The sequence below is a fragment of the Streptomyces sp. NPDC051218 genome (genome assembly GCF_044455475.1).
Lineage (GTDB): Bacteria > Actinomycetota > Actinomycetes > Streptomycetales > Streptomycetaceae > Streptomyces.
Map to the genome: position 1 here is coordinate 56114 of NZ_JBITEU010000011.1, position 112660 is coordinate 168773.

102 protein-coding genes, 4 tRNA genes and 2 pseudogenes (2 of these 108 cut by a window edge) are annotated in these 112660 nt (G+C 70.0%); 48 read left to right on the forward strand and 60 right to left on the reverse strand.

Features of this window, described 5'->3' with window-relative positions; all coding sequences use genetic code 11:
* The 3 genes from ACIBCK_RS30410 to ACIBCK_RS30420 form a co-directional block, all read left to right on the forward strand.
* Nucleotides 1-1313 carry the 3' portion of an FG-GAP repeat protein gene (locus tag ACIBCK_RS30410; protein WP_399395435.1) on the forward strand. 163 nt of this gene lie to the left of the window's left edge, so 1313 of the gene's 1476 nt are visible here — the last part of the coding sequence; the start codon falls outside the window, past its left edge; its stop codon occupies nt 1311-1313.
* A 200-nt stretch (nt 1314-1513) separates the two neighbouring features.
* The gene (locus tag ACIBCK_RS30415; protein ID WP_399395437.1) at nt 1514-2989 is read left to right on the forward strand and encodes a VCBS repeat-containing protein; all 1476 of its coding nucleotides are present in this window, start codon (nt 1514-1516) and stop codon (nt 2987-2989) included.
* A gap of 136 nt (nt 2990-3125) precedes the next feature.
* Entirely contained in the window at nt 3126-4103 is a 978-nt protein-coding gene (locus tag ACIBCK_RS30420) for a Yip1 family protein (protein WP_399395440.1), read from the forward strand.
* Between the two features lie 81 nt (nt 4104-4184).
* On the opposite strand, the gene ACIBCK_RS30425 is transcribed toward ACIBCK_RS30420, so the two are convergent.
* Together ACIBCK_RS30425 and dcd are read right to left on the reverse strand one after the other, a co-directional pair.
* Nucleotides 4185-4682 carry a phosphoribosyltransferase gene (locus tag ACIBCK_RS30425; protein WP_399395442.1) on the reverse strand — a complete coding sequence of 166 codons (498 nt, stop codon included), beginning with the start codon at nt 4680-4682 and terminating at the stop codon, nt 4185-4187.
* Between the two features lie 8 nt (nt 4683-4690).
* On the reverse strand, nt 4691-5266 hold the full coding sequence (gene dcd, locus ACIBCK_RS30430; protein ID WP_399395445.1) for a dCTP deaminase: 576 nt from the start codon (nt 5264-5266) through the stop codon (nt 4691-4693).
* 513 nt (nt 5267-5779) lie between these two features.
* On the opposite strand from dcd, the gene ACIBCK_RS30435 reads away from it, so the two are divergent.
* Nucleotides 5780-5853 (forward strand) — tRNA-Gly (locus ACIBCK_RS30435).
* Nucleotides 5854-5986: 133 nt separating this feature from the next.
* Nucleotides 5987-6286, forward strand: a complete 300-nt coding sequence (locus ACIBCK_RS30440; protein ID WP_399395447.1) for a hypothetical protein — start codon at nt 5987-5989, stop codon at nt 6284-6286.
* Here ACIBCK_RS30440 and ACIBCK_RS30445 read toward each other — a convergent pair.
* Nucleotides 6283-6948, reverse strand: coding sequence for a TetR/AcrR family transcriptional regulator (locus ACIBCK_RS30445; RefSeq protein ID WP_399395449.1), 666 nt, complete (start codon nt 6946-6948; stop codon nt 6283-6285). The two genes, ACIBCK_RS30440 and ACIBCK_RS30445, sit on opposite strands and share 4 nt — an antisense overlap.
* Before the next feature lie 112 nt (nt 6949-7060).
* Nucleotides 7061-7534, reverse strand: coding sequence for a carboxymuconolactone decarboxylase family protein (locus ACIBCK_RS30450; RefSeq protein WP_399395451.1), 474 nt, complete (start codon nt 7532-7534; stop codon nt 7061-7063).
* Between the two features lie 158 nt (nt 7535-7692).
* Between ACIBCK_RS30450 and ACIBCK_RS30455 the strand changes: the two genes are divergently transcribed.
* Entirely contained in the window at nt 7693-8058 is a 366-nt protein-coding gene (locus ACIBCK_RS30455) for a PH domain-containing protein (RefSeq protein ID WP_160506205.1), read from the forward strand.
* Between the two features lie 30 nt (nt 8059-8088).
* Here the strand turns inward: ACIBCK_RS30455 and ACIBCK_RS30460 are convergent.
* Nucleotides 8089-8352, reverse strand: a pseudogene (locus ACIBCK_RS30460) (nuclear transport factor 2 family protein); the annotation flags it as partial.
* A gap of 202 nt (nt 8353-8554) precedes the next feature.
* On the opposite strand from ACIBCK_RS30460, the gene ACIBCK_RS30465 reads away from it, so the two are divergent.
* The 3 genes and pseudogenes from ACIBCK_RS30465 to ACIBCK_RS30475 all read left to right on the forward strand — a co-directional run bounded on the left by ACIBCK_RS30465 (nt 8555) and on the right by ACIBCK_RS30475 (nt 11473).
* Nucleotides 8555-9499, forward strand: coding sequence for an SGNH/GDSL hydrolase family protein (locus tag ACIBCK_RS30465; RefSeq protein WP_399395454.1), 945 nt, complete (start codon nt 8555-8557; stop codon nt 9497-9499).
* Between the two features lie 106 nt (nt 9500-9605).
* A pseudogene (locus ACIBCK_RS30470) lies at nt 9606-10001 on the forward strand (hypothetical protein); the annotation flags it as partial.
* A gap of 209 nt (nt 10002-10210) precedes the next feature.
* The gene (locus tag ACIBCK_RS30475) at nt 10211-11473 is read left to right on the forward strand and encodes an ion channel protein (RefSeq protein ID WP_399395456.1); all 1263 of its coding nucleotides are present in this window, start codon (nt 10211-10213) and stop codon (nt 11471-11473) included.
* Here ACIBCK_RS30475 and ACIBCK_RS30480 read toward each other — a convergent pair.
* Both ACIBCK_RS30480 and ACIBCK_RS30485 read right to left on the reverse strand, forming a co-directional pair.
* Nucleotides 11441-12070 (reverse strand): MarC family protein, encoded by a 630-nt coding sequence (locus ACIBCK_RS30480; protein WP_399395458.1) that lies wholly within the window; start codon nt 12068-12070, stop codon nt 11441-11443. The genes ACIBCK_RS30475 and ACIBCK_RS30480 overlap by 33 nt on opposite strands.
* A 27-nt stretch (nt 12071-12097) precedes the next feature.
* Entirely contained in the window at nt 12098-13009 is a 912-nt protein-coding gene (locus ACIBCK_RS30485; protein WP_399395460.1) for a LysR family transcriptional regulator, read from the reverse strand.
* A 151-nt stretch (nt 13010-13160) separates the two neighbouring features.
* Between ACIBCK_RS30485 and ACIBCK_RS30490 the strand changes: the two genes are divergently transcribed.
* The gene (locus ACIBCK_RS30490; RefSeq protein ID WP_399395463.1) at nt 13161-14498 is read left to right on the forward strand and encodes an SGNH/GDSL hydrolase family protein; all 1338 of its coding nucleotides are present in this window, start codon (nt 13161-13163) and stop codon (nt 14496-14498) included.
* 106 nt (nt 14499-14604) lie between these two features.
* On the opposite strand, the gene ACIBCK_RS30495 is transcribed toward ACIBCK_RS30490, so the two are convergent.
* From ACIBCK_RS30495 to ACIBCK_RS30515, 5 genes are all read right to left on the reverse strand, one after another.
* On the reverse strand, nt 14605-16572 hold the full coding sequence (locus ACIBCK_RS30495; RefSeq protein ID WP_399395465.1) for an FUSC family protein: 1968 nt from the start codon (nt 16570-16572) through the stop codon (nt 14605-14607).
* A gap of 65 nt (nt 16573-16637) precedes the next feature.
* Nucleotides 16638-17669 (reverse strand): endonuclease/exonuclease/phosphatase family protein, encoded by a 1032-nt coding sequence (locus ACIBCK_RS30500; protein WP_399395466.1) that lies wholly within the window; start codon nt 17667-17669, stop codon nt 16638-16640.
* Between the two features lie 136 nt (nt 17670-17805).
* Nucleotides 17806-18666, reverse strand: coding sequence for a hypothetical protein (locus tag ACIBCK_RS30505; RefSeq protein WP_399395945.1), 861 nt, complete (start codon nt 18664-18666; stop codon nt 17806-17808).
* A 94-nt stretch (nt 18667-18760) separates the two neighbouring features.
* Nucleotides 18761-19612: an ABC transporter permease gene (locus ACIBCK_RS30510; RefSeq protein ID WP_399395468.1), complete on the reverse strand. Its 852-nt coding sequence runs from the start codon at nt 19610-19612 to the stop codon at nt 18761-18763.
* Entirely contained in the window at nt 19609-20613 is a 1005-nt protein-coding gene (locus tag ACIBCK_RS30515) for an ATP-binding cassette domain-containing protein (RefSeq protein WP_399395471.1), read from the reverse strand. Before ACIBCK_RS30515 ends, ACIBCK_RS30510 begins: the two co-directional genes overlap by 4 nt.
* A gap of 153 nt (nt 20614-20766) precedes the next feature.
* Here ACIBCK_RS30515 and ACIBCK_RS30520 point away from each other — a divergent pair, with 153 nt between their 5' ends.
* The gene (locus ACIBCK_RS30520; protein ID WP_399395473.1) at nt 20767-21210 is read left to right on the forward strand and encodes an SH3 domain-containing protein; all 444 of its coding nucleotides are present in this window, start codon (nt 20767-20769) and stop codon (nt 21208-21210) included.
* A 121-nt stretch (nt 21211-21331) separates the two neighbouring features.
* Complete coding sequence (locus ACIBCK_RS30525; protein ID WP_399395475.1) at nt 21332-21724, forward strand: hypothetical protein; 393 nt, start codon at nt 21332-21334, stop codon at nt 21722-21724.
* A 108-nt stretch (nt 21725-21832) separates the two neighbouring features.
* Here the strand turns inward: ACIBCK_RS30525 and snpA are convergent, their stop codons facing one another.
* A complete protein-coding gene (gene snpA, locus ACIBCK_RS30530; protein WP_399395477.1) occupies nt 21833-22498 on the reverse strand; it encodes a snapalysin in 666 nt (221 codons plus the stop codon).
* A 220-nt stretch (nt 22499-22718) separates the two neighbouring features.
* On the opposite strand from snpA, the gene ACIBCK_RS30535 reads away from it, so the two are divergent.
* Nucleotides 22719-23657, forward strand: coding sequence for a LysR family transcriptional regulator (locus ACIBCK_RS30535; RefSeq protein WP_399395479.1), 939 nt, complete (start codon nt 22719-22721; stop codon nt 23655-23657).
* 233 nt (nt 23658-23890) lie between these two features.
* Entirely contained in the window at nt 23891-25093 is a 1203-nt protein-coding gene (locus tag ACIBCK_RS30540; RefSeq protein ID WP_399395480.1) for a hypothetical protein, read from the forward strand.
* A gap of 77 nt (nt 25094-25170) precedes the next feature.
* Here ACIBCK_RS30540 and ACIBCK_RS30545 read toward each other — a convergent pair whose 3' ends face one another.
* A complete protein-coding gene (locus ACIBCK_RS30545; RefSeq protein ID WP_399395482.1) occupies nt 25171-27261 on the reverse strand; it encodes a PhoX family protein in 2091 nt (696 codons plus the stop codon).
* A gap of 290 nt (nt 27262-27551) precedes the next feature.
* On the opposite strand from ACIBCK_RS30545, the gene ACIBCK_RS30550 reads away from it, so the two are divergent.
* The 3 genes from ACIBCK_RS30550 to ACIBCK_RS30560 all read left to right on the forward strand — a co-directional run bounded on the left by ACIBCK_RS30550 (nt 27552) and on the right by ACIBCK_RS30560 (nt 31025).
* Complete coding sequence (locus tag ACIBCK_RS30550) at nt 27552-28916, forward strand: VWA domain-containing protein (protein ID WP_399395484.1); 1365 nt, start codon at nt 27552-27554, stop codon at nt 28914-28916.
* 91 nt (nt 28917-29007) lie between these two features.
* A complete protein-coding gene (gene metG / locus ACIBCK_RS30555; RefSeq protein WP_399395486.1) occupies nt 29008-30642 on the forward strand; it encodes a methionine--tRNA ligase in 1635 nt (544 codons plus the stop codon).
* Between the two features lie 197 nt (nt 30643-30839).
* Nucleotides 30840-31025, forward strand: a complete 186-nt coding sequence (locus ACIBCK_RS30560; protein ID WP_399395487.1) for a hypothetical protein — start codon at nt 30840-30842, stop codon at nt 31023-31025.
* A 204-nt stretch (nt 31026-31229) separates the two neighbouring features.
* On the opposite strand, the gene aspS is transcribed toward ACIBCK_RS30560, so the two are convergent.
* The gene (gene aspS / locus ACIBCK_RS30565; RefSeq protein ID WP_399395489.1) at nt 31230-33014 is read right to left on the reverse strand and encodes an aspartate--tRNA ligase; all 1785 of its coding nucleotides are present in this window, start codon (nt 33012-33014) and stop codon (nt 31230-31232) included.
* 163 nt (nt 33015-33177) lie between these two features.
* Between aspS and ACIBCK_RS30570 the strand changes: the two genes are divergently transcribed.
* Nucleotides 33178-35355 carry a SpoIIE family protein phosphatase gene (locus ACIBCK_RS30570; protein ID WP_399395491.1) on the forward strand — a complete coding sequence of 726 codons (2178 nt, stop codon included), beginning with the start codon at nt 33178-33180 and terminating at the stop codon, nt 35353-35355.
* A 56-nt stretch (nt 35356-35411) separates the two neighbouring features.
* On the opposite strand, the gene ACIBCK_RS30575 is transcribed toward ACIBCK_RS30570, so the two are convergent.
* The 3 genes from ACIBCK_RS30575 to ACIBCK_RS30585 form a co-directional block, all read right to left on the reverse strand.
* Nucleotides 35412-36479 (reverse strand): AI-2E family transporter, encoded by a 1068-nt coding sequence (locus ACIBCK_RS30575; protein ID WP_399395493.1) that lies wholly within the window; start codon nt 36477-36479, stop codon nt 35412-35414.
* A 46-nt stretch (nt 36480-36525) separates the two neighbouring features.
* Complete coding sequence (locus tag ACIBCK_RS30580; protein WP_399395495.1) at nt 36526-37482, reverse strand: pirin family protein; 957 nt, start codon at nt 37480-37482, stop codon at nt 36526-36528.
* A 150-nt stretch (nt 37483-37632) separates the two neighbouring features.
* Entirely contained in the window at nt 37633-38121 is a 489-nt protein-coding gene (locus tag ACIBCK_RS30585; RefSeq protein ID WP_363210398.1) for an SseB family protein, read from the reverse strand.
* Nucleotides 38122-38265: 144 nt separating this feature from the next.
* Between ACIBCK_RS30585 and ACIBCK_RS30590 the strand changes: the two genes are divergently transcribed.
* The 5 genes from ACIBCK_RS30590 to ACIBCK_RS30610 all read left to right on the forward strand — a co-directional run bounded on the left by ACIBCK_RS30590 (nt 38266) and on the right by ACIBCK_RS30610 (nt 45503).
* The gene (locus tag ACIBCK_RS30590) at nt 38266-40113 is read left to right on the forward strand and encodes an acyl-CoA dehydrogenase (RefSeq protein WP_399395496.1); all 1848 of its coding nucleotides are present in this window, start codon (nt 38266-38268) and stop codon (nt 40111-40113) included.
* 611 nt (nt 40114-40724) lie between these two features.
* Nucleotides 40725-42029 carry a M18 family aminopeptidase gene (locus tag ACIBCK_RS30595; RefSeq protein WP_399395498.1) on the forward strand — a complete coding sequence of 435 codons (1305 nt, stop codon included), beginning with the start codon at nt 40725-40727 and terminating at the stop codon, nt 42027-42029.
* 115 nt (nt 42030-42144) lie between these two features.
* Nucleotides 42145-42366, forward strand: a complete 222-nt coding sequence (locus ACIBCK_RS30600) for a DUF6458 family protein (RefSeq protein ID WP_367043799.1) — start codon at nt 42145-42147, stop codon at nt 42364-42366.
* Between the two features lie 155 nt (nt 42367-42521).
* The gene (locus tag ACIBCK_RS30605; RefSeq protein ID WP_399395500.1) at nt 42522-44693 is read left to right on the forward strand and encodes a BTAD domain-containing putative transcriptional regulator; all 2172 of its coding nucleotides are present in this window, start codon (nt 42522-42524) and stop codon (nt 44691-44693) included.
* Between the two features lie 312 nt (nt 44694-45005).
* Nucleotides 45006-45503 carry an LURP-one-related/scramblase family protein gene (locus ACIBCK_RS30610; RefSeq protein ID WP_399395501.1) on the forward strand — a complete coding sequence of 166 codons (498 nt, stop codon included), beginning with the start codon at nt 45006-45008 and terminating at the stop codon, nt 45501-45503.
* Between the two features lie 17 nt (nt 45504-45520).
* Here the strand turns inward: ACIBCK_RS30610 and ACIBCK_RS30615 are convergent, their stop codons facing one another.
* Entirely contained in the window at nt 45521-46324 is an 804-nt protein-coding gene (locus ACIBCK_RS30615) for a carbon-nitrogen family hydrolase (protein ID WP_399395503.1), read from the reverse strand.
* A 136-nt stretch (nt 46325-46460) separates the two neighbouring features.
* Between ACIBCK_RS30615 and ACIBCK_RS30620 the strand changes: the two genes are divergently transcribed.
* Nucleotides 46461-47285 carry a maleylpyruvate isomerase family mycothiol-dependent enzyme gene (locus ACIBCK_RS30620; protein WP_399395505.1) on the forward strand — a complete coding sequence of 275 codons (825 nt, stop codon included), beginning with the start codon at nt 46461-46463 and terminating at the stop codon, nt 47283-47285.
* Between the two features lie 15 nt (nt 47286-47300).
* Here the strand turns inward: ACIBCK_RS30620 and ACIBCK_RS30625 are convergent, their stop codons facing one another.
* On the reverse strand, nt 47301-48608 hold the full coding sequence (locus ACIBCK_RS30625; RefSeq protein WP_399395507.1) for a nitrate/nitrite transporter: 1308 nt from the start codon (nt 48606-48608) through the stop codon (nt 47301-47303).
* Nucleotides 48605-49291, reverse strand: a complete 687-nt coding sequence (locus ACIBCK_RS30630) for a GntR family transcriptional regulator (RefSeq protein ID WP_399395509.1) — start codon at nt 49289-49291, stop codon at nt 48605-48607. The genes ACIBCK_RS30625 and ACIBCK_RS30630 overlap by 4 nt, the downstream gene beginning before the upstream one ends.
* Nucleotides 49292-49449: 158 nt before the next feature.
* Between ACIBCK_RS30630 and ACIBCK_RS30635 the strand changes: the two genes are divergently transcribed.
* Nucleotides 49450-50340, forward strand: coding sequence for a D-alanyl-D-alanine carboxypeptidase family protein (locus tag ACIBCK_RS30635; protein WP_399395510.1), 891 nt, complete (start codon nt 49450-49452; stop codon nt 50338-50340).
* 113 nt (nt 50341-50453) lie between these two features.
* Here ACIBCK_RS30635 and ACIBCK_RS30640 read toward each other — a convergent pair whose 3' ends face one another.
* Genes ACIBCK_RS30640 through pdhA (ACIBCK_RS30650) form a run of 3 tightly spaced genes read right to left on the reverse strand, consistent with a single transcriptional unit; the run spans nt 50454 to nt 54114 of the window.
* Nucleotides 50454-51932: a dihydrolipoamide acetyltransferase family protein gene (locus ACIBCK_RS30640; RefSeq protein WP_399395512.1), complete on the reverse strand. Its 1479-nt coding sequence runs from the start codon at nt 51930-51932 to the stop codon at nt 50454-50456.
* Nucleotides 51933-51943: 11 nt separating this feature from the next.
* Nucleotides 51944-52924: an alpha-ketoacid dehydrogenase subunit beta gene (locus ACIBCK_RS30645; protein WP_399395514.1), complete on the reverse strand. Its 981-nt coding sequence runs from the start codon at nt 52922-52924 to the stop codon at nt 51944-51946.
* Between the two features lie 2 nt (nt 52925-52926).
* Nucleotides 52927-54114, reverse strand: a complete 1188-nt coding sequence (gene pdhA, locus ACIBCK_RS30650; RefSeq protein ID WP_399395516.1) for a pyruvate dehydrogenase (acetyl-transferring) E1 component subunit alpha — start codon at nt 54112-54114, stop codon at nt 52927-52929.
* 382 nt (nt 54115-54496) lie between these two features.
* On the opposite strand from pdhA (ACIBCK_RS30650), the gene ACIBCK_RS30655 reads away from it, so the two are divergent.
* Nucleotides 54497-55159, forward strand: coding sequence for a response regulator (locus tag ACIBCK_RS30655; protein ID WP_371528153.1), 663 nt, complete (start codon nt 54497-54499; stop codon nt 55157-55159).
* A 113-nt stretch (nt 55160-55272) separates the two neighbouring features.
* On the forward strand, nt 55273-55710 hold the full coding sequence (locus ACIBCK_RS30660) for a pyridoxamine 5'-phosphate oxidase family protein (RefSeq protein ID WP_399395518.1): 438 nt from the start codon (nt 55273-55275) through the stop codon (nt 55708-55710).
* 119 nt (nt 55711-55829) lie between these two features.
* Here ACIBCK_RS30660 and ACIBCK_RS30665 read toward each other — a convergent pair whose 3' ends face one another.
* Nucleotides 55830-57413: a protein kinase gene (locus ACIBCK_RS30665; protein ID WP_399395520.1), complete on the reverse strand. Its 1584-nt coding sequence runs from the start codon at nt 57411-57413 to the stop codon at nt 55830-55832.
* A gap of 295 nt (nt 57414-57708) precedes the next feature.
* Between ACIBCK_RS30665 and ACIBCK_RS30670 the strand changes: the two genes are divergently transcribed.
* A complete protein-coding gene (locus ACIBCK_RS30670) occupies nt 57709-59340 on the forward strand; it encodes a protein kinase (protein WP_399395521.1) in 1632 nt (543 codons plus the stop codon).
* Between the two features lie 89 nt (nt 59341-59429).
* On the opposite strand, the gene ACIBCK_RS30675 is transcribed toward ACIBCK_RS30670, so the two are convergent.
* From ACIBCK_RS30675 to pdhA (ACIBCK_RS30715), 9 genes are all read right to left on the reverse strand, one after another.
* Nucleotides 59430-59972: a bacterial proteasome activator family protein gene (locus tag ACIBCK_RS30675; RefSeq protein ID WP_249588835.1), complete on the reverse strand. Its 543-nt coding sequence runs from the start codon at nt 59970-59972 to the stop codon at nt 59430-59432.
* A 100-nt stretch (nt 59973-60072) separates the two neighbouring features.
* Nucleotides 60073-60504 (reverse strand): hypothetical protein, encoded by a 432-nt coding sequence (locus ACIBCK_RS30680; protein ID WP_399395524.1) that lies wholly within the window; start codon nt 60502-60504, stop codon nt 60073-60075.
* Nucleotides 60505-60618: 114 nt separating this feature from the next.
* Nucleotides 60619-61596, reverse strand: a complete 978-nt coding sequence (locus tag ACIBCK_RS30685) for an NAD(P)H-quinone oxidoreductase (protein WP_399395526.1) — start codon at nt 61594-61596, stop codon at nt 60619-60621.
* 39 nt (nt 61597-61635) lie between these two features.
* On the reverse strand, nt 61636-62757 hold the full coding sequence (locus ACIBCK_RS30690; protein WP_399395527.1) for a potassium channel family protein: 1122 nt from the start codon (nt 62755-62757) through the stop codon (nt 61636-61638).
* The gene (locus ACIBCK_RS30695; protein WP_399395529.1) at nt 62745-64244 is read right to left on the reverse strand and encodes a molybdopterin molybdotransferase MoeA; all 1500 of its coding nucleotides are present in this window, start codon (nt 64242-64244) and stop codon (nt 62745-62747) included. Before ACIBCK_RS30695 ends, ACIBCK_RS30690 begins: the two co-directional genes overlap by 13 nt.
* On the reverse strand, nt 64241-65407 hold the full coding sequence (locus ACIBCK_RS30700; protein ID WP_399395531.1) for an NTP transferase domain-containing protein: 1167 nt from the start codon (nt 65405-65407) through the stop codon (nt 64241-64243). The genes ACIBCK_RS30695 and ACIBCK_RS30700 overlap by 4 nt, the downstream gene beginning before the upstream one ends.
* Before the next feature lie 114 nt (nt 65408-65521).
* Nucleotides 65522-67129 carry a dihydrolipoamide acetyltransferase family protein gene (locus tag ACIBCK_RS30705; protein WP_399395533.1) on the reverse strand — a complete coding sequence of 536 codons (1608 nt, stop codon included), beginning with the start codon at nt 67127-67129 and terminating at the stop codon, nt 65522-65524.
* A complete protein-coding gene (locus ACIBCK_RS30710; protein WP_399395535.1) occupies nt 67129-68157 on the reverse strand; it encodes an alpha-ketoacid dehydrogenase subunit beta in 1029 nt (342 codons plus the stop codon). The genes ACIBCK_RS30705 and ACIBCK_RS30710 overlap by 1 nt, the downstream gene beginning before the upstream one ends.
* Nucleotides 68154-69305 carry a pyruvate dehydrogenase (acetyl-transferring) E1 component subunit alpha gene (gene pdhA, locus ACIBCK_RS30715; RefSeq protein WP_399395537.1) on the reverse strand — a complete coding sequence of 384 codons (1152 nt, stop codon included), beginning with the start codon at nt 69303-69305 and terminating at the stop codon, nt 68154-68156. The genes ACIBCK_RS30710 and pdhA (ACIBCK_RS30715) overlap by 4 nt, the downstream gene beginning before the upstream one ends.
* A gap of 190 nt (nt 69306-69495) precedes the next feature.
* Here pdhA (ACIBCK_RS30715) and ACIBCK_RS30720 point away from each other — a divergent pair, with 190 nt between their 5' ends.
* A complete protein-coding gene (locus ACIBCK_RS30720) occupies nt 69496-70020 on the forward strand; it encodes an Lrp/AsnC family transcriptional regulator (protein ID WP_399395539.1) in 525 nt (174 codons plus the stop codon).
* Nucleotides 70021-70047: 27 nt separating this feature from the next.
* Here the strand turns inward: ACIBCK_RS30720 and ACIBCK_RS30725 are convergent, their stop codons facing one another.
* Complete coding sequence (locus tag ACIBCK_RS30725) at nt 70048-70641, reverse strand: TetR/AcrR family transcriptional regulator (protein ID WP_399395541.1); 594 nt, start codon at nt 70639-70641, stop codon at nt 70048-70050.
* Entirely contained in the window at nt 70638-72155 is a 1518-nt protein-coding gene (locus tag ACIBCK_RS30730; RefSeq protein ID WP_399395544.1) for a 3-hydroxyacyl-CoA dehydrogenase, read from the reverse strand. Before ACIBCK_RS30730 ends, ACIBCK_RS30725 begins: the two co-directional genes overlap by 4 nt.
* A 195-nt stretch (nt 72156-72350) precedes the next feature.
* Between ACIBCK_RS30730 and paaN the strand changes: the two genes are divergently transcribed.
* Nucleotides 72351-74042, forward strand: a complete 1692-nt coding sequence (gene paaN / locus ACIBCK_RS30735; protein WP_399395546.1) for a phenylacetic acid degradation protein PaaN — start codon at nt 72351-72353, stop codon at nt 74040-74042.
* A 15-nt stretch (nt 74043-74057) separates the two neighbouring features.
* On the opposite strand, the gene ACIBCK_RS30740 is transcribed toward paaN, so the two are convergent.
* Genes ACIBCK_RS30740 through ACIBCK_RS30750 form a run of 3 tightly spaced genes read right to left on the reverse strand, consistent with a single transcriptional unit; the run spans nt 74058 to nt 76897 of the window.
* Nucleotides 74058-74864: a TrmH family RNA methyltransferase gene (locus tag ACIBCK_RS30740; RefSeq protein WP_399395548.1), complete on the reverse strand. Its 807-nt coding sequence runs from the start codon at nt 74862-74864 to the stop codon at nt 74058-74060.
* A gap of 57 nt (nt 74865-74921) precedes the next feature.
* Nucleotides 74922-76130, reverse strand: coding sequence for an HTTM domain-containing protein (locus ACIBCK_RS30745; protein ID WP_399395550.1), 1209 nt, complete (start codon nt 76128-76130; stop codon nt 74922-74924).
* Nucleotides 76127-76897, reverse strand: coding sequence for a DUF5819 family protein (locus tag ACIBCK_RS30750; protein ID WP_399395552.1), 771 nt, complete (start codon nt 76895-76897; stop codon nt 76127-76129). Before ACIBCK_RS30750 ends, ACIBCK_RS30745 begins: the two co-directional genes overlap by 4 nt.
* A gap of 223 nt (nt 76898-77120) precedes the next feature.
* On the opposite strand from ACIBCK_RS30750, the gene paaA reads away from it, so the two are divergent.
* The 6 genes from paaA to ACIBCK_RS30780 all read left to right on the forward strand — a co-directional run bounded on the left by paaA (nt 77121) and on the right by ACIBCK_RS30780 (nt 82002).
* The gene (paaA, locus tag ACIBCK_RS30755) at nt 77121-78119 is read left to right on the forward strand and encodes a 1,2-phenylacetyl-CoA epoxidase subunit PaaA (RefSeq protein WP_399395554.1); all 999 of its coding nucleotides are present in this window, start codon (nt 77121-77123) and stop codon (nt 78117-78119) included.
* On the forward strand, nt 78116-78406 hold the full coding sequence (gene paaB / locus ACIBCK_RS30760; RefSeq protein ID WP_160506146.1) for a 1,2-phenylacetyl-CoA epoxidase subunit PaaB: 291 nt from the start codon (nt 78116-78118) through the stop codon (nt 78404-78406). Before paaA ends, paaB begins: the two co-directional genes overlap by 4 nt.
* Entirely contained in the window at nt 78403-79161 is a 759-nt protein-coding gene (gene paaC / locus ACIBCK_RS30765; protein ID WP_399395557.1) for a 1,2-phenylacetyl-CoA epoxidase subunit PaaC, read from the forward strand. Before paaB ends, paaC begins: the two co-directional genes overlap by 4 nt.
* Nucleotides 79155-79646 (forward strand): 1,2-phenylacetyl-CoA epoxidase subunit PaaD, encoded by a 492-nt coding sequence (gene paaD / locus ACIBCK_RS30770; protein WP_399395559.1) that lies wholly within the window; start codon nt 79155-79157, stop codon nt 79644-79646. The genes paaC and paaD overlap by 7 nt, the downstream gene beginning before the upstream one ends.
* Nucleotides 79646-80722: a 2Fe-2S iron-sulfur cluster-binding protein gene (locus ACIBCK_RS30775; RefSeq protein WP_399395561.1), complete on the forward strand. Its 1077-nt coding sequence runs from the start codon at nt 79646-79648 to the stop codon at nt 80720-80722. The genes paaD and ACIBCK_RS30775 overlap by 1 nt, the downstream gene beginning before the upstream one ends.
* A 146-nt stretch (nt 80723-80868) precedes the next feature.
* Entirely contained in the window at nt 80869-82002 is a 1134-nt protein-coding gene (locus tag ACIBCK_RS30780; RefSeq protein WP_399395562.1) for an acyl-CoA dehydrogenase family protein, read from the forward strand.
* 80 nt (nt 82003-82082) lie between these two features.
* Here ACIBCK_RS30780 and ACIBCK_RS30785 read toward each other — a convergent pair whose 3' ends face one another.
* The 5 genes from ACIBCK_RS30785 to ACIBCK_RS30805 form a co-directional block, all read right to left on the reverse strand.
* The gene (locus ACIBCK_RS30785) at nt 82083-82430 is read right to left on the reverse strand and encodes a rhodanese-like domain-containing protein (protein WP_399395564.1); all 348 of its coding nucleotides are present in this window, start codon (nt 82428-82430) and stop codon (nt 82083-82085) included.
* A 22-nt stretch (nt 82431-82452) separates the two neighbouring features.
* Nucleotides 82453-83340, reverse strand: coding sequence for a J domain-containing protein (locus tag ACIBCK_RS30790; protein WP_399395565.1), 888 nt, complete (start codon nt 83338-83340; stop codon nt 82453-82455).
* Nucleotides 83341-83385: 45 nt separating this feature from the next.
* Nucleotides 83386-84894, reverse strand: a complete 1509-nt coding sequence (locus tag ACIBCK_RS30795) for a DUF2252 domain-containing protein (RefSeq protein ID WP_399395567.1) — start codon at nt 84892-84894, stop codon at nt 83386-83388.
* 174 nt (nt 84895-85068) lie between these two features.
* The gene (locus ACIBCK_RS30800) at nt 85069-85446 is read right to left on the reverse strand and encodes an ArsR/SmtB family transcription factor (protein WP_399395569.1); all 378 of its coding nucleotides are present in this window, start codon (nt 85444-85446) and stop codon (nt 85069-85071) included.
* Nucleotides 85447-85597: 151 nt separating this feature from the next.
* Nucleotides 85598-85765: a hypothetical protein gene (locus tag ACIBCK_RS30805; RefSeq protein ID WP_399395974.1), complete on the reverse strand. Its 168-nt coding sequence runs from the start codon at nt 85763-85765 to the stop codon at nt 85598-85600.
* Between ACIBCK_RS30805 and ACIBCK_RS30810 the strand changes: the two genes are divergently transcribed.
* Nucleotides 85686-86924, forward strand: a complete 1239-nt coding sequence (locus tag ACIBCK_RS30810; RefSeq protein ID WP_399395946.1) for an MFS transporter — start codon at nt 85686-85688, stop codon at nt 86922-86924. The genes ACIBCK_RS30805 and ACIBCK_RS30810 overlap by 80 nt on opposite strands.
* A gap of 181 nt (nt 86925-87105) precedes the next feature.
* Here ACIBCK_RS30810 and ACIBCK_RS30815 read toward each other — a convergent pair.
* Nucleotides 87106-87192: transfer RNA gene (locus tag ACIBCK_RS30815), tRNA-Leu, on the reverse strand.
* A 475-nt stretch (nt 87193-87667) separates the two neighbouring features.
* Between ACIBCK_RS30815 and ACIBCK_RS30820 the strand changes: the two genes are divergently transcribed.
* The 6 genes from ACIBCK_RS30820 (at nt 87668) to pknB (ending at nt 95996) form a co-directional block, all read left to right on the forward strand.
* Nucleotides 87668-88558, forward strand: coding sequence for an FhaA domain-containing protein (locus ACIBCK_RS30820; RefSeq protein WP_399395571.1), 891 nt, complete (start codon nt 87668-87670; stop codon nt 88556-88558).
* 10 nt (nt 88559-88568) lie between these two features.
* Nucleotides 88569-89096 (forward strand): FHA domain-containing protein, encoded by a 528-nt coding sequence (locus tag ACIBCK_RS30825; protein ID WP_399395573.1) that lies wholly within the window; start codon nt 88569-88571, stop codon nt 89094-89096.
* A 131-nt stretch (nt 89097-89227) separates the two neighbouring features.
* Nucleotides 89228-90808 (forward strand): Stp1/IreP family PP2C-type Ser/Thr phosphatase, encoded by a 1581-nt coding sequence (locus tag ACIBCK_RS30830; protein ID WP_399395575.1) that lies wholly within the window; start codon nt 89228-89230, stop codon nt 90806-90808.
* 26 nt (nt 90809-90834) lie between these two features.
* On the forward strand, nt 90835-92262 hold the full coding sequence (locus ACIBCK_RS30835; protein ID WP_399395577.1) for an FtsW/RodA/SpoVE family cell cycle protein: 1428 nt from the start codon (nt 90835-90837) through the stop codon (nt 92260-92262).
* A 104-nt stretch (nt 92263-92366) separates the two neighbouring features.
* Entirely contained in the window at nt 92367-93824 is a 1458-nt protein-coding gene (locus ACIBCK_RS30840; RefSeq protein ID WP_399395578.1) for a peptidoglycan D,D-transpeptidase FtsI family protein, read from the forward strand.
* 168 nt (nt 93825-93992) lie between these two features.
* Nucleotides 93993-95996 carry a Stk1 family PASTA domain-containing Ser/Thr kinase gene (gene pknB, locus ACIBCK_RS30845; RefSeq protein WP_399395580.1) on the forward strand — a complete coding sequence of 668 codons (2004 nt, stop codon included), beginning with the start codon at nt 93993-93995 and terminating at the stop codon, nt 95994-95996.
* Nucleotides 95997-96090: 94 nt separating this feature from the next.
* Here the strand turns inward: pknB and ACIBCK_RS30850 are convergent, their stop codons facing one another.
* From ACIBCK_RS30850 to ACIBCK_RS30875, 6 genes are read right to left on the reverse strand one after another with little or no spacing between them, the layout of a single operon-like run.
* Nucleotides 96091-96846, reverse strand: a complete 756-nt coding sequence (locus ACIBCK_RS30850; RefSeq protein WP_399395582.1) for a class E sortase — start codon at nt 96844-96846, stop codon at nt 96091-96093.
* 24 nt (nt 96847-96870) lie between these two features.
* On the reverse strand, nt 96871-98232 hold the full coding sequence (locus ACIBCK_RS30855; RefSeq protein ID WP_399395584.1) for a class E sortase: 1362 nt from the start codon (nt 98230-98232) through the stop codon (nt 96871-96873).
* Nucleotides 98229-98876, reverse strand: coding sequence for an aminodeoxychorismate/anthranilate synthase component II (locus tag ACIBCK_RS30860; RefSeq protein WP_399395948.1), 648 nt, complete (start codon nt 98874-98876; stop codon nt 98229-98231). The genes ACIBCK_RS30855 and ACIBCK_RS30860 overlap by 4 nt, the downstream gene beginning before the upstream one ends.
* A gap of 2 nt (nt 98877-98878) precedes the next feature.
* Nucleotides 98879-99040, reverse strand: a complete 162-nt coding sequence (locus ACIBCK_RS30865; RefSeq protein WP_399395586.1) for a hypothetical protein — start codon at nt 99038-99040, stop codon at nt 98879-98881.
* 31 nt (nt 99041-99071) lie between these two features.
* The gene (locus tag ACIBCK_RS30870; RefSeq protein WP_399395588.1) at nt 99072-99761 is read right to left on the reverse strand and encodes a class E sortase; all 690 of its coding nucleotides are present in this window, start codon (nt 99759-99761) and stop codon (nt 99072-99074) included.
* Nucleotides 99762-99783: 22 nt separating this feature from the next.
* Nucleotides 99784-100554 (reverse strand): DUF881 domain-containing protein, encoded by a 771-nt coding sequence (locus ACIBCK_RS30875; RefSeq protein WP_367043749.1) that lies wholly within the window; start codon nt 100552-100554, stop codon nt 99784-99786.
* 92 nt (nt 100555-100646) lie between these two features.
* Here ACIBCK_RS30875 and crgA point away from each other — a divergent pair, with 92 nt between their 5' ends.
* Nucleotides 100647-100901, forward strand: a complete 255-nt coding sequence (gene crgA, locus ACIBCK_RS30880; protein ID WP_160506128.1) for a cell division protein CrgA — start codon at nt 100647-100649, stop codon at nt 100899-100901.
* 291 nt (nt 100902-101192) lie between these two features.
* On the opposite strand, the gene ACIBCK_RS30885 is transcribed toward crgA, so the two are convergent.
* Complete coding sequence (locus ACIBCK_RS30885) at nt 101193-102089, reverse strand: rhomboid family intramembrane serine protease (RefSeq protein ID WP_399395590.1); 897 nt, start codon at nt 102087-102089, stop codon at nt 101193-101195.
* Between the two features lie 139 nt (nt 102090-102228).
* Nucleotides 102229-102762: a peptidylprolyl isomerase gene (locus ACIBCK_RS30890; protein ID WP_399395592.1), complete on the reverse strand. Its 534-nt coding sequence runs from the start codon at nt 102760-102762 to the stop codon at nt 102229-102231.
* A 251-nt stretch (nt 102763-103013) separates the two neighbouring features.
* Here ACIBCK_RS30890 and ACIBCK_RS30895 point away from each other — a divergent pair, with 251 nt between their 5' ends.
* On the forward strand, nt 103014-103736 hold the full coding sequence (locus tag ACIBCK_RS30895) for a DUF5324 family protein (RefSeq protein WP_399395594.1): 723 nt from the start codon (nt 103014-103016) through the stop codon (nt 103734-103736).
* Between the two features lie 78 nt (nt 103737-103814).
* Here ACIBCK_RS30895 and ACIBCK_RS30900 read toward each other — a convergent pair.
* Nucleotides 103815-103887, reverse strand: a tRNA-Ala gene (locus tag ACIBCK_RS30900).
* Nucleotides 103888-104069: 182 nt separating this feature from the next.
* Here ACIBCK_RS30900 and ACIBCK_RS30905 point away from each other — a divergent pair.
* Nucleotides 104070-104618, forward strand: coding sequence for a DNA-binding protein (locus ACIBCK_RS30905; RefSeq protein ID WP_160506124.1), 549 nt, complete (start codon nt 104070-104072; stop codon nt 104616-104618).
* A 49-nt stretch (nt 104619-104667) separates the two neighbouring features.
* Nucleotides 104668-106011, forward strand: a complete 1344-nt coding sequence (locus tag ACIBCK_RS30910) for a protein kinase (protein WP_399395596.1) — start codon at nt 104668-104670, stop codon at nt 106009-106011.
* Nucleotides 106012-106062: 51 nt separating this feature from the next.
* Here ACIBCK_RS30910 and ACIBCK_RS30915 read toward each other — a convergent pair whose 3' ends face one another.
* Both ACIBCK_RS30915 and ACIBCK_RS30920 read right to left on the reverse strand, forming a co-directional pair.
* Nucleotides 106063-107361 carry a hypothetical protein gene (locus ACIBCK_RS30915; RefSeq protein ID WP_399395950.1) on the reverse strand — a complete coding sequence of 433 codons (1299 nt, stop codon included), beginning with the start codon at nt 107359-107361 and terminating at the stop codon, nt 106063-106065.
* A 253-nt stretch (nt 107362-107614) separates the two neighbouring features.
* Complete coding sequence (locus ACIBCK_RS30920) at nt 107615-107743, reverse strand: DLW-39 family protein (RefSeq protein WP_351638128.1); 129 nt, start codon at nt 107741-107743, stop codon at nt 107615-107617.
* Nucleotides 107744-108079: 336 nt separating this feature from the next.
* On the opposite strand from ACIBCK_RS30920, the gene ACIBCK_RS30925 reads away from it, so the two are divergent.
* Nucleotides 108080-108409: a DUF6344 domain-containing protein gene (locus tag ACIBCK_RS30925; RefSeq protein ID WP_399395598.1), complete on the forward strand. Its 330-nt coding sequence runs from the start codon at nt 108080-108082 to the stop codon at nt 108407-108409.
* 97 nt (nt 108410-108506) lie between these two features.
* On the opposite strand, the gene ACIBCK_RS30930 is transcribed toward ACIBCK_RS30925, so the two are convergent.
* The 4 genes from ACIBCK_RS30930 to gyrB form a co-directional block, all read right to left on the reverse strand.
* A tRNA-Ile gene (locus ACIBCK_RS30930) sits at nt 108507-108580 on the reverse strand.
* Between the two features lie 258 nt (nt 108581-108838).
* On the reverse strand, nt 108839-109585 hold the full coding sequence (locus ACIBCK_RS30935) for a DUF3566 domain-containing protein (RefSeq protein WP_399395600.1): 747 nt from the start codon (nt 109583-109585) through the stop codon (nt 108839-108841).
* An 18-nt stretch (nt 109586-109603) separates the two neighbouring features.
* Nucleotides 109604-112204: a DNA gyrase subunit A gene (gene gyrA, locus ACIBCK_RS30940; protein WP_399395602.1), complete on the reverse strand. Its 2601-nt coding sequence runs from the start codon at nt 112202-112204 to the stop codon at nt 109604-109606.
* A gap of 42 nt (nt 112205-112246) precedes the next feature.
* Nucleotides 112247-112660, reverse strand: the 3' portion of a protein-coding gene (gene gyrB / locus ACIBCK_RS30945) for a DNA topoisomerase (ATP-hydrolyzing) subunit B (protein ID WP_399395604.1). 1656 nt of this gene lie beyond the right edge of the window; the window shows 414 of its 2070 coding nt (coding positions 1657-2070); its start codon lies beyond the right edge, outside the window — the gene reads right to left on this strand; its stop codon occupies nt 112247-112249.

Below are 112660 nucleotides of genomic sequence, written 5' to 3' on the forward strand. Positions count from 1 at the left end.
ACGGGGCTGCGGACCTCGCCACCTCCGCCCCGCACGCCAACGTGGGCGGCAAGGACAAGGCGGGCCAGGTCGTCGTCACGTACGGCGGTGCCGAGCAGCGCCACGTCACCTACAGCCAGAACAGCGCGGGCGTGCCCGGCACCGCCGAGACCGGCGACTTCTTCGGCGCCGACACCGAGTACGGGGACTTCGACGGCGACGGCTACGACGACCTCGTCGTCGGCGCCATCGGCGAGGACGTCGGCACGGACGTCGACGGCGGCACGGTCCAGGTCCTGTGGGGCTCCCCCGGCGGCCTGTCCGGCGGCGCCACGATCAAGGACCCGCGGCCCACCAAGCACGACCGCTTCGGCGGCCCTCTCCAGGCGGGTGACTTCGACGGCGACGGCAAGGACGACCTCGCCGTGGGCTCCGCATCGGGCGCCGCGACCCTCGACATCTTCGACGGCGGGATCTCCCGCAGCGGCGCCACCGGCGGCCGCTACACCGTGCTCCCGCCCATCCACAGCGGTGAGGACGCGGGCCCCTTCAACCTGCACTCCGGGGACGTCAACGGCGACGGCAAGGACGACCTGCTCGTCAACGGCTTCTCCACCGCCGACGACTACAACGCCAACCTCTGGCTGCCGGGCAGCGCGGGCGGCGTCACCACGAACGGCGTCCAGCGGCTGCCCGCCGGCCACATCACCGACGTGGGTGACACGGACGGCGACGGCTACGGCGACGTCATCATCGGCCTCACCTGGGACGAGGGCATCGCCGGAGCCAACAAGGGCGGCACGGTGTACGTCGTGAAGGGCAACGCGAACGGCCCGTACGGCGGCAGCGAGGCCATCACCCAGGAATCGCCGGGCGTCCCGGGCGGCGGCGAGAACGGCGACTCGTTCGGCGCGGAGCTGGACCTCGGCGACATCAACGGCGACGGCCACCTCGACCTCGTGGCGAGCTCCCCCGGCGAGGACCTGGAGGGCGTCTCCGACGCGGGCTCGGTCACCGTCATCTACGGAGCGGCGGACGGCTCCGGCCTCTCCACGCAGGGTTCCGTGCTCTACAGCCAGAACACCCCCGGCGTCCCCAACGCCAACGAGAAGAACGACTTCTTCGGCTCGGACGTCCACATCGACGACCTGAACGCGGACGGCCGGGGCGACGTGGCCATCGGCGCGCAGGGCGAGAACGGTGACAACGGAGCCGTGTACATCCTGGACGCCCTCCCCGACGGCTCCCTCGCGGGCACGTCCGGCACCTACACGTCGACGGTCGGCATCTCGTCCACGGGCACGCCCCGCCTCGGCACCAACTTCGCCGACTAGCAGCGCAGCGCATCCCCCTCTCAGCCGCCGGTCCCGCACCCCTCCGTGCGGGACCGGCACTCCCCCTCCGGGCGCATCCCGGGGGCAACCCTTGCCCAACTCCGCGTGTCACACAGGTGAACCAGTGCGGCCGTGCAGCCGGGCCGTCACGCCTGGCTCTCCGTCAACTCCCCGTACCCATGAACAAGTTGGAGCCCACCGTGCCCACTGTGCCCCTGCGTGCCCGAACCGTCGCCCTCGCCGCCGCCACCGCCCTCGCCGCCACCGGTCTCGCCCTCCCCCTCGCGGCCACCGCCACCGCCGCGCCCGCCGCCGCCCCGCTCTCCGCCGACTTCAACGGTGACGGATACGAGGACCTCTTCGTCGGGGTGCCCAGTGGAACCGTCGGCGGCAAGGCCAAGGCCGGGTACGTGAGTGTGGTGTTCGGTGGGGAGTACGGGCCGGGGCCGCACGGTGTGCGGCGGATTACGCAGGCCACCGTCGAGGTGCCCGGCACCCCGGAGGGCGGTGACCGGTTCGGGGGGTCCGTCGTGGCCGCTCATGTGGACGACGATCCGTACGCCGACCTCGTCATCGGCGCTCCCGGCGAGGACATCGACGCCGCGGCCGACGCCGGTTCCGTCACCGTCCTGTACGGCACCGGCGACGGCTTCGCCCAGGCCAACACCGCCGCCCGGGGTGCGAAGTCCGGTGACGTGTACGGGAACGCCCTCGCCGCCGCCGACTTCACCGGTGACACGGACGTCGACCTCGCCATCGGCGGCAAGGACCAGGTCGTCGCCAACTTCAACCCGCTCGCCGCCCGGACCGAGCCGCTCATGGGCGACCGCATGGGAGGCCGCGCGCCCCTCCTCGCCACCGGCGACTTCGACACCGACGGCCTCCCCGACCTGGCCCTCGCCTACTACACGAAGAACCAGCCCTACACCCAGTCCCACCTCCGCCTCTACGGCTGGAACAAGGACGAGGGCTCCATGGGCAACTTCTGGAACAACTCCAACGGCGCCGCGAACGCCCTCGTCGCCGGCGACTTCGACGGCGACAACTACGAGGACCTCGCCGTCGGCAACTGCCGCGAGATCGCCGACGAGAACATCGACGACCCGTGCGGCCCCGAGGAGCTCACCAAGGGCGGCGGCATCCACATCCGCTTCGGCGGCCCGAACGGCAGCTTCGGCTGGGAGCAGCAGACGTTCAACCAGGACACCGCGGGCATGCCCGGAGTCGCCGAGACCGGAGACGGCTTCGGCGACGCCCTCGCCGCGGCGGACATCGACGCCGACGGCCACGACGACCTGATCGCGGGCGCCCCGGGCGAAGCCATCGGCAGCGCGGCGAAGGCGGGCAGCGTCACCGTCCTCAAGGGCGGCGAGATGGGCCTGCTCGACCCGGCGGGCGCCGCGAACCCGGGCACGGTCGCCTACCAGCAGAACTCACCCGGCATCCTGGGCGTCGCCCAGGCGGGCGACCTCTTCGGCGGGGCACTCGCCTTCGGTGACCACAACGGCGACGGCGCCCCGGACCTGTCCGTCGCCGCGCCCGGCGAGAACTCCGCCGCGGGCGGTGTCTGGGACCTGCCGGGCGGCAAGGCGGGCGGCTCGGTCGTCACCCCCAACTCCCTCGGCCTGCCCGCCTCTTCCGACCCGCTGGCGTACGGAGCGGTGCTCGGTAAGTAGCCGCTCACGCGCGGCACCGGGGACCCTGGGGAAAACCCCTCAGGGTCCCCCTAGGGGTTGTCACAGGTCAGCGGCAAAGCCGCTCTCCTCCCGGGGAGGGACGACCCGGGCCCTTCAGACCAGGTACGTTCGATTCGTGGCTGGATTCAGGATCGGACGCGGCCGGGACAACCGCACCCCGCAAGCGCGACCCCAACAACGACCGCGGCAGGAGCCGTACGGGCAGCAGGCCCCCCAGGGCCAGCAGCCTCCGTACGGCTACCCTCAGCCGCCCTCCCAGCCGTACGGCGGGCAGCAGCCCCCGTACGGCCAGGGCCAGGGCGGCCAAGGCCGCCAGGGCGGATACGGCGGGCAGCAATGGCCGCAGGCGGGCGGCAACCACGGCAACCACGGGGAGCCGGAGTACTTCGGCGGACCGGGTGATCCCGGTCAGGGCGGCCGGAGAGGCGGTCAGGGCGGCTTCGATCCGTACGCCGCCAACAACCCCGGTCACACCCAGGCCTTCTCCGTGGGCGAGGACCCCTACACCCAGGGGGACACCTACCGCGCGGGCCAGGCCCCGGCGCCGGTGGGCCCGCGTCTGCACTGGAAGGACCTGCTGCGGGGCATCGTGCTGCGCCCGGGGCCGACCTTCCTCCAGATGCGGGACTACGCGATGTGGGCCCCGGCCGTCATCGTGACGTTCCTCTACGGCCTGCTCGCGATCTTCGGCTTCGACGGCGCCCGCGAGGACGCCATCAGCGCCACGCTCTCCACGGCCGTCCCGTACGTCCTGACGACGGCCGTCGCGATCACGATCAGTGCCTTCATCCTGGGCGTGGTCACGCACACCCTCGCCCGCCAGCTCGGCGGCGACGGCGCCTGGCAGCCGACGGTCGGCCTCTCCATGCTGATCATGTCCCTCACGGACGCGCCCCGCGTGGTCGTCGCGATGTTCCTCGGCGGCGGCCAGCCCTTCGTCCAGCTCCTCGGCTGGCTGACCTGGGTCGCCGCGGGCGCGCTGCTCACGGCGATGGTGAACAAGTCCCACGACCTACCGTGGCCGAAGGCGCTGGGCGCGGCATCGATCCAACTGCTCGCGCTGCTCGCGATCATCAAGCTCGGCACGTTCTAGTACTTGGGACGGCTCTCTAGTACTGGAGACGGAGAAGGGCCCCGGCGGATCACTCCGCCGGGGCCCTCTGCGTCTGGCCGCTCAGGCGTCGAGAACCTGACCGGCACGCTTCACGACGGGCGCCTCGACGCTCCACGGGAAGTTGATCCACTCGTCGGTGCGCTTCCAGACGTACTCGCACTTCACGAGCGACTGCGACTTCTCGTAGATGACGGCGGACCGCACCTCCGCCACGTGGTCGAGGCAGAAGTCGTGCACGAGCTTCAGCGTCTTGCCGGTGTCCGCGACGTCGTCAGCGATCAGCACCTTCTTGTCGGTGAAGTCGATCGCGTTCGGCACGGGCGCCAGCATGACCGGCATCTCCAGGGTCGTCCCGACCCCGGTGTAGAACTCCACGTTGACCAGGTGGATGTTCTTGCAGTCGAGCGCGTACGCGAGCCCGCCCGCGACGAAGACGCCACCTCGGGCGATGGAGATGATGACGTCGGGCTGGTAGCCGTCGTCGGCGATCATCTGCGCGAGCTCACGCACCGCGCCGCCGAAATTCTCGTACGTAAGGTTCTCGCGCACGTCACTCATGCTGGATGTCACACCTGTGTCCGATGGAAATTGAGGAAGGAGCGGGAGGCGGTGGGGCCTCGCTGTCCCTGGTATCGCGATCCGTACCGCTCCGAGCCGTAGGGCGCCTCGGAGGGTGAGGTCATCCGGAACAGGCAGAGCTGCCCGATCTTCATGCCCGGCCAGAGCTTGATGGGCAGCGTCGCGAGGTTGGAGAGCTCGAGCGTCACGTGCCCGGAGAAACCGGGGTCGATGAAACCGGCCGTCGAGTGTGTCACCAGGCCGAGCCGCCCCAGGCTGGACTTCCCCTCCAGCCTGCTCGCGAGGTCGTCGGGCAGGCTGATGATCTCGTACGTCGAGGCCAGCACGAACTCGCCGGGGTGCAGGATGAACGGCTCGTCGCCCTCGGGCTCGACGAGCCGCGTCAGGTCGGCCTGCTCCACGGAGGGATCGATGTGGGGGTAACGGTGATTCTCGAACACCCGGAAGTAGCGGTCGAGCCGCACGTCGATGCTTGAGGGCTGCACCATGGATTCGTCGTACGGATCGATCCGCACTCGTCCGGTGTCGATCTCGGCCCGGATGTCCTTGTCTGAGAGAAGCACGCACCGAGGATACGCAGAGCGCGCGGGCCCGCCCCAATCGGACGGCCCCACGCGCTCCTGTTCGCTGCTCTCCCGTGCCCGCGCTACCGCTTCTGCGACGCGACCGGCACGGCATGCCGCAATCGGGCGCATCGTGGACAGCGGATGAGACGGCCGGGTCCGAGCCGGTCGGCCTTCTGCATCGGGAACGAAGCAGTGCTGAACACGTGCCCTTCGGCACATCGGACGACGGTGCGCTCCATCAAGTCCTCGAGTCCCTTCCCCAAAGCCGTAGTTGAGCTCGCAGCGTCCCGCACCTGCTCGTACGCGAGCTGACGACGAAAGGCCACATTACGGGACGAAAGGGGCGCCCCTCCAGGCGGCACTCCGGTCTCTCACCGTACGCCCCAACTCCCGCGTCCCGAAGCGCCATCCATGCCCCGGACAGCACGCCGGCCCCGCGGCAAAAGCGCCCGGGGCCTGGGATGAGGTAGAGTGTGCGACGTTACGACACCGCCACAGACGGTGTCTTTCGCGGGTGTAGTTTAGTGGTAGAACATCAGCTTCCCAAGCTGAGAGTGCGAGTTCGATTCTCGTCACCCGCTCCACAGTTGAGGCCCAGAGGCCCAGGTCGGTGACCTGGGCCTTTTTTGCTGCCCCGGAGCTCGATCCCACTCGATCACACGAGCCCAAGAGCACAAGAGCACAATGGGAAGTAGTGCCTCATGGAAGGAGGAGGCCATGAGCGAGATCCACTCCCCGAGGAAGGGTCATCGCGCCGTCTTCTGGGTTTTTCTGGCGATCCAGGTCGTCTTTCTCGCCTGGGTCGCGGCAGCCGCCGCCACCGGCAGCGGAACGCCGGATTCCTGCTCGCGCCTGACGGGCGACGCCCTGAAGCTGTGCGAGGACTCCGACGCCGCCGGCACCACGATCGGGGTCGGCCTGATCGTCGCGGTCTGGCTGGCGACGGACTTCATCATCGCTGTGACATACGCCATGTACCACCTCACCCGCAGGCCACCACGGCGCACCCACACCTAGGGCTTTCGGCCCAACTCCTGGAGTGCTCCGCCGAGTTGGTCGGCGGTCAGAGCGGCGCCCGGGAGGGGTGGCGCGGCCGGCGCGGCGCGCAGGCCGTCCAGGAACAGGGCCAGGGGGCGGCGCCAGGCGTCGGGGGCGGTCGCGGTGGTCAGCGCCGGGATGGCGCGGCCCAGGGCGGCCAGGGCGAACAGGACGTCCTCGGTGGTCACGTCGGCGCGGACCGTGCCCTGGTCGCGGCCGCGGCCGAGCAGGACGTCCATCGTCTCGCGGTTGTGGGCGTGCACGGCCCGCAGCGCTTCGACACCCTCCAGGCGGGTGGTCATGAGGTCGTTGGTGCCGCGGTCGGCGGCCAGCGTGACGAAGACGGCCCGGAGGTACTCGTGCAGCGCCGCCCAGGCGTCCGGGGCCGTCCTGGCCCGCTCGCCCGCGGCCATCGTGCCGGTCAGGAGGTCGTGGAAGACGGCGTCGACGAGGGCGGCGCGGGTGGGGAAGTTGCGGTAGAGCGTCGCGTTCCCCACACCCGCCCGGCGGGCGATCACGTCCAGCGGCGCCTCGAGCCCCTGCTCCGCGAACACCTCGCGGGCGGCCCCCACCAGGAGGTCCCAGTTGCGCCGCGCGTCGCGTCGCCGCGGGGGCGTCACGCGGTGTGAGCCGCCGGTCATCGTCACTCTCCCTCAGCACATGGGGAGCAGTCCCCGGTGGCGATGCTATCGCCGGGGGAAGAAGCGGGGAGGATGCCCCACTTCACCCGTTTCACCGTCCGGGGGGGACGCGCTAGCCGAACTGGCCCGGCTGGTAGTCGCCCGCCGGCTGCTGGACGATGACGTTCACGCGGTTGTAGGTGTTGATGAGGGCGATGAGCGAGACGAGGGCGGCCAGCTGGTCCGCGTCGAAGTGCTTGGCGGCTTCCGCCCACGCCGCGTCCGTGACCCCGCCCGCCGCGTCGGCGACGCGCGTCCCCTGCTCCGTGAGCTCCAGGGCGGCGCGCTCGGCGTCGGTGAACACCTGGGCCTCGCGCCAGGCGGCGACGAGGTTGAGGCGCGTCGCGGTCTCCCCCGCGTGCGTGGCGTCCTTGGTGTGCATGTCGGTGCAGAACCCGCAGCCGTTGATCTGGCTCGCGCGGATCTTCACCAGTTCCTGCGTCGCGGGGGGCAGGGTCGAGTCCGACACGACCTTGCTCGCCGCGTTGATGTGCTTCAGGACCTTGCCCGCCAGCGGGCTGCCGAAGAGGTTCAGCCGAGCATCCATGGTGATCTCCCTTGCCAGTGCCGATGCTTGCACTCCTGTGACGGAGGCGCGCGCCAAGACGTGACAGGAGGAGCAGGATCACGTTCGGCGGTCCGCCCCCGCAGGGCGCGCGTTACAGTCGGACGTTCCTGCGAATTCAACTAAATGGGGGGTCTCTCATGGCGCTGTTCGGAAACGCGCACACCATCGATCCAATGACCGCGCAGCAGGACTACGCGCGTCTGCTGGGCCACGGGGAGCAGGTGCAGGCCGCGTTCCTGCTGATCCGCGACACCATGCTCTTCACCGACCGCCGCCTCGTCCTCGTCGACAAGCAGGGGATAACCGGCAAGAAGGTCGAGTACCACTCGGTCCCGTACCGCAGCATCACGCACTTCGCCGTGGAGACCGCCGGGCACTTCGACCTCGACGCCGAGCTGAAGATCTGGATCTCCGGGACCCCCGAGCCGATCCAGAAGACCTTCACCAAGGGCGTCGACATCTACGAGGTGCAGGCGATCCTCACGCAGTACGTGGCGCGCTGAGCGAAAGCCCGTCGGGGCGCGTGCCCGCGGTCAGGCCGTGGGCACGCGGTCCAGGAACCCGTGCACCGTACGGATGCGGCCGTCGTCGGCGAGTGTGATGACGTCGAAGCCGGCGACGGGAGCGGAGCCGTCCGCGAGCGACACCAGCTCCCAGCCGAAGCGGGCCACGTGGTGGTGGCCGTCGACCGCTCCCGTCTGCCGGAACTCGAAGCCCGGGAACTGCTCGTGGGACCCCGCGATGACGGCGGCGACTGCCTCGTGACCGGAGACGTCGGCCATCGGGTCGGTGTAGCTGCGGACATGGCGGGTGCCTCCTGGGGCTGGGATGTTCGGAACACGGGGTTGCTTCGTCCAACCGGGTTGTTCCTTCGATGCCTTGAGCTTGCCGCGCCAACCGCCGGGGGGCGATTACGTCCGAGGTAATGCGGTCTTCTCACGCGAGGGTGTCTGTGCTTGCCTGAGGGGCTCTTTCGGTTGCCTGGACGGGAGTTGGCGTATGCGCAAGCCGTGGATCGGTGGGGTGCTGGCCGCTGTGCTGCTGCTCGGGGCGTGCGGCGACCCGGGGTCGGGGGGTACGTCGAACGAGGCCGCTCCCAAGCCCCCGCCGGCCGCGGGTCCCTCCAAGTCCCCGGGGCCCTCCGCGCCTGCGTCCCCCTCCGCCTCCCCCACGGCCCGTCAACGCGTCGCGGACACATCCCACGCGAAGGCCCCGAAGGTGCTCTATCTCGGGGACTCCCTCGCGATGGAGAACCAGACCGTCCTCGGCGATCTCCTGCGCACCGGCCTCGGCGCCCGCTACCGCAGCGCGCCCTACTCCGGCACCACCCTCTGCGACTACCTCGACGGCACCGGCGAGGACTCCCTCGTGCCGGACAAGGACAAGGCCGCCGCGCTGGTCCGCGAGGAGCGTCCGGACGTCGTGGTGCTGCAGTTCTGGGGCAATGCCTGGGGCTATACGCCGTGCATGGACGGCATCACGTACGACAAGGAACGGCAGAAGTACTTCGACCGGTACGCCGCCGACGCGAAGGCGCTGGCCGCGCAGATCGGTGAGGCCGGCGGTGCGGACGGGCCGCGGATCGTCTGGGTCCTCCAGGGCCCCGACCCGATCACGCCCGACCGCGTGCGGCGCGTCAACGGCATCTACGCAGCGCAGGCGCGGGCCTCGGGCGGCATCGTCGCCGACGCGGGCCGCGCGGTCGCGCCGGCGGCGGGCCGTTACACGTGGGTGGAGCAGCTGCCGTGCACGGCGTACGAGAAGAAGAACCCGGCGTACTGCACGGAGCCGGGCAGCGGTCGCACCGCCCTGCACCGCGGTGACGACTACCTGCACTTCTGCCTGGCGCCGACCACGGCCAAGTCCCGCCCCTGCCCGGCCCGTTCCCCCGGCATCCGCCGGATGACCGCGGAGATCACCCGGGCGGTGGGCGAGGCGGGCTGACGCCCCGCCCACCGCCGGAGGCGAAATCATTCGGGCTAATCCCGCTCGCGCGTCCCTCAGGGCTGTCACACGCTGTGAACTCCTGACCGACGAAGAAAGGGAGCCCATGAGCAGCGGAGCGAACAACCCGCGGGGCACCAGCCCCTGGGCGTCGGGCGGCACGATGTTCGCGGGTGTCCTGATGCTGGTCAGCGGCATCCTCGGCATCCTCGAAGGCATCGCGGGCATCGCCAAGGACGACGTCTACGCACGCATCGGGGACTACGTCTACAAGTTCAACCTCACCACGTGGGGCTGGATCCACCTGGTCCTCGGCATCCTCGTCGCGGTCACCGGCTACGGCATCCTCAAGGGCGCGACCTGGGGCAAGGCGTGCGGTGTCGCGCTCGCCTCGATCTCCGTCGTCCTGCACTTCATGTGGCTGCCCTACCAGCCGATCTGGGCGCTGATCGCGATCGCGATCGGCATCTTCGTCATCTGGGCGCTGTGCACGGACCACTCGGGACGTGCCGGACGCGGCGACGGCCATGGCGTACCGCCGGGCGGCGAGACGGCAGCGGGCGGCTGGGGCCCCCGGGCCACCTCCAGCGGGCCCGGCCCGTTCGCCGAGGGCGCACGTGGCGCCGACCCCGGCCCGCCCCGCGGCTCCGACCGCACTCCGCCGCCCACGACCTGACCGGACGCGAGGCAGCGGCCGCCCCCGGAGGGCCCATGACACCGCAGGCCCGCGCCCTGCTTCCGTTCGTCCTGCCCGCCCTGCTCGTGGGCGTCGGGTCCAGCCTGATCCTGCTGCTGCTCAGCCTCGTGGCCGAGCGGTTGCAGGATCTGCTGTGGGACACGCTGCCGGACGCGCTCGGCGTGTCCGGTACGTCGGCGGGGTGGATCATCGGCGTCCTGACCGCGGCCGGGTTCGTCGTCGGCCTGATCGTGTGGAAGATCCCGGGGCACGCCGGGCCCGACCCCGCGACGCTCGGCCTGGTCGATCCGCCGCTGCCCGTCCGGTTGCTGCCCGGCCTCGCGCTCGCCGTCGTCGTGGGGCTCGCGGGCGGCGTCAGCCTCGGCCCGGAGAACCCGATCACGGCCATCAACATCGCCCTCGCGTACACACTCGGCATGAAGGCCATGCCGCGGACGCCGGCCGCCGAGTGGGTCGCCCTCGCCGCGGCGGGCACGATCGGCGCCCTGTTCGGCACGCCGGTCGCGGCGGCGCTCATCCTCTCCGAGACGATGGTCGCCCCCGACCCGCGTCCGCTGTGGGACCGGTTGTTCGCGCCGCTGGTCGCGGCGGGCGCGGGCGCGCTGACCACGGTGCTCATCGCGCACCCGACGTTCCAGATCGACGTCGCCGCGTACACGGGGCCACACTGGGGCGACGTACTCTCCGCGATGGTCATCAGTACGGGGGCGGCGGCCGTCGCACTGTGCGCCGTGTACGCCTTCCCCCACCTCCACCGCGCTTTCCGCCAGCTCGGCAACCCCGTACTGATGCTGACGGTGGGCGGGCTCGTGCTGGGCGTTCTCGGCGCGCTCGGCGGCCATCTCACCCTCTTCAAGGGCCTGGAGGAGATGAAGGAGCTGACCGCGCACGCCGCCGACCACGACGCGGGCAATCTGCTGCTGCTCGCCGTGGTCAAGCTGCTCGCGCTCTGCGTGGCCGCCACCTGCGGCTTCCGGGGCGGGCGGATCTTTCCCGCGGTCTTCGTGGGCGTGGCGCTCGGCATGCTCGCGCACGCCCTCGTCGACTCGGTGCCGCCCGCCCTGGGGATCGCCTGCGCCATCCTCGGCGTGCTGCTCGCCACGACACGGCAGGGCTGGCTGAGCCTGTTCACGGCGTCGGTCGTGGTGATGGACCTCGCCGTGTTGCCGCTCCTGTGCGTCGCGGCCCTGCCCGCCTGGCTGCTGGTGACGGGGCGCCCGGAGATGCTGATCGCGAAGGACGACTCAGGTGCGGTCGAGGCCGGGCACGCCCAGTGACGCGAGCCCGTCGAGGACCAGGTCCACGCCGACCGCCGCGAGCAGCAGGCCGAGCAGCCTGCCGAGGAGCTCGATCGTCGCGTGGTGCGTACCGCGCAGGATGCGCGCGAGCAGGACCACGCAGAGCAGATCCAGGGCGATGACGGTGACGTACGCGCCGACGACCGTGGAGCGCCAGGACCAGGTGTCGCGGGCAGCCGCCTCGATCAGCACGGCCGTCATGGCGAGCGGGCTCACGATGTACGGCATGAGCAACTCGCGTACGCCGCTGACGAGATCGGGCGCGTCCAGGTCCGCGCGGTCCGAGCCGAGGTGGACGCCGAGGACGAGCCCCACGGCGTAGATGAAGAAGATGACGCCGCCCGCGAGCTGGAGCGCGGGCGTGGAGATGTGGAAGAGCTCCAGGAGCCACGGCGCGGTGAAGCCCGCGACCAGCCCCACCACGACGGCGGCACCGGACGAGACGAGCGCGATCGTCCGCAGCTCGCGGACCGGATGGTTCTGCGCGAGGCCGCCGAAGGCGAGCAGCACCTTGGGCGGCCCGACGACGGAGAAGAAGGTGATGAAAGCGGCGGAATAGGTCAGGGCAGCGGTCACGCACGGCATCCTGTACCGCGCCGCGCCCTAGAACGCGGCGGGCCCGCCGTTCGCCGTGACCGTGTCGCGCACCGCGCGGACGAAGGCCTCGACGCGGGGGGTCCCGGCGGCGGCCGTGCGCCAGATCAGCGCGACGTCGGCCGACGGGACGTGGGTCAGGGGTACGAAGGTGATGCCGGGCCGCGCGTAGTACTTCTCCACCGAGGCGACCACCGGCGACACCCCCTGCCCGGCGCCGACCAGCGTCATCAGCTCCTGGAACCCGGCGACGGCCTGGCCGCGGCGGATCGGGAGGCCGCTCGGGGTGCGGGGCGGGATGTGGAAGTCCCACCAGTAGGCGGGCGCGCCGTTCACGACACCGAAGAACGTCTCGCCCGCGCACTCTTCGAGGGACACGCCGGCGCGCCCGGCGAAGCGGTGGCCGAGCGGCACGGCGAGCATGCGGGGTTCGTTGATGACGACGGGCCCGACCGTGAGGTCCGGCTCCTCGACGGGGAGGCACGTGAACAGGACATCGGCCTCACCGCTCCGGAGCGCGCCGAGCGGGTCACCGACCTGGGTCTCCCGCATCCGGACGTCGCAGCGCGGGCAGCGCTCGCGGAACGTCGTCAGGATCGCGGAGGTCAGCGTGCCCGCGCCCGCCCCGAGGAAGGCAACGGTCAACTCGCCGTCGACGCCGCGCGCCACGTCCTTGGCGCGGGCGACGGCCGCCTCCATCCGCAGGTGCAGGGGCGCCAGGTCGTCGTACAACTGCCGCCCCAGCGGGGACATCTCCACTCTGCGGCTCGTGCGCTCGAAGAGCGGGGCGCCGATCTTGCGCTCCAGCCTCTTCACGGTCTGGCTGACGCGGGCCTGGGAGAGGAGGAGGCGCTCTGCGGTGCGGCCGAAGTGGAGCTCTTCGGCGAGAGTCAGGAAGGTTTCGAGCTCCTGCCGTTCCATCCCCGCCACCCCGTCCGTCTGACCTGCATCGATAAGCTGAACGCACCGATCGTTTCATGGATCGCCGTTGATCGGGGGGCGGTGGGGGCGGATCTTGGAGGAGTCCCCCTCCGGGGCATGCACCGCTTCCTCCAACTCCCGGGAGATCCCTGTGTTCTCGCGTACTCGCACCTCCGTTGTCGCCGCCACCGCCGCGCTCGCCCTGACGGCCGGTCTCGGTCTCACCGTCACGGGGGCCCACGCCTCGGGCTCGAAGCCGTCGGGGCCGTCGGGGTCCTCGGAGTCCTCGCACGGCTCCGCCTGGACCGCTGCATGGGCCGCGTCGCCGCAGCGTGCCAGCACCGGCTTCAAGCCCAACTGGTCGGAGGACGGCTTCTCCGGCCAGACCCTGCGCCAGGTCGTCCGCGTCACCGAGGGCGGCGACAGAGCCCGTATCCGGCTCTCCAACGCGTACGGCACGTCGCCGCTGCACATCGCGGGGGCGACCATCGCGCGGACGAAGAAGGGGGGCGGGGCAGCGGTCGAGGGCGGTTCGGTGCGGCGCCTCACCTTCGAGGGGAGGAGGTCGGTGGCGATCCCGGCGCACGGCCAACTCTCTAGCGACCAGGTGGGCTTGGACCTCAAGCCCTTCGAGTCGGTGACGGTCACCCTGCATCTGGCCCGTACGACGGGGCCCGCCACGTTCCACGCGCAGTCGTTCGCGACGAGTTACCGGGCGGACGGGGATCATGTGGCGGACGCCGGGGGCGGGGCGTTCGACGAGTCGACGGAGTCCTGGTACTTCCTGTCGGGGGTGGATGTCGCGGGGGGCGGCGCCGCTGCCGGTGCCGGTGCCGGTGAGAAGCCGCGCCGGAGCGGAGGCGTCGTGCTCTTCGGTGACTCCACCACGGACGGCTTCGCCTCCTCCACCGACCGCAACCGCCGCTGGTCCGACGCCCTCGCCGAGCGGCTCGCCGATGCGGGGACGCGTCGCCCGGTCCTGAACGCCGGTATCGGCGGCAACCTCGTCCTCAACGACTCCGCCTGGTACGGGGAGCGGGGGACGGCCCGCTTCGGGCGGGACGCGCTGGATCTGCCGGGGGTGGGGACGGTCGTCGTCCTGGAGGGCCTGAACGACATCGGTTTCAGCGAGAGCGATACGCCCACCTACAAGCCCGCGCCGAAGGTGAGCGCGGCTGAACTCATCGCGGGCCACCGCAAGTTGATCCGGGCCGCGAAGAAGAAGGGGGTGCGGGTGGTGGGCGCGACGTTGCTGCCGCTGGGGGGCTCTGATCACTACGGGGAGCGGGCGGCGAAGGTGAGCGATGAGTTCAACGCGTGGGTGCGGACGTCTGGGGAGTACGACGCGTACGTGGACTTCGACCGGGCTCTGGCGGATTCCGCCGACGGGGAGCGGATGGCCCCTGAGTACGACAGTGGCGACCATCTGCATCCGAACGATGCGGGGTATCGGGCGATGGCCCACGCGGTGAACCTCGAACAGCTTTAGTCCCCAACCCCGCCCCTTCCCGAAAACTCGCTCGGCGCGAGGGCCTTGGTGGCCGTCATCACCGGCTCCGCCGAGTTCGTCCTCAAACGCCGGACGGGCTGAAGGTTCACCCCCTGCCCGGCGACGCAATCGCCCTCGCAGCGACCACCTCCTGGCGGAGTGGTTCCAGGACGCTGTCCTGCGGCCCGGAGAACTCCGCAGGGACCTCCTCCAGCGTCTCCGAACCCCGCAACCCCTCCGCCAACTCCCGAAGTTGGCGGGCCACCTCCCCCACCTCCGTCAGGCTCGGCTCTCCCGCCCCATGGCGGATCCGCACCCGCGCAGTGGTCGTCGCGTCCACGATGCGTTCGACGGCGATCACCAGCGGCCACCACGCCGCGGCGCGCGCCCCCATCGGGGGCGGTTCCGTCAGGGCGCGCTGGAACTCCGTGCGGATGACGGAGAGGTCGCGGTACAGGCCGCGCCGCATGCGGGCCCGCTCGGCCACGTCCACCGCCGTGCCGAACGCGCTCTCGACGTACGACGCCGTGTCGGCCACCGTGTCCGCGAGGCGGTCGCCGATCCGCGTGTGCCAGCTCTCCGGCCACAGCAAGTACCCCGCGACCAGCGAGATTCCGCAGCCGATCAGGCTGTCCACGAGGCGCGGCACGACGAGCCCGAAGCCCTGGTGGTTCAGGACGTCGGACAGGAGCAGGATCACCGGGGTGATCGCGGCCGTCTGGAAGCCGTAGCCCCGTGTCGTGAGTGCCGGGATCAGGGCCGCGAGGACGAACATCACTGGCACGTCCCACCAGCCGCGCGGCACCTCCGACAGGACCGCCGCCGCGACGACCAGGCCCGCCGCCGTACCCAGCGCCCGCAGCACCGCCCGGGAGAAGACCGAGCCGAAGTCGGGCTTGAGGACGAACGTGACGGTGAGCGCCACCCAGTACGAGCGCGGCACGTCGATCAGGGACACCAGTGACTGCGCGATGCCGATGCACAGGGCCAGGCGCAGGCCGTAGCGCCAGGACGTGCTGGACAGCAGGACGTTGCGGGTCGCCCTGCGGGCCCGCACGCGCAGGGCGGCGGGGCGGCCGAGGCGGTCGTCGACGTTGACGGCGCCGTGCGGGTCCGAGTCGTTGAGGAGTTCCGCCACGTGCCGCAGGGCGTGGTCGACCGCGTCGGCCGACGGGTCGGGCGGGGCGGGGAGGTCGGGTTCGGGGATCGGGGTCTTTCCGGGGGCCGCCACCGCTTCCGCGAGCCGCCGCACCTCCGCGGGGTACTCCGGCGGCATCGGGACCCCGCACTGGTGCGCGGCGGGCGCGGCCTCGACGACCGGCGTGATCGCGTTCAGCTGGGCCACCAGGCGTACGAGGTCCGGGTTGCGGCCGTGCGCGCGGGTGCGCCGGGCGAGGACCAGGTCGTACGACTGGTTCAGCGAGGTCGTCACCGCGGCGCGCGCCTCGTCGTACCGCTCGGTGCCCGCCGCTTCGAGCAGCGCGGCCACGCTGCGGTAGGTCGCCGCGACGGCCGCCCGCTCCGGGACGCCGGAGCGCAGCGGCCAGGCGAGGAGCCCGAGAGCGAGGACCAGGAGGCCGCCGCCCGTCATGAGGGCGGGGGCCAGCCACCATGGCCCCGGCATCGGAAGCCCCGCCCCCACCACGGAGTTGAGCAGCAGGAGCAGACCGGACACGGACGCCACGGCGCCGATCGTGGACATCATCCCGGAGACCAGCGCCACGAAGGTGACCACGCCGACCGCGACCCAGCCGTGGCCGAAGACGAGCGAGCCGATGGTGACGCCGAGCGCGCCGAACAGCTGCGGGACGGCGATGTTGAAGATCCGCATGCGATACGCGTCCGCGGTGTCGCCGATGACGCCGGACAGCGCACCCATGGAGGCCAGCGCCCCGTACGCGGGCTGTCCCGCCGCGAGGCCGATGAGGAGGGGCAGCGCCATGGCGACGGACGCGCGCGCCACCGCGGCCCACGGGATCGGCGCCGCCTGCGGCTTGAGGGTCCTGACCAGCCAGGGAGGTGGGGCGAGGGCGCTCAGAGGGCCCGGTGGTGCGGGTGACTCGCGGGGGCGCATGCGGCCATTATCGCCACCGCGGTGGCCCCCGCGTCGCCGCTGCGCCCGGCTGCCTGACCTGCGTTTTACCGCTTCTGGCCGTGCAGCGTCAGGTCCACCACCAGGGTCCGGTGGTCCGTGCCGCCGATGTCCAGGAAGCGGGCGTCGCGGGCCGAGAAGTCCGGGGTGACGAGGACGTGGTCGATCTGGGTGCCGAGCGGTGACATCAGGTCGGCGGGCCAGCTCGGGGCTCGGGCGGATCCGGCGAGGCGGGCGGCGTCGCGTACGCCGCCGGTGTCCAGGATGTCGCGGAAGGCCGCGTGGTCCTGGGTGGCGTTGAAGTCGCCCGCGATGATGGTGGAGCGGTTCGCGCGCCTGCCCTCGGCGGCGTAGTCGCGGAGTTCGGCGAGTTCGGTGCGCCAGGTGCCGAGCTGCTTGGGCAGCGGCGGCATGGGGTGGGCGAGCTGGATGCGGATCTGGTGGCCGCTCTTCAGCTCGGCCACCGCGCCGGGCATGCCGAGGGTGCCCGCGAGGCCGCTCGCCTTCTTCAGGGGCAGTTTGCTGACGATCACCGAGCCTTCGGCGCCGCTCGCCTCGCTCGCGGTGCGGTAGGGGTAGTCGGAGCGGGGCAGTTCGTCGCGCAGGGTGTCCGAGCAGGTGTAGTCGCACTCCGGGACGAAGAGGAGGTCGGGTTTCTCTTCGCGGACGGCCTTGAGCAGGCCGGGGGTGCCCTGGCCGAACTCGACGTTCGACGCCATGACGCGGAGCTCGGCGACGGCCGGCCCTGCCGGGTCGTCCGTCTTGCCGTACGGCTCCATGAACCAGGCGACGCCGCCGAGCGCGACGACGCCCCAGACGAGGCCGACGCGCCAGCGTGCGAGCGCCGCGAGCAGCAGTCCGGCGATGGTGGGGGCGAGGAGCCAGGGCAGGAAGGCGAGGATCTGCGGTACGGGGGTGGGGCCGTCGGAGTCGGCGATCCGGTGGCCGAGGATGGTGCTGACGCCGGCCAGGAGGAGGGCGGCGAGCCAGGCGGAGGGGCGGTGCCGGGGGCGCCGCTTCGCCTGCGGCTCCGGCCACTCCTCTCGGGGTGCCGTCCTCGCTGCCGTTGCGCTGTCCAAGGCCGGCCTCTCCGTGTGGGGTACTGCGGGAATCTTCCCCTAGAGACGGCGGGGTGGGGGTGAGGGTTGCATGTCCCCAATCCCGCCCCTTCCCGAAACCAGAGGGCTCCGCCCCCTGGACCCCCGCAAGATGTCCTCAAACGCCGGACGGGCTGGACTTCTCAGCCCGACGGCGCCGAAGCAACCACGCGGCAAGCGCGACCGCAAGACCCACCCCCAGAATCACCCACCCCGCCACACTCAGCGTGAGCGTCAACGCGTCGTAGACCGCCTCCGCGGCAGGGCGGGAGACGTCCTTCGGGAGGTCGTCCAGAGTCAGCCCCCGGCCCACCATGACCGCCACGGCAAGCACCGCCCCGGCCAGCGCAGCGCCCAGCGCCGTGCGGATGACCGCGCGGCGGCGGTGCACCGCCAGGAAGATGCCCGCCACGGCGAGGAGTACCGCCGCGACCGGGAGCCAGAGGCCCGCCACCTGGAGCATGTGGAATCCCTTCCCGAAGGGGCCGAGGTCCGAGGACTCCATGAGGGTCACCTCGGTGTGCGTGACGGGGATGCGGTCCGCGAACGGCACGCCGTCGGCGCCCAGTTGACGCTTGACCTGTTCGGTGATGGGAGCCAGGTCGATGGTGACCGCGCCGCCGTCGGACCGGTCGCTGAGCGCGTCCTGCACCGCGTCGTGCGCGGCGCGGTTCGCCGCGTTCCAGGCCGTCTTGAACGCCTTCGTCCCGGTGAAGGAACGCACCGCGTCCCGTACGAACGACTCGACGGTGCCCTGCAGCGGGCCGACGTCGATCTCCTTCATCACCGAGTCGGTGACCGCCCCGGCCACCGCGTCCCCCACGTCGGGGTCGGAGGCGAGCGGCGCCATCGTGGCGACGTACGCGTCGGCGTCCTCGATCTCGTACTTCGCCCAGGTGGAGAGCGTGCCGAGCGGCACGAGGAGTACGGCGATGACGAGGAGGACGGCGGACAGCGGGCGTCTGAACACGTCTCCCAGGAGACGCCGGTCGACGTCCCGGTCACGCCTGGCGCGACCGGGACGAGTGCATACGGGGCAAGAAACTCCTACTTGCGGTTGTCGGACCGCCTCGCTACTTGCGGTTGTAGAGCCGCATCGTCACCGGGCCGAAGACCGCGACGAGCAGCACCGCCCAGCCGAGCGCCCACATGAGCGACGAGCCCGGTGACGTACCCGCCATCAGATCGCGGACGGCGGACGCGACATGGGTGATCGGGTTGTTGTTCACGAAGGCCTGCAGCCAGCCCGGCATCGTCTCGGGCTTCACGAAGATGTCGCTGAGGAACGTCAGCGGGAAGAGCACCATCATGCTGACGCCCATCACCGACTTCTCCGTGCGCAGCAGCAGGCCGAACATCGTCCACACCCACGAGAAGGCGAAGGAGAAGACCAGGAGCAGGAGCACCCCGGCCAGTACGCCGAGGACGCCGCCGTCCGGGCGGAAGCCGATGATCATGCCGACGGCCAGCATGACCAGGGACGCGATCGCGTAGCGCAGCATGTCGCCGAGCAGGTAGCCGACCATCACCGACGGGCGCCAGATCGGCAGCGTACGGAAGCGGTCGAAGACGCCCTTCTCGATGTCGATGTTCACCGAGACGCCCGTGTACATCGTGATCATGACGACGGACATCACGAGGATGCCGGGCAGCAGGTACTGGATGTACTCGCCCGGCGATCCGGCGAGCGCGCCACCGAAGAGGTACGTGTACATCAGCACCATCATGATCGGGAACGCCGTCACGTCGAAGAGCTGCTCCGGGACATGCTTGATCTTGAGCATGGCCCGCCAGCCGAACGTCAGGGACGCGGAGAACGCGCTGGGGCGCGCAGGCCTCTCGCCGGCGATCAGCAGTTCGGCGAGGGACTCGGTGCTGACGGGCGCCAGGTCCTGGGCCTCGGATGTGGTGGTCGCGGTGCTCATGCCTGTGCCTCTTTCTCTTTCTCCGCCATGTCCGTCGCGTGATGGGGGGTGCCGGTGAGGGCGAGGAACACCTCGTCCAGGCTGGGCTGGCCGAGGGAGAAGTTGTCCACGATGATCCCCGCGCGGGCCAGTTCGGCCAGGGCGCGTGAGGCCTTCTCCGCGGCGCCCTGGCCGTTCGCCTCGCCGTTGCCGACGCGGGCGGTGAGGGCCACCGGGTCGGGCTCCAGCTGGACTTCGGCGTCGAGCGCGGTCCGCAGCGCCCGCGCGGCGTCGTCGCGCTGCTCAGGGTCCCGGAGCCTGACGTGCACCGAGCCCGCGCCGACCGACGCCTTCAGGTCGCCCTTGGTGCCCTCCGCGATGACCTTGCCGTCGTCGATGACGGCGATGCGGGAGGCGAGGTGGTCGGCCTCGTCCAGATACTGCGTGGTCAGCAGGACCGTCGTGCCGTGCGCGACGACCGCCCTGACGATGTCCCAGACCTGGTTGCGGCTGCGGGGGTCGAGGCCCGTCGTCGGCTCGTCGAGGAAGAGCAGGTCGGGGGTGTTGAGGATGGACGCCGCGATGTCGATGCGGCGGCGCATGCCGCCGGAGTAGTGCTTCACCTGGCGGGCGGCCGCGTCGCTCAGGCCGAAGGCCGCCAGGAGCTGCGCCGCCCTGCTGTACGCCGCCTTCTTGCCGTGTCCGGTGAGGCGGGCGAGGAGCACGAGGTTCTCGGTGCCCGTCAGGTCCTCGTCCACCGACGCGTACTGCCCGGTGAGGCTGACCCTGCTGCGTACGGCGTCGGCCTCGCGCACGACGTCGTGACCGAAGACGTGGGCGTCGCCGCCGTCCGGGCGCAGCAGGGTGGCGAGCATCTTCACGGTGGTGGTCTTGCCCGCGCCGTTCGGCCCGAGCAGGCCGTAGACCGTGCCGGCCGGGATGGTGAGGTCCACGCCGTCGACGGCGCGGTTGTCACCGAAGGTCTTCACCAGGCCCGCGGTCTCGATGGCCACGCTGTTCATGTCGTACGCCCTCTCCCGATCGGTCGTCGTCCGTCACGAGGGCAGACCCTCGCCGAGGCGCAAACTCATCGTCCGGTGGAGCCTTAGACCGAACGGGTGTTTGCTGGAGGAGGGAAGAGGGGTGGGGGGACGGGGGGAAAGAGGAGGTCGAACATGCGGACCACTCCGGCCCTGAGGGCCACTCCGGCCGCCCTGGGAACTCTCGTCACCGCGCTCCTGACCGCGGGCGCGCTGTCCCTCGGAGGTGCATCACCAGCATCCGCCACCGCGTCACCCACGCACAACACCCACGATGTGGTCTGGGGGACGATCACCGCCCCCGTCGACCTGAAGATCCGGGACGCGCCCTCCACCAGCGCCTCGATCGTCGCGAAGCTGCCCGCGGAGAGCCAGGACCGCGTCGAATGCCAGACACGCGGCGCCAGCGTCTGGGGCGACACGACCTGGTACTGGCTGGGCGGGGTGCAGGGCTGGGCCAGCGCCGCCTATGTGGACACCGGTGGACGGCACGTGCCGAGCTGCGCCACGTCGGACCCGTGCCAGGAGTACAAGCCGTGCTGGGACACGTGCCAGGGCGGCTACAACCGCTACCACTGAGGCCGCCGAGTTGCCGGGCGGCGCCGGTGGGTGTGCCCTGGATGGTGGGGCGGATGTGCTGCACCGTCCTCCCGGGGGCGGCTGATTCCGGCTGATTCCGGACTGTCTGGAGGAACCCGTCATGGCTCACGTGGCATCCACTTCGGCAGGACCTCGGGTACTCGGCGGCTCCGCGGCTTCCAGAGCCGCCACGGCCACCGCGCTCCTCGCCGTGGTCTACGGCATCTGGGCGGCGGGCATCGCGCGGGACGCGGGCCCCATCACCACCGGGAACGTGCTGCTCGGCATCGTGGCGGGAATCGTCGTCGGCGCGGTGTTCATGGGGCTGCGCACCATCGCGCCGCGGCTGCCGCGCGAGCTGCGGGCGGCGGCCTGGGCGGCCTTCGCCGGTATCGCGTTCGGCTATCTCTACAGCCTGACCGACGCGACGATCCTGCGGTCCGTGTTCATGTCGCTCGGAGTGACGGGCGGCGTGCTGGCCATGATGTTCTACCGGTACTACACGCACGAGTAGACGTCCGCCCCGGGCGCCACTGCTCCTCCGTACGCAACTACCCCCGTCACGCGACTGTGCCCGCCGGCATCGAGCGACGCCGGCGGGCACAGGCTGTGGAGCGGAAGGTCAGCCGACCTTCTCCATTCTGTCCAGCTTGTCCAGCGCCTTCGCGAGACCGTTGGCCCACAACTGGTCGACCCTGGAACGCTCGTTGGCGTCGGGCTGCGAGTTGGTGCACGACGTGCCCGGTCCGCCTCCGGACATCAACTCACTGCACGGGCCCTCGTAGTGGTCGGGAAGACCGAGGACGTGGCCCGTCTCGTGCGCCGTCACGCGCGTCGAGTCGTACTGCTGGTTCTGCGCGTAGTCCAGGAAGATGTACCCGCTGCCGTGGCCGTCCGTGCTCGCGTACGAACCACGCGGGTCGTTCCCCTCGCGGTACTCGAAGTTCGCACCGCCACTCCCCTCCTGGAGCTTCACATTGGACACCGCGCTGTTCCAAATGGAGGTGCTGCTGGCTATCTGCTGCGCGAAGGTCGGCGCGCCGGAGGCGTCGTACACCACCGTGACCTGCTTCGCGCCCGGGTTGGCCGCGCGCTTCTCGGCGACCGACTTCAGGACGGCCTCGAAGAACGCCTTGTTGGCCGCGGCTTCCTCACCGGACCCGGCGTAGTTGGCGTACGCGGCAGTGGTGGACGGCGCGGTGGGGGTCGCGGCCGTCGCCGATGTCGTGCCGAGGCCGGCGGCGGTGAGGCCGAAGACGGCTGCGGCGGACAGGTAACGCTTGTTCATGTGGGGGGCTCCCTACTCGTTCGGTGAAAGGTGAACGGTTCGGTACCGGGAGTGTCGGGGAGCCAGGGGCGTCCGGGGATGATGGCAAGTGGCGATAGCGCCGGACTATCGCCCGCCCTTCGCCAACTTCGCGGCGGGCCACGGCGGTGCCCAACTCAGGTGGTTCCCGTGGGATTTGTGAGTCTGGTGCGCCGCCCTCTGCCGCTCTACGCTCACAGCCATGGAGCTCGAGGTGAGACACCTCCGCGCGCTGTGCGCCATCGCCGACACCGGCAGCCTGCACAAGGCGGCGCGCCAACTCGGCATGAGCCAGCCCTCGTTGACGACACAGCTGCGCCGCATCGAGCAGGAGATCGGCGGCCAGCTCTTCGCCCGCGAACGCACCGGTTGCCGGCCGACCCCGCTCGGCCGCGTCGCCCTCAGCCGCGCCCGCCCCCTCGTCAGCGAGATGCGCGCGCTGGTCAACGAGACCAAGGCGGCCGCCGCCCGCGCTTCGGAGGGCCCGCAGCTGCGCATCGGCTCCACGGCGAGCCGTGCCATACCGGGCTGGCTGCGCAGGCTGCGGCTGCGGCTGCCCGGCACCGAGACCTCGCTCCAGATGGACGTCTCCGCGAACGCGCTGCTGCGGATGGTCGCGGGCGGGCAACTCGACGTGGCCTTCGTGCACGAGGTGGAGGGGAGCCCGCTGCGGATGCCGGAGGGGCTGCGGCGGCGCGTACTGGTGGACCGTGAACCGCAGTTCGTCTTCCTCGCCGCCGACCACCCGGCGGCGGCGCAGCCCGTCGTACGCCTCACCGACCTGGCCGCCGACCGGTGGATGGTGGACCCGACGGTGGACGGCGAGTGGGACGGGCTGCTCCGGGTCCTGCGGGCGGCCGGGCTCAACCCCCGTGTCCTGCACGGCGATTACCTCACCGCGTCCTCCCTCGTCGCCACCGGCGAGGTCGTCACGGTCTGCCAGCCGACCTCGCACGCGAGACCCGACATGGCGGTCAGACCGCTGCACGGCGACCCGCTCGGCGTGCGGCTGCTCGTGGCGGCCCGTACGGAGGGGGAGCTCGACGCGGTGTACGAGGACCTGGAGGCCTCGTACTGGGAGGCTGCGCGCCAGGCGCCCGCCTACGGGGAGTGGCTGGAGGGGCGCGCGAAGGCGGCGTGAGCCAGGCCCCGGAGAAGGCGGCGTGACCTAGGTCCCGGAGAACCGGTGACCTTCGGCCTCACCCTGCCTGACCTGCACTTTTGCCGGTTTCACGGCTCCGCGTCACCGTATGCGGCTGGTTGTTACGTTCTCTACGGATGACGCACACACGGCGCCCGTAGCTTCAGGTCTGTCGCTGCCGCAAACAGGCACAAAGACGGACAGTTCGACCGACCAGTCACAAGGGATCCGCTATGCGCGCCACCCGCCGTACCTTCCGCACCGCCGCCATCGCCACCGGAGCGATAGCCGCTCTCGCCGTCCCGACGACAGCGTCCTTCGCCGCCGACGCCCCGTCGAACCCGCAGGGCCAGGTCTCACCGGGAGACCAGAACGGCGCCACGGACCAGGATCACGACAAGAGCCAGGACCAGGACCAGAAGAAGGATCAGGACGAGAAGAAGGACGACGAGACGCCCAAGCCGGGCAGCTGGGAGTCCAAGGGCACGGTCGACCTCGGCAAGGGCTGGTCCGCGCAGGTCGAGGTCAACGCGTCCGCACGCACCGCCAAGGCGGCCCTCTCCCTCGACGGCGCCGCCAAGGGCTCCCTGACCGCATACGAGAAGTCCGCGAGCACCACCATCGACGGCAACACCTTCACCCTGACGCCCGACGGCCAGGTCACCGCCAAGCTCGTGAACAAGGACAAGGACAAGGACAAGCCCGTCCCCGGCGGCTGGGTCTCCAAGGGCACCACCGACCTCGGGAACGGCTGGTCGGCGAAGGTCGACGTGAACGCCTCCGCCCGCAGCGCCAAGGCGGAGATCTACCTCCACAAGGCCGTCAAGGGCTCCCTGAAGGCGTACATCAATCCCTCGACCGCCAAGATCGACGGCTGCACCTTCAAGCTCACCGCGGACGGCACCCTCACCAAGACGGGCGGCAAGCCGACCCCGCCGAAGCCGCAGCCCAAGCCCGACCACCAGCGCGTCCTGGTCCGCCAGTACACGAACCTCGGCGGCTCCGGCTTCGACGCGAAGGTCTACAAGGTCAAGAGCGGCTACGAGGCCGACATGATCGCCAAGGCCCCCGACACCGGCAAGAAGAGCGTCTGGGACACCCTCAAGCAGTCGGGCGACAAGCCCGCCTACGGCCAGCACAACGGCGCGCACTTCGTGCTCAACCCGGACGGCACCATGAAGGGCTGGACCGAGGGCAAGTCCCACACGGGCGGCAACAGCAACAACAACAGCGGTCACGGTCAGAAGCCGCAGCCGCAGTCCCAGCCGCGGAACGGCACCTCCCAGGTCGTCCCGAAGGGCGGCGTCAAGGCCGGCTCCGAGGGAATGACCCCCGCCGGTGAGAGCGCCCCGCTGATGGCGGCGGGCGGCGGCATGGCGGCGCTCGGCGCGGCGGGCCTCGGCTTCGCGCTGTACCGCCGCAAGCAGAACAACTGACGTCGCGGAGGCGGCGATACGACGATGGGGCACCCCGCGGGCGCGGGGTGCCCCATCGCGTAAGTACCGTACGTACCTCAAATGCCGATGTCGCAGCCGTCCTCGCGCCAGACGGACACGACCGAGGGGCGGACGATCTTGCCGGGGCCGTCGGGCCAGGCGCTCGCGGGCTTCTCCACGGACGCGCCGTCGATCTCGCCCGGGTGCTGCACCGAGACGAGCACGCGGTTGTCCTGGATCAGCGGGCCGCAGGTCTCCGCGCCCTTCGGCATGGTCAGGAACTGCTTGAGCTCACCGCGCCGGTCGCCCTTGACCGCGACACCGAACAGGCCGTCGTGCGAGCCGAGTTGGTTGCCGTCCGTCGAGATCCACAGGTTGCCGTGCGGGTCGAAGGCGACGTTGTCCGGGCAGGAGATCGGGCTGACCTCGTCCTTCGGGAAGCCCGCGAAGTACGTCGCCGGGTCCTCGGGGTCGCCCGCGACGAGGAAGAGCGACCAGGCGAAGACCGTCGACTCCGGCCGATTACGGCGCTCGGTCAGCTCCAGGATCTGCCCGTGCTTGTTGAGGTTGCGCGGATTGGCCTCGTCGGCCCCGGCCTTGCCCTCCTTGCCGCGGTCGGAGTTGTTCGTGAGCGCGACGTACACCTTGCCGGTGTGCGGGGAGGGCTCGATGTCCTCGGGGCGGTCCATCTTCGTGGCGCCGACCTTGTCACCGGCCTGGCGCGTGAAGACGTACACCTCCTCGGCGGTCATGCCGTCGACGTGCGAGACGGCGTGGCCCTTGGGGCCCGCGGTGGCGAGCGGGATCCAGACGCCGCTGCCGTCGAACTCGCCGTCGGCGGGCAGCTTGCCGGTGCCGTCGATGTCGGCGGCGGGGGAGTCGCCGGTCAGCTTGGCGACGTACAGGGTGCCCTCGTCGAGGAGCGTGAGGTTGTGCGCGTGCGCGGCACGCGACTTCCCCTTGTCGACGCGCTTGCTGCTGACGAACTTGTAGAAGTAGTCGAACTTCTCGTCGTCGCCCATGTAGACCACCGGGCGCCCGTCGTGCGTGAGGCGCGGCTGCGCGGCCTCGTGCTTGAAGCGGCCGAGCGCGGTGCGCTTGCGCGGGGTCGATTCGGGGTCGTACGGGTCGAGTTCGACGACCCAGCCGAAGCGGTTGGCCTCGTTGGGCTCTTTGACGAGGTCGAAGCGATCGTCGAACCGCTCCCATTTCCTCTCGGAAGCGGCGCCGATGACGCCGTAGCGCTTGAGGCGCGCGGCGGCGGCCGGGTCCGTCACCTTCTCGGCGTTGGCGAAGTACTGGTTGAAGTTCTCCTCGCCGTGCAGGGTCGTGCCCCACGGGGTGGTGCCGCCCGCGCAGTTGTTGAGCGTGCCGAGGACCTTGGTACCGCGCGGATCGGCCTTCGTACGGACGTACTTGCCGCCCGCGGCGGGTCCGGTGAGCCGGAACTCGCTGGTGGCGGTGAGGCGGCGGTTGAGCTGGTGGCGGCTTACGGCGGACAGCTTGCCGCTCCTGCGCTCCTCCTCGACGACCACGACGGAGAGGCCGTGCGCGGCCCAGGCGATCTCGACCTGCTCGCGGGTGGGGTTGGCGGCGTCGTAACCCTTGAACATCAGGATCTCGTCGGTGTACTCGTGGTTGGCCACGAGGACCTGACGCCCGCGCTCGCGGTGCAGCGGCAGGAGGCTCAGGAAGTCGTTGTTGTAGCCGAACTGCCCGGCCTGCGCCTTCGCGGTCTGCTTGTCGGCGTCGAAGGCGGGCGCGCCGCGGAGGATGGGCTCGCCCCAGCGGATGACGACGTTCTGGGCGTAACCGTCCGGGATCGTCACGGAGTCGGTGGTGTTGGGCGCGACGGGCGTGAAGCGGAGACCACGCGCCCCCTTTTTGCTTTTGTGCGACGCCGGTTTCCGGGGCGCGGCTGCCGCCTGCGGGGCGGCGGGGCCCGCGACGACGGCGCTGCCCGCGGCGGTCGCCACGGTCACGACCGCGGCGGCGCGCATCATGGAACGGCGGCTGAGGGCTCCCGCTATGACGTCGCCGACGTACTCGTTGTCGCTGGTGTTGGGCACCTCGTGGAAGCAGGCGTCACCACAACGGAACCGGCAGGTCAGGGCGGAACGGTTGCCGCTCCCCTGGTGCGAGGTGATGATCGGCAGCAGCTTGCGCACGGGTTCCTCCGTTGGGTGGCGTGTGCCTGGCGGGTGTCTGGCGTGTGCCTGGCGTGGCTTGATTCCGCCGAGACGCTAGGCGCGGTGGTCGGCAGGGCAACGGCCTGAGGGTGAACGAGAGGTGAACCGCGAGCGCACAGAGGGCAGTTGAGCTGCGTGTGCGCGGTAAGGGTGACGGCGGAGGGATGCTTGGGCGACCCTCACGAAGATCACGGATTGCGGCGGCTAACCTTACGTGTCCGCCCTGGCCAGGGGTTATCGGGAATCAACTCACGCGAAGGGGTGCACCCATGGGCATTCTGAGTGTCCTGCGGAATGCGTTCGGACGGTCGTCACGCAAGGGGGATCAGGCTCCGGAGCCTCAGGCGGCGCCCCCGGAGGCCTCCGAGACGCCTGAGGCTGCCGCGTCCGCCTCCGCGTCCGCGACGGTGCCGGCGCCCTCCTCCGAGCGGGTGCCTCCGGCGGCCGAGCCGAAGGCGTCGGTTCCGGCTCCGTCGTCCGAGCCTTCGCCTTCGGCGGTGGATGATCTCGTCGCCGCGGCGTTCGACCGGGACCGGGTGTCGGTACCTTCGCCGTCCCCGGAACCGGATCTGACTCCTAAGCCCGAAGCGGAGCCGGAAGCGGAGGCCGCCACCCCGGAGGTCGCCACTGAGCCCGAGGCTGACGCCCCGGAGACCGAGGTCGTCACCCCGAAGGTCGCCGACGAGCCCGTGGCTGACGCAGAGCCCGAGGCGACCGCCCCCGAGGCCGAGGTCGTGACCCCCGAGGTTGTCGCCCCCGACGCAGTTGTCGCCGACGCCGCTGAACCGGAACCGTCAGTTGTGCCCACCCGTCCCGCCCAGCGGGACGAATGCCCACAACAGGCGACCCCCACGCCCGCCCCCGAGGCTGAGGACGTCGACGTCGACGCCGCCGCTGTGGCGGCGGAAGTACACGTGACCCCGGCGGAGCCCGAAGCACCCGTGGTGGAGGAAGCCGTCCCGGCGGAGCCCGAAGCTTCGGGAGGGGGAGAGACCGCCGAAGCCCTGGCGCAGCCAGCCCTCGCGGCCGCGTACAAGGCGGCAGCCGAAGCCCTCCAGAAGAGGGAGCTCACGGGGGTCCGCGCCCCCGTATACCTCGTACTGGACCGCTCCGGCTCCATGCGCTCGTACTACAAGGACGGCTCCGCCCAGAGCCTGGGCGAGCAGGTGCTGGCCCTGGCCGCGCACACCGACCCGGAAGCCACCGTGCACGTCGTCCTCTTCTCGACCGAGATCGACGGCACCGGCACCCTCACCCTCCCCATGCACGAGGGCCGTATCGACGAGCTGCACGCCGCGGCGGGCCGCATGGGCCGCACCAGCTACCACGCCGCGATCGAAGAGGTCGTGGCCCACTACGAGAAGTCGGAGCACAAGGGCAGCCCCGCCCTCGTCGTCTTCCAGACGGATGGCCCCCCGGACGCGAAGGGCCCCGCCAACCAAGCCCTCGCGGACGCGGCCAAGCACCCCCTCTTCTTCCAGTTCGTCGCGTTCGGCGAGCACGAGGCGAAGGGCTTCGACTACCTCCGCAAGCTGAAGGCGGACAACGCCGCCTTCTTCCACGCGGGCCCCACCCCCCGCGAGCTCACGGACGCGGAGCTGTACGAGGGCCTGCTGGCGGCCTGGCGCCCGTAACCTCAAAGGAACCCCAGGGGGTGGACCCGTCAGGGTCCACCCCCTGGAATCGAGGTGAATCGCCCGCTCCGGGGCCGTTAGGATTTCGACCATGGCGGCCACTGGATCCGAGAAGCAGGGAGCGGGCGAGAACGCGAAGGCGTTCTACGTCTCGACCCCCATCTACTACGTAAACGACGCTCCTCACCTGGGCCACGCCTACACGACCGTTGCAGGGGACGTGCTCACGCGCTGGCACCGTCAGCGCGGCGAGAAGGTGTGGTACCTCACCGGCACGGACGAGCACGGTCAGAAGATCATGCGCACTGCCGAGGCGAACGACGTCACGCCCCAGGCGTGGTGCGACAAGCTCGTGGACGAGGCCTGGCGGCCTCTCTGGGAGCACCTGAACATCGCAAACGACGACTTCATCCGCACGACGGAGCGGCGTCACACCGACCGCGTCCAGGAGTTCGTCCAGGATCTCTTCGACAAGGGCGAGATCTACAAGGGCGGCTACGAGGGCCCGTACTGCGTGGGCTGCGAGGAGTACAAGCTCCCCGGCGACCTCATCGACGGCGAGGCCGGCGGCGAGTTCGAGGGGCAGAAGCTCTGCCCCATCCACAAGAAGCCGGTGGAGCTCCTCAAGGAGGAGAACTACTTCTTCAAGCTGAGCGAGTACGGCCCGAAGCTCCTCGCCCATTACGAGGCGAACCCGGACTTCATCCAGCCCGAGTCGGCCCGCAACGAAGTGGTGAACTTCGTCAAGCAGGGCCTCCAGGACCTCTCCATCTCGCGCTCGACGTTCGACTGGGGCGTCAAGGTCCCGTGGGACGACAAGCACGTCATCTATGTCTGGGTCGACGCCCTCCTCAATTACGCCACGGCCGTCGGCTACGGCGCGGACGAGGACAAGTTCAAGTCAACCTTCCCCGCCGACGTCCACCTGGTCGGCAAGGACATCCTCCGCTTCCACGCGGTCATCTGGCCCGCGATGCTGATGGCGCAGGGTCTGCCGCTGCCGGGCCGTATCGCGGCGAACGGCTGGCTGATGGTCGGCGGCGAGAAGATGTCGAAGTCGAACCTCACGGGCATCAAGCCGCAGGACCTCACGTCCCACTTCGGTGTGGACGCGTACCGCTGGTACTTCCTGCGTGCCATCGCGTTCGGCCAGGACGGCTCGTTCTCGTGGGAGGACTTCACCGCCCGCTACACGAGCGAGCTGGCGAACGACTACGGGAACCTCGCCTCGCGCGTGGCCGCCATGGTCGGCAAGTACTTCGGCGGCGCGCTTCCCGAGGCGACGGCGGTCGGCGCCGCTGAGCAGGCGGTCCAGGAAGGCCTCGCCAAGGCGGTCGCGACGGCCGACCTGAAGATCGGCGAGGAGCTGGACTTCCAGGCCGGCATCCTGGCGGTCTTCGCCTTCGTCAAGCAGGTCAACGGCTACATCACGGAGCAGGAGCCGTGGAAGGTGGCCAAGGACGAGTCCCCGGAGGGCCAGGCCCGCCTGGCGACGATCCTGTACACGGCGGCGGAGTCGCTGCGCGCGGTGGCCGTCCTCCTCAACTCCGTCATGCCGGAGACCTCGCAGAAGCTGTGGGACTCGCTCGGCGCGGAGGCCTCGCTCGGCGCGCTCGCCGGGCAGAAGGTCCAGGACGCGGGTACGTGGGGGCAGCTGCCGGTCGGTGCGACGGTGACGAAGGGTGCGGTGCTGTTCCCGCGCCTGGAGGAACCGAAGCAGTCGTAACCGCCTGAAACCGGCGGACAACCGGCCAGACCGGGGGCCAACGCTCTCCTGAACTGCCCTGAAGGGGCTCGCGATTCACGTCGCGGGCCCCTTCTGCTTGCCCAACTTGGCTGGTTTATGCGGGTCCAATAGCGATACCGATCACATTCGACCAGAACTCACGCCGTCTTCACATCTTCGTACGTACGCTTCACTGTATGACCACGACTCCCGACACCCCCGACCGGCCGCGCACAGCGGCCGAGGTGAACGAGGAGATACGTGCGCTCTGGCTGCGCACGGGCGGCTATCTCCGGCCCGAGCAGCACCTTGAGTACGAGAAGCTCGTCGCGGAGTGGGCCGAGGCAACGGCATCAGCGGCCTCGCACTCCCCGGCGGTTTAACCCCCACCACAAACCAGCCGCGCGCGCACGGCGCGTGTCAGTGCACGGTGCCAGACTCCCGCGCGTGGCAGACATCGCTCCTGGAGACGGGCACCCCCCTCCCGGACGAGCCGTGGCCGGTGCCGGGCAACTAACGGCTCGGCGCACGGCGAAGGGCCCCGGACGCAATTGGTCCGGGGCCCTTCGACTCGTCTGCAGGCGGCGCTACTTGTCCGTCTCGCCCTTGCCGGAGGCGACCGGCTTGCGGAGTTGGATGTTCAGTTCGCGCAGGCGGGACTCCTCCAGTTCGGAGGGGGCGCCCATCATCAGGTCCTGGGCGTTGCCGTTCAGCGGGAAGGCGATCGTCTCGCGGATGTTCGGCTCGTCCGCGAGGAGCATCACGATGCGGTCGACGCCGGGGGCGATGCCGCCGTGCGGCGGGGCGCCGAGGCGGAAGGCGCGGAGCATGCCCGCGAACTCCCGCTCCACCGTCTCCGCTTCGTAGCCCGCGATCGCGAAGGCCTTCAGCATGACCTCGGGCTCGTGGTTACGGATCGCGCCGGAGGACAGCTCGATGCCGTTGCAGACGATGTCGTACTGCCAGGCGAGGATGTCGAGGGGGTCCTTCTCCTCCAGGTCCTTCATGCCGCCCTGGGGCATCGAGAAGGGGTTGTGGGAGAAGTCGATCCTGCCGGTCTCCTCGTCCTTCTCGTACATCGGGAAGTCGACGATCCAGCAGAAGCGGAAGACGCCCTCCTCGAAGTGGCCCGCACGCTTGGCCGCCTCGACGCGGACGGCGGACATGATCTTCGAGACCTCGTCGAACTCGCCCGCGCCGAAGAACACCGCGTGGCCGGGGGCCAGGGAGAGGCGCTTCGTGAGCTCCTCCACGTTCGCCTCCGTCAGGAACTTCGCGATCGGGCCCGTCAGCGAGCCGTCCTCGGCCACGCGCACCCAGGCCAGGCCCTTCGCGCCCTGCTCGACCGCGTAATCACCGAGGCCGTCGAAGAACTTGCGGGACTGCGACGCCGTGTCCGGGACCGGAAGCGCGCGCACGTGCTTGCCCGCGAACGCCTTGAACTCGGAGTCCGCGAAGATGTCCGTGATGTCGGTCAGTTCGAGCTTCGCGCGCAGGTCCGGCTTGTCGTTGCCGTACTTCAGCATCGACTCGCGGAACGGGATGCGGGGGAACGGGGACGTGACCTCGCGGCCGCCTCCGTACTCCGTGAAGATCTCCGTCATCAGCTTCTCGATGGGCTGGAAGACGTCTTCCTGCTCGACGAAGCTCATCTCGACGTCGAGCTGGTAGAACTCGCCCGGCGACCGGTCCGCACGCGCGTCCTCGTCACGGAAGCACGGCGCGATCTGGAAGTAGCGGTCGAAGCCCGAGATCATGAGCAGCTGCTTGAACTGCTGCGGGGCCTGCGGCAGCGCGTAGAACTTGCCCGGGTTCAGACGGGACGGCACCACGAAGTCGCGGGCGCCCTCGGGGGACGTCGCGGCGAGGATCGGCGTCGCCATCTCGTTGAAGCCGAGGGCCACCATCTTCGAGCGGATCGAGGCGATGACGGAGGACCGCAGCATGATGTTGCGGTGCATGCGCTCGCGGCGCAGGTCCAGGAAGCGGTACTCCAGGCGCCGCTCTTCGTTCACGCCGTCGTCCGCGTTGATCGTGAACGGGATCTGCTGGGCCGCGCCGAGCACCTCGACCTCGGCGGCCTCGATCTCGACCTCGCCGGTGGGCAGCTCGGGGTTGACGTTCTCCGCGCCGCGCGAGACGACCTTGCCGTCGATACGGACGACCGTCTCCTTGGAGAGCTTGTCGAGCGTCTCGGCGGCGGCCGTGCCGGGGCGGGCAACCAGCTGCGTGATGCCGTAGTGGTCGCGCAGATCGATGAAGAGGATGCCGCCCAGGTCTCGGCGATTGTGCAGCCAGCCGCTCAGCCGGACGTCGGAGCCGACGTCAGAGGCGCGGAGCTCGCCGCAGGTGTGGGACCTGTACCGATGCATCTTCGTTCATCCAGTCTTCGCGAATAGGGGAGAGAGCAGACAGGCCTTAAGGCTACCGTCCGGGCGGAGATCGCTTTCCGGATTACTTCGCGGATCACTCCGGAGCGCTCATCGCCACCCCCGGCGGTGGCGACTTGTCCACCGATCTTCCTAAAGTGGGTCAATGCGCACCGACGATCCCTTGCAGCAGGCGGGGGACGAACCCCTGCCTCCCGTAGGGGACGTCCTGGCGGCCATCGCCACCGGCCTGTGGCGCTGGGACAACGCGGCCGGCACCGTCACCCTCGACGCGGAGGCGGCCCGGCTCCTCGGGCTTCCCCCGCACACCCAGACGCTCACCGAGGCGGGCGTGCGCTCCCGCTTCCACCCGGTTGACTGGAACGAGATCGACGGCATCGTCCAGCTCGCCGTCGCCGAGGGCACCCTCGCCGAGGCCCGGCTGCGGATCATGGACGACCAGGGCCGGGTGGTGCGCATGGTGCGCAGCCGCTCCAAGCCAGTCGTGGACGCGGCCACGCACACGTACGAGCTCATCGGCACCCTGCAGGAGGTCACCGAGCCACCGCCGGGCGCCGCCGCCCGCAGCCCGGTCACCGGCGACTGGCGGCGCTCCCGCGAGGCGTTCCTGCTCGACGCGGGGCGCGCGCTCGCCGAGGCGCGGTCGACGGAGGAGGTGCTCCGCGTCGCCAGCGGGCTCTCCATGCCGGGGTTCTCGCCGGACGGGCTCGGTGTCTTCGGGGTCGAGGGCGACCGGCTCAAGGTCATCGGGCATTACGGGCACCAGCCGGGGGACGACCTGCCCTTCTCGGCGATGACCCTGGACACGGACTACCCGGCCGCCGAGGTGGTCCGCACGGGCCGCGCGGTCTACCTCTCCTCGCCCGAGGAGTACCACCGCCGCTACCCCGCGACCTGGCCGCTGGCCCAGCCCTTCGACCGGCAGTCCTGGGCGTTCCTGCCGCTGACCGTCGCGGGCCGCACGATGGGCGCGTGGCTTGCGGCCTTCGCCTACCCCGTCTCGTTCACGCCGGACGAGCGCTCCGTCCTGACGACGGTGGCCCGGATGCTGGCCCAGGCCCTGTCGCGGGCCGGGGTCGCCGAGTCGGAGCGGGAGCTGACGGAGGGCCTGCAGCGCTCGATGCTGCCGCTGCTCGGGCCGCGCATCCCGGGGATGAACGTGGCCGCGCGGTATGTGCCGACCGGTGGCGGGCTCCAGGTGGGCGGCGACTGGTACGACATGATTCCGCTGCCCAACGGCCGCATCGCCTTCGTCATCGGTGACGTGCAGGGGCACGACGTGCGTGCGGCCGGGCTCATGGGGCAGCTGCGGATCGCCCTGCGCGCGTACGCGTCCGAGGGCCACCGGCCGGACGCCGTGCTCTCCCGGGCCACCCGTTTCCTGTCGGGGATCACGGACGGCATCGTGGTGGGCTCGGACGGCGCCTCCGATGACGACGCGACCGACCCCACCGACCCGCGCTTCGCGACCTGCCTCTACGTGGAGGCCGACCCGGCCACCGGCGTCCTGGAGATCGCCCGCGCGGGCCACCCGGAGCCCGCGATACGGATGAGCGACGGCACGGTCCTGCTGCGCCCCACGGCGGGCGGCCTGCCGCTGGGCATCGACCCGGACGCGGACTACCCCACGACCCGCCTCGTCCTGGAGCCGGGCGAGACGATGCTTGTCTGCACGGACGGCCTCATCGAGACCGGTGGCCACGACCTGGACAGCGGCTGGAAGCGGATCCGCAAGATCCTGGAGGAGGACGGCGGCGGTGGCGACGGCGACGACGACGGCCTCGAAGAGCTCGCCGACACCCTCGTGCAGGCCGTGCACGGGCCCTCGTCGCACCAGAACACGGGGCCGCTCGTGGACCGCCGCGAGGACGACATAGCGGTCCTGCTGCTGCGCAGGGCCGGCCATCCCGCCCATCGCACGCCCGCCCGCCGCACCGTCCTCACCGTCGCGCAGGCCGAGCCGGAGCGCATCGCGGGGGCGCGGCGCCATGTGCGGGAGCTGCTGCACGACTGGGCCGTCGCCGATCAGGTCGACTCGGCGGTCCTGATGGTCTCCGAGATGATCACGAACGTACTGGTGCACACGGACGGCGACGCGCTCCTTGTCGCCGAGGTCATCGGGGAGCCGGGCTCGCGCCGCCTGCGGGCCGAGGTCTCCGACAGCAGCGACGACCTGCCGCACATGCGCCACCCCGGTGAACTGGCCTCGTCAGGGCGGGGGTTGGTCCTGATGGAGCTGCTCGCCGACGAGTGGGGGGTGGACCCCAGGGGCGAGGGCAAGAGCATCTGGTTCGAGCTGTACGAGGGGAGCGCGGGCGAGTGAGCGACGGCGCCCGAAGCTCCGGGCACCGTCGCTCACCGGCTCCGCCGAGTTCGTCCTCAGACGCCGGACGTGCTTGATTCCCCCGCGACATCCCCCGCCGCATTGCGTTCCCGCAGCTCGGAGATCACCCCGAAGACCGCAGCCGTCACCGGCACCGCGAGCAGCATCCCCAAGATCCCCGCCACGGACGCCCCCGCGGCGATCGCCAGCATGACGACCGCCGGATGCATCTGCACGGTCCGCGACTGGATCACCGGCTGGAGCACGTGCCCCTCCAGGACCTGCACGGCGAGTACGACACCCAGCGCCCACAAGGCGATGACGAAGCCCCGGTCGGCGAGCGCCACGAGGACGGCGACCGCGCCGGAGATGAACGCGCCGAGGTAGGGGATGTAGGCGCCGATGAACACGAGCGCGCCGAGCCCCCACGCCCCCGGCACCCGCAGGATCAGCAGCCCTGCGGTGATGCAGATGGCGTCGATCAGCGCGATGAACGTGGTGCCGCGCATGAACCCCTCGACGGCCTCGAAGGCGCGCCTGCCCATCGCCTCGACGGTGTCGGCACGGCCGCGCGGCGCGAGCGAGCGCATGGAGCCAAGGGCCCGCTCGGAGTCGCGCAGGAAGAAGAAGACGAGCAGCAGCGCGAGAACGGCCATCGCGATCATCTCGCCGACGACGCTGAGCCCGCTGATCACCCCGGACGCGGCCGAGCCGCCGAACTTGCCGAGCAGCTCCTTGGCGTTGGACGCCATGTCGTCCAGGGAGGTCCCCGCCGCACCGAAGTGTTCGGTGAGGTCGGCCGCGGCCTGCTTCAGGGAGGCGACGATCTGGTCACCTGTGTCGACCAGGGCCTTGACCACGATGTACATGGCGCCGCCGACGACCGCGACGATGACCGCGCAGGTCAGCCCGGCGGCCAGCGACCGCTGCACCTTCATCTTCAGGAGCCAGCGGTAGACGGGCCCGAGGAGTGCCGTGCCGAGGAGCGCGAGCAGCACCGGGGTGACGGCCGTCTTGAAGGTGACGAAGAGCCAGATCGCCACGGCGGCCACGCCGGCGACGAGCAGGAGGACGACGCACCAGGCGGCGGCGCGGCGTACGGGCTCGGGCAGAAGGGTGCTCACCCTCCTACCCGAGCATGGCGCGGGCGGCGCCGCACCTTATGCGCGGCTACATGCCGTGCACGGCGGGGACCGTGCCGAGCAGGCCCTTCTGGAAGTCCTCGAAGGCCTGCTGGAGCTCGGCCTGACTGTTCATCACGAACGGTCCGTAGTGCGCCATCGGCTCCCGGATCGGCTGTCCGCCGAGCAGCACGACCTCCAGGTCGGGGGTGTTCCCGTCCTGCTTCTCGTCCGCGCGGACGGTCAGCGATGAGCCCGCCCCGAAGACGGCCGTCTGGCCCATGTGCACCGGGCGGCGCTCGGCACCGACCGTGCCGCGCCCGGCGAGGACGTACGCGAGGCCGTTGAAGTCCTCGCGCCAGGGCAGGGTGACCTCCGCGCCGGGGCGCACCGTCGCGTGGATCATCGTGATCGGCGTGTGCGTGATGCCGGGGCCCTGGTGTCCGTCGAGCTCACCGGCGATGACGCGCAGGAGCGCGCCGCCGTCGGGGGAGGTCAGCAGCTGCACGTGGCCGCCGCGGATGTCCTGGTAGCGGGGGTCCATCATCTTGTCCCGCGCGGGCAGGTTCACCCACAGCTGGAGGCCGTGGAAGAGGCCGCCGGACTGGACGAGGGACTCCGGCGGCGCCTCGATGTGCAGGAGGCCGCTGCCTGCGGTCATCCACTGGGTGTCGCCGTTCTGGATGGTGCCGCCGCCACCGTTCGAGTCCTGGTGCACGAAGGTCCCGTCGATCAGGTACGTGACCGTCTCGAAGCCGCGGTGGGGGTGCCAGGGGGTGCCCTTCGGCTCCCCGGCGCCGTACTCCACCTCACCCATCTGGTCCATCATGATGAACGGGTCGAGGTACTTGTAGTTGATCCCCGCGAAGGCCCGGCGCACCGGGAAGCCCTCGCCCTCGAAGCCGCTCGGCGCGGTCGTCACGGCGAGCACGGGGCGGGCCACGGCGTCGCCGGACGCGGCCACACGGGGCAGGGTCAGCGGGTTCTCGACGGTCACAGCGGGCATGTCGGTGCCTCCTTCTTCGTACGTCCACTTTAGTTGAACGTAGAACTTCTTGCCACCGGGAACGCGGAACGCCCGGAGGGAATTCCCTCCGGGCGTTCCGGGTGGCTTGATGTCGCGGGCGGCGGCTAGCCGTCTGCGCAGCAATGGCGTCTAGCCATACATCCTTCGCATCGCGAAGTCGACCATCTGTTCGACGGCCTTCGCGTCGAAGACCATGCGGTGCTCGCCCTCCATGTCCAGGACGAAGCCGTAGCCGGTGGGGAGGAGGTCGATGACCTCCGCGCCCGTGATCACGAAGTACTTGGACTCCTTGCCCGCGTACCGGCGCAGCTCCTTGAGGGAGGTGAACATCGGGATGACCGGCTGCTGGGTGTTGTGCAGGGCGAGGAAGCCGGGGTTGTCGCCGCGCGGGCAGTAGACCTTCGAGGTGGCGAAGGCCTGCTGGAAGTCCTCGGCGGACATCGAGCCCGTGGTGAAGGCGCGCACCGCGTCCGCCAGGGACGGGGGCGACGGCTCGGGGTAGAGCGGAGGCTGCTGTGCGTACCCTTGCGCGCCGCCCGGCATCTGCTGCGGCGGCGGCTGTGCCCCGGGCGGGGCGTACTGCTGCTGGGCGCCTGGGCTCTGGTCGTAGCCGTACATGCCCGCAAGACTACTGAGCCCGCACGAGGACTGAGTCACAGATGCCCTATTAGGGGTTGCTTCTTATTACTGGCGGGTAGCATCATCGTAGCTACTTGCTGGTACAGATCCTGTTGATCCCTTTCTGCTTACGGAGCCGTCGCCATGGGGCACTACAAGTCGAATCTCCGCGACATCGAGTTCAACCTCTTCGAGGTGCTCGGCCGCGACAAGCTGTACGGCACCGGCCCGTTCGCCGAGATGGACGTCGACACCGCGAAGAGCATCCTCGAGGAGCTGCGCCGCCTCGCCGAGAACGAGCTGGCCGAGTCCTTCGAGGACGCCGACCGCAACCCGCCGGTCTTCGACCCGGCCACCAACACCGCTCCCGTACCGGCGTCCTTCAAGAAGAGCTACCAGGCCTTCATGGACTCCGAGTACTGGCGCCTCGGCCTGCCCGAGGGCATCGGCGGCACGACCGCGCCCCGCTCCCTGATCTGGGGCTACGCGGAGCTGCTCCTCGGCGCCAACCCGGCCGTCTGGATGTACTCCTCGGGCCCCGCGTTCGCGGGCATCCTGCACGACGAGGGCAACGACGCGCAGAAGAAGATCGCCGCGATCGCCGTCGAGAAGCAGTGGGGCTCGACGATGGTCCTGACCGAGCCGGACGCCGGTTCGGACGTCGGCGCCGGCCGCACCAAGGCGACTCTGCAGGAGGACGGCTCCTGGCACATCGAGGGCGTGAAGCGCTTCATCACGTCCGGTGAGCACGACATGTCGGAGAACATCCTCCACTACGTCCTCGCCCGCCCCGAGGGCCACGGCCCCGGCACGAAGGGCCTCTCGCTCTTCCTCGTCCCGAAGTACGAGTTCGACTGGGAGACCGGCGAGCTCGGCGAGCGCAACGGCGTGTACGCGACGAACGTCGAGCACAAGATGGGCCTCAAGGCGTCCAACACGTGCGAGATGACGTTCGGCGACCAGCACCCCGCCAAGGGCTGGCTGATCGGCGACAAACACGACGGCATCCGCCAGATGTTCATGATCATCGAGTTCGCCCGCATGATGGTCGGCACGAAGGCCATCGCGACGCTCTCGACGGGTTACCTGAACGCCCTGGAGTACGCCAAGGAGCGCGTGCAGGGCCCGGACCTGGCCCAGTTCATGGACAAGACGGCGCCCAAGGTGACGATCACCCACCACCCCGATGTCCGCCGCTCCCTCATGACGCAGAAGGCGTACGCGGAGGGCATGCGCGCCCTGGTCCTGCACACCGCGGCCGTCCAGGACGACATCCAGGTCAAGGAGGCGGCGGGCGAGGACGCGTCGGCGCTGATCGCCCTGAACGACCTCCTGCTGCCCATCGTCAAGGGCTACGGCTCGGAGAAGTCGTACGAGCAGCTGGCGCAGTCGCTCCAGACGTTCGGCGGCTCGGGGTACCTCCAGGAGTACCCCATCGAGCAGTACATCCGTGACGCCAAGATCGACACCCTCTACGAGGGCACGACGGCGATCCAGGGCCAGGACTACTTCTTCCGGAAGATCGTCCGCAACCAGGGTGCCGCGCTGAACGGCCTCGCCGAGGAGATCAAGAAGTTCCTCGCGGTCGGTACGGGCGGTGACACGCTGGCCGGGGCCCGCGAGGAGCTGGCCAAGGCCGCGGTCGATCTGGAGGCCATCGTCGGCGTCATGCTGACGGACCTCGCGGCCACGGAGTCCGACGTCAAGTCCATCTACAAGGTCGGCCTCAACACGACCCGCCTCCTGATGGTCTCCGGCGACGTCGTCGTCGGCTACCTCCTCCTGCGGGGCGCGGCGGTCGCCGCCGAGAAGCTGGAGTCGGGCACGGCTTCCGCCAGGGCTGTGTCTGCTAAGGATGTGGCCTTCTACGAGGGCAAGATCGCCGCGGCCAAGTTCTTCGCCGCGAACGTCCTGCCGGGCGTCTCCGCCGAGCGGAAGCTGGCCGAGGGCGTCGACCTGGGCCTGATGGAACTGGACGAGGCAGCGTTCTAGCCTCACGGCCTCACTTCGAGGGTGGCCCGCTCCCGCTTCGGGGGGCGGGCCACTCCGCTCTCGCTCCCCTGCTGGGGCGCCGCTGCGCGCCGGTTCCCGGATCTCCCCCACCCACCCGATCACCCCGCGCCCTAGGCTGACCGCCCTTCGCCAGCGGCACCGCTCCCAAGACGGCCAGCGGCCAGGATGCCGAGTGATCTGGCGGATGGGCTGGAAACATCCGGCGCGGAGCGCCCGGCCAGGTGACGACGGCGCCGCAGGTCACCGGCGGGCAACCGGCAGGACGCCGGGTGATCGGGTGGGTGGGTGGGAGAGATCCGGCGCGGAGCGCCCGGCCTAGTGACGACGGCGCCGCAGGTCACCGGCGGGCAACCGGCAGGACGCCGGGTGATCGGGTGGGTGGGTGGGAGAGATCCGGTGCGGAGCGCCGGGCCAGGTGGCCGCGGCCGGCCGGGGCGGGAGGAACGGCGCGAGGCGGCGGTTCAGGCCGCGAGGCTGGAGGAACGGCGCCGAGCGCGGTACCCCGGCCCGGGATACGGGCAGATCCGGTACGGAAACTCCCGGAAAAGGCGCCCCGCGCCAGGGGGTGCCCCCTAGCTAGGCTGGAAGCCATGAGCACCCCCGCCCGCTTCGACCGCGGCCACTCCGACGACCTCCTGACCTTCCTGGCGGCAAGCCCCTCGCCGTACCACGCGGTGGCCTCCGCCGCGGAGCGGCTGGAGAAGGCCGGTTTCCGGCAGGTCGAGGAGACCGACGCCTGGGACGGGGCAACCGGCGGGAAGTACGTGCTGCGCGGCGGCGCAATCATCGCCTGGTACGTCCCCGAAGGCGCCCCCGCGCACGCCCCGTACCGCATCGTCGGCGCCCACACCGACTCCCCGAACCTCCGCGTCAAGCCGAAGCCGGACACGGGCGCGCACGGCTGGCGGCAGGTCGCCGTCGAGATCTACGGCGGCCCGCTGCTCAACTCCTGGCTCGACCGCGACCTCGGCCTCGCCGGCAGGCTCTCGCTGCGGGACGGCACCACGCGCCTCGTGAACATCGACCGGGCCCTGCTGCGCGTCCCGCAGCTGGCGATCCACATGGACCGCGGAGTCGTCACCGAAGGCCTCAAGCTCGACAAGCAGAAGCACATGCAGCCCATCTGGGGCCTCGGCGACGACGTGCACGAGGGCGACCTCATCCAGTTCCTGGAGGAGGAGGCGGGGCTCGACCCCGGCGACATCACCGGCTGGGACCTGATGACGCACCCCATCGAGGCGCCCTCCTACCTCGGCCGTGACCGCGACCTCATCGCGGGCCCGCGGATGGACAACCTCCTCTCCGTGCACGCCTGTACGGCGGCGCTCGCCGCGGTCGCCACCGGGGACGACGCCGACGCCCTGCCGTACATCCCGGTGCTCGCCGCCTTCGACCACGAGGAGAACGGCTCCCAGTCCGACACCGGCGCCGACGGCCCGCTGCTCGGCAGCGTCCTGGAGCGGTCCGTGTTCGCCCGCGGCGGCACGTACGAGGACAAGGCCCGCGCCTTCGCCGGCACCGTCTGCCTCTCCTCCGACACGGGCCACGCCGTGCACCCCAACTACGCCGAGCGGCACGACCCGACGCACCACCCGCGCGCCAACGGCGGCCCGATCCTCAAGGTCAACGTCAACAACCGGTACGCCACGGACGGCGCCGGACGGGCCGTGTTCGCCGCCGCGTGCGAGAAGGCCGGGGTGCCCTTCCAGAGCTTCGTCTCGAACAACGCCATGCCCTGCGGCACGACGATCGGGCCGATCACCGCGGCACGGCACGGCATCAAGACCGTCGACATCGGCGTCGCGATCCTCTCCATGCACAGCGTGCGCGAGCTGTGCGGCGCGGACGACCCTCACCTGCTCGCCAACGCCCTGGTGGCCTTCCTGGAAGGCTGAGTTCCGCGAACGAAGGGCGAGTTCCGTGAACTGAACGCCGATTTCCGCTTCTCCGTGTGACCTCGCGAGGTCCGGGTACCCGATTGCCCTGCCACGACTTAGGGAGGCGGTCCTCATGGGCCTGGGCGGATGCATCATTCTGATCGCCGCGGGCGCCATCCTCGCGTTCGCCACCGACTGGGAGATGGAAGGCATCAACCTCACCGTCACCGGTCTGATCATGATGGCTGTGGGCGTGATCGGTGTCGCCGCGTTCACCAACGCGCGCCGCAAGACGGTCGTGCCGCCGGGCGCGACGGTGGTCGAGACGGAAGACGACCACCACCACCGCTACTGACGTCCGCTCCCTCTCGCGGGGGGCGTTTCAGCCACTCCTCGTCGCCGGGCCCGGCAGCCGCCTCCATGGCCGCCGGGCCCGGCGATACTCTTGGGCCTTGTTCGAAGCGTGATCCGACGCGCGAGGCGCAGGCGCGACAGAGGAGTTGAGGCCAGGTGGAGTTCCAGCTGCTCGGACCGGTGAGCGTCGCCGGAGGCAGCGGAGCGGTCCCCCTGGGCCCCGCCAAGCGCCGTAGTCTGCTGGCCGCGCTGCTGCTGCGGGCGGGCACCCCGGTCTCCGTGGACGCCCTGACCGAGACCCTCTGGGACGGCGAACCGCCGCTGCACGCACGCACCGTCATCCAGGGGCACATCTCCCGGCTGCGCGCCCTGCTCGTCGAGGCGGGCCTGGACGCGTACGGCGTGGAACTCGCCACGCAGGGCGGCGCGTACGCCCTCCAGCTCCCCGAATCCCTGCTCGATGTCAGCCGTTTCGAGGACCTCGTCAAACTCGCCGGACGGCAGAAGGAGCCTTCGGACGCGGCCCTGATGCTGCGGGAGGCGCTCGCGCTGTGGAACGGGCCCGCGCTGACCGGCACCGTCGCCACGGAGCCGATGCTGGCCGCCGCGCGGAGCCTGGAGGAGAGCCGCCTCGTCACCGTCGAGCAGCTCGCCGACGCGTACGGACGCCTCGGCTCGCACGGGCAGGCCGTGGGCCTGCTGACCGCGGAGTCGGTCCAGCACCCGCTGCGGGAAAGCCTGGTGGCGGCCCTGATGCGGGCGCTGCAGCGGTGCGGCCGGCAGTCCGAGGCACTGGAGTACTTCAACCGGACGCGGGAGCTCCTCGCCGAGGAGCTCGGCGTGGACCCCGGCAAGAAGCTGCGCCGGGCGTACGAGGAGATCCTCGCCGGTGAGCCCGACACCGGGGTCCACCCGACGCTGGGCGCTCCTCCGCCGCGGCGCCGGGGGCGGTACGACCTGGGCCTGAGCGGCGCGAAGGCGGCTCCTGCGACGGCCGCGACGCCCTCGGGGATCGGAGGCCCTGCGGCCTCCGCCGGAACCGCCGGAGCCGCCGGGGGAAGCCGTCCCCCACAGCGAGCGGAAGCCTCCCCGGCCGGGCAGAGCCGCGAGTCCGGCGGCGGGCAGGCGCAGGCGCGGACCTCGACGCAGGGGGCCGAAGGCCAGGGCACCGAAGGCCAGAACGCCACCCTCGCCACGTCCACCACACCCGCCTCGCCCGCAGCACCCGGCGCTCCCGACGCCCCCGCCTCCGCACCCGCGGACGGCCCCACGATCCCCCGCCTCCTACCGCGAGCGCCCCGCGCCTTCGCCGCCCGCAGGGAACAACTCGCTGCCCTGGAAGCCGTACTCGCCGAGGAGACGGAAGCGCCCATCGTCGTCCTCACCGGCGCTGCGGGCGTGGGAAAGACCGCCCTCGCCCTGCACTGGGCGCACCAGCACACGGCCCTCCACCCCGAGGGGCACCTCTTCGCCGACCTCCGCGGCTTCAGCGGCGGCGCCCCCGCCCACCCCGAACGCATCCTGCGCGAGTTCCTCATCGCCCTGGGCGTGCGGTCGCAGGACGTGCCGGCCGGCATCGAACCGGCGTCGGCGCTGTACCGCTCGCTCCTCGCCGAGCGGCGTCTCCTCGTCGTACTCGACAACGCCCACGACTCCGCCCAGGTCCGCCCCCTCCTGCCCGGCGCGACCCGCTGCACCACCCTCATCACCAGCCGCGTCCGTCTCGACGGCCTCGTCGCTTCCGACTGCGCCCGCCCGGTGCACATCGACCCGCTCAGCGAGAGCGACGGCGCCGAAGTGTTCCTGCGCGCCCTGGGGCAGAGCGCCGACGCCGCCGACCCCGAGGACGTACGCCAGGTCGCCCGCCTCTGCGACGGCCTCCCGCTCGCCCTGCGCATCGCCGCCGCCAGGCTCATCGGGCGCCCCCGGCGGACCGTGGCCGGGCTCGCCGCGGAACTCGCCGACGAGGAGCAGAGGCTGGCCCTGCTCTCCGCCGAGGACACCGGCGTCGCGGCCGCCCTGCGTACGTCGGTGGCGCAACTCCCCGGCAGCGACGCCTGGTTGCTCTCCTCGCTCACCCGGTCCGCCGCTCCGGAGGTCGACGCACCCGCGGCGGCGGCGCTCGCGGGCACGAACGTGTCCACCGCACGCCAAGGCCTCGACCGTCTCGCCGCGGTCCATCTGATCCGGGAAGAGGGGGCGGGACGCTACGTCCTGCCCGACCTGGTGCGGCTGTTCGCCCGCGCCCTGGACGCGCCGGTGACCACGACGCTCCGTCGGCCCCGCCCCGAGGAGCTGCGGCGGTCCGTCCCCGACTCCTCCACGTGACCCCGGGCCGGCGCTGACGATCCATTAGCCAGGTGTTAGCGGAACGCCAGCGGCGGGCGGCAGGCTCAGCGGAGCAAGCCCGAACGACCGCCGCTCACGGGGGAGTCACCGCCATGCGCACCACCGCTCGTACCGCTCGCGTCGCCCGCAACCGAGGACGCCACGTCGTAACGACGACACCACGCCGTGACGACGACGCCACGTCGTAAAGACTGCGCGTCCTCCCCTGATCCACAGCCGGTCTGTGTCCCACTTTCCCCCGAGTGGCACGGGCCGGCTGTGTCATGCCCGCCACGGGGTAGGCATCGCCCCATGAAACTTCTCGTACGCGACCGGCTGCTCGGCATCGGTGACGACTACTGGATCGAGGACGACCAGGGTCAGAAGGTCTTCCTCGTCGACGGCAAGGCGATGCGCCTGCGCGAGACCTTCGAGCTCAAGGATATGGAGGGCCGCGTCCTCATCGACATCCACGCCAAGATGCTCTCGCTGCGCGACACGATGGTGATCGAGCGGGACGGCGAGGCGCTGGCCACGGTCAAGCGCAAACGGCTCTCGCTGCTGCGCAACCACTACCGCGTGGACCTGGTCGACGGCACCGAGCTCGACGTGAGCGGCAAGATCCTGGACCGCGAGTTCGCCATCGAGTACGACGGCGAGCTCCTGGCCGACATCTCCCGCCGCTGGTTCCGGGTCCGCGACACGTACGGCTTGCAGATCGTCCGGGACGACGCCGACGCGTCCCTCCTGCTCGCCGTCGCGGTCTGCGTGATCCGCCTGGCCGAGAAGGAGCGGGGCGACGACGACTGAGCGGGGCCGGCGCGCCGTCAGCGCCGGGGAGCGTCCAGCCCGAGGAGGCGGTCCTTCAGCGCGGGGAACTGCTCGCGCGTGGCCGCGACCTTCGCCGGGTCGAGCTCGACGGTGAGGGTCTCCTCGCCGTCCCCCGCCTCGGCCAGCACCGCGCCCCACGGGTCGACGACGATGCTGTGCCCGGCCTGGGGAACCCCGGCGTGCGTACCGCCCGTGCCGCACGCGAGGACGTACACCTGGTCCTCGACCGCTCGCGCCCGTGCGAGCAGCGTCCAGTGTTCACGCCGCCGCGCGGGCCAGCCCGCGGGGACGACGAACATCTCGGCGCCCGCGTCGACGAGCCCACGGAACATTTCGGGGAAGCGGAGGTCGTAGCACGTGGCGAGCCCGATCACCGTGTCGGGCGTCCGCACCGTCACCAGCTCGCTGCCCGCCCCCATCAGGACGGCCTCGCCCTTGTCGAAGCCGAAGCGGTGGATCTTCCGGTACGAGGCGGCCAGTTCGCCCTCGGGCGAGAAGACGAGCGAGGTGTTGTAGAGGTCTCCCGAGGCGTCCCGCTCCGGAATCGACCCCCCGTGCAGCCAGACGCCCGCGTCACGCGCGGTCTTGGCCATTGCCTCGTACGTGGGCCCCTCGAGCGGCTCCGCCTCGTCCGCGAACGACTCGTACGCGAATGCGCCCGTTGTCCACAGTTCGGGGAGAACGACGAGATCCGGCCGCTCACGCTCCGCTACCTCACGTACCAGTGAAGAGACCCGCACCCGGCGGGAATTGACCGATTCGCCCTCGTCTACGGCGATCTGGATGAGGGAGGCGCGCACACTACCACCGTCCTGGCATTCGAGCCGTCAATGCAGGCCTACGATCGTCACACGAAAGCACTGCCGGGGTGCCTGCGGGCAGCGTAACTTAACGTCTCAGACACCCACCGCCCGCGTACGACCGTCGAGGGGTCCCGTGAGTCTCCATCCCAGCCTGCAAACCTACGCCGACGCCTGGACCCAATCCGTATCAGCCATATCCGAGCTGGTGTCACCGCTCGCCGAGGGAGAGTGGAACTGGGCCACGCCCTGCCCCGGCTGGTCGGTCCGGGATGTCGTCTCCCATGTCATAGGCCTGGACTGCGAGATGCTGGGCGACCCGCGCCCCATCCACACCCTGCCCCGCGACCTGTACCACGTACAGACCGAGGGCCAGCGCTACATGGAGGTGCAGGTCGACGTCCGGCGCCACCACACCGCGCCCGAGATGACCTCCGAGCTGGAGTACACGATCATCCGCCGCTCGCGGCAGCTGCGGAACGAGTCGCGTGACCCCTCCCACAAGATCCGCGGCCCGCTCGGCACCGAGCAGACCCTCGAACTGGCCACGCGGATGCGGGCGTTCGACGTCTGGGTGCATGAGCAGGATCTGCGCACGACGCTGCGGAAGCCCGGCAATCTGGACTCCCAGGGAGCGCTCGTGGCGCGGGACCTCCTGCTGCAGGGGCTGCCCAAGGTCGTCGCCAAGAAGGCCGCGGCACCGGCGAATTCGGCGGTCGTCTTCGACGTGAGCGGCCCCGTCGAGTTCCTGCGCACGGTCCGTGTCGACGCCGAGGGCCACGCCACGGTCGACGGCGCCCCCTCCCTCGGCCCGCTCGCCACGCTGAGCCTGGACTGGGAGACGTACTTCCGCCTGGCGTGCGGCCGCGTTGCGTACGCCTCGGTCGCCGACCGGATCAAGGTCGAGGGCGATCACGGCCTGGGCGAGGCGATCCTGCGCGAGTTCGCGGTCACGCCGTAGCCCCAGGCCCTTGGTTCAGACGGGCACGTGCACGGCCTCCACGCGGCTGGCGACGAGCCGCTCCTTCTCCCGACGCACCGCGCGCGTGCGCAGCCGCAGGATCTGGCTGAGGCCGACCGCTTCGAGGACGAAGACGGCGGAGAAGGCGATCCGGTAGTTGTCGCCGGTCGCGTCGAGGAGGACGCCGATCGCGAGCAGCGTCGTCATGGAGGCGACGAAGCCACCCATGTTCACGATGCCGGACGCGGTGCCCTGGCGCTCCGGCGGATTCGCGGGCCGCGCGAAGTCGAAGCCGATCATGGATGCGGGGCCGCAGGAGCCGAGCACGACGCAGAGCGCGATGAGCAGCCCCATCGGGGCGTGGTCGCCGGGGTAGTGGATCGTGACCGCCCACATCACGGCCGTCGCCGCGACGGTGCCGATGGCCAGCGGCGTGCGGGCCGCGTGGTGGCGGGCGACGATCTGGCCGTAGACCAGGCCCACCATCATGTTGGAGAGCACGACGAGGGTGAGCAGCGCCCCGGCCGTCCCGCGCGTGAGTCCCTGCGCCTCGACGAGGAACGGCAGGCCCCACAGGAGCAGGAACACCATCGCGGGGAACTGCGTGGTGAAGTGCACCCACAGGCCGAGCCGGGTGCCGGGCTCGCGCCAGCTCAGGGCGATCTGCTTGCGCACGAAGGCCCCACCGGTGTGCCGCGCGGGCTCCGGCGCGTGCCCCTCGGGGTGGTCCTTGAGGAACAGCGTCATCAGTACGAGGACGACGACGCCGCAGAGCGCGCTGCCGGCGAAGGCCGCGGTCCAGCCGACGGAGTGCAGCAGCCGGGCGAGGACGAGGGTGGAGACGAGGTTGCCCGCCATGCCGACCAGGCCCGCGAGCTGGGCGACCAGTGGGCCGCGGCGGGCGGGGAACCAGCGGGTGCCAAGGCGCAGCACGCTGATGAAGGTCAGCGCGTCACCGCAGCCGAGCAGCGCGCGGGACGCGAGCGCCATCCCGTAGGAGGGCGAGAAGGCGAAGCCGAGCTGTCCGAGCGTGAAGAGCACGACGCCGATGGTCAGCACGCGCTTGGTGCCGAGCCGGTCGACCATCAGGCCGACGGGTATCTGCATGCCCGCGTAGACGAGCAGCTGGAGGATCGAGAAGGTCGAGAGCGCGGATGCGTTGACGTGGAACCGGTCGGCGGCGTCGAGTCCGGCGACGCCGAGCGAGGTCCGGAAGATGACGGCGACGAAGTAGACGGCGACGCCGATGCCCCAGACGAGCATGGCCTTCCTGCCGCCGGGGGGATCGCCGGGGAGGGAGACCGGGGCGGAGGTCGCGCTCATCGGACTTCGCCCCTGGCCAGGTTCTGGAACCACCCGACGTGCCGGGTGACCACGGAGACCGCCCCGTCCGCGTCCCCGGCGCGCAACGCGTCGAGGATCTCCTTGTGCTCGGCAAGGGTCTTGGCGATCCGGTCGGGGTGGGAGTGCATCACGGCGACCCCCATCCGCAACTGCCGGTCACGGAGCTGGTCGTAGAGGCGGGCGAGGATCTCGTTGCCGCCGCTTCGCACGATCTCCGCGTGGAAGCACCGGTCGGTCACGGCGGCGGCGGAGAGATCCCCCGCGGCGGCCTGCTCCCGCTGCTGGGCCAGCAGTTCTTCGAGGCGGGCGATGAGACCCCGCGGCGCGGGCACCGCCTTGCGCACCGAGTGGGTCTCCACCAGTAGCCGCGTCTCGACGACGTCGGTGATCTCCTGCACGGACACCGGCAGGACCAGCGCACCCTTCTTCGGGTAGAGCCGCAGGAGCCCCTCCACCTCCAGCTTCAGGAGGGCCTCGCGCACCGGGGTGCGGGACACCCCGACGGCCTCGGCGAGCTCGCCCTCGGTGAGCAGCGTGCCGCCCTCGTACCGACGGTCGAGCACACCCTTCTTGACGTGCGCGTACACCCGCTCCGCGGCGGGTGGCTGCTTCAGCGTTCGAGCAGGGGTCCGGGAGGGGGACGAGGCGGGTGCGACAGGCATGCGCACAGCATAGATACAACACGTACTCATGAGGTCGTCCATTTCACGATCCGGACATCACCCCCGCCACCGTGCATCCATTTGCTTCCCTGGAGTGTCTTACCTGTCGAGCGGCACCCTCATGTGGCCGCATTCCAGGGGCATTTGGAGCATTGAACTTGAAAACCCCCATTAAGGGCATTCGCCGTGCATCGGCCGTTATCGTCACCGCGGGTGCCGTCATCGCGGGCGGGGCCCTCACGACGCCGGCCCAGGCGGCCGCGCTGCCGAAGCCGTCCATCGCCGCCAAGGGTGGCTTCGTGATGAACAACGGCACGGGCAAGACGCTCTTCACCAAGTCCGCGGACACCCGCCGTTCCACCGGCTCGACCACGAAGATCATGACGGCGAAGGTGGTCCTCTCACAGGCGAACCTCAACCTCAACTCCAAGGTCAAGATCGAGAAGGCCTACAGCGACTACATCGTCAGGAACACCGCCTCGTCCGCCCGGCTGATCGTCGGCGACAAGGTCACCGTCCGCCAGCTCCTGTACGGCCTGATGCTGCCGTCCGGCTGCGACGCGGCGTACGCGCTCGCGGACAAGTTCGGCAAGGGCTCCACCCGCTCCGCACGCGTGAAGTCGTTCATCGGCAAGATGAACGCCCAGGCCAGGAGCCTCGGCCTGACGAACACCCACTTCGACTCGTTCGACGGCATCGGCGGCGCGGGCAACTACTCGACGCCGCGCGACCTGACGAAGCTCGCCAGCAGCGCGATGAAGAGCTCCACGTTCCGTACGGTCGTGAAGACGAAGTCGACGAAGCAGAAGGTCACCACGAAGAGCGGCGGCTACCGCTACATGTCGTGGTCGAACACGAACAACCTCCTCGGCAGCTACAGCGGCACGATCGGCGTGAAGACCGGCTCAGGACCGCAGGCCAAGTACTGCCTGGTCTTCGCCGCGACCCGGAACGGCAAGACGGTCATCGGCACGGTCCTCACCTCGACCTCGTCGACCAACCGCACGAAGGACGCGAAGAAGCTGATGGACTACGGCTTCAAGAAGTAGCTCCGCATAATCCCGCGCGCAGGCCCGCGCGGTACGCCGACGGGGCCCCGCCACAGTGTGTGGCGGGGCCCCGTCGCGTCGCTCGCGCGTGTCGCTACGTGCGCTACGTGTCGCTACGCCCAGGTGATGAGCCGCTTGGGCTGCTCCAGGATCGCCGCCACGTCGGCGAGGACCTTGGAGCCGAGCTCGCCGTCGACCAGGCGGTGGTCGAAGGAGAGCGCGAGCGTCGTCACCTGACGCGGCTTGACCTTGCCCTTGTGGACCCAGGGCTGGAGCTTGATCGTGCCGAGCGCGAGGATCGCGGACTCGCCGGGGTTCAGGATCGGCGTACCGGTGTCGACGCCGAAGACACCGACGTTCGTGATGGTGACCGTGCCGCCCTGCATCGCGGCCGGCGATGTCTTGCCCTCGCGCGCCGTGGACACCAACTCACCGAGGGACCCGGCCAGTTCCGGCAGCGTCTTGGCGTGGGCGTCCTTGATGTTCGGGACGACCAGGCCGCGCGGCGTCGCGGCGGCGATGCCCAGATTCACGTAGTGCTTCCGGACGATCTCCTGATTCGCCTCGTCCCAGGCCGCGTTGACGTCCGGATTGCGCCGGATCGCCACGAGCAGCGCCTTGGAGATGAGCAGCAGCGGATTGACGCGCAGGCCCGCGAAGGCCTTGTCCTGCTTCAGCTCCTCCACGAGCTTCATCGTCCGCGTCACGTCCACCGTCACGAACTCCGTGACATGCGGCGCCGTGAAGGCGGAGCCGACCATCGCCTGGGCGATCGCCTTGCGGACGCCCTTGACGGGGATACGGGTCTCCCGGGCGCCGGCGTCGGCCGCGGGGGCGGGGGCTTCGGTGGCGGTCCCGGGAGCGGGGGCTTCGGCGGCTGCCGGCTGCGGGGCGGCGGGTGCCGTGGCGGCCGGGGCGGCTGCGGGAGCCGCCGCCGCGTGCACGTCCTCGCGCGTGATGATCCCGTCGGCCCCGGACGGGACGATGGTCGCGAGGTCAACTCCCAGATCCTTGGCGAGCTTTCGCACCGGCGGCTTGGCCAGCGGGCGGTCACCGACGAGGGCGGGGGCGGCGGCGTCAGCCGTGCCCGAGCCGTTCAACTCGGCCTGGACCGCCGCCGCGTAGTACGTCCCGGCAGCATCGGCCTGCTCCGAAGCTGCCTTGCGCGCGCGGCGCTTCGTCGAGGACTCGGCGACCCCGTATCCGACGAGCACGGGCTGGCGGCCCTGGGGAGCGGCCTCCTGCTCGGGCTCAGGGGCGGCGGGCTGCTCCACCGGGGCGGCGGGCTGCTCCGGAGCGGCGGCCTCCGCGGGCGCGGCAGACGCGCCTGCGCCGGAGACGTCCACCGAGATGATCACCTGGCCGACATCGACCGTGGTGCCCTCCGGGAAGCGCAGCTCACTCACGACACCGTTGAACGGGATGGGCAACTCGACGGCGGCCTTGGCCGTCTCGACCTCGCACACCACCTGCCCGTCGGTGACCGTGTCGCCGGGCGCCACGAACCACTTGAGGATCTCCGCCTCGGTGAGCCCCTCGCCCACGTCGGGCATCTTGAACTCGGCCAGCGCAGCGTCTGTCATCGTCGTCACGACCCTCTCCCTCAGTACGCCAGCGAGCGGTCGACAGTGTCGAGCACCCGGTCGAGGCCCGGCAGGTACTCCTCTTCCAACCGCGCCGGCGGATACGGCGCGTGGAAGCCGCCGACCCGCAGAACGGGAGCTTCGAGGTGGTAGAAGCAGCGCTCGGTGATGCGCGCCGCGATCTCCGCACCCGTCCCCAGGAAGACCGGGGCCTCATGGACCACGACGAGCCGCCGCGTCTTCTCGACCGAGGTCTGCACGGTGTCGAAGTCCATCGGCGACATGGAGCGCAGGTCCACGACCTCAAGGGACTTGCCCTCTTCGGCGGCGGCCGCGGCGGCCTCCAGACAGACCTTCACCATGGGGCCGTACGCGGCGAGGGTGAGGTCGGTGCCCTCGCGGGCGACCCGGGCCTTGTGCAGCGGCGCCGGGATGGCGTCCGTGTCGACCTCGCTCTTGTCCCAGTAACGCCGCTTCGGCTCGAAGAAGATCACCGGGTCGTCGCTCTGGATGGCCTGCTGCATCATCCAATAGGCGTCCGACGAGTTCGAGGGCGAGACGACCTTGAGGCCCGCCACGTGCGCGAACAGCGCCTCGGGCGACTCGCTGTGGTGCTCGACGGCGCCGATGCCACCGCCGTACGGAATGCGGATGACGACCGGCATCTTGATCTTGCCGAGCGCGCGGGCGTGCATCTTCGCGAGCTGCGTGACGATCTGGTCGTACGCCGGGAAGACGAAGCCGTCGAACTGGATCTCCACCACCGGGCGGTAACCCCGAAGGGCCAGGCCGATGGCCGTGCCGACGATGCCGGACTCGGCGAGCGGGGTGTCGATGACCCGGTCCTCGCCGAAGTCCTTCTGCAGCCCGTCCGTCACCCGGAAGACGCCGCCGAGCTTGCCGACGTCCTCGCCCATGATGAGGACCTTGGGGTCGGTGTCGAGCGCCGTACGCAGCGATTCGTTGATCGCTTTGGCAAGGGGAAGCTTCTGTACGCCCATGGTCACTTACCGCCTTCGTCCGCGAAGGACGCCTGGTACGCGGCGAACTGCGCGCGCTCCTCGTCGACCAGCGCATGCCCGTCCGCATACGCGTTCTCGAAGATCGCCATCAGATCCGGATCCGGCATCGCCCGCACCACCTCTCGCACTCGCTTGCCCAACGCTTCGCTCTCCGCCTCGAGTTCCGCGAAAAATCCCTCATCCGCGTGACCTTCGGTCTCGAGGTAGGTCCGCAGGCGCAGGATCGGGTCCTTGGCCTCCCAGGCCTCACGCTCGTCGTCGTTGCGGTACTTGGTCGGGTCGTCGGACGTGGTGTGCGCGCCCATGCGGTAGGTGAACGCCTCGATGAGCGCCGGGCCCTCGCCCGTACGCGCCCTCTCCAGGGCCCACTTGGTGACGGCGAGCACGGCGAGGACGTCGTTGCCGTCGACCCGCACACCCGGGAAGCCGTAGCCCTGCGCGCGCTGGTAGAGCGGCACCCGGGTCTGCTTCTCGGTGGGCTCGGAGATCGCCCACTGGTTGTTCTGGCAGAAGAACACGACGGGAGCGTTGTAGACCGCGGAGAAGGTGAACGCCTCTGCGACGTCGCCCTGGCTGGAGGCGCCGTCACCGAAGTACGCGACCACGGCCGAGTCCGCGCCGTCCTTGGCCACGCCCATGGCGTAACCGGTGGCGTGCAGGGTCTGCGAGCCGATGACGATCGTGTACAGGTGGAAGTTGTTGGTGTTCGGGTCCCAGCCGCCGTGGTTCACGCCGCGGAACATGCCGAGCAGATTGGTCGGGTCGACCCCGCGGCACCAGGCGACGCCGTGCTCGCGGTAGGTCGGGAAGACGTAGTCGTCCTCGCGCGTGGCACGGCCGGAGCCGATCTGGGCGGCTTCCTGGCCGAGCAGCGACGCCCACAGGCCCAGCTCACCCTGGCGCTGCAGGGAGGTGGCCTCGGCGTCGAAGCGGCGGGTGAGGACCATGTCGCGGTACAGGGCGCGCAGCTCGTCGGCGGTGATGTCCGCGACGTACGCGTCGTACACGGAGTTCTCCGCGTGCTTGACCCGCTTGCCCTCAGGCGTCAGCAGCTGGACAAGCTGGGGTTCCGTGCTCTTCTTCGGCGCGGCCTTCTTGGCGCCGGCGCGCTTGCCGCCGCTGGTACTGCTGCGGCGCGGTGTGCGCGCGGCGGTGCTCTCCACGGTCACGTGTGCTCCTCCGTCGGTCCGGCCCCCGGGATTACCGGGTAAGCCAGTGCGGCTCGCCTGATCCGTGCCCGCGCACGGGGTGGGTGCGACTCGGCCGGGAAACAGGCGTGACAGGTGCCCCGGCGAGCGCCCTGCACAATGCACGTTACCCAGTGCTTCCCAATTCTGTGAAACCCCATCTGACCTGCGAATTTGCTTGGATTTCCAAGTATCTGACTGCTTGGATTTCCGAGTAAATGCAGAAAGTCGGGAACAGTTCCTGGTCACAGCACTGATCACAGCCTGGCAGGGGGCCGGAACACCGGCACGTTATCCCGGCCACCCCATGGACGGGAAGAGTTCAGCTCGGGCACTGCGAGAGATCGTGTGTGAGACTGACACCGTGCGCGAAGACGGAAAAATTACGGTATTTCTCCTCGACGACCATGAAGTGGTCCGGCGAGGAGTCCATGAGCTGCTCTCCGTGGAGTCCGACATCGAAGTCGTCGGAGAGGCGGGAACAGCGGCGGACGCCCTGGTCAGGATCCCCGCGACCCGGCCGGACGTGGCCGTCCTCGACGTGCGGCTTCCGGACGGCAGCGGTGTGGAGGTGTGCCGCGAGATCCGTTCACGGAACGAGGACATCAAATGCCTGATGCTCACCTCGTTCGCGGACGACGAGGCGCTCTTCGACGCGATCATGGCGGGCGCTTCCGGCTATGTCCTGAAAGCCATTCGCGGCAATGAACTGCTCTCCGCCGTACGCGACGTGGCAGCGGGAAAGTCCCTGCTCGACCCCGTCGCCACGGCCCGCGTCCTGGAGCGGCTGCGCGACGGGAACACCCCCAAGGGCGACGACCGGCTGGCGAACCTCACGGACCAGGAGCGCAAGATCCTGGACCTGATCGGCGAGGGCCTGACCAATCGGGTGATCGGCGAACGGCTGCATCTCGCCGAGAAGACGATCAAGAACTACGTCTCGAGCCTGCTCTCCAAGCTCGGCATGGAACGACGCTCCCAGGCGGCCGCGTACGTGGCCCGTATGCAGGCGGAACAGCAGCACTGACACGCCGCGTCATCCGGCGGCACGGTTCGTGACCATGAACGGGACTTACGTCCCCGTCCCCTAGGGGCGGGATCCCCTTCCCCGGCCGCCCGCCGGTGCCAGAGGGTGGACGCATGCCCTCCGATGATCAGGAACAGGACGAACGCCTCGCCTTCGAACTGCTCGGCCGCACCGCCTACGGCCGGGTCGCGACCAGCATGCGCGCGCTGCCCTTCCTCGCCGCGGCCCGCCACATCGTCATGGACGGCCGCATCCTGCTGCGCATGCACAAGGGATACGGCTACCACGAGGCCTGCATCGGCAGTGTCGTCGCCTACGGGGCGGACAACCTCAGCGCCGGGACCGCGCGCACCGGGCAGTGGACCGTGCAGTTCGTCGGCCTGTGCGAGGCCATCGAGCCGACCACCGCCGAACTGGAACTCTTCGGCTCGGGCCCGCACTACGTGGACGGCGAGCTCTACGACCCGGTCTACATGCGCATCGAGCCGCAGGTGGCCACCGTGCACACCCTCCACGGCGGGCGACAGCAGCAGCTTCAGCGCACCGTCTGAACGACTGGGACGGCTGGAACGACGCACGCGCGCGTGGGGCCTTTTCAGGCTCCACGCGCGCGTGCGTCTCGTTCACGGTCCCGTACGACGGGCCTGTACTACGGGCTGTACGCCTCGGCTCAGCCTTCGGCGCCGGTGTTGGCCCCGCCCTCCGGGCCGCCGGTCACCGGCGACTCGTCACCACCGTCGGTGGGGGTGGGGTCGTCGGTCGGCGTGGTCGGGTCGTCCGTCGGCTCGGTCGGCTCGTCCGTCGGCTCCGTCGGGTCGTCCGTCGGCTCGCTCTGGGTCGGCGTCGTGGGCGTCGTCGGGCCGGTGGTGTTCGGCTGCTCCGGCGTGTAGCTGCCCTGACCGCCGGAGCCGTCGCCGGGCAGCGTCTCGTCCTCGGAGGTGTCCTCTTCGGGACTCTTGCTCGGCTTCTTCGTCTCCGACTGCTTCGTCGGCGCCTTCGTCGGGGTGTCCTTGTCCTTCGTCTTGCCGTCGCCCGCCGTCAGGGCGTACGCGACACCCACCGCGATCGCGATGATCGCCAGCACGGCGAGGATCCACACCTTGCCCCGGCCGCCCCGGCCGTTGCCGTCCCGGTGGCTGCCGTCGAAGCCGCCGTCGTCGCCGCCCGGAGGACGCAGCATGGCGCCCGGGATCTGCGCGGTGCCGGAGTCGCCCGGGTGCTGCATCGCCGCGGTGCCCGCGACGCCCATCGCCGGGGTGTTGCCGCCCTCGTGCATGCCCGCGACATCGACGGGGCCGGTGTTCCAGGTCCCGGTGTGGCTGCCCTGCTCATGCAGCATCTGCAGCCCGTACTGGACCAGACCGCGCATCTCCTCGGCGGTCTGGAACCGGTCGTCCGGGTCCTTGGCGAGCGAACGCATCACCAGGCCGTCCAGCTCCGGCGGCGCAGCGTCCGAGGTCTCGGACGGCGGCACCGGGATGTCCTGGACGTGCTGGTAGACCACGGAGAGCGGCGTCTCACCGGTGAACGGGGGGCGCAGGGCGAGAAGTTCGTAGAGCAGACAGCCCGTCGCGTACAGGTCGGAACGGTGGTCGACGGCCTTGCCGAGCGCCTGCTCCGGGGAGAGGTACTGGGGCGTACCCATGACCATGCCGGTCTGGGTCATCGTCGACTGGGCGCCGTGCAGCGCACGGGCGATGCCGAAGTCCATCACCTTGACCGCGCCGGTGTTGGTGATGATCACGTTCGCGGGCTTGATGTCGCGGTGCACGATGCCGTGCTGGTGCGAGTACGCGAGCGCCTCGAGCACCCCGGAGACGATGATCAGGGCCTGCTCGGGACCCGGCGCCTCCGCGTTGAGCAGCAGATCGCGGATCGTCCGTCCCTCGACGATCTCCATGACGATGTACGGGACGACGTTCGGCCCGACGACATCCTCACCGGAGTCGTAGACCGCCACCACCGCATGGTGGTTGAGCCCCGCGACCGACTGGGCCTCGCGTGTGAAGCGGGCCTTGGATACCGGGTCCTCCGCGAGGTCGGAGCGGAGCAGCTTGACGGCGACCGTACGGCCCAGACGTACGTCCTCGGCCGCGAACACCTCGGCCATGCCGCCCCGGCCGAGTCTGCGGGTCAGCCGATACCGGCCATCTCCCACAAGGCCGCCGTTACCCCACAACTCCGGCGCGTCTGACATACCGCCGCCACTCGCCTCGGGGTCGGACGGGCCCTGAGCGCGCTGCGTCTGTGCCATCAGTCCTCGCCGTCGTTTCTGGTCGTGGTGCTCGGTGGTACCGGGGGAACCCCGCCGGGCCACGCTACAGCCTTCGCGTGGCGCGGCGGTTCGAGGTGGACCGGACATCAAACCCGCCGGGTGCCCTCACGCGCAAACTTGTAACGCTTCCGAGACGCTTCTTGCGCGTACGGTCACGGAACGGGCATCGAGCTTGACGTGTCGGTGCCCTCGGGCAGACTTGGCCAGGAATAGCGGGAATCGATCACCGATCGCGGAGCCGTCCGGCACACCGCGCCGATGGGGGACGCACGACATGAGCAGCCAGGACGGCGCACAGGGACGGTATGCGGGGCGCTCGCTGGCCGGTGGCCGGTACCAGCTGCGCGATCTTCTCGGTGAAGGCGGCATGGCCTCCGTTCACCTGGCGTACGACTCCGTACTCGACCGTCAGGTCGCCATCAAGACGCTGCACAGCGAGCTCGGCCGCGAGCAGTCCTTCCGCGAGCGCTTCCGCCGCGAGGCCCAGTCGGTGGCCAAGCTCACGCACACGAACATCGTCTCGGTCTTCGACACGGGCGAGGACGATCTTGACGGCACGACGATGCCATACATCGTCATGGAGTACGTGGAGGGCAAGCCGCTCGGCTCCGTGCTCGACGCGTCGGTCACCCAGTTCGGCGCGATGCCGACCGACCAGGCGCTGAAGATCACCGCCGATGTGCTCGCCGCTCTGGAGATCAGCCACGAGATGGGCCTGGTCCACCGCGACATCAAGCCCGGCAACGTGATGATGACGAAGCGCAACGTCGTCAAGGTCATGGACTTCGGCATCGCCCGCGCCATGCAGTCCGGCGTCACCTCCATGACGCAGACCGGCATGGTCGTCGGCACCCCCCAGTACCTCTCGCCGGAGCAGGCGCTCGGCCGCGGCGTCGACGCCCGGTCCGACCTCTACTCCGTCGGCATCATGCTGTTCCAGCTGACCACCGGACGGCTGCCCTTCGAGGCGGATTCGCCGCTGGCCATCGCGTACGCGCACGTCCAGGAGGAGCCGGTCGCTCCGTCCTCGATCAACCGCTCGCTGCCGCCCGCCGTCGACGCGATCGTCGCCCGCGCGCTGAAGAAGAACCCGAACGAGCGTTTCCCGACCGCCGAGGCCATGCGCGACGAGTGCCTGCGCGTCGCCCAGTCCCTGCAGACGGCCGCGCCGAGCATCGTGCCGGGCGCCCAGACGGCGAGCGGCGCGGGCGTCGGCGCCGCGGTCTTCCCGCCGGTCGACTCCTCGCTGCCGCAGCAGGGCGGCGTCCAGACGCCGTACCAGCCCGGTCCTTACGGTCCGCCCACGCCGGCCCCCACGCCGGGTTACGGCTACCCGCAGCAGGGCGGCTACCAGACCCCGGCGCCCACGAACGCGTACGCCCCCCAGGCCTCGCAGACCCCGCCGCCGTACACCCTCTCGCCGCAGCCCCCGCAGACGTCCGTGCAGGGCGGCGGGTCCGGCTCGGGTGGCGGCAAGCGGAACATGCCCGTGGTCGTGGGCTCGATCGTCGTCGCGCTGCTCGCCATCGGCGGTGTGATCGCCGCGGTGTCGCTGAGCGGCGACGACGGCGGCAAGGGTGGCAAGGAGGAGAAGGAGTCGAACGCGCCGGTGGCGGGGCATCGGGGTCCGGACCGCTCCAACACGATCGAGACCGAAGAGTGCACCGATCCCGATACGGCGTACAACGACGAGAACAAGATCAAGGTCCCCGACTTCACGTTCAGGGACTGGAAGTCCGTGCAGAAGTGCCTGCAGGCGGCCGGCTGGCAGTACGACAAGCGCACGATCGACGAGAACACCTACGGGGAGGACACGGTCATGCAGCAGTCCCCGAAGGAAGAATCTGACGTCGACCCGGACGACGTGGACATCGAGTTCACCGTCTCCACGGGAAACCCCGCCTGATCCGACGCGGTGGCGCAGACATCACGTGAAGGGCCCGGTCACGAGGTGACCGGGCCCTTCACGTCTCATCGGTACTGCCTGGCCACCGCCTAGAGGTAAGGCCCTCCGGTCCGCCCCGCGATGCCGCCGTCCTCTTCCTCCTCGCCGCCGCCCACTCCGGGCGGCAGTGCGCGCCGCATCGATTCGAGCTGCGCCCGCGCCGCCATCTGCTGCGCGAAGAGGGCCGTCTGAATCCCGTGGAAGAGCCCTTCGAGCCAGCCCACCAGCTGGGCCTGCGCGATGCGCAGTTCGGCGTCGCTGGGTACTCCGTCGTCGGTGAAGGGGAGGGAGAGACGCTCCAGTTCCTCGACGAGCTCGGGGGCGAGGCCGTCCTCGAGCTCCTTGACCGAACTGGCGTGGATCTCCTTGAGCCGCACCCGGCTCGCCTCGTCGAGAGGTGCCGCCCGCACCTCCTCGAGCAACTGCTTGATCATGCTGCCGATGCGCATGACCTTCGCCGGCTGTTCGACCATGTCCGTCACCGGGACCTCGCGGGATTCGTCGTCTCCGCCGCCGCCGAGTGCCATTCCATCCTGGCCCACGACCAGGACCTGGGGGCTCTCGGGCGACCTTTCGTTCCTCGGCATTTCCATGCCGCCATTCTCTCGCACCCGTACGTCACACATCGGTGGTGCCCCCATTTGCCGCTGATCCACCGTGTACGGAGCACCCGGCCGTGTCAGCGTGGCCGCGTCAGCCGCGGCGCAGCCGGACGGCGAAGAACCCGAGACCGAGGCCGATGAGGACCAGGCCGCTGCCGAGCGGCAGGACGCGAAGTCCGGGCAGGACGGGTTCGGCAGCCGTGCGCCGGGTGGCGTCGGACGCGGTGGTCGTCTCGCCGAGGGGCGGCACGGCAGGGGGCGGGGTGGGGGGCGGCGTGGGGAGCTGACGCGGCGGCTCGCGGGGCGGCACGGACACCCCGGTGGGCGGCGCGGGTTCGTCCCGGCCCGGCCTGGCCCGGCCTTCACCGGGGGCGCTGCCGGCGCGTGTCGCCGTGGGCGAGGGCTCGGCGGCGTACGGGAGGGAGTCGGCCGCGTACGGAAGGTCGGCCGCGTACGAGAGGGAGACAGGGGAGACGGCGATCAGCACCATCACCATCACCAAGGGGCGAAGCCATGGAGTCACCGCGCTGACTCCCTCCCGCTACCGGGTCGCCAAGATCAAGATCCAGAGAGATCACTGAAGCTGCATAAAGAGTTACACAGCGACACAACTCCGGCATCTTGACCAGCGAGGCGCTCAGCGGACGAGCAGCACCTTCCCGATGTGCGAGCTCTCCTCCAGTACGCGATGGGCGGCCGCCGCGTCGCTCATCGGCACCGTCCGGTCGACGATCGGCCGTACGTGTCCGGTGGTGATCAGCGGCCACACGTGTTCGCGCACCGCCGCGACGATCGCCGCCTTCTCCTCGGCGGGGCGGCCCCGCAGGGAGGTCGCGGTGACGGCGGCCCGCTTGCCGAGGAGCGTGGCGATGTTCAGCTCGCCCTTGACGCCGCCCTGCATGCCGATGATCGCGAGACGGCCGTTGCTGGCGAGTGTCTGCACGTTCCGGTCCAGGTACTTGGCGCCCATGTTGTCGAGGATGACGTCCGCGCCCGCGCCGTCCGTGGCCTTCTTGATCTCCTCGACGAAGTCCTGCTCGCGGTAGTTGATGAGGATGTCCGCGCCGAGCTCCCCGCAGAAGTCGAGCTTCTCCTTGGTGCCCGCCGTGACCGCCACCCTGGCGCCGACGGCCTTCGCCAGCTGGATCGCCATGGTGCCGATACCGCTGGAGCCGCCGTGCACGAGGAACGTCTCGCCGGGCCTGAGGTGGGAAATCATGAAGACGTTGGACCAGACGGTCGACGTCACCTCGGGCAGCGCCGCCGCGGTGACGAGGTCGACGCCGTCCGGCACGGGCAGCAACTGCCCGGCAGGGACGACGACCTGCTCGGCGTAGCCGCCGCCGGCGAGCAGCGCGCACACCTCGTCGCCGATCTTCCAGCCCGAGACGCCGGGACCGATGTCGGTGACGCGGCCCGCGCACTCCAGCCCCGGGTAGGGGGACGATCCGGGTGGCGGGTTGTAGAAGCCCTGGCGCTGGAGCAGGTCGGCGCGGTTCACGGCGCTGGCGACGACGTCGACCAGCACCTCACCCTCGCCGGGTACGGGATCGGGGACCTCGGCCCATACGAGCGCTTCGGGTCCACCGGCTTCGGGGATCGTGATCGCATGCATGCGGGCGAGGCTACTCTCTGCCCATTCCCGTCGGTCCGACTACGTGCGCAGACCTCCGCGCGGCGGACTCGACTTGGCGTCCGGCGCCATCGGTGACGTCTTCGTCGCTCGCACGATGGTGATCAGACGGTCCATCAACTGCAGCTTCCCGACGGCGGGATCGTCGTAACCGAGCACCCGGTGCCCGCGTACGACGCTGACGACCAGGTCGTCCGTCTCCCGGACCCCCAGGCCCACCTCCGCCTTTATCACCGGCCGCTCGACGAGATCGAGCCCGCTGCCCTGCTGGATCAGATCCTCCATGACCATGCCCGCGCTGGGGCTGAGCACGGAGAGACCGAGGAGCCTGCCCGCCGCACTGGCGCTGGTGATCACCGCGTCGGCGCCGGACTGGCGGAGCAGCGGCGCGTTCTCCTCCTCGCGCACCGCGGCCACGATCTTCGCCCCGCGGTTCATCTGCCGGGCGGTCAGCGTGACCAGGACGGCGGTGTCGTCGCGCTGGGTCGCGATGATGATCTGCCGGGCGCGCTGCACCTCGGCGCGGAGCAGCACGTCACTGCGCGTCGCATCGCCGATGACGCCCGCGTACCCCTCGGCGGTGGCGGCGTCGACGACCTTCGCGCTCGGGTCGACCACCACGATCTGCTCGGGCTTGAGGCCGGTCGCGCAGACGGTCTGGATCGCCGAGCGGCCCTTGGTGCCGAAGCCGACGACGACGGTGTGTTCACGCAAGTTGGACCTCCAGCGGTTCAGACGCCATTCCTCGCGCGTACGTTCCGTGAGCACTTCGAGAGTGGTGCCGACCAGGATGATCAGGAAGAGCACGCGCAGCGGTGTGATCAGGAGAATGTTGCAGAGCCGCGCGCTGTCGCTGTACGGGACGATGTCGCCGTATCCGGTGGTCGAGAGCGTGACGGTGGAGTAGTAGGCGGCGTCGAGGAAGTCGAGCTTGTTGTCGGAGTTGTCGTGATAGCCGGCGCGGTCGATCCAGACGATGAAGGTCGTCAGGGCGAGCACCGCGAGCGCCATCAGGAGCCGCTTGGCCACCTGCCGCAAGGGGCGCTCGACGATTTGGCGCGGCAGCTTGATCCGGTGGGTGACGAGGTGCTCGTCGGGATTGCGGGCAATGGCGTCATGGCCGGGAAGTTTCACGTGAAACACTCCCCGGCCGTGTCGGTATGCAGCTCCGGCCCGGTCCACGGGAGGTCGAGGACCTCCACTTCCTGACCGTGCCGCGCGCCTCCCGGCGGGACGACCGCGAGCCCGTCCGCCACGGCGATCCCCCGCAGCATCGCCGGGCCGTTGTAGTGCAGGGGCACCGCGTGGTCGGCACGAAGCGTCACAGGTACGAGCCGGGTGTCGTGCGGGTGGCCGTGCACGTCCTCGCGCAGAACAGCGGTGTACGCCGACGGGGCGGGGCGCCGCGAGAGCGCACGCAGCAGGGGCTCGGCCAGGGTCAGCAGACCGGAGACCGCGGCGAGCGGGTTGCCGGGCAGGCCGACGAGGTGTTGGTCGGGACGGATGCGGGCGAGGAGCATGGGGTGCCCCGGGCGCACCGCGACACCGTCCACGAGAAGCTCGGCGCCGATGCGGCGCAGGATGGGGTGGACGTGGTCGACCGGGCCGGATGCGGTACCGCCGGTGGTGACGACGAGGTCGGCGGCGGAGGTGGTGATCGCCCGGTGGAGCGCCTCGGCATCGTCACCGAGCCTGCGTACGGCGATGACGTCGGCGCCGAGCGAGCGCAGCCAGGGCGGCAGCATGGGGCCGAGCGCGTCACGGATGAGGCCCTCGTGGGGGCGCCCCTCGGTCAGCAACTCATCGCCCAGGATCAGCACTTCGGCCGTGGGCCTCGGCACCACGGGCAGCTCGTCGTACCCGGCGGCTGCCGCGAGCCCGAGCACCGCCGGGGTCACCAGGGAGCCGGGCGGCAGGAGTTGGTCACCGGAGCGGCACTCCTGACCGCGCGGCCGGATGTCCTGCCCGTGGGTGACGTCACGCCGGGGGTGCAGCCGCCCCTTGTCGTCGATGAGGCCGTGCTCGCTGCGGATGACGGCGGTGGCCTCCTGCGGGACGCGCGCCCCGGTCGCGATCCGCACGGCTTCCCCGTCGGAGAGCGGCTCCGGGCGCCCGTGCCCGGCAAGAATCCCCTCGGCCCGAACATCCCAGGGCCCAGGCCCGGCGACGACCCAGCCGTCCATCGCGGAGGTGTCGAAGGAGGGCAGATCGGTGAGGGCGACAAGCGGCGCGCCAAGAACGAGCCCGAGCGCTTGCCCCAGGGGGGCGGTGGGGGTGGTGTCGGGCGCGGAGGCGGTGGTCACGGGCCGCGGGGCGTGGGCGGCTGCGGTGCGGGCGGCGGGCCAGGGGGTGATGTCGCGGTGGGGGGGCTGGGGAGTGTGGGGCGTCTGAGGGGCCTGCGGGGTGGGTTCGGGTTCAGACTGAGGCTGGGGCACGGTGTCGCTATCTGGTGCGCCCGAGGGGCCCGGGGTGCTTGAGGTGCCTGAGGGGCCTGAGGTGCCTGGATTGTTTCGAGGGTCGCCGGTTACGGATTCGGCGACGGGGCGCCTGCCGGTCCTGCGGCCGTGGTCGTCGTTCACCAGGGCTAGAGCCTCGTCGAGCTCGGCATCCGGCGTGGGCTGCCCACTCATCCGGCGTCCGGCCGCATGTCGTCCCTGGCATCCTGCCCCGGGTCGGGGCGGGCGTGGGGTGGCGTCGCTTCGGCTGCGGAGTCGATGTGCGGTGGCGTCGCGTCCGGCGCGGAGTCGATGTGCGGTGGCGTCGCGTCCGGCGCGGAGCCGGTGTGCGGTGGCGTCGCGTCCGGCGCGGAGCCGGACTCGCCCTCCTCCGCCCACCGCGTGGCCAGCGCCGCAGCCTTGCGGGCCGCGTCGGCCACGGCTTCGGGGCCACCGCCCTCCGCGGCCCGCGCCGCCGCGTACCCCACCAGGAAGGTGGTCAGCGGAGCCGCAGGCCTTGCCACGCCGTGCGCGGCGTCGCGGGCGAGGTCGAGCAGCAAGCCGGTGTCGACGTCGAGCTCGATGCCCAGTTCGTCCTTGACTGCGGAAATCCATTCATCCAACACGTGACCATGCTCCCTGATACGCGCCCTGGCGGCGGCGATGTCATCCCAGGTGTCGCAGTCGAAGGACGCTACGGCGTCGGTGACCCGGGTGAGTTGGAGCCGCGCCGTGAGCGCCCGCAGCGGAAGCCCCGTCAGACCGCCGTGCTCGGCGGCGAGCTTCGGCGTCTCGCGCTCCAGCGAAGCACTGCGATAGGCGGCGACCAGCGGCTGGTCGCGGCCGTCGGCGTCCCTCAGCACCGCACCGTCCGCACCGCTCTCCCGCAGCGCGGCGAGCAGGGCGTCCACGGTCCGCGCCTCCAGGAACGGCAGATCGGCGGAGAGCACCACGACGTGCTCCGCCCCGGTACTCCGCAGCCCCGCGTCGAGCGCGGCGAGCGGCCCCGCCCCCGCGGGTTCCTCACGCGCCCACACCACAGGGCGGGCGGTCGGCCGGGGTTCGGCGACGACCACGGTGGTCCCGGCGCCGGAACACGCGCCGAGCACCCGGTCGAGCAGCGCACGGCCGCCGACCCGCAGCCCCGGCTTGTCCGCACCGCCGAGCCGCCTGGCGCCACCACCCGCGAGCACTACGGCGTCGTACGGGGTGGCGCGCGGCGAGGCGGTCGGGGCGTCGGCCGAAGCAGTGCGCGGAATGTCGTGCGAGATGTCGTGCGGAATGGCGTGCGGGAGATCGGTCGGGGCGGCGTCCGATGCGGCGGATTCGGCGCCACCCGGAGCCCTCTGCGCGGTCATCCCCCGAGTATGGGCGCACGAAGGATCAATGCCACCCCTCTGTACGGGGTCTCACATCACCGCACCAGGACTCACCCCACTGCCCCGGGCCTCCCGCTACTGCCCGGAGCCTCCTCACACTCCCCGCAGCAGAACCGCAGGCTGCTCCACGCAGTCCGCCACGAACCGCAGGAACCCGCCCGCCGTGCCGCCGTCGCACACCCGGTGGTCGAAGGTGAGGGAGAGCTGCACGACGTGCCGCACCGCCAACTCACCCTGGTGCACCCATGGCTTGGGCACGATGCGGCCAACGCCCAGCATGGCCGCCTCGGGGTGGTTGATGATCGGCGTGGAGCCGTCGACCCCGAAGACCCCGTAGTTGTTCAACGTGAACGTGCCGCCCGTCAGTTCCCCTGGCGTCAGCTTCCCGTCCCGCGCCGACTCCGTGAGCCGGACCAGCTCGGTGTTGACCGATTCGGTGGTCCGCGTGTTCGCGTTCCGGACCACGGGGACGACCAGGCCACGATCGGTCTGCGCGGCGAAGCCGAGGTGGACGTCGGCGAGCCGGACCACCTCGCGCGCCTCCATGTCCACGGTGGAGTTGAGCATGGGGTAGCGCGCCAGCGCGGCCACGCTGATGCGGGCGAACAGCGCGAGCAGCGAGATCTTCTGCCCGCCTCCCTCCTTCACGGAGGCGTTCATCGCGGCGCGCGCGGCAAGCAGTTCGGTCGCGTCGGCGTCGACCCAGCAGGTGGCTTCCGGTATCTCACGCCTGCTGCGGGACATCTTGTCCGCGACGAGACCCCGGATGCCGGTCAGCGGGTAGCGGACCTCCGCCCCTGCCGAGGCGAGGCGCGTCTCCTGGCCCGCCGTCACCGGCGCCTGCGCGTCCACCGCGGCGGCGGTGGCGGTCGTGGTCGTGGTCGTGGTCGTGGTCGTGGTCGTGGTCGGCGAAGGGTGCCCGTTCGTGCTCGCGGGCGCGATGGCGGCCTCCACGTCGGCCCGCATGATCAGCCCGTCCGGGCCCGTGCCCGTCAACTCCCGCAACTGCACCCCGTTCTCGCGGGCCAGCTTGCGTACGAGGGGTGAGATCACCGGTATCGGCCCGTCCGGGTGAGGAGCCCCGTCCGTCAGCGTGGTGCCCGCGTTCGCGACCCTGGACGGCCCAGCGGGCTCGTGGGCCACCGGAACCTGCGATACAGGCTGCGCGGCAGGCTTCGGCGCTACCTTCGCGACCGGCGCCGCCTCCACGACAGGCGCGGTCTTCGTGACCGACCCCGTCCTCGTGACCGACCCCGTCCTCGTGACCGACCCCGCCGACCGCACCCTCCTGCGCCGCGCCGGCGCCGCGGCCGTGCCGTACCCGACCAGGACGTTGCCGGAGGACTCCTCGGCGGCAGCCGTCTGCAGGGCTCGCTCCGCGGGCTCTTCCGGAGCCGGGGCCGTGGCCGTGGCGAAAGCCGCGGCTCCACCCCCGCCGGGGGCGCCGACAGCGACCGTCAACAGCGGAGCCCCCACCGGCAGTTCCGTCCCCTCCTCACCGAAGCGGGCGGTCACCACGCCTCCGTACGGGCAGGGCACCTCCACCATCGCCTTGGCCGTCTCCACCTCGACGACGGGCTGGTCCACGGCGACGACATCGCCGACCTGCACGAGCCAGCGGGTGATCTCCGCCTCCGTGAGTCCTTCGCCGAGATCCGGCAGCTTGAACTCGAGGCTGTTCACATTCAGACCGGGCGCCATCAGCTGTCCGCCTCCCACTGCAACCGCGCGACCGCGTCCAGGATCCGGTCCACGCCCGGCAGATGATGCCGCTCGAGCATCGGCGGCGGATAGGGGATGTCGAACCCGGCGACGCGCAGGACCGGCGCCTCCATGTGGTGGAAGCACCGCTCGGTGACGCGGGCGGCGATCTCCCCGCCGGGCCCGCCGAAACCGCCGGACTCGTGCACGACGACCGCGCGCCCGGTCCGCTGCACGGAGGCGGCCACCGTCTCGTCGTCGAAGGGAACGAGGGAGCGCAGGTCGACGACTTCGAGGTCCCACCCCTCGGCGACGGCCGCCTCCGCCGCCTCCAGGCAGACGGGCACGGACGGCCCGTACGTGAGGAGCGTGGCGCTGCGGCCGGGGCGCCGCACCACCGCCTTGCCTATCGGTTCAACGCTCTGGGGGGCGTCCGGGTTCCAGTCGCCCTTGGACCAGTAGAGGCGCTTGGGCTCCAGGAAGACGACCGGGTCGTCGGAGGCGATCGAGGCCCGCAGCAGGCCGTAGGCGTCGGCGACCGTGGCAGGCGTGACGACATGGAGCCCCGGAGTCGCCATGTAGTACGCCTCGGAGGAGTCGCTGTGGTGCTCGACGCCTCCGATGCCACCGCCGTAGGGCACGCGCACCGTGATGGGCAGCGGCATCGCGCCCCGGGTGCGGTTGCGCATCCGCGCCACGTGGGAGATCAGCTGCTCGAAGGCGGGGTAGGCGAACGCGTCGAACTGCATCTCCACGACGGGCCGAAGCCCGTACATGGCCATGCCGACGGCTGTCCCCAGGATGCCCGCCTCGGCCAGCGGAGTGTCCGTACAGCGGTCCTCGCCGAACTCCTTGGTGAGTCCGTCGGTGACCCTGAAGACACCGCCGAGCGCCCCGACGTCCTCTCCGAGGACGTGTACGGCCGGGTCCTCGGCCAGGGAGTCACGCAGCGCGCGCCCGAGCGCCTGCGCCATGGTGGCCGGTTTGGCTGCCTTCTTGGCGGCCCGTTCGGCCGCGACCGTGCTCATCGCGCGTTCTCCTCGCCGTCCGTGCCGTCTTCCGACGCTTCGAGCTCGGCCCGCAGCTGGGCGGCCTGCTCTCGCAGTTGGGTGGTCTGCTCGGCGTACACATGGCTGAAGAGGTCCATGGGGTCGAGCTCGGGGTCCTGGTTCATGCCCTGCCGCAGGTCGGCCGCCATGGCCTCGGCGTCGTCCCGGACCGCCCGCATCCGCTCCTCGTCGAGAAGGCCGCGCTCGGTCAGCTCCCGCTCCAGGAGCAGGATCGGGTCGTGCGCGCGCCAGGCCTCGACCTCGGCGTCCCCGCGGTAGCGCGTGGCGTCGTCGGCGTTCGTGTGGGCGTCCATGCGGTACGTCACCGCTTCGACGAGCGTGGGACCGCCGCCCGAGCGGGCGCGGGAGACCGCTTCGCTCAGCACCTCGTGCACCGCAGCCGCGTCATTGCCGTCCACCAGGCGTCCCGGCATTCCGTACCCGACGGCCTTGTGGGCCAGGGACGGGGCGGCCGTCTGCTTGTCGAGCGGCACGGAGATGGCAAAGCCGTTGTTCTGCACCAGGAAGACGACGGGCGCCTGCCAGACGGCGGCGAAGTTCAGTGCCTCGTGGAAGTCGCCCTCGCTGGTGCCGCCGTCGCCGACCATGGCGAGCGCCACCACGTCGTCGCCCTTCAGGCGCGCGGCGTGCGCGAGCCCCACGGCGTGCGGGAGCTGGGTCGCGAGAGGGGTGCACAGGGGCGCTATGCGGTACTCACGCGGGTCGTAGCCGGTGTGCCAGTCGCCGCGCAGCAGGGTCAGCGCCTGGACGGGGTCGAGGCCGCGGGCGACCGCGGCGAGGGTGTCCCGGTAGCTGGGGAAGAGCCAGTCCTGCTCCTGGAGGACGAGCGCGGCGGCCACCTCGCACGCTTCCTGACCGGTGCTGGAGGGGTAGACGGCGAGCCTGCCCTGCTTGGTCAGGGCGGTCGCCTGCGTGTTGTACCGCCGTCCGCGCACCAGCTGGGCGTACAGACGCTCCAGGAGCTCCGCGTCGGCCTTGCCGACGGCTTCCGTGCCCAGGACGCGGTACGGCTCCGCGTCGGGCAGCAGCGGCGCGGCATCGGTCCTCGGCTGCCATGCGGGTGGCGGGGTGGGCCGGTAGACGCCCCGCTGCTCCATGACCGTCATGTCGGCACCTCCATGTGGAACCGGTCTCCTCGTGGGAGCGGCAAAAGAGGCGCGGCAATGTGAGGCGCCTCACCTACCGATTGTTCGGTCGTCGGCACATTTTGGCTACAGGCACCTCCAGGCTGTGGACAAACGGTTCTGCACAGCCTGGGATGGATGCAGTACGTCCATGGTAGGGAGGCGGGGGGACATGGCATCTGAACGAATGGCCGACGGGAGCGACAGCGATCGCCCCGAGAGCCGGTCCGGCGACCGCCGGGAGGTCCTGCCCCGGCCGCTGGACTCGATCGACCGCGACATCCTGCACATCCTGCACACGGACGGTCGTGCGTCGATACGGTCCGTGGCCGAGCGCGTCCATGTGTCCCGGGCCAACGCGTACGCACGCATCAACCGGCTCATCGACGACGGCGTCATCCGTGGTTTCGGAGCCCGGATCAACCACGAGCGGGCAGGCCAGGGCGCGTCCGCCTACATCACGCTCAAGATCGTCCAGAACACCTGGCGCACGGTCCGCGAGCATCTGCGCACGCTGCCGGGCGCCTCTCACATCGCGCTGGTCAGCGGCGACTTCGACGTACTGCTCCTGGTGCACACGCCGGACAACCGCGCGCTGCGCGAACTGGTCCTCACCCGGCTGCAGTCCATCCCCGAAGTACTCAGCACGCGTACGTTGCTGGTCTTCGAGGAGGACGACCTGAATCCGGAGAGCTGACCCTGTCAGCCGGGTGCGTGCCGCCTGTCAGCCGCCGCTGCGCAGCCCCGCGAAGGCCAGCTGCACGACGGCGTCGGCGACCTGCTCGCCCGACGAGGCACCACGGGCGTCCGGGCGGTACCACTCCACGATGGAGTTGATCATCCCGAAGAGCAGCCGGGTGGCGAGGCGCAGCTCGATGTCCGAGCGCAGGTCACCGTCGGCGACGGCCTCCTTGAGGAGATCGGCGACCTGCTGGTCGAACTCCCTGCGCCGCTCCATGGCCCACCGCTCGGTGTCGGTGTTGCCGCGCACGCGCAGCAGCAGCGTCACATAGGGCAGTTCCGCGATCAGCACCTCGACGGTGCGGCGCGTGACGTGCTCCAGGCGCTGCACCGCGGTGCCCACGCGCGCGTGGTCCTCGGCGAGGATCCCGAAGAGCCCGTCGAGCGCCCGGCTCACCGCGCGGCGCAGCAATTCCTCCTTGCCGGAGACGTGGTGGTAGATCGAGGACTTGGAGATGCCGGCCGCCTTGGAGAGGTGCTCCATGGACGTGCCGTCGTAACCGCGCTCGTTGAAGACCCGGACCGCCACCGTCAGGAGGGTGTCCGGGGTGTACGTGTCGCGCCTGGTGGTGGTCATGCGAAGTGGTCCTCTCGCGCTGCCGCCCGGCGTAGCGCCTGGGACGGCGCGTAGCGGCCGGTGGGGTACTCCAGGTGCAGGCGTTCCAGGGTGCCGGCGGCCCAGTTCGCGCCGAGCTCCTCGCCCCACGCGAGGGGCCCGCGCGGGTAGTTGACGCCCAAGCGCATCGCCGTGTCGATGTCCTGCCCGTCGGCGACACCGCGCGCGACGGCGTCCTGGGCGAAGTCGACGAGCATGGCGACGGTACGGGCCACGATCAGCCCGGGGACGTCGGCGACGACGCTGACCTTCTTGCCCAGCGCCTGGAAGAGGCCCACCGCCTCGCGGAGCTGGTCCGCGCTCACCGTCCCGGAGGGCGCCAGGGCGATCCGGGTCGCGGAACGGTAGTCGAGCGCCAGATCGAAGTGGATCACCGGCGCCTCGGCGTCGTCCGCGGCGGAACCGTCGGCCAGGAAGAGCCGCACACCGCTGGGCAGTTCGATCCAGCCGGGGAAGTCGGGGTCGATGGGTTCCTTGTGCGCGACGTCGATCCCGGAGCCGTCGATCAGCTCCGCAAGAGCGTGCGCCTGAAACAGCTCGCCGTGCACCGCGACGGACGCCGGGGCCGGTGCGGGCGCCGCCGTGTGCGGCTCCGCGCGCGGGGCGTCGTCCCCGTAGGCGTACCAGCCCTGCCCGGACTTGCGGCCCAGGCGGCGTGATTCGACGAGGCGGCGCTGGGCGAGGGACGGGGTGAACTTGGGGTCCTGGAAAAAGGACTCCCACACGGAGCGAGTGACGGCTTCGTTCACGTCCTGGCCGATGAGGTCGGTCAGTTCGAAGGGGCCCATCTTGAAGCCGCCGGACTCGCGCAGGACGGCGTCGATGGTGGCCGGGTCGGCGGCCCGCTCCTCGTGGAGGCGCAGCGCCTCGGCGTAGAAGGGGCGGGCGATCCGGTTGACGATGAAGCCGGGGGTGTCCGCGCTGCGTACGGGCGTCTTGCCCCAGCTCCGGGCCGTCTCGTACGCGCGCGTGGTGGCCGTTTCCTCGGTCGCGAACCCGCTGACGACCTCGACGAGGGGGAGGAGCGGTGCGGGGTTGAAGAAGTGCAGGCCGACGAAGCGGCCGGGCTTCTTGAGCGTGCCGGCGATGGCGGTGGCGGAGAGGGAAGACGTGTTCGTGGCGAGGAGGCAGTCCTCGGCGACGATCTCTTCCAGCTCTTCGAAGAGGCGCTGCTTTACGGACAGTTCCTCCAGGATCGCCTCGATGACGAGTCCGCACCCGGCCAGCTCGGCGAGGCCGGCGACCGGCGCGAGCCGGTCCCCCGCGGCGGACCGGTCGGCGGCCGTGAGCCTGCCCTTGTCGACGAGCCGGTCGAGGCGTGTGGCGATGGCGGCGGCCGCGGTCTTCGCCCGGCCGTCGACGGCGTCGTACAGCCGCACGGGGTGGCCCGCCAGCAGGGCTACCTGGGCGATGCCCTGCCCCATGGTGCCGGTGCCGACCACGGCAACGGGGCTGCTGAGCTCGAGTGCTGTCATGCTCGCGATCCTCCCGCACGAGGTGTCCGCCGGAGGGTGCGGGGTGCCCGGCGAGAAGTTGTCCACAGGTTCGGCGGACCCCCTTGTCCCGACCGATCGTTCGGTTACTCTAGCTCTGTCTGTCCGTTCCTGCCCACCGCCCTGCCCAGCTCGCCGGCTCGACGAAGAGCCGGCTCGACGAGGAGTTGGTCCCCTATGGCCGCCGAACTCACCGCGCACCAGCTGATCGCCACGCACCGGCCCACACTCGACCAGGCGCTGGAGACGATCCGCACGCGCGCGTACTGGTCGCCGCACCCCGAGCACCCCAAGGCCTATGGAGAGAACGGCAGCCTGAGCCTGCCCGAGGGCAAGGCCGCCTTCGACGCTCTCCTGGGCAGCCGCTTCGACCTCGACCAGCCGGGCACGGACGACTGGACAGGCGCGGAAGTCTCGCCGTACGGACCCGAGTTGGGCATCACCTATCCCCACCCGGACATCGACACGCTGCTGCCTGCGATGCGTGCCGGGATGCGCGCCTGGCGCGAGGCGGGTGCGGAAGTGCGCGCGATGGTGTGCCTGGAGATCCTGTCGCGCGTCAGCGCGCGCACGCACGAGCTGGCGCACGCGGTCATGCACACCAGCGGCCAGGCCTTCATGATGGCCTTCCAGGCTGGCGGGCCCCACGCCCAGGACCGCGGCCTCGAAGCGGTGGCGTATGCGTACGTCGAGCAGTCCCGCACCCCCGACAACGCCGAGTGGTCCAAGCCCCAGGGCAAGCGCGACCCGATCGGCCTGAACAAGCGTTTCACGCCCGTGGCCCGCGGCATCGCGCTCCTGATCGGCTGCAACACCTTCCCGACGTGGAACGGCTACCCCGGCCTGTTCGCCTCCCTGGCCACCGGCAACCCAGTGCTGGTCAAGCCCCACCCGCGCGCGGTGCTCCCGCTCGCGCTGACCGTGCGCATCGCGCGCGAGGCCCTCGCCGACGCGGGCTTCGACCCGAACCTGGTGTGCCTGGCCGCCGAGCGGCCGGACGAAGGAATCGCCAAGACCCTCGCCGTCCGCCCCGAGATCAAGATCATCGACTACACGGGGTCGACCGCCTTCGGTGACTGGCTGGAGGCCAACGCCCGCCAGGCGCAGGTCTACACGGAAAAGGCCGGCGTGAACACGGTCGTCGTCGACTCGACGGACAACTACAAGGGAATGCTGGCCAACCTCGCCTTCTCCCTTTCGCTGTACAGCGGCCAGATGTGCACGACCCCGCAGAACCTCCTTATCCCCCGGGACGGCATCACGACGGACGCCGGAGCGAAGACGTACGACGACGTGGTGTCCGACCTCGCCGCGTCGGTGAACGGCCTGCTCGGCGACGACGCCCGTGCGAACGGCATCCTCGGCGCCCTGGTCAACCCGGATGTGAAGGCCGGCCTGGAAGCGGCGGCGGGGCTCGGTGAAGTGGCCCTCCCCTCACGGGAGATCAGCAACGCGGAGTTCCCGGACGCCGTGGTCCGCACCCCCGTCATCGTCAAGCTGGACGGCGCGAAGCCGGACGCCGAGGCGGTCTATCTGAACGAGTGCTTCGGCCCCGTCTCGTTCGCCGTCGCGGTCGACTCGGCGTCGGACGCCGTGGAACTGCTGCGCCGCACGGTGCGCGACAAGGGCGCCATGACGGTCGGCGCGTACACGACGTCGGAGGAGGTGTCCGGCGCCGTGGAGGAGACCTGCCTGGAGGAGTGCGCCCAGCTCTCCTTGAACCTCACGGGCGGCGTCTATGTGAACCAGACGGCGGCTTTCTCGGACTTCCACGGCTCGGGCGGCAACCCCGCCGCGAACGCCGCCCTGTGCGACGGCGCCTTCGTGGCCAACCGCTTCCGCGTGGTGGAGGTGCGCAGGGACGCCTGACGTCCGGCGGCGGGCTCAGGCCTCCGTGCCCGGAGGCCTGCCCGCCGACCCCGCCGACCCCGCCGACCCCGCCGACCAGTGGAAGAGCGTCATTCCGACGCTGGTGGCCAGGTTGTAGCTGGAGACCTGGGGCCGCATCGGCAGCGACACCAGATGGTCGGCGCGCGCCCGCAGCTGCGCGGACAAGCCACTTCGCTCCGACCCGAAGGCCAGCACGGCGTCGTCCGGCAGCTTCAGGCCGCGGATGTCCTCGCCCTCCGCGTCGAGCGCGAAGACGGGCCCAGGCGGCAGCTCGGAGACGTCCATCCGCTCGACGGCCGTGGCGAAGTGCAGGCCCGCGCCACCGCGTACGACCGTGGGGTGCCAGGGGTCGAGCGTGCCCGTCGTGACGACTCCCGTCGCCCCGAACCCCGCGGCGAGCCGGATGACGGCCCCGGCGTTGCCCAGATTGCGGGGGTCGTCGAGAACGACGACCGGCGCGGTCCTGGGCATCCGGGCCAGCGCGTCCAGGTTGGCCGCACGGGAAGGACGTACCGCGAGGGCGGCCACTCCCGTGGGATGCAGACGCGGCACGAGGGCGCGCAGGGTGCTGTCCGGGACTTGAACGAGGAGCGCGTCCAGGGCGTCCTGCACGTCGGGCGCGAGCTCCTCGGCGAGGGCGTGGACAGCGGCCCTGTCGCTCGTCAGTGCCGAGGGGATCAGCGCTCCGAAGCGCAGCGCGTGCTTGATGGCATGGAAGCCGTCGAGCAGCACGGAGTTCTCGGCGGCCGCCCGCCAGTCACGCACGGCCCCGTCCGGATCACGCTGCTGGGTCGCGTTCATCCGGCGCACGTCCTGCTCATCGCTTGTACGGCGCCGTTCATCCCTGGTAAGTCCCGCTCATGAAGGGAAGCCTACGCGCGCGTGCTCGGTGGTTTCCCCGGCCTGTTCCTCGTCCGCCCCGCGCTGCCCCGGCACCGCGCCGCCCCGCGAGAGCCGCGACAACAGCGCTGCACGCGCGCGTGCCGTCCATCCGCCGACGCGGCGCAGGAACGACGTCGGCAGGAACACGGCATCGGCCGCGATCATCGCCAGCGAGAAGAACGGCAGGCCGAGAACGACCGCGATGACCGCGTGCTCGAAGATCATGGCGGCCAGGAGGACGTTCTTGACCCGCCTGTTGAAGAGGGTGAAGGGGAAGGCGACCTGCACGGCGACCGTCCCGTACGTCACCAGCATCACCATGAGGCCGTGTGAGGCGAGCAGGTCGGACAGCGCGGGCCAGGGGGAGAAGTAGTCGAGACGCAGCGGGTAGTAGATGGCCGTGCCGTCCTGCCAGCGGCTGCCCTGGATCTTGTACCAGCCGGCCGTCGCATAGATCAGACACGCCTCGACCATGATCACCAGCAGTGCGGCGTTGTGCGCGACCTTGACGATGACGTCGAGCAGCTTGCGTGTCTCACCGTCGGGCGCGCGCCGGCCGACGGCCCACCACAGGCCGTGTGCGATCCACAGACCCCAGAAGAGCAGCAGCCAGCCTCCGCCGAGCTCCCCCATGAACGTAACCAAGGAGAGGGCGAGCCCGAGGACCCACCACAGCACGGGCCCGGCCTTGTCGACAGACGCCGCACGCGCGCGTGCCGCGCGCCGGGCGTCGAGTGACCAGACCTGGCCACAGCGCGTGAACACCAGGTAGGTGGCCATGAGGTGGATGACGTTGTCGCCGCCGTCGCCCATGAAGATGGAGCGGTTCTGCAGCGAGAGCACACCGATCATGAAGATCACGGACATCGTGCGCGTGCGCCAGCCGAGCAGCAGCAGGACGCTGCTCAGGACGGCGATTGCGTACACGGCCTCGAACCAGATGCGTCCGTCGGACCACATCAGGGCCGTGAAGGCGTCGTTCTCCGCGATGAGCTGCTGGGCCATGTCCCAGCTCCACGGGCTTTCGGGCCCGTACAACTCCTGGCGGTGGGGGAGTTCGCGCAGCAGGAAGAGCAGCCAGGTGGCGGCGAATCCGATGCGGACCACGGCGGTCTGGTAGGGGCCCAGAGCGGACGCGGTGACCCGTTCCATGCCGCGTCCGAGCACGGAGCCGAAGCGGTTCATCGGGCATCTCCCTCGGACTGGTGGGCCTTGCCCAGAGGCATGTCGTCGGGTTCCACGGACCACCACGGCAGCTGGCGGAGCACCGGTTTCGTCGAGACCTTCTCATCGCTCCACTCGGGGGGCGGCACGTTCGTGGTCCTGGAGCGGACCTGGACGCGCTCGATGGTGGCGCCCGTACCGAGGGGCTCCTCACGATCGATGCGCATCATCACGATGCGGCGGATGTAGCGCTCGGAGAGCTCCCCGCGCAGACCGCGGGGACGATTCTGCGCGTCGTGTGCTCCGACGTAGAAGTCCCAGGCCCTGCGCAGTTCGTTCTGCTGCGTGTGGCTGGGCAGCAGATTGCCGTCGATGGCGGCTCCGTCGCGCGCGGAGAGGTCGTACCAGCCGGTGGTCCGGGTCGATCCGCTGTCCGTGCGCATCTCGGCGCGGGCCTGGACGGCGATGTTCTGCTGCATCGGGTTCGGGGCGAAGAGCTTCCAGTTCTGCTCGAACTCGGGATAGATCCAGTCGTCGACGGCCTGCCCGTGCTGCTTGGTCATGGTGTTCGCGGGGGCGACGTGGAGGAAGAGCATCCCGACGTGGACGCAGGCCGTGACGGCGATGAGCGCGAGCGCGAGCACGGCCACCATCTGGTAGCGCGGGGAGAGGGCTGCGATACCGGCGCGGGGCGGGGGCGGGGGCAGGGGCGGGGGCGGGGGCGGGACCGCCACGAATTCCGAGGATGGGGACGGCGGCTCGTTCGCGTTGTCGTCGTTCGCGTCCATTCCGCCCCGATTCCCGATCCCGCACGCTGGTGCGCCCCTCGGCCCGCCCGTCACACGGCTCTCTACCGCCCGTCGCAGCGGAACGGTACTCATGCCGACGCGCCAGTTACAGCGTCCGTGAAGTTATCCACAGGGTTGACACCCTATGGCGCTGAGCCGCACCATTGAATTCCACGAACCGAACGATCGGTCGGTAGCCAGCTAAAGGTCGAGGGGGACCGCGATGGCGACAGCAGCCGAGCATCAGACGGCCCGGTCCGAGCCGGACGGGGCAGCAGGCGATGCCGCACGCACGGCGGCCCATGAAGCGGCCTTCGACGCCGCCGTCGCGGCCGACGAGCGCATCGAACCGCGGGACTGGATGCCCGACGCGTATCGCGCCTCGCTGGTCAGGCAAATAGCGCAGCACGCACACTCCGAGATCATCGGCATGCAGCCGGAAGCCAACTGGATCACGCGCGCCCCTTCCCTGCGGCGCAAGGCGATCCTGATGGCCAAGGTGCAGGACGAGGCCGGTCACGGCCTGTATCTGTACAGCGCTGCCGAGACCCTCGGCACCAGCCGCGACGAGCTGCTCGACAAGCTGCACTCGGGCCGCCAGAAGTACTCGTCGATCTTCAACTACCCGACCCTGACCTGGGCCGACGTGGGCGCGATCGGCTGGCTGGTGGACGGCGCCGCGATCACGAACCAAGTCCCCCTCTGCCGCTGTTCGTACGGCCCCTATGCCCGCGCCATGGTCCGCGTCTGCAAGGAGGAGTCGTTCCACCAGCGCCAGGGGTATGAATCCCTGCTCGCCCTCAGCCGGGGCACCGAGGCCCAGCACGCGATGGCGCAGGACGCGGTGGACCGCTGGTGGTGGCCCTCCCTGATGATGTTCGGCCCGCCCGACGACGAGTCGTCGCACTCCGAGCAGTCGATGACCTGGAAGATCAAGCGCCACTCGAACGACGAGCTGCGCCAGCGCTTCGTGGACATCTGCGTCCCCCAGGCCGAGTCCCTCGGGCTCACGCTCCCCGACCCGGACCTCGTGTGGAACGAGGAGCGGGGGCATCACGACTTCGGCCCGATCGACTGGACGGAGTTCTGGGCGGTCCTCAAGGGCAACGGCCCCTGCAACGAACAGCGGCTCACGCAGCGCAGGACCGCGCATGAAGAAGGCGCCTGGGTGCGCGAGGCAGCAGCGGCGTTCGCCGCCAAGCACGGGGAGGCGAAGGCATGAGCAGCTCGACCGACTGGCCGCTGTGGGAGGTGTTCGTGCGCTCCCGCCGCGGGCTCTCCCACACCCACGCGGGCAGCCTGCACGCGCCGGACGCGGAAATGGCCCTGCGCAACGCCCGCGATCTGTACACCCGCAGAAGCGAAGGCGTCTCGATCTGGGTCGTGCCGTCCACACAGATCACCGCCTCCTCGCCGGACGAGAAGGACTCCTTCTTCGAACCGGCGGGCGACAAGCCCTACCGCCACCCGACCTTCTACGACATCCCGGACGGGGTGAAGCACCTGTGACCCCGCCGCCGGCCCCGACGGCCACCGCAGCCGCCCTCGCCCTGGGTGATGACGCGCTGGTGCTCTCGCACCGGCTGGGGGAGTGGGCGGGCCACGCGCCCGTCCTGGAGGAAGAGGTCGCCCTCGCGAACATCGCCCTCGATCTGCTCGGCCAGGCACGCGTCCTGCTCTCCCTGGCAGGTGACGAGGACGAACTGGCCTACCTGCGCGAGGAACGCGCCTTCCGCAACCTCCAGCTGGTCGAGCAGCCGAACGGCGACTTCGCCCACACCATCGCCCGCCAGCTCTACTTCTCCACGTACCAAACGTTGCTGTACGGCCAGTTGGCGAGCGGGGACAGCACGTTCGCCCCGCTGGCGGCGAAGGCGGTCAAGGAAGTCGCCTACCACCAGGACCACGCGGAGCAGTGGACGCTGCGGCTCGGTGACGGGACGGCGGAGAGCCATGAGCGCATGGAGCGCGGACTCGACGCGCTCTGGCGGTTCACCGGCGAGATGTTCCAGCCGGTGGAAGGCCTCGACGGGGCGGCCGGGTCGGACGAAGGAGTGAGCGTCGACCGGCAGGCGCTGCGCGAGAGTTGGACGGCATCGGTGACCGCCGTCATCGAGAAGGCGACACTGACCGTGCCCGTCGGCCCCCAGGAAGGGGCCTGGGCCGCGGGCGCGGGGCGCCAGGGGCTGCACACCGAATCCTTCGGGCCGATGCTCGCCGAGATGCAGCACCTGCACCGCAGCCACCCGGGGGCGTCATGGTGACCACCGCCCTCGAAGAGGAACTCATGGCCCTCGCGGGCTCCGTGCCCGACCCGGAGCTACCGGTCATCACGCTGGCCGAGCTCGGGGTCCTGCGCGGTGTGCACGTCCGCGGCATCGGCAAGGTCGACGTCGAGCTGACCCCCACGTACACCGGCTGCCCGGCCATAGAGACCATGATCGCCGACATCGAGCAGGTCCTGCGTGAGCGCGGCATGGCGGAGGTCTCCGTGCGCACCGTGCTCTCCCCCGCCTGGTCGACGGACGACATCAGCGCCGAGGGCCGCCGCAAACTCGCCGAGTTCGGCATCGCGCCCCCGCGCCCGCACAGCGCCGACGGACCGATACCCCTCACCCTCTCGGTCCGCTGCCCGCACTGCGGCTCGACCGACACCGAACTGCTCAGCCGTTTCTCGTCGACGGCCTGCAAGGCGCTGCGCAGGTGCACTGCCTGCCGTGAACCGTTCGACCACTTCAAGGAGTTGTGATGGCACGCTTCCACCAGCTCCGGGTAGCGGCGGTCGAGCAGCTCACCGACGACTCCGTGACGCTGACCTTCGAGGTACCCCCCGCCCTGCGCGAGGAGTACCGCTTCGTGGCGGGCCAGCATCTCGCCGTCCGCCGCTTCGTCGACGGCACGGAGATCCGGCGTACGTACTCGATCTGCGCCCCCGCGCCCCACCCCGAGAGCCCGTCGGAGCCACGGACTCTGCGGGTGGGGGTGCGCTTCGTCGAAGGCGGCGCCTTCTCGACGTACGCCCTCAAGGAAGTCGCCGTCGGCGATGTTCTCGACGTGATGACCCCGGCCGGTCGCTTCACGCTGGAGCCGGCACCCGGGCGCTATGCGGCGGTGGTCGGCGGCAGCGGGATCACACCGGTGCTCTCCATCGTCACGACGCTCCTGGAGCGCGACCCGCAGGCCACGTTCTGCCTCATCCGAAGCGATCGCACCGCCGCGTCGACGATGTTCCTGGAGGAGGTCGCCGACCTCAAGGACCGCTGGCCGGACCGCTTCCAGCTGGTCACGGTGCTCTCCCGCGAGGAGCAGCAGTCGGGGCTCGACTCCGGACGGCTCGACGAGGAGCGGCTGGGCAGGCTGCTGCCCGCGCTGCTGCCGGTCGATGAGGTCGCGGGCTGGTTCCTGTGCGGCCCGTTCGGTCTGGTGCAGGGCGCGGAGAAGACGCTGCGCGGCCTCGGCGTGACGCGTCAGCGCATCCACGAGGAGATCTTCCACGTGGACGGCGGCCTCGCCGCCCCGATACCCGCCGCGACGGCGACCACCCCCGCGCACAGCACCGTGACGGTGACGCTCGACGGCCGCTCCGGCACCTGGCCGGTCCAGGACGGGGAGTCCCTCCTCGACACCGTGCTGCGCAACCGCGCGGACGCGCCGTACGCCTGCAAGGGCGGGGTGTGCGGGACCTGCCGGGCCTTCCGGGTCTCGGGTGAGGTGCGGATGGACCGCAACTTCGCGCTGGAGCCGGAGGAGACCGAGGCGGGATATGTACTCGCGTGTCAGTCCCATCCGGCCACGGACACAGTGGAGTTGGACTTCGACCGCTGAGAGCTCCGGGCGCGGGTGTGTTCCCTTCCCGTAGAACCTGTTCTATCTTGACGTCTCATCTTGACGGCCCGTCAGAAACAACGGGCGCGGTAGCCAGAGACAGACCAGAGACAGAATCGTCGGGCCGGTGCGCGGGAGGACAAGCAGTGGACTTCACCTTCACCGAGGAACAGCAGGCGGCCGTCGAGGCGGCGAAGGCGCTCTTCGCCTCCGTCGCGCCCGACGGAGTGCCGAGCCCCGCCCTCGTACCGGGCGCCGTCGCCGAGGACTTCGACCGCGCGCTGTGGACCAAGCTCGCAGGAGGGGACCTGCTGAGCCTGCTCCTCGACCCCGAGTACGGCGGCGCGGGCCTGGACGCCATCGCCCTCTGCCTGATCCTGCGCGAGTCCGCGAGGAAGCTCGCGCGGGTCCCACTCCTGGAGAGCAGCGCCGCCTCGTATGCCGTACAGACCTACGGCAGCGCCGAGTTGAAGCAGCGCATCCTGCCGGGAGCCGCCCGCGGGGAGCTCGTCCTGACCGTCGCGGCGAACGGCCGCAGCGGACACGACCCCGCCGAACTCGCCGTCACCGCACGGCAGGACGGCGACGACTGGCTGCTCGACGGCACCCAGACAGCCGTGCCCTGGGCACAGAACGCCGACCTCATCGTGGTGCCCGCCCACACATCGTCCGGCCGGACCGTCCTCGCCCTGATCCCCCGCGCGCACCAAGGCCTCACCCTCGCCGAGCAGGTCTCCACGAATGGTGAGCACCTGGGCGAGCTCGGCCTGGAATCCGTACGGATCGGCGACGCCGACGTCATCCAGGCCGAAGGGGCCTGGGACTGGCTGCGCGATCTGCTCACCACCGGGACCTGCGCCCTCGCGCTCGGCCTCGGCGAGGGCGTGCTGAGCATGACCAGCGAATACACCGGAAAACGCGAGCAGTTCGGCTTCCCCGTCGCGACCTTCCAGGCGGTGGCGGTCCAGGCAGCCGACCGTTACATCGACCTACGCGCCATGGAGGTCACCCTCTGGCAGGCCGCCTGGCGCATCAGCACCGGCGCGAGCGGCGCCCTGCCCGCCACGGGAGACGTCGCCGTCGCCAAGATCTGGGCGTCGGACGGCGTACGCAGAGTGGTGCAGACGGCGCAGCACCTGCACGGCGGCTTCGGATCCGACACCGACTACCCCCTGCACCGCTACCACGCATGGGCCAAACAGCTGGAGCTGTCCCTCGGCCCGGCTGCGGCACACGAGGAGGCACTGGGCGAGCTACTGGCCGCCCACCCACTCGGCTGAGGAAACGCGAAGGGGTAGAAGTCCCGAACGGCTGAAAACGCGAACGGCTGGAGTACCGAACTGCAGACGGTGCCGCTGAACTAGATCACGACGCCCGGCCGGCCCTTGTCGTCGACGACGGGCCGGCCCGCGGCCTCCCAGCTCTGCATGCCGCCGTCGACGTTCACCGCGTCGACACCCTGCTGGACGAGGTACATGGCGACCTGCGCCGAGCGGCCACCGACCCGGCAGATGACGTTGACCTTGCCGTCCTGCGGCGCGGCCTCGGTCAACTCCCCGTAGCGGGCGACGAACTCGCTCATCGGGATGTGCAGCGCGCCCTCGGCGTGGCCTGCCTGCCATTCCTCGTCCTCGCGGACATCAAGAAGAAAGTCGCCGCTCGCGAGGTCGTCGACGCCGACCGTGGGCACGTGAGATCCGAAAGCCATGCCTCCGACGCTACCCGACGGGCTAGGCGGTCAGCCGCGCGAGTTCCGCCTCGCGCTCGGTGACCTGGGCGAGCAGCTGCTCGGCGATCTCGTCGAGGAGCTGGTCCGGATCGTCCGGCGCCATCCGCAGCATCGCGCCGATCGCACCCTCCTCCAGCTCCCGTGCGACCACGGAGAGCAGCTCCTTGCGCTGGGAGAGCCACTCAAGGCGTGCATAGAGCTCTTCGCTCTTGCTCGGCCACCGCTGCTCGGCCACGGGGCCGGCCGCCCACTCGTCGGACAGCTCACGCAGCAGGGGCTCGTCCCCACGCGCGTAGGCGGCGTTCACCCGCGTGATGAACTCGTCGCGGCGACCGCGTTCCTGGTCGTCCTGAGCCAGGTCGGGGTGGGACTTGCGGACCAGCTCGCGGTAGAGCTTGCGGGCCTCGTCGCTGGGCCGCACCCGCTGCGGCGGCCGCACCGACTGATCGGTCAGCATCGCGGCGGCCTCCGGGTAGAGGCCGTCGCCGTCCATCCAGCCGTGGAACAACTCCTCGACCCCCGGCATCGGCATGACCCGCGCCCGCGCCTCGTCCGCCTTGCGCCGGTCCTCGGGGTCGCCACTGCGGGCGGCCAGGGCCTCGGCGATCTCGGCGTCCAGCTCGTCGAGACGCGCGTACATCGGGCCGAGCTTCTGGTGGTGGAGCCGGGAGAAGTTCTCCACTTCGACCCGGAACGTCTCGACGGCGATCTCGTACTCGATCAGCGCCTGCTCCGCCGCCCGGACCGCCTTCTCCAGCCGGTCCTCCGGCCGCGCGGCGCCCTCCTGCCCCGCCGCCGTCCCGGCCCCGTCAGGAGCCTCACGACCGGCGGTCGCGGGCCCGGGGTCGGGCGTCTGGGGCTGCGTGGGCTCGGCTTCCGGGGTCGTCACCCGTCCAGCCTAGGCCACCGCACCACCACCCCGACCGAGCGGCGCTCACACCCCCGCCTCCGCCGCCACCCGCCCCTCCTTGACCGCGCGGACCAGTTCCGTGTGGTCCGCCTCCGTGCGGTTCGCGTACGTCACCGCGAACGCGGCCACCGCCGTGTCCAGCTCGTCGTTCTTGCCGACGTACCCCGCGATGAGCCGAGGGTCGGCGCTGTGCGCGTGCGCGCGGGCCAGCAGGGCTCCCGTCATCCGGCCGTAGTCGTCCATCTGGTCGGCTGCCAGCGCCGCCGGGTCCACGCTGCCCTTGCGGTTCCTGAACTGCCGTACCTGGAAAGCCCGCCCGGCCACCGTCGTCCACCCCAGCAGGAAGTCGCTGACCACCTGCATCCGTTTCTGCCCCAGCACCACCCGGTGCCCTTCGTGCCTGACCGAAGGCACCGTGAAGCCGGCCGTGGGCAGATGCGGAAGCAGCGCGGAGGGACATGCCTCCTTGACCTGGAGCACCAAGGGCTCGCCCCGGTGGTCGAGCAGCAGCACCACGTACGACCGCAGGCCGACGCTGCCTGTGCCCACGACGCGGAACGCCACGTCCTGGACCGCGTACCGCGCGAGAAGCGGCAGCCGGTCCTCCGAGAGCGTGCCCACATATTCCTCGAGGGCGGAGGCGACCTCGGCCGCCTCCGCGTCCGGTACTCGCCGGAGCACCGGCGGGGCGTCGACGAAGCGGCGCCCCACGCGACCGCCCTCGTCCTCGACGCGCTCGGTCGACTTGGCGGCGAACCGGGCGCTCGTGTTCTGCCGTGCCTTCTCGGAGACGCTTTCCAGCGTGCCGAGCAGGTCCCGCGCGTCGGTGTGCGAGACCAGCTCCTCGTCCGCGATGGCGTTCCACGCGTCGAGCGCGGGGAGCTTCGCGAGCAGCCGCATCGTGCGCCGATAGGCGCCCACCGCGTCGAACGCGGCTTCCCTGCAGACGTCCTCGCTCGCCCCCGCCTCACGCCCCGCGAGCACGAGGGAGGCCGCGAGCCGCTTCACGTCCCACTCCCAGGGCCCGTGCACCGTCTCGTCGAAGTCGTTCAGGTCGATGATGAGGCCGCCCCGCGCATCGCCGTACAGACCGAAGTTCGCGGCGTGGGCGTCACCGCATATCTGGGCGCCGATCCCCGTCACAGGGGTCCGCGCGAGGTCGTACGCCATCAGGCCGGCGGCTCCGCGCAGGAAGGCGAAGGGCGACGCGGCCATCCTGCCCATCCGGATGGGCGTGAGCTCGGGGAGCCTGCAGCGGTTGGACTCCTCCACGGCATCGACGGGATCGGGACGGCCGTCGTCCTCGACGAACCGCTCGTGCGAGGCACGGCTGACGCGTGCCCGCAGCGCTTTGCCCTCCCGCTTCGGCGAAACCGTCGAACCGGCCGCACCCACCGGTCCCGCCGACCCCGCCCCGCCCTGCAAGGACCGCTGAGCGAACCCCTTAACGTACGGAAGCCGCGCCCCGGCCGCCCCCGCACCACCGGACCCCACCCTGGCCGTACCCACCCCGTCGACACCCGCCTTGACCATTGCCTCGCCCCCGCATCCCCCGCGTCTAGCCGGCCCTCGTGGGCCCCGCCTGGAATCGAAGGTACCCCCGGCCGCCGGACGGCGTCAGAGCCTGTGGATAACCTCGTTTCCGCTCACCAATCCCCCCTCCTCCCCTCCCCCTTCCTCCCCCTACTCCCTCCCGCCGGACTACACCTACGCACCGCCGCTCCCCGCGCCATCTGCCGGCTGCCAGGCGGCCACCAGGTCGAGCAGTCCGGGAAAGCGCGCGTTGAGGTCGTCGATCCGTACCTGGCTGCGCCGTTCCAGTCCGTACTGCCGCTGCCGGGTGAGGCCCGCGTCCCGAAGCACGCGGAAGTGGTGGGTGAGTGAGGACTTCGGCCGGGCCAGGCCGAACCAGCCGCAGGAGTGGTCGAAGTCCTCGGAGTCGAGGAGGAGCTTGCGGACGATCCCCATCCGCAGCGGATCGCTCAGCGCCCCCATGACGACCTCCAGGCGCAGCTCTTCGACCGCCGGTTCAGCGAGAGGCGGGGGCGGATCGGCGAGGGCGGGCGGGATGTTGAACGTGGCCATCGGCATCTTCCTGTCACGCGGTACAAGCGCGGTCCCTATGTACGACTCCAATCGTACAGGAGGTATGTTCGACTCAACTCGTACTGGAGACAAGCAGGGGAGACGCAGTGACGGACGCCCAAACGGCGCCACATCAGCTAACGCCGCCGCATCAGCCGACCAGCGCAAGCACCGGGACCAGGGGCTCGGCGGGTAGGGACTCAAGAAGCGCGGCGACCACCCCCCGGTGGTGGATCTGGCTGGCCGCCTGGCCCGTCACCGCCGTCTTCGTCCTCTCCAACGCGGCGACGCCCTTGTACGTGCTCTGGCAGCGCGACATCGGCTTCTCCAAGGGCATGCTGACCGTGATCTTCGCCTGGTACATCGTGGGGTTGATCGCTTCGCTGCTGGTCTCGGGAGTGGTCTCGGACCGCGTGGGACGCAAGCCCGTACTGCTGCCGGCCCTCGTGCTCGCCGCGGTGGCCTGCCTGGTCTTCGCTACAGCGTCCTCGGTGGTCGCCCTGATCATCGCCAGGCTGTTCACCGGTATCGCGGTCGGAGCCGTGGTCTCGGCGGGTATGGCGGCGGTCTCGGACGTGGCGGGCCCGGCGCGCAAGCGGCTCGGCGCCCTGCTCGCGTCGTGCGCCATGGTCCTGGGCGCGGGCCTCGGCCCGCTTCTGGCCGGCGTGCTCTCCGAGACGGCGCCCGCGCCCACCGTGACGGTCTTCGTGGTGGAGATCGCCCTCCTCGCCGCCGCGTTCGTGGCCGTACTGCGCATGCCGCTACCGGTAAAGCCGAAGTCCCGCTCGACCAAGGCCACCAGCAACGCCACCCTCACCGCCCCTCCCCAGGCCACCGCCACCAACCCCAGCCCTCCCACCCACCAAACCCCCCGAACCTGGCTCCGCGTCCCGGCAGTCCCCCGCGGCAACGGCAGCCAACTCCTGCTCGGCATCGCCGTGTTCGCCCCCGGTATCACCGCGACCTCGTTCGTGCTGTCGCTCGGCCCCTCGCTGCTCTCCGGCCTCCTCGGCACCACCAGCCGCATCGTCGCCGGAGCGATGGCCTTCGTGATGTTCCTGGCCGCGACCGGGGTCCAGTTCGCGGTACAGAAGCTGCGGGTACGCACCATCCTGCTCACCGGTGCGGTGAGTACGACGGTCGGTATGGCCGCCCTGATGGCCGCCGTGCACACCTCGTCGGTCGGACTGCTGATCGCCGCTGCCCTGCTCGCGGGGGCCGGTCAGGGCATGGGCCAGCTCGGCGGGCTCTCCCTGCTCAACGCCGTGGTGCCCTCGCAACGGCTGGCCGAGGCCACCGCGGCGCTCAATGTCGGGGGTTACGTGCCGGCCGGCATCCTCCCGGTCGCAGCCGGGTTCCTCAGCGACGCGGTCGGCCTGACCAGCGGCGCGACGATCTTCGGCATCGCCCTGGTGGCCATGGCGGTCTGCGGCGGCCTGGTGGTACTGGCCCGCCGCCAGGCCACCGAACCCGCATAAGCCCCGCCGCACGTACGGAACAGGACCCGGCAGTGAGCTATCTCACCGCCGGGCCCTCACTCCTGTGAGCGCTCCCGTAAGCACTCCCGTAAGCACTCTGCGTACCCCCGGCCCCACCCGACCCAGAACGCGAAAGCGGGCCCCCACCAGGACTTTCATCCTGGTGGAGACCCGCTCCACATGGTGCGCGAGGGGGGAGTTGAACCCCCACGCCCTTTCGGGCACTGGAACCTGAATCCAGCGCGTCTGCCTATTCCGCCACCCGCGCATGGGTGTTGTCTTGGGTCTCTTCACCACTTCGTGCAGACACTGTGTGCGAACACTGTGTGGTGCGAGCGCCTTCCGACATCCAGAAGATTAGCACGCTGCCGAGGGTGGATTCACATCCGTATTCGGGGGCACCTGCCCAGGTGATCCGGGGGCACCTGCCCAGGTGATCCGGGGGCACCTGCCCAGGTGATCCGGAGAGAACCGGGACCGACCGACCGACTTGCGCCCTGCTCGGCGATGGTCCGCGGTCAGGTGCGGGACACTGGTTTGAGGCCCCCTCTTCGAGGCCCCTCTACGATCCCTGGTGGAGGAGCCTGAGAGGAGCCCGGAAGGATCCCGGAGCCCTGGTGCGGGCATGCCTTGTGAGAGGCGACACTCATCGACTGGGCGGACAGGGGGAACCAGCCGATTTCCCGGCGCGTGGATACGATCAGTAAGCAGTACCAGGATGACTACGACGGAGGAGGTGCCCCATGGGAGTCATGAAGAAGTTCGAGCAGCGACTCGAAGGTCTCGTCAACGGCACCTTCGCCAAGGTGTTCAAGTCCGAGGTCCAGCCCGTCGAGATCGCCGGCGCCCTGCAGCGCGAGTGCGACAACAACGCGACGATCTGGAACCGCGAGCGGACCGTCGTCCCCAATGACTTCATCGTGGAGCTCAGCGCGCCCGACTTCGAGCGGCTGAGCCCCTACTCGGGACAGCTCGGCGACGAGCTCTCCGGGATGGTGCGCGAGTACGCCAAGCAGCAGCGGTACAGCTTCATGGGCCCCATCAAGGTCCATCTGGAGAAGGCCGAGGATCTCGACACGGGGCTGTACCGAGTGCGCAGCCGCACGCTCGCGTCCAGCACCTCGCAGAGCCCCGAGCGCGCCCCGGCAGCCCCCACGGGCCCCGCGGGCGCCGGCCACAGCCCCGCCAGACCCCCCGCGGGCGGAGGCGGTGGCTATGGCTACCCACAGCCCGCCCAGCCCGCAGGCCCTCCCCCCATGCCCGCAGCGCCGCCTCCGGGTGGCCACGCGGGCGGGCCCGCCCCGGTGCCGAGCCGCCCTCAGGGGCCCGGCGCGGGACCTCTTCCGGGTGCGCAGGTGCGGCGCTGGATCGAGATCAACGGCAATCGCCATCAGATCTCCCGCCCGACGCTGGTGCTGGGACGCAGCACCGACGCCGATGTGCGGATCGACGACCCCGGCGTATCGCGTCGGCACTGTGAGATCCGGACCGGAACGCCCTCGACGATCCAGGATCTCGGGTCTACCAACGGCATCGTGGTAGACGGGCAGCACACCACCCGCGCTACGCTCCGCGACGGCTCGCGGATCGTCGTGGGCCAAACCACCATCGTTTACCGGCAAGCCGAAGGGTGAAGCGGGGGCAATGTCAGAGCTGACCCTGACGGTCATGCGGCTGGGTTTCCTAGCCGTTCTGTGGCTGTTCGTGATCGTGGCCGTCCAGGTCATCCGCAGCGACCTGTTCGGTACGCGCGTCACACAGCGCGGCTCGCGCCGTGAGAACGCGCGACCGCAGCAGGCCGCACGCCAGCAACAGCAGGCGGCCACAACTCCACCTCCCCAGCGCCAGCAGCAGGGCGGCGGGCGGCAGCGCCGCGGCGCCCCCAGCAAGCTGGTCGTGTCCGAAGGGATCCTCGCGGGCACGACGGTCGCCCTGCAGGGCCAGACGATCACGCTGGGCCGGGCGCACGATTCGACGATCGTCCTGGACGACGACTACGCGTCCAGCAGGCATGCCAGGATCTACCCGGACCGTGACGGCCAGTGGATCGTCGAGGATCTCGGGTCCACCAACGGCACGTATCTCGACCGGACCCGACTCACCACCCCGACGCCCGTTCCGCTGGGCGCGCCGATCCGCATCGGCAAGACCGTCATCGAGCTGCGGAAGTAGTACTACGTCATGACAGAGCGCGAGCGGAGCGAGCGAGCCGAAACGGCGGTCCAGACACTGGACGCCGGCGCGCTCCCGACCGGAGGGTGGGCACCGTGCGGATGTACCCGGAGCCGACGGGCGAGGTGCGCATGAGTCTGTCTTTGCGCTTCGCCGCCGGATCGCACAAAGGCATGATCCGAGAGGGGAACGAGGACTCCGGTTACGCCGGTCCGCGTCTCCTCGCGATCGCCGACGGCATGGGGGGCCAGGCCGCGGGTGAGGTGGCGAGCTCCGAGGTGATCTCGACGCTCGTCACCCTCGACGACGACGTGCCGGGATCGGACATCCTCACGTCGCTCGGTACCGCCGTGCAGCGCGCCAACGACCAGCTGCGCCTGATGGTCGAGGAGGACCCCCAGCTCGAGGGCATGGGGACGACCCTGACCGCGCTGCTGTGGACGGGGCAGCGTCTGGGTCTCGTACACGTCGGTGACTCACGCGCCTATCTCCTGCGGGACGGCGTCCTCACGCAGATCACCCAGGACCACACCTGGGTGCAGCGGCTCGTCGACGAGGGCCGGATCACCGAAGAGGAAGCCACCACCCACCCGCAGCGCTCCTTGCTGATGCGCGCGCTCGGCAGTGGTGAGCATGTCGAGCCGGACCTCTCGATCCGCGAAGTCCGCGCCGGCGACCGTTACTTGATCTGCTCCGACGGTCTCTCCGGCGTCGTCTCCCACCAGACGATGGAAGACACCCTCGCGAGCTACCAGGGCCCCCAGGAGACCGTGCAGGAGCTCATTCAGCTCGCGCTGCGCGGCGGCGGCCCCGACAACATCACGGTGATCGTCGCCGATGTCCTGGACATCGACAGCGGCGACACCCTCGCCGGCCAGCTCTCCGACACCCCCGTGGTCGTCGGCGCGGTCGCCGAGAATCAGCTGCAGGCGCAGGACGACAACGGCGCCATGCAGACTCCGGCGGGCCGCGCGTCCGGCCTCGGCCGCCCCGTGCCGCCGCAGCCCTCCGGAGGCGGCTTCGGGCCGCCCGGGAGCGGTGACACAGCGAGCTACGCCCCCGAGGGGAGCTTCGGCGCGTACAGCGACGAGGACTTCGTGAAGCCCGGCGGCGGCCGCAAGTGGCTCAAGAGATCGCTCTACACCGTGCTCGCCCTGGCGGTCATCGGCGCCGGTCTGTACGGCGGCTACCGCTGGACCCAGACCCAGTACTACGTGGGCACGAACGACGAGAACATCGCCCTTTACCGCGGCATCGACCAGGACCTGGCATGGGTCAGCCTGTCGAAGGTCGAGGAGAACCACCCCGAGATCGAACTCAAGTACCTGCCGCCGTATCAGCGCAAGCAGGTCGAGGGGACGATTCCCGAGGGCAATCTCGACGACGCCAAGAGCAAGATCGAGGAGCTCGGCCTGCAGGCTTCCGCCTGTGAGAAGGACGCCGAGCGCCGCGAGGCCGAGCGCGAGAACGCCAAGCCCGGTGAGGGTGAGGCGGGCGGCACGACCGGCCTTTCGGCCAAGGCGCCCACCGCGCCCACCGACGATCCGACCGACCCGGCGGACAAGAACGACCCGAACAACCCGAGCGACTCGAACGACGACAAGAACAGCTCGACCGACAAGAACAAGTCCAAGACCGCACCGACTCCCACACCCGGCCCCAGCCTCTCCGAGGACGAGGAGAAGCTGGTCCCGCTGTGCGGTAAGCAGTAAGCAGCCGTTGGGGGCCTTTGCACGCCATGAGCAGTAGCACTACACACACGTCGACCATCGGCGCGATCGGAGCGCCGAGCAGGCGCAACACCGAGCTCGCGCTCCTCGCGTTCGCCGTCGTCATCCCGCTGTTCGCCTACATCAACGTGGGCCTGGCGATCGACGGCGAACTGCCCACAGGCATGCTCGGTTACGGGGCGGGGCTCGGTCTCCTCGCCGGCATCTCCCACTTCGTGGTGCGCAAGTTCGCGCCGTACGCCGATCCTCTGCTGCTGCCCCTGGCGACGCTGCTCAACGGCCTCGGTCTCGTCGTCATCTGGCGACTCGACCAGTCGAAGCGGCTGCAACAGCTGCCCAACTTCAGTGCTGCCGCACCGAACCAGCTGATGTACTCCGCGATCGGCATCGCCCTGTTCGTCGGCGTGCTGATCCTGCTCAAGGACCACCGTGTCCTGCAGCGCTACACGTACATCTCGATGGTCGGCGCCATCATCCTGCTGCTGCTGCCCCTGGTCCCCGGCCTCGGCATGAACGTGTTCGGTGCCAAGATCTGGATCCGGGTCGGTGGATTCTCCATCCAGCCCGGTGAGTTCGCGAAGATCGTCATCGCGATCTTCTTCGCCGGCTACCTCATGGTGAAACGCGACGCCCTGGCGCTGGCCAGCCGCCGCTTCATGGGCCTGTACCTGCCGCGTGGCCGTGACCTGGGTCCCATCGTCGTCATCTGGATCATCTCGATCCTGATCCTGGTCTTCGAGACCGACCTCGGTACCTCACTGCTGTTCTTCGGCATGTTCGTCGTCATGCTGTACGTCGCCACGGAGCGCACCAGCTGGATCGTGTTCGGGCTGATGATGTCCGCGGTCGGTGCGGTCGGCGTCGCGTCCTTCGAGCCGCACGTCAAGCAGCGCGTCGACGCGTGGCTCGACCCCATGCGCGAGTACACGCTGAGCCAGGACGGCGTCGTCGGCCACTCCGAGCAGGCGATGCAGGCCCTGTGGGCCTTCGGCTCCGGCGGCACGCTGGGCACCGGCCTCGGCCAGGGCAACTCCGACCTCATCAAGTTCGCCGCCAACTCGGACTTCATCCTCGCCACCTTCGGCGAGGAGCTCGGCCTCGCCGGAATCATGGCGATCCTGTTGATCTACGGCCTGATCGTCGAACGCGGTGTGCGCACCGCGCTCGCGGCCCGCGACCCGTTCGGCAAGCTCCTGGCGATCGGCCTGTCCGGCGCGTTCGCCATCCAGGTCTTCGTGGTCGCCGGTGGCGTCATGAGCCTGATCCCGCTGACGGGTATGACCATGCCCTTCCTCGCGTACGGCGGTTCATCAGTGATCGCCAACTGGGCGCTGATCGGAATCCTCATCCGCATCAGCGATACGGCGCGCCGACCGGCGCCCACCCCCGCCCCGAACCCCGACGCGGAAATGACCCAGGTGGTCCGGTCCGAGTGACCATCCCGCCCTGACCCCTCACTCACCGTCAAGCGATCGCCCGTAAGTACTAGGATCCCCTGGACCTGGCCCATGGTGATCGCAAGTCGAAAAGGTTCGGACCGTTGAACAAGCCGCTACGCCGGATCGCGATGTTTTGTGGTCTGCTCATCCTCGCTTTGATGGCCCGGGACAACTGGCTCCAGTACGTGCAGGCCGACACGCTCGCCAAGGACGAGAAGAACCGCCGCGTCACCATCGAGCGCTACGGCACTCCGCGCGGCAACATCATCGTGGACGGCAAACCGATCACCGGCTCCAAGGAGACGAGTGGCGGAAACGACCTCAAGTACCAGCGGACGTACACGAACGGTTCCATGTGGTCCCCGGTCACCGGCTTCGCGTCGCAGAGCGTCGGCGCGACCCAGCTGGAGTCCATCGAGGACGGCATCCTGACCGGCAACGACGACCGCCTCTTCTTCCGCCGCAGTCTCGACATGCTGACCGGTGAGAAGAAGGAAGGCGGCAACGTCGTCACGACCCTCAGCTCGGCCGCGCAGAAGGCCGCGTACGAGGGCCTGAAGGGCCGTGGCAAGGGTGCGGTCGCCGCCCTGGACCCGTCCACGGGCGCGATCCTGGCGCTGGCCTCCGCCCCGTCCTACGACCCCTCCACCTTCGCGGGAGCCGACGGAGAGGCTTTCCAGAAGCTGGACAAGAACAAGAACAAGCCGATGCTCAACCGCGCCCTGCGCGAGACCTACCCGCCGGGCTCCACCTTCAAGGCGGTGACGGCGGCGGCGGCCCTGGAGCACGAGCTCTACACCGACGTCGACGCGCCCACCAAGTCGCCGCTGCCCTGGACGATGCCCGACACTCAGACACCGCTGCCCAACGAGGGCGACATTCCCTGCAAGAACGCCTCGCTGCGTGACGCGCTGCGGGTGTCCTGCAACACCGTCTTCGGCAAGATCGGCTCGGACCTCGGCAAGGACAAGATGCTCGAGACGGCCGAGAAGTTCGGCTTCAACGAAGAGCAGTTCGTGCCCGTCCGTTCGAACGCCTCCGTCTTCCCCGAGGACATGGACAGGCCGCAGACCGCGCTCTCCTCCATCGGCCAGTTCGAGACGGCCGCGACGCCGCTGCAGATGGCCATGGTCGCCTCGGCCATCGCCAACGACGGCAAGCTGATGGAGCCGTACATGGTCAGCGAGCTGCAGGCGCCGAACCTCGACGTGATCGAGAAGCACGCGCCCAAGGAGATGAGCCGGCCGCTGTCCGAGGAGAACGCGCAGAAGCTCCAGGACATGATGGAGACGGTGATCAACGAGGGCACCGGCACCAACGCCAAGATCCCCGGCGTCACCGTCGGCGGCAAGACCGGTACGGCCCAGCACGGCGTCGACAACAGCGAAAACCCTTACGCCTGGTTCATCAGCTACGCCAAGACCGCCTCCGGTTCGCCGGTGGCCGTCGCCGTGGTCGTCGAGGACAGCGACGCCAGCCGTGACGACATCTCCGGTGGTGGTCTGGCAGCCCCGATCGCCAAGGACGTGATGAAGGCGGTTCTGGACAGCAAGAAGTGACCCCTGTCACGGCCTCTTCACATCAGTGCACGTTGCGATACCGGTCCTGTATCGGGTGACGGTCGTGGCCGGGTCACGTAAGGCGAGCCGGGTACGGTATGCCCGGACAGCACACCGCCGGACCACACAAGGGTGCGGTCGGGACTGACGGAGAGGGCTGGATTAGCTATGGAAGAGCCGCGTCGCCTCGGCGGGCGGTACGAGCTGGGCCAGGTGCTCGGCCGAGGCGGGATGGCGGAGGTCTACCTCGCGCACGACACCCGCCTCGGGCGCACCGTGGCGGTGAAGACGCTGCGGGTCGACCTCGCACGTGACCCGTCGTTCCAGGCCCGGTTCCGCCGTGAGGCCCAGTCGGCCGCCTCGCTCAACCATCCTGCGATCGTCGCGGTCTACGACACCGGCGAGGACTACGTGGACGGGGTCTCGATCCCGTACATCGTGATGGAGTACGTCGACGGCTCCACCCTGCGTGAGCTGCTGCACTCCGGGCGCAAGCTGCTGCCCGAGCGCGCCATGGAGATGACCATCGGCATCCTCCAGGCCCTGGAGTACTCCCACCGCAACGGCATCGTCCACCGCGACATCAAGCCCGCGAACGTCATGCTGACGCGCAACGGCCAGGTCAAGGTCATGGACTTCGGCATCGCCCGCGCCATGGGCGACTCCGGGATGACGATGACGCAGACCGCGGCGGTCATCGGCACGGCGCAGTACCTCTCGCCGGAGCAGGCCAAGGGCGAGCAGGTGGACGCGCGAAGCGACCTCTACTCCACCGGCTGCCTGCTCTACGAGCTCCTCACGGTGCGTCCGCCCTTCGTCGGGGACTCCCCGGTGGCGGTCGCCTACCAGCACGTACGGGAAGAGCCGCAGGCCCCGAGCGTCTTCGACGGTGAGATCACGCCGGAGATGGACGCCATCGTCCTGAAGGCGCTCACCAAGGACCCGGACTACCGCTACCAGTCGGCCGACGAGATGCGCGCCGACATCGAGGCCTGCCTCGACGGCCAGCCCGTGCAGGCCACCGCGGCCATGGGCGCGGTCGGGTACGGCGGCCACCCGGACGACCAGCAGACGGCGATGCTGCGCCCGCAGAACGGCGGCGGCCAGACGTCGATGATGCCGCCGGTCGGCCCGGACGACGGCTACGACGATCATTCGCGCCGCCGCCAGAAGAAGAGCAACACCTCGACGATCCTGCTGGTCCTTGCGGGGCTCCTCGTCCTGGTGGGCGCGATCCTGATCGGGAAGTGGGCCTTCACCGGGGGCGGTGGCGGAAACGATTCGATCAAGGCTCCGAACTTCGTCGGCGAGAAGCTCGCGGACGCCAAGCAGTCCGCCAAGAACGTGGACCTCGTACTCGACGCCTCCGAGCACAAGCCGTGCGAGAAGTACCCGAAGGGTGAGATCTGCACCCAGAGCCCGGGGGCGAACGCCACGGTCAACAAGGGCGACACGATCTCCGTGTCGGTTTCCACGGGGGCGGCGAAGGTGTCCGTGCCCAAGGTCATCGGCCTGGACGTCGACACCGCCACCAAGAAGCTCGAGAGCCCCAAGTACGAGTTCGACGTCAATATCAAGCCTGTGGAGTCCTCCGGTACGCCGGACGAGGTCCTCGACTCGGACCCGGTCTTCGGCAGCGAGGTGCAAAAGGGCAGCAAGATCACCCTTGAGGTGGCCAAGGAAGCCGCGAAGGCCACGGTCCCCGACGTCACCGGCAAGACCTGTGAAGAGGCCAAGGCGCAGCTGAAGTCCAATGACCTCGTCGGCACCTGCGAGGAGGAGGAGAGCGACTCGGTCGAGGCCGGCAAGGTCATCTCGCAGAGCCTCACCCCGCAGAGCCAGGCCGATCCGGGTTCGACGGTGAAGCTGAAGGTCGCCAAGAAGGCCGAGCAGGCATCCGTTCCGGCCCTCACCGGTCAGAAGCTCAAGGACGCCCGCAAGGCGGTCGAGGACGCCGGTCTGACGGTCGGCACCATCACCGGGCCGCAGGACGACGAGGCCCTCGTGGTCCTCTCGGATCCGCCCGCGGGCCAGCAGGTCGCACCCGACACCGCGATCAACCTGACCACGGCGGGTGGTAACCCCGGCGACAACGGTGGAGGCAACGGCGGGGAGGACGGCGGAGGCTTCATCGGAGGCAACGCCGGCTTCTCCCGCAACAACGAGGACTAGCCCCTCCGGCCCCGCCTCGTCCAGTACACGGAAAGGCCCCGGACACCCGCCAGGCAGGCGGTGTCCGGGGCCCTTTCCGTACGCGGCGCCGGGCTCACTCCAGCTCGGCCGGAGGCGTCCTCTTGTTGTCGACCTTCTCGATGCGCTCCAGCTCGCCCCACACCACGTAGCGGTAGTTGGACGTGTAGACCGGCGTGCACGTCGTCAGGGTGATGTAGCGGCCGGGCTTCTTCGCGCCTGATTCCTTCGGGACCGGGTTCAGGACCTTCACGTTGTACTTCGAGGTCTCGGGCAGCGTCGAGTACACCTTGTACACGTACCACTTGTCCCGGGACTCGAAGACGATCGCGTCGCCCTTCTTGATCTTGTCGATCTTGTGGAACTTCGCGCCGTGCCCGTCGCGGTGCGCGGCCAGGGTGAAGTTGCCTTCCTTGTCCTGGGGAAGGGCCGACTTGATCGGGTCCTGGTAGTAGCCCGCGATGCCGTTGTTGAGCTCTTTGCTGCTCGTGCCCTTCTTGACCAGGATGTCGCCGTTGCCCATCGCGGGCACGTGCAGGAAGCCGATGCCGTCCTTGGTGTTCAGGTTCCCCGGGCCGCCCGCCCAGCGGTCGCGCACCCTGTCGCCCTGCTTGTGCGCCTCGCGGTCCGCGACGACGTTGGTCCACCACAGGGAGTAGACGACGAAGAGGCCGAGCACCAGGCCCGCGGTGATGAGGAGTTCACCGAAGACGCTGACCGCGGTGGCGACGGGGCCTCGTCCCCGTGGCCGTCGCGTGCGGGCGGGCGCGGGCGCCTCGGCCTGCTCATCGGCTTCGGCCCGCTCCTCGTCGTGGTCGGTCGTGGCTGCCACTGGATCTGCCCCGTTCTCACCGTTCTAGTTGACGAGCGCGCTCGGTTTGCCCTTGCTGCGCGGTCGTTCCTCGACCATCTTGCCCCAGACGATCATTCGATACTTACTCGTGAATTCCGGGGTGCAGGTGGTCAGTGTGATGTACCGGCCCGGTTTGGTGAAGCCCGACCCCGGCGGAACGGGGCCGATCACCGAGACGTTGCTCGGCTGGGTCTGCGGCAGGATGCTCGCCATCTTGTAGACGAAGTACTTGTCCTGCGTCTCGACGATGATGGGATCGCCCGGTTCGAGCTGGTTGATGTAACGGAACGGCTCACCATGGGTGTTGCGATGCCCGGCGACCGCGAAGTTGCCCTTCTCGGCGTCCGGCATGGGCGTCTTGGTGCCGCCCTCGTTGTAGTGCCCGACCATGCCGCGGTCCAGGACCTTCGACTTGTCGATGCCCTCGGCGATCGGCACGACCACGTCGAGGCGGGGGATGTGCAGGAGCGCGAAGCCCTGTCCGGGCTCGAAGGCGCCCGGCTTGCCCTTGCCCTTCGCCCACTTCTCCTGGAGGTCGCTGGCGGCGCCGTTGGCCTGCTGGTGGGCGCGGATGTTCGTCCACCACAGCTGGTAGGTCACGAACAGCAGCATCAGGACGCCGACGGTGATGAACAGTTCACCGATGCCCCGGCTCGCCACGGCGCCCGCTGAGGGCTTACGGGCGCGCTCGGCGCGACGCGCCTCCACGCGGGAGAGGGGGGCGGCGGACGTCGCGCCGGCGGACGCCTCGCCTGCGGACGATCGCGGGGCGCCGCCCTTCTTGGCGGCCTTACGACGGGCGGCCCGGCCTCCCGTGGGGCGTTCCGGCTCGGGCGCGGCTTCGGGCTCGTACCCGTCCTCGTACGCGGAGGGCTCGACTATTCGGCGGGTGTCCGACGTCCGCAGTCCGACGGTCTCGTCGTCGACCGGGGGCTGCGTGTGGGGCTGCGTGTGGGGCTGTGCGGCCTCTGGAATCGGCTCGTACACCGGCGCGGTCCGCCGCGGGGCGTACGCGCCGTACAGCTCCTCGTACGTCGGTTCCTGCGGCTGCGGCGGCTGCTGTTGTTGTTGCTGCTGCTGCTGCTCAACCTGCCAGTCGCGGGCGTACCCCTCGGGGTCGTACCACTCCTGCTCTTGAGACTGCGGCTGCGGCTGCGGCTCCGGCTCGGCAGGCCCGCTGCGGAACCACGGCGAAGGATGCTGCCCCCGCTGACCCGGCAGCGGGTCGGTCAGCGGATCGGCGAGGTGATCGACAGCCGCCTCGAACGCCCCGGGCTGCTCGAAAGCCCCGGGCTCCCCGTACGACGCGTACTGCTCGTCGTACGGAACTCCGGAGGAATCGCGCTCGGGACGCAAGGCGGTCACGCCGTGGCCCTGCCCACCACCGGGGCAAGACCACTCGATCGGCCAACGGCTCCCGCGTCCCCGCACTCGACCAGCCAGTTGGCCAGCATGCGGTGACCGTGCTCGGTGAGCACCGACTCGGGGTGGAACTGCACGCCCTCGACCAGCAGTTCACGGTGGCGCAGGCCCATGATGATGCCGTCGTCCGTACGCGCGGTCACCTCGAGCTGGGGCGGAATCGTGGCCGGCTCGGCGGCCAGCGAGTGGTAGCGCGTCGCGGTGAACGGCGACGGCAGCCCGGCGAAGACGCCCTTGCCGTCATGGACCACCGAGGACGTCTTGCCGTGCAGCAACTCCGGCGCCCGGTCCACCACCCCGCCGTACGCCACCGCCATCGACTGCATGCCGAGGCAGACGCCGAACACGGGCACCCCGGTGTCGGCGCAGTGCCGCACCATGTCGACGCAGACCCCCGCCTGCTCGGGCGTCCCAGGTCCCGGCGACAGCAGGACGCCGTCGAAGCCGTCCTGGGCGTGGCGCAGCTCGACCTGGTCGTTGCGCAGGACCTCGCACTCGGCGCCCAGCTGGTAGAGGTACTGGACGAGGTTGAAGACGAAGCTGTCGTAGTTGTCGACCACGAGGATGCGGCCCGGCCGCCCGTCGATGCTCACTGGCCGTCCACCGTCACATCGTTGAAGGGAAGCAGCGGCTCGGCCCAGGGGAAGACGTACTGGAAGAGCACGTAGACCACAGCGAAGACGAGCACCAGCGCAAGCAGTGCCCTTACCCATGCGTTTCCCGGCAGATGCCGCCAGATCCAGCCGTACATACCGTCCCTTCCGTAGCCGTACGGCACCAGACTAACGGCGCAGTGCCTCCGGTTTCCCGGCCTCGACGGGCTGGGTGGCATCGAGGTGCGCCCAGACGATCAACCGGTGGCTGTGTCCCCACTCTGGCTCACAGGTGGTAAGGGTGAGGTAACGGCCCGGCCCGTCGAATCCGGACTTGCGTGGTACCGCGTCGATGACCCCTATGTCGCCGGGCAGCGTCTTGTAGGGCTTGTTGTCGATGCGGTACGTGAACCACGTGGTGCCGTCGGTCAGGACCACGGCGTCGTCCGGCCGCAGCTTCGGGAAGTCCTTGAACGGGTCCCCGTAGGTGCGGCGATGGCCCGCCACGGAGAAGTTGCCCTTCTGGCCGAGCTGCGCGGTGTCCCCGTAGTGGCCGAGGCCCTTCTTGAGCACGTCGGTCCCGGTGCCCTGGAGCACCGGCTTGTTCCACGTGAAACCAAGCCGCGGGATGTACATGACGGCGAAGGGTTTGCCGTCCTCGTAGGGGCCGGGCTTCTTCGGAGTGCTCTCGGCGGGCTTGTCGTCCGTCCCGGAGGGCACCGAACCCTGCGCCCACCGGTCCTGCAGGGTGTCGATCTGGCTGTCCATGGCGTTGTCGGCCTTCACACCGGTCCAGAACAGGACGTACACCACGAAGAGCACGATCAACGTGCCGACGGTGATGCACAGTTCGCTGAACGTCCTCAACAGCACTCGCACCGGCACAGGCTCCCCCAGCGGCTTACTCCACGGGCTTCGCGTAGTGGAGATCCACTGTGCCCGAGTAGCCGGGAAGAGTCACCGCCCCATCGTCGTCGACTTTCCAGCCGAGGCCGTAGGCGTTGACGTACAGCATGTAGTTCTGGATCTCCGGGGACGCGGCGAGCGCCGTCTTGAGCTTCTCCGGGTCACCGACCGCGGTCACCTTGTACGGGGGTGAGTAGACGCGGCCCTGGAGGATCAGGGTGTTGCCCACGCAGCGCACGGCGCTGGTGGAGATCAGCCGCTGGTCCATGACCTTGATGCCCTCGGCGCCGCCCTGCCAGAGCGCGTTGACCACGGCCTGGAGGTCCTGCTGGTGGATGACGAGGTCGTTGGGCTGTGGCTCGGGGTAGCCGGGGAGCTTGGCGGTGGCGTTCGGCGGGGCGTCGGCGAGAGTGACGGAGACCGCGTCGCCGCTGAGCTTCTTGGTGCCCGCGTTCTTCTCCAGGGCCTTGAGCCGCGCGTCGTCGGCCTTCGTGCCGCCGTTGTCGCGCTCGGCGAGGGACTCGACGTCGTCGCGCAGCGTTCCGTTGGACTCGTCCAGCTTGCCGTTCTTGTGGCTACGCTCCTCGATCAGGTCGGAGAGCTTCAGGAGCGAGGCGTCGGTGCGGATGTTCGTGCCCTTGGCCGTGTTGAAGCTGGTGAAGAAGATGAGGCCCGCGAGCGCGAAAACGGCGGCCGTCAGCAACCGGACCGGCCGCCAGCGGGGGCGGCGACCCGGACCTGTGGGGGAGTCGGCGGAATTGCTCAACGTACCCTTATCTCCTTCAGCGCCGCGGAAGCACTACGCTAACGGACGCCCGGGGGAGGGCTCAGCTCCCCGTATCGACAGGAGAGACCCTCGTGCCGAAGTCACGGATCCGCAAGAAGGCCGACGATTACACGCCGCCCGCCAAGAAGGCGACGAACATCAAGCTGACCAGTCGCAGCTGGGTGGCTCCGGTGATGCTCGCGATGTTCCTCATCGGGCTCGCCTGGATCGTCGTCTTCTACGTCACCGACGGCAAGCTGCCGATCGACCCGCTGGGCAACTGGAACATCGTGGTCGGCTTCGGCTTCATCGCCGCGGGGTTCGGCGTCTCCACGCAGTGGAAGTAGCGCCCCTTCCGGGGTCACATCCACGGCGCCGCGCGCAAGCCTTGCCCTGAGTTATCCACAGCGCTATCCACACCCCGGCCCCGACTGGGGAAAAGAAAGACGATCTGTGGATAACTCTCCGGGCGTTGACGCCGGTATGACTGGCTGATCGCCATGCAAGCCCTCACAGGCCCCTTGTCCTTCCTGGGGAAACCCAGGTCAGCGACAAGGGGCACTGTTGTTCCCCACAGAATGCACAACCGCGGGCACACGCTGTGGACAACTCTGGCCATCGGATGACAACGGCGGGCTTCAGACGAGCTGCGCGGTCCTGATGACCACAGCCGCCAGGACCACGGCCAGCACCACACCGCAGGTCCCCCACTGCACGAGCGCTCGCCGCTCGCGGGGCGCGTGCACCATCCCGTACGCGATGGCGACACCGGCGACCAGGCCGCCGACATGCGCCTCCCAGGCGATGCCGCTCCAGGTGAAGGTGAAGAGCATGTTCAGCGCGAGCAGTGCGATGACGGGGCGCATGTCGTAGTTCAGGCGCCGCATCAGGACCGCGGTCGCGCCGAGCAGGCCGAAGATCGCCCCGGATGCCCCGAGCGAGGCCTGGCCCGGCTCCGCGACGACGTAGGTCAGCGCGCCGCCCGCCAAGCCGGACAGCACGTAGAGCGAGAGGAAACGGGCGCGGCCGAGTGCCGCTTCCAGGGGACCGCCGAGCCACCACAGGCCGAGCATGTTGAACGCGATGTGCCAGATCTCCTGGTGCGTGAACATCGACGTGACCAGGCGATACCACTGGCCTTCGGCGACGCCGTCCTCCGGGAGATAGGGATACGGAGGCCACTGGCCCACCAGGACCAGCTCATTGACCAGACGGTCCCCCATGGCAAGGACCGCGATGAACACCGCGACGTTCAGACCGAGCAGGATCTTGGTGATCAGCCGCGGGTCGGTGGCGATCGAGCCGCCGGCGATGGTGCGCGGCTGGTTCGCCTCGGGTGCGTGTCCGGTGCCCGAGCCCTCGCGCACGCACTCGGGGCACTGGAAGCCGACCGAGGCGCTGATCATGCACTCCGGGCAGATCGGACGCTCGCAGCGGGTGCAGCTGATGCCGGTCTCGCGGTCCGGGTGGCGGTAGCAGCGGGGCAGGTTCGATGCGTCCTGTGGCCCCTGCGGGCTGCCTGGTGCCTGGTCCATGGGGTCCCCTCAATGTCCGTACGACGGCACGGCCGCGCCCACGCGCGCGAACGCACCGCCCCGCCCTCCTTTTTACGGATGGGCGGGGCGGTTTGGTTCCCTGGTGGGGCGCGCCGGTGTCAGGCGGTGCGCGCCGGTGTCAGGCGGTGCGGGTCTCGATGACGACGGATTCGATGACCACGTCGTTCACCGGGCGGTCGGTGCGCGGGTTGGTCTGCGTGGCCGCGATGTCGTCGACGACCTTCTGGCTCGCCGGGTCCGTGACCTCGCCGAAGATCGTGTGCTTGCGCGTGAGCCAGGCAGTCGGAGAAACCGTCACGAAGAACTGGGAGCCGTTGGTGCCCGGACCGGCGTTGGCCATGGCGAGCAGGTAGGGCTTGTCGAAGGCGAGGTCGGGGTGGAACTCGTCCTCGAACTCGTAGCCGGGGCCGCCCGTGCCGTTGCCCAGCGGGTCGCCGCCCTGGATCATGAAGCCGCTGATGACGCGGTGGAAGACCGTGCCGTCGTAGAGCCGGTCCGTGGTCTTCTTGCCGGTCTCCGGGTGGACCCACTCGCGCTCGCCCTGGGCGAGCTCGACGAAGTTCTTGACCGTCTTCGGCGTGTGGTTGGGGTGCAACAGCACCTCGATGTCGCCTCGGTTGGTCTTCAGGGTGGCGTAAAGCTGCTCGGCCACGGTCTGCCTTCCGTTGTCTTCTGTGACGCCCCGATCCTCCCACGGACCGGATTGCGACGAGTAGTCACGGAGTGGGCGCGCTCCACGACGATCCGTGGCATTGTCGGCAAAGCACTCTCCTTGTACCGATTTGATCAAAATGATCGCACCCGGATGCCCGGCTGCGTCATGCCTCGGAGCGATCCGGAAGGCATGATCCTTGAAAGGGTGGAAAGGTGACATACCTATAAGCCACCGAGGAGGAGGATCCTGTGACCCGCATCGACAGCGTGCGCGCCGCGACCGGTTCGGCTAGGGACAGCGTGCGGCATGCCGCGGAGGCGGTGGCCCCCTACGCCGGGACGGCCAAGGACCAGGCCGTCCACTACGCACACGAGAGCCGTGCACGCCTCGCACCCAAGGTGTCGCAGGCCGCCGAGCAAGCCCGTGTTCAGTACGGCGCTCACGTCGGCCCGCGCCTCGAGCAGGCTCGTACGCATGTGCCGCCGAAGGTGGACCACGCCGCGCACGAAGCCGCTGTCCGCACCCGCAAGGCCGCCAAGCAGACCCGCAAGGCAGCCCAGCAGGCCGCCGACTACTCGAAGCCCCGCATCGAGCACGCCGTGGCCGTGGCGCAGCCCGTCCGCGAGGAGGCGGCGTCCCGCGGGACCGCGGCGCTCGCCGCACTGCGCGGTGAGGTCTCTCCCAAGGAGATCCAGCGGCTGGTGCGCAAGCACAACCGCCGGGCCCGCGCCGGCCGCTTCGCCAAGGGCCTCGTCGTCCTCGGCGTCGTGGCGGGTGGTGCGGTCGCCGCCTGGAAGTGGTGGGACAAGCAGGCCAACCCGGACTGGCTCGTCGAGCCGCCGGCCGCCACGGAAATCCCCGACAGCGCGCCGCTGACCTCGGTCGACGGCAGCGGTCAGGCCTCCCTCGACCCCGAGGTCCAGGCCAAGCAGGCCGAGTCGGAGGCCTCTGAGCGCGACGATCTGCGCTGAGCTGCCACTGACCCACTGATAACGCCGTTGGGCGGGATCCCCTCAGTTGAGGTGGTCCCGCCCAACGGCGTTTGTGTGTGGAGCCTAGGAGATTCGAACTCCTGACATCTGCCTTGCAAAGGCAGCGCTCTACCAACTGAGCTAAGGCCCCGAAAACGGTGCACCCAGCCGGAAGAATCTCGCTCCGGTGGGCGACGCAGACCAGAGTACCGGGTCACCCCCCAGATCTCGCAAAAGGATTGGGGGTCCCGGTGAACGACCACGCTCCGTAAGATGCTCGGCGTGGTTCGCGGCAGCGAACCGCGGTTTTTGGGGAAGCGATGGGGAGACGCAATGGACGCCGCACAACAAGAGACGACCGCGAGAGCACGAGAGCTCCAGCGGAACTGGTACGGGGAGCCGCTGGGGGCGCTCTTCCGTCGTCTCATCGATGATCTGGGCCTCAACCAGGCACGCCTCGCCGGCGTCCTCGGTCTGTCCGCGCCCATGCTGTCCCAGCTGATGAGCGGACAGCGCGCCAAGATCGGCAACCCCGCGGTCGTCCAGCGCGTCCAGCTCCTCCAGGAGCTGGCGGGCCAGGTCGCCGACGGCAGTGTGAGCGCCGCCGAGGCCACCGACCGCATGGACGAGATCAAGAAGTCCCAGGGCGGCTCCGTCCTGACCAACACCTCGCAGTCGACGACGAGTTCGGGTGCGCCCACGGTGAAACGCGTGGTGCGTGAGATCCAGTCGCTGTTGCGCTCCGTCGCGGCGGCGGGCGACATCATCGATGCCGCTGACTCCCTCGCACCGACCCACCCGGAACTGGCAGAGTTCCTCCGGGTATACGGCGCCGGACGCACCGCGGACGCGGTCGCCCACTACGAGGCGCACCAGAACTGAGCCGTCGGCCGGGCCACCGGGCGGCCCGGAGGGGGAGCGATGCGCGACCATGGGTGAGGTCTTCGCCGGCCGCTACGAACTGGTCGACCCGGTCGGCCGCGGGGGAGTCGGAGCGGTCTGGCGCGCCTGGGACCACCGGCGGCGACGATATGTGGCAGCCAAGGTCCTGCAACAGAGCGACGCGCACGCGCTGCTGCGCTTCGTGCGGGAACAGGCGCTGCGGATCGACCACCCCCATGTGCTCGCGCCCGCCAGCTGGGCCGCCGACGACGACAAGGTCCTGTTCACCATGGCCTTGGTCGCCGGCGGCTCGCTGGCCCATGTGATCGGGGACTACGGCCCGCTGCCGCCCCGCCTGGTCTGCACGCTCCTGGACCAGCTGCTCTCCGGGCTCACGGCGGTGCACGCCGAGGGGGTCGTGCACCGTGACATCAAGCCCGCGAACATCCTGCTCGAGGCGACCGGCATCGCACGGCCGCATCTGCGGCTCTCCGACTTCGGCATCTCGATGCGGATGGGCGAGCCACGGCTGACCGAGACCAACTACGTCGTGGGGACGCCCGGTTACTTCGCGCCCGAGCAAATGCTGGGAGCGGAACCGGACTTCACCGCCGATCTGTTCGCCGTGGGCCTGGTGGCCCTCTATCTGCTGCAGGGCGCGAGGCCGGATGCCAAGGCCCTGATCGAGCGCTTCGCCGAGCACGGCACCCCCGGGGCGCCGCGGGGTGTTCCTGAGCCGCTGTGGCAGGTCGTCGCCACGCTTCTCCAGCCGGATCCGCAAGCGCGGTTCCGCACCGCCACGGGCGCGCGCAAGGCGCTGAACGCGGCCGTCGAGCTGCTGCCGGAACCTGAGCCCGACGACGAGATCGTCGAGATCTTCGACCAACTGGGCCCCCTTCCCCAGGGCTTCGGCCCGGACGGGCCCCTCACGGCTCCGCCCCAGCCGGGCTTCGCTCCCCCCTCCGTACCGCCCGCGCCCCTCTCCGCGCCCCAGACCGGCACCTTCCCGCTCGCTCCACCACCCCCACCGCAGGCCACGCCACTGTCGGGACAGGCCACGCCACCGTCCGGGCAGCGGATGCAGCAACCGGCAACGCCACCACCTCCCCCCTCGCCCCCTGCTCAGGCCCTGCATGCGCCCCCTGCTCATTCCCCGCATGTCCCCTCCCCCCACCCGGCTTACGATCCATCACCCTCTGTGATGCCCGCAGCGCATCGCGTATCCGCCCCTACTTATCCATACACCGCTCACGCCCCGCAGGTTCCACTCCAGCGCGAACCGGTTCCACACCGGCAGAAACGACCGGGACCGCCCCCGAAGGTGGCGATCCCGATGCTGCTGGCCTCTCTGGCGTGCTTCGCGGTGGGCATCTGGGCCCTGACCCAGATCTGACCCCTCAATGGATTCGGATCACATACGAACCAGGCTCACGGGTCACACGAGTCAGCCGCCCACCCGGCCCACCGCCCTCCTTCGCCCGATCAGCGTCCACACGCCAAGGATCGCCAGGAGCACGGTCCCAGCACCGAACCCACCGGCGGCGACGATCCTCATGCCGTCCCCACCACTGTTTCCGCCCCCGTCACCGCTCCCGGCGCCGGCACCCGCGCCCGTCTCGCCCCGCGCCGCCGCATCCTCGTCCTCACCGGTGACGCTGAACTCCTCCGCCGGCCGCGCCGCCCCCACATACGCCGGCCCCTCCTTCGCCGCACCGTCGACGTTCACCCGCAGCGTCAGATCGAGCGGGTCATCGCCGAACTCCCGGGCGACCTGCGGATTGAGGTGGACCGAGAGGTAGTACCACCCGGCGAACCGTGTTCCGGTCACGCTGTCGATCGGGGAGTAGCGGTTCTCGTAGGCCACGGGGGCCAGGGGTCTCAGCGCGGCCGATTTCTGCTGGCCGTCGTACGCCGTGTCGGCGTCGTCGATGCGTGCACGTACCGGATTGGCCAGGGACATCACGAGCGCCGACGTGACGTACTCGCCCCGGCCCCCGCTCGCACTCCCCAGCTCGGCCCCGGCGGAGATCTGCTGCCCCCAGTCGACCGGCACGCGGTAGAAGAGGGTTTGGCCTGGCTTGATCCGGTCACCCCAGACACCTGCGCCCAGCGCACGGGCGTCGTTGAAGCCCGTGCCACCTCTGCGTACCTTGCGCGCTTCGCCGGGCGGCGTGGGCGAGGCGGAGTTCCACGACTCGGGCGGTGTCGTGGAGGCGTTCTTGGCCACTCCGGGTTCCGAGACGACGCGAAGCTCCGTGTCCCACGTCTCCGTACTGGAACCGGGCTCACTGTTCCGCTCGACCACTACGTAGTACGTGCCCGCTGCTTTGCACCTGTTCTCGATGGGGCCGACCGCCCGTACCGCCCAGGCGGAGATGGGCCGCGGACTCTGCGACGTACCGAACCGCGCGTCTCCGGAGTTGCAGTTGTTGCCGTTCGTGTCCTCCAAGGAGACCTCGACGCCGTCCCCATAGGCGACCTTGGCATCGAGCCCGGGGACGGCGGTGGCGGAGACGTACACGGTCTCTCTGGCGTCGAGTTGCAGCTGGTAGTAGACCTTGCCCCCACGCGCGAGGGAGCTCTTGTACGTCGACCCGGGCGTCAGCCTCACGCTGTCCATGCTGTTCCGCGCGCCGTCGACCGCCGCGGCCCCCTCGGCGAAGACGTACGGGCTCGGTCCCGATGTGCCCTCCGCCGCGGCCTGGCCGGGCAGTGCCATCACCGCGCACAGCGCCGTTCCCACGGCCGGCAACGCCCGGCCTCCGCGCAGCCGCCCCATCACGTGCCACCCCTCCCCTGAGCCCCAGTCGTCCCGCCCACTATGCCCACGCGAGGCCCCGACAACCTTTGCTCACGCAAGGCAAGAGCTTGCCTGAGCAAACCCAAGGAGTCGGGCGACCCACGAGACAGGAGTCGGGTGAACAACGAGATCCGGACAGCACAAAGCCCCGACCACAGAAGCGATCGGGGCCCTGTTAAGAGACTGTTGTCGGTACTCACGAACCCGTGGGCACGGAGTCAGTCGCCTCCGTCCACAGATCCTGCTCGGCGCGATCCGCCTGGATCTGGCGGTACACGAGGAGCCCGCCGATGGCGGCCAGTGTGACCAGGAGAAGCTTCTTCACCGCGCGACCTCGTCTTTCTTGACGTAAGGGACCTCTGGCGCCCGACTATACACACCGATCGATACCGATCGGTGACCTGGATCCACCCCAACTCCCGCCCCGAACACAGCAGTCGAATCGGGCGTCGCCACTCCCAGGCCGCTCACGGCCCGCCGCGACATTCGCCGCCCTCGCTCTCATCCGAGCTTCTCCCAGGCCCTTCAGAGGCCATATACGGCCATTCGTGTGGTGTTCATCTGAACATCGACGCGCCACGAGCGTCGGTCCCCCACTCTCGGCCCCGCATACACATCATGAGGAAAGTACGCAAATCGCCCAACCCGAAAGTGAGAAGCCATGACCGGCACCAAGGCCATGAAGCTGTGGACCACGCTCATCACCGCCTTCCTCGCACTCTTCGCCACACTGGGATTCACGACGACGGCAGCGGCGGCCACGCCGGTACAGCAGGCCACGGAAACGTGCAAGAGCACGCCGACCATGACGGCCCCACTCGCGGCCTACTGGGCAGCAGCGTACGAACGGTCCCTGCCGCCCACGATGAAGCAACGCATCCGCGCCGAGGCCCACGGCTCGTCCCCGAGCTGCCGCCACCTCCCCACGGACGACACGGAGACAGCAGTTGAGGCCGAGGCCCATCCGGGCAGGCTCGCCGCGGAGCCGTAGTCACACCCCGGCCACCCCGGCCGCCGTCCCCCAGGGACCCCCACAGACACGAAGAAGACCCCCAGCCGATACGGGCTGGGGGTCTTCTTCGTGTCTGTGGGGCTAACAGGATTTGAACCTGTGGCCTCATCCTTATCAGGGATGCGCTCTAACCAACTGAGCTATAGCCCCGCCGCGCTGCGGTGTGTCCCGCGCGCTGACCTCTGAAGATTAGCGCACGTGCGGGCCAGTCCCAAAATCGATACCTCCGGGGGCACCGCACAGGCCGTGACACGCGACAGGGCCCCGCCCTGAGAGGGCGGGGCCCTGGCCACGAAGACCCCCGGAGCGGAGCCCCGGGGCCGGTGGAACGCGGAAGGCTGAGCTGACCCAGCCCAGCTCAGCTCAGCTCACCTCGGAGAAGAGAACCGGGGAGAGCGAGGGAGAGAGTTACTCGTCCTCGGCCAGCGTCAGCTCGACGCCGCCCACGAAGCCCGCGGAGAGGTTGTAGATGAAGGCGCCGAGCGTCGCGAGCGCCGTGGCGAGGACCACGTCGATGACCGCGATGATCGTCGTGAACATCAGGACGCGCGGCAGCGACAGGAAGGACTGCAGGTCGAAGCCGTTGGACTCGTTCGAGCCCGTCGCCTCCGAGATCGTGCCACCCACCGTGGCGAAGACGCCCATGGCGTCCATGACCATCCACAGCACGGCGGCCGCGACGATCGTGCAGATGCCGAGCGCGATGGAGAGCAGGAAGCTGACCTTCATCACCGACCACGGGTCGGCCTTGGCCACCCGCAGTCGCGCCTTGCGCGTACGAGGCATCGTGCGCGCCCCCGTCCGCGGCCTGCGCACGGAGCCCGTCTGGGCGCCGCCCTGCTGATACGCCTGCGGCGGGTGGTACGGCTGGGAGGCCTGCTGCTGGGGCTGGCGCTCACCGGGCAGAGCACCGGTGGCGTTCTGGGGCCCCTGAGCCCCCGGAGCCGCCTGGCCTGCTTGGGCCTCTTGGGCCCCGGCCCCGCCCGCGTACTGCGCTGACTGAGCCGGCTGCGGCCCTCGGGTGTCGGTCACGGTTCCCCCCTGGGATCCACGAGGCTCATGCGAGTCGGGAGAATCAGTGGCGGAGCCACGGACACCGTCTGTACCGGCGGTCTGGCCGGTTCCACTTGCTCCGGCGCCCGTGGCTCCACTCACGATGACTCTCTCCTCGCGCTACTCGGCCGTGGACTCCGTGCCCTCGTCCGTACCGGCGGCCGGCTCGCCGTCGGCCGATTCGACGACGATGTCACCGTCGACTTCCTCAGCCTCGCGCCCGGCCTCGGCGTTACGAGCGATACCGACCACGGCATCGCGCTTGCCCAGGTTGATCAGTTGGACGCCCATGGTGTCACGGCCCGTCTCCCTGACCTCGTTGACTCGCGTACGAATCACACCGCCGCCCAGGGTGATGGCGAGGATCTCGTCCGTCTCCTCCGTCACCAGCGCGCCCACGAGTTCGCCGCGGTCCTCCACGATCTTGGCGGCCTTGATGCCGAGGCCGCCACGGCCCTGGACGCGGTACTCGTCGACGTTGGTGCGCTTGGCGTACCCACCGTCGGTTGCGGTGAAGACGAAAGTACCCGGCCTGACGACATTCATCGAGAGCAGTTCGTCGCCACCGCGGAAACTCATTCCCTTCACGCCCGAGGTCGCGCGGCCCATGGGACGCAGCGCATCGTCCGTTGCGGTGAACCTGATCGACTGCGCCTTCTTACTGATGAGCAGCAGATCGTCCTCGGAGGAGACCAGCTCGGCGCCGATCAGCTCGTCGTCCTTGCCGTCGTCCGTCTCACGGAGGTTGATGGCGATGACGCCACCGGAGCGAGGCGAGTCGTAGTCCTTGAGCGGCGTCTTCTTTACGAGGCCGCCCTTGGTGGCGAGAACCAGGTAGGGCACCGCTTCGTAGTCGCGGATCGCGAGGATCTCGGCGATCTGCTCGTCCGGCTGGAAGGCGAGCAGGTTCGCCACGTGCTGGCCGCGCGCGTCACGTCCGGCATCGGGAAGCTCGTACGCCTTCGCGCGGTAGACCCGGCCCTTGTTGGTGAAGAACAGCAGCCAGTGGTGGGTCGTCGACACGAAGAAGTGGTCGACGATGTCGTCCTGCTTCAGCTTCGTGCCGCGCACGCCCTTGCCGCCGCGCTTCTGCGAGCGGTAGTCCTCCGTCTTGGTGCGCTTGATGTAGCCACCGCGCGTGATGGTGACGACAATGTCCTCCTCGGCGATCAGGTCCTCCATGGACATGTCGCCGTCGAAGGGCACGAGCGCCGAGCGACGGTCCTCGCCGAACTTGTCGACGATCGCCGCGAGCTCCTCGCTGATGATCTGGCGCTGCCGCTCGGGCGAGGCCAGGATCGCGTTGTACTCGTTGATCTTCGCCTGCAGTTCGTCGTGCTCGGCGACGATCTTCTGGCGCTCCAGGGCGGCCAGTCGGCGCAGCTGCATCTCGAGGATGGCGTTGGCCTGGATCTCGTCGATCGAGAGCAGCCCCATCAGGCCCTCACGCGCGACGTCGACCGTCTGGCTGGCCCGGATGAGCGCGATGACCTCGTCGATCGCGTCCAGGGCCTTGAGCAGGCCGCGCAGGATGTGGGCCCGCTCCTCGGCCTTGCGCAGCCTGTACTTCGTACGCCGGACGATGACCTCGACCTGGTGCGTCACCCAGTGGCGGATGAAGGCGTCCAGGGAGAGGGTGCGCGGCACGCCGTCGACCAGGGCCAGCATGTTGGCGCTGAAGTTCGACTGCAGATCGGTGTGCTTGTAGAGGTTGTTCAGCACGACCTTGGCGACCGCGTCGCGCTTCAGGACGACGACGAGGCGCTGGCCCGTGCGCGACGACGTCTCGTCGCGGACGTCGGCGATGCCGCCGACCCTGCCGTCCTTGACCAGGTCGGCGATCTTCTGCGCGAGGTTGTCGGGGTTGGTCTGGTAGGGGAGCTCGGTGACCACCAGGCACTGGCGGTTCTGGATCTCCTCGACCGCGACGACCGCGCGCATCGTGATGGAGCCACGACCCGTGCGGTACGCCTCCTCGATGCCCTTACGGCCCACTACTAGTGCGCCGGTCGGGAAATCGGGGCCCTTGATGCGCTCGATCAGCGCGTCGAGCAGCTCCTCGTGCGAGGCGTCCGGGTGCTCGAGCGCCCACTGCGCGCCCGCCGCGACCTCGCGGAGGTTGTGCGGCGGGATGTTCGTCGCCATGCCGACCGCGATGCCCGCCGAACCGTTGATCAGCAGGTTCGGGAAGCGCGCCGGCAGGACCGTCGGCTCCTGATTGCGGCCGTCGTAGTTGTCCGTGAAGTCGACGGTCTCCTCGTCGATGTCACGGACCATCTCCATGGCCAGCGGCGCCATCTTGCACTCGGTGTACCGCATGGCGGCCGCCGGGTCGTTGCCCGGAGAGCCGAAGTTTCCGTTGGAGTCCACCAGGGGCATCCGCATCGACCACGGCTGGGCCAGGCGGACCAGGGCGTCGTAGATGGAGGAGTCGCCGTGCGGGTGGTAGGTGCCCATGACGTCACCGACGACGCGGGCGCACTTGTAGAAGCCCTTCTCGGGGCGGTACCCACCGTCGTACATCGCGTACAGGACGCGGCGGTGCACGGGCTTCAGGCCGTCCCGTACGTCGGGCAGCGCGCGCGACACGATGACGGACATCGCGTAGTCGAGGTAGGAGCGCTGCATCTCCGTCTCGAGCCCGACGGGCTCGACACGCATGCCCACGCCGGGGACGGCGGGCTCCTCTTCGGGCATCACAGGGGTGTTCTCGTCGGCCATTGCTGGTCAAAGTCCTTTCGAGGTGCGGCTTGTGCGGCCGACTCAGATGTCGAGGAAGCGGACGTCCTTGGCGTTGCGCTGGATGAACGAGCGCCGCGCCTCGACGTCCTCGCCCATCAGCACCGAGAACAGGTCGTCGGCCTGCGCCGCGTCGTCCAGGGTGACCTGGCCGAGAACGCGGTGATCCTGGTCCATCGTCGTCACGCGCAGCTCCTCGGCGTTCATCTCACCGAGACCCTTGAATCGCTGGACCGAGTCGTCCCTGACGCGCTTGCCGGCCTGACGGCCGATCTCGATCAGGGCGTCGCGCTCGCGGTCCGAGTACGCGTACTGGAAGTCGTCCCGCGTCCACTTGATCTTGTAGAGCGGCGGGCGCGAGAGGTACACGTGGCCGGACTCGACGAGCGGCCGCATGAAGCGGAACAGGAAGGTCAGGAGCAGGGTGTTGATGTGCTG

Excerpts from the sequence above, each read along its gene's own strand:
- ACIBCK_RS30425 (WP_399395442.1), bottom strand. The coding sequence starts at position 4,682 with ATGAGTGACGTGCGCGAGAACCTTACGTACGAGAATTTCGGCGGCGCG.
- ACIBCK_RS30440 (WP_399395447.1), top strand. The coding sequence starts at position 5,987 with ATGAGCGAGATCCACTCCCCGAGGAAGGGTCATCGCGCCGTCTTCTGG.
- ACIBCK_RS30445 (WP_399395449.1), bottom strand. The coding sequence starts at position 6,948 with ATGACCGGCGGCTCACACCGCGTGACGCCCCCGCGGCGACGCGACGCG.
- ACIBCK_RS30450 (WP_399395451.1), bottom strand. The coding sequence starts at position 7,534 with ATGGATGCTCGGCTGAACCTCTTCGGCAGCCCGCTGGCGGGCAAGGTC.
- ACIBCK_RS30455 (WP_160506205.1), top strand. The coding sequence starts at position 7,693 with ATGGCGCTGTTCGGAAACGCGCACACCATCGATCCAATGACCGCGCAG.
- ACIBCK_RS30465 (WP_399395454.1), top strand. The coding sequence starts at position 8,555 with ATGCGCAAGCCGTGGATCGGTGGGGTGCTGGCCGCTGTGCTGCTGCTC.
- ACIBCK_RS30475 (WP_399395456.1), top strand. The coding sequence starts at position 10,211 with ATGACACCGCAGGCCCGCGCCCTGCTTCCGTTCGTCCTGCCCGCCCTG.
- ACIBCK_RS30485 (WP_399395460.1), bottom strand. The coding sequence starts at position 13,009 with ATGGAACGGCAGGAGCTCGAAACCTTCCTGACTCTCGCCGAAGAGCTC.
- ACIBCK_RS30495 (WP_399395465.1), bottom strand. The coding sequence starts at position 16,572 with ATGCGCCCCCGCGAGTCACCCGCACCACCGGGCCCTCTGAGCGCCCTC.
- ACIBCK_RS30510 (WP_399395468.1), bottom strand. The coding sequence starts at position 19,612 with ATGAGCACCGCGACCACCACATCCGAGGCCCAGGACCTGGCGCCCGTC.
- ACIBCK_RS30515 (WP_399395471.1), bottom strand. The coding sequence starts at position 20,613 with ATGAACAGCGTGGCCATCGAGACCGCGGGCCTGGTGAAGACCTTCGGT.
- ACIBCK_RS30520 (WP_399395473.1), top strand. The coding sequence starts at position 20,767 with ATGCGGACCACTCCGGCCCTGAGGGCCACTCCGGCCGCCCTGGGAACT.
- ACIBCK_RS30525 (WP_399395475.1), top strand. The coding sequence starts at position 21,332 with ATGGCTCACGTGGCATCCACTTCGGCAGGACCTCGGGTACTCGGCGGC.
- snpA (WP_399395477.1), bottom strand. The coding sequence starts at position 22,498 with ATGAACAAGCGTTACCTGTCCGCCGCAGCCGTCTTCGGCCTCACCGCC.
- ACIBCK_RS30535 (WP_399395479.1), top strand. The coding sequence starts at position 22,719 with ATGGAGCTCGAGGTGAGACACCTCCGCGCGCTGTGCGCCATCGCCGAC.
- ACIBCK_RS30540 (WP_399395480.1), top strand. The coding sequence starts at position 23,891 with ATGCGCGCCACCCGCCGTACCTTCCGCACCGCCGCCATCGCCACCGGA.
- ACIBCK_RS30550 (WP_399395484.1), top strand. The coding sequence starts at position 27,552 with ATGGGCATTCTGAGTGTCCTGCGGAATGCGTTCGGACGGTCGTCACGC.
- metG (WP_399395486.1), top strand. The coding sequence starts at position 29,008 with ATGGCGGCCACTGGATCCGAGAAGCAGGGAGCGGGCGAGAACGCGAAG.
- ACIBCK_RS30560 (WP_399395487.1), top strand. The coding sequence starts at position 30,840 with ATGACCACGACTCCCGACACCCCCGACCGGCCGCGCACAGCGGCCGAG.
- aspS (WP_399395489.1), bottom strand. The coding sequence starts at position 33,014 with ATGCATCGGTACAGGTCCCACACCTGCGGCGAGCTCCGCGCCTCTGAC.
- ACIBCK_RS30570 (WP_399395491.1), top strand. The coding sequence starts at position 33,178 with ATGCGCACCGACGATCCCTTGCAGCAGGCGGGGGACGAACCCCTGCCT.
- ACIBCK_RS30580 (WP_399395495.1), bottom strand. The coding sequence starts at position 37,482 with ATGCCCGCTGTGACCGTCGAGAACCCGCTGACCCTGCCCCGTGTGGCC.
- ACIBCK_RS30585 (WP_363210398.1), bottom strand. The coding sequence starts at position 38,121 with ATGTACGGCTACGACCAGAGCCCAGGCGCCCAGCAGCAGTACGCCCCG.
- ACIBCK_RS30590 (WP_399395496.1), top strand. The coding sequence starts at position 38,266 with ATGGGGCACTACAAGTCGAATCTCCGCGACATCGAGTTCAACCTCTTC.
- ACIBCK_RS30595 (WP_399395498.1), top strand. The coding sequence starts at position 40,725 with ATGAGCACCCCCGCCCGCTTCGACCGCGGCCACTCCGACGACCTCCTG.
- ACIBCK_RS30600 (WP_367043799.1), top strand. The coding sequence starts at position 42,145 with ATGGGCCTGGGCGGATGCATCATTCTGATCGCCGCGGGCGCCATCCTC.
- ACIBCK_RS30610 (WP_399395501.1), top strand. The coding sequence starts at position 45,006 with ATGAAACTTCTCGTACGCGACCGGCTGCTCGGCATCGGTGACGACTAC.
- ACIBCK_RS30625 (WP_399395507.1), bottom strand. The coding sequence starts at position 48,608 with ATGAGCGCGACCTCCGCCCCGGTCTCCCTCCCCGGCGATCCCCCCGGC.
- ACIBCK_RS30630 (WP_399395509.1), bottom strand. The coding sequence starts at position 49,291 with ATGCCTGTCGCACCCGCCTCGTCCCCCTCCCGGACCCCTGCTCGAACG.
- ACIBCK_RS30645 (WP_399395514.1), bottom strand. The coding sequence starts at position 52,924 with ATGGGCGTACAGAAGCTTCCCCTTGCCAAAGCGATCAACGAATCGCTG.
- ACIBCK_RS30660 (WP_399395518.1), top strand. The coding sequence starts at position 55,273 with ATGCCCTCCGATGATCAGGAACAGGACGAACGCCTCGCCTTCGAACTG.
- ACIBCK_RS30665 (WP_399395520.1), bottom strand. The coding sequence starts at position 57,413 with ATGGCACAGACGCAGCGCGCTCAGGGCCCGTCCGACCCCGAGGCGAGT.
- ACIBCK_RS30670 (WP_399395521.1), top strand. The coding sequence starts at position 57,709 with ATGAGCAGCCAGGACGGCGCACAGGGACGGTATGCGGGGCGCTCGCTG.
- ACIBCK_RS30675 (WP_249588835.1), bottom strand. The coding sequence starts at position 59,972 with ATGGAAATGCCGAGGAACGAAAGGTCGCCCGAGAGCCCCCAGGTCCTG.
- ACIBCK_RS30685 (WP_399395526.1), bottom strand. The coding sequence starts at position 61,596 with ATGCATGCGATCACGATCCCCGAAGCCGGTGGACCCGAAGCGCTCGTA.
- ACIBCK_RS30695 (WP_399395529.1), bottom strand. The coding sequence starts at position 64,244 with ATGAGTGGGCAGCCCACGCCGGATGCCGAGCTCGACGAGGCTCTAGCC.
- ACIBCK_RS30700 (WP_399395531.1), bottom strand. The coding sequence starts at position 65,407 with ATGACCGCGCAGAGGGCTCCGGGTGGCGCCGAATCCGCCGCATCGGAC.
- ACIBCK_RS30705 (WP_399395533.1), bottom strand. The coding sequence starts at position 67,129 with ATGGCGCCCGGTCTGAATGTGAACAGCCTCGAGTTCAAGCTGCCGGAT.
- ACIBCK_RS30710 (WP_399395535.1), bottom strand. The coding sequence starts at position 68,157 with ATGAGCACGGTCGCGGCCGAACGGGCCGCCAAGAAGGCAGCCAAACCG.
- pdhA (WP_399395537.1), bottom strand. The coding sequence starts at position 69,305 with ATGACGGTCATGGAGCAGCGGGGCGTCTACCGGCCCACCCCGCCACCC.
- ACIBCK_RS30720 (WP_399395539.1), top strand. The coding sequence starts at position 69,496 with ATGGCATCTGAACGAATGGCCGACGGGAGCGACAGCGATCGCCCCGAG.
- ACIBCK_RS30725 (WP_399395541.1), bottom strand. The coding sequence starts at position 70,641 with ATGACCACCACCAGGCGCGACACGTACACCCCGGACACCCTCCTGACG.
- ACIBCK_RS30730 (WP_399395544.1), bottom strand. The coding sequence starts at position 72,155 with ATGACAGCACTCGAGCTCAGCAGCCCCGTTGCCGTGGTCGGCACCGGC.
- paaN (WP_399395546.1), top strand. The coding sequence starts at position 72,351 with ATGGCCGCCGAACTCACCGCGCACCAGCTGATCGCCACGCACCGGCCC.
- ACIBCK_RS30740 (WP_399395548.1), bottom strand. The coding sequence starts at position 74,864 with ATGAACGCGACCCAGCAGCGTGATCCGGACGGGGCCGTGCGTGACTGG.
- ACIBCK_RS30745 (WP_399395550.1), bottom strand. The coding sequence starts at position 76,130 with ATGAACCGCTTCGGCTCCGTGCTCGGACGCGGCATGGAACGGGTCACC.
- ACIBCK_RS30750 (WP_399395552.1), bottom strand. The coding sequence starts at position 76,897 with ATGGACGCGAACGACGACAACGCGAACGAGCCGCCGTCCCCATCCTCG.
- paaA (WP_399395554.1), top strand. The coding sequence starts at position 77,121 with ATGGCGACAGCAGCCGAGCATCAGACGGCCCGGTCCGAGCCGGACGGG.
- paaB (WP_160506146.1), top strand. The coding sequence starts at position 78,116 with ATGAGCAGCTCGACCGACTGGCCGCTGTGGGAGGTGTTCGTGCGCTCC.
- paaD (WP_399395559.1), top strand. The coding sequence starts at position 79,155 with ATGGTGACCACCGCCCTCGAAGAGGAACTCATGGCCCTCGCGGGCTCC.
- ACIBCK_RS30775 (WP_399395561.1), top strand. The coding sequence starts at position 79,646 with ATGGCACGCTTCCACCAGCTCCGGGTAGCGGCGGTCGAGCAGCTCACC.
- ACIBCK_RS30785 (WP_399395564.1), bottom strand. The coding sequence starts at position 82,430 with ATGGCTTTCGGATCTCACGTGCCCACGGTCGGCGTCGACGACCTCGCG.
- ACIBCK_RS30795 (WP_399395567.1), bottom strand. The coding sequence starts at position 84,894 with ATGGTCAAGGCGGGTGTCGACGGGGTGGGTACGGCCAGGGTGGGGTCC.
- ACIBCK_RS30800 (WP_399395569.1), bottom strand. The coding sequence starts at position 85,446 with ATGGCCACGTTCAACATCCCGCCCGCCCTCGCCGATCCGCCCCCGCCT.
- ACIBCK_RS30805 (WP_399395974.1), bottom strand. The coding sequence starts at position 85,765 with ATGTCGCGCTGCCAGAGCACGTACAAGGGCGTCGCCGCGTTGGAGAGG.
- ACIBCK_RS30820 (WP_399395571.1), top strand. The coding sequence starts at position 87,668 with ATGGGAGTCATGAAGAAGTTCGAGCAGCGACTCGAAGGTCTCGTCAAC.
- ACIBCK_RS30825 (WP_399395573.1), top strand. The coding sequence starts at position 88,569 with ATGTCAGAGCTGACCCTGACGGTCATGCGGCTGGGTTTCCTAGCCGTT.
- ACIBCK_RS30830 (WP_399395575.1), top strand. The coding sequence starts at position 89,228 with ATGAGTCTGTCTTTGCGCTTCGCCGCCGGATCGCACAAAGGCATGATC.
- ACIBCK_RS30835 (WP_399395577.1), top strand. The coding sequence starts at position 90,835 with ATGAGCAGTAGCACTACACACACGTCGACCATCGGCGCGATCGGAGCG.
- pknB (WP_399395580.1), top strand. The coding sequence starts at position 93,993 with ATGGAAGAGCCGCGTCGCCTCGGCGGGCGGTACGAGCTGGGCCAGGTG.
- ACIBCK_RS30865 (WP_399395586.1), bottom strand. The coding sequence starts at position 99,040 with ATGTACGGCTGGATCTGGCGGCATCTGCCGGGAAACGCATGGGTAAGG.
- ACIBCK_RS30885 (WP_399395590.1), bottom strand. The coding sequence starts at position 102,089 with ATGGACCAGGCACCAGGCAGCCCGCAGGGGCCACAGGACGCATCGAAC.
- ACIBCK_RS30905 (WP_160506124.1), top strand. The coding sequence starts at position 104,070 with ATGGACGCCGCACAACAAGAGACGACCGCGAGAGCACGAGAGCTCCAG.
- ACIBCK_RS30910 (WP_399395596.1), top strand. The coding sequence starts at position 104,668 with ATGGGTGAGGTCTTCGCCGGCCGCTACGAACTGGTCGACCCGGTCGGC.
- ACIBCK_RS30925 (WP_399395598.1), top strand. The coding sequence starts at position 108,080 with ATGACCGGCACCAAGGCCATGAAGCTGTGGACCACGCTCATCACCGCC.
- gyrA (WP_399395602.1), bottom strand. The coding sequence starts at position 112,204 with ATGGCCGACGAGAACACCCCTGTGATGCCCGAAGAGGAGCCCGCCGTC.